The sequence below is a fragment of the Pacificispira spongiicola genome, assembly GCF_012926505.1.
Classification (GTDB): Bacteria; Pseudomonadota; Alphaproteobacteria; order UBA8366; family Aestuariispiraceae; genus Pacificispira; species Pacificispira spongiicola.
In genome coordinates, this window is sequence record NZ_JABBNT010000002.1 from 288,358 (window position 1) to 403,700 (window position 115,343).

The following is a 115,343-nucleotide window of genomic DNA, read 5'->3' on the forward strand; positions in this document are numbered from 1 at the left end:
CTTCGGCATGGTCGGGCAGGCTCGCCATTTCCCGCGCCGAAATCGGATCATTTCCGGGCTTTCGGCCGGCACCCTGGTGGTGGAAGCGACGCAGCGGTCCGGCTCTCTCATCACGGCGCGGCTGGCCGGGGAACAGGGGCGAGACGTATTTGCCCTGCCCGGCTCCCCGCTCGACCCCAGGGCGCGCGGCACCAACGATCTTATCCGCAACGGCGCCGCGCTGGTCGAGACACCGGAGGAAGTCATCTCCGCCTTGAGGCAGTCCAGCCTGTCGATGTTGAGCATGACGGACGATGCGGCCTTCTTACCGCCGCCGGACACGGACCACGCCGCGGATGTGGATGACATCCGCCGGAGGCTCCTTGGCGTGTTGGGGCCCGTCCCCGTCAATGTGGACGATCTGGTCGCGGATTTGCACCTGCCCCCCGGGCCGATCGCCACGGCTCTGTTGGAATTGGAACTGGCGGGGCGTGTCGAACGCCTTGCCGGTGGTCGGGTGTCGCTTCTGGCCGACATCGACGCGCCTGCGCCGAACGCCGCCTTTTCCAGCGAAAAGCAGACCACCCTGTTCTAAGGTCCCCTCAGGGCGGGACGAATATCTCAAATTCTAGGTAATTTGAGATCAAATAATCGGCGAGAGTTATTCCTATTTTTATTGAATTCCCGCGCGATAGTTCTTTGCGCTGCGGTGATTTTGCCCATAATTCCCTCATCCGCGATAGAGCCGCAGAAAGTGGCTCTCAGGAGATCGTGCCCCAGCAGGAACGCTATTCATTAGCTTGGGAGGGGCAGGAAGAAGACCGAACGATGACCGACCGCGCTACATCATTTGAACATCTTCTACGTCTCGCGCATCAGCGCGCCCTCGACGGCAAGGGAGGCCTCGCAGCGTCCGTCGCGAAACTCTGCCTCGACTCCCGCGCGGATTTGAGCGCCCGCGAACTCGCGCTGACCTATGAAATCCTGCGCATGCTGATCGACAAGGTCGAAATGGAAGTGCGCCGGAACATCTCCGACTATTTGTGCACCCGAACGGACGTGCCGCGCGACCTCATCGCCTTCCTCGCCAATGACAAGGTTCATGTCGCCTATCCGATCCTGCGTCATTCGTCGCTGCTGAATGACGAGGACCTGATCAAACTGGTACGCGATCACGGTCACGGTCACGCCATGGCCGTCGCGACGCGCCCGGAACTCTCTGAAAAGGTCAGCCACTTCCTCGTGTCGCTTAAGGACGACACTGTCGACACCTCGTTGGCGAAAAATTTCGCGGCGCGCATCGCGCAGCCCGACATGGCCATCCTGGTCGACCGGTCCATTGATCAGCCCGCGTTGCACGCGCCGCTGTCGCAACGGTCGGATCTGGGCGCGGAACTGGCGCGCAAGCTGTTCACCATCGTCGGGGACACCCTGCGCCGCCATATTGTTGAAAACTACGATATCGACAACCTGGCCGTCGCCGATGCGGTGGACGCCGCCATCCTAAACGCGCTGGACGATCCCGATCCCCTGGGCAAGGTGCTGGACGGTAGCCGCAGCAAGCCCACGCCGTCCGGCGGCTGGGCGGAACAGGCCAAGCGCGGCGCGGACAAGCCCCCGGTCGTCGTCATGGCCCGATTGGTGTCCAGCGGTCGCGAAAGCGCCGCCGTCGCCTATGCGGAGGCGACCCACCTGCCGCTGCCGACCGCGCGTTGGATCTTCACCCGCGCCGACACCCAGACATTGGCGATCGCGCTGAAGGCGATCGGCACCGATTCTTCCAGCTATATTACCGCCGCCATGAAGCTGGGCCTGTTCAAGGACGAGGCCGAAGTCGATCGCGCCACGTCCTATTTCGACCGGATCGACGCGAAGACGGCGGCCATGGTGGTCAACCATTGGAAGACCCGTCCGCCGATCGACGAGCAGGCGTAAGCACTTAAACGGCCCAGATTCCTCCTTTATCGTCAGAGGCTTGGAAACGAGCGGTTGACGCCTGCCCATCCCGGTGCCAATTGTGTCCGGGTATGAAAAACGCGATTCTTAGAGGCCTTCTCCACCTATGACCGGCCAAAATGTCGTCGTCGTCGAAAGCCCGGCGAAGGCCAAAACGATCAATAAATATCTCGGCTCGGACTATACGGTCCTGGCGTCTTACGGGCATGTCCGCGACCTGCCGCCCAAGGACGGGTCGGTCGACCCCGACCGCGATTTCGCAATGGAGTGGGAAGTCGACGGTCGCGCCAAGAAGCGGATCGACGATATCGCCAAAGCCTGCAAGGGCGCGTCCACACTGATCCTGGCGACTGACCCCGACCGCGAGGGAGAGGCGATTTCCTGGCATATCCAGGAGGAACTGACCCGCCGCAAGGCGATCGGCGCGATGCCGGTCCAGCGCGTCGTCTTCAACGAAATCACCAAGAACGCCGTGACCACGGCGATGGCCCATCCGCGCGAATTGAACCAAGAGTTGATCGAGGCCTATCTGGCCCGCCGCGCGCTGGACTATCTGGTCGGCTTCACCCTGTCGCCGGTTTTGTGGCGCAAACTGCCGGGCGCGAAATCCGCGGGTCGCGTGCAGTCCGTCGCCCTGCGCCTGATCTGCGAACGGGAAGCGGAGATCGAGGCCTTCAAGGCCCGCGAATATTGGAGCATCGAGGCACAGATGGCGGCGCCGGACGGGACGCCCTTTAAGGCGCGACTGACCCATCTGAACGGCAAGAAGCTGGACAAATTCGATCTGGGCAACGACGCCGCCGCGCAGGCTGCGCTCGCCGCCGTTAAGACCGGGGACCATGCCGTCGCCGCCGTCGAGCGAAAGCAGGTCAAACGCCATCCCTCCCCCCCCTTCACGACCTCCACGCTGCAGCAGGAAGCCAGCCGGAAGCTCTATTTCGGGGCGACCAAGACGATGACGCTGGCCCAGAAGCTGTACGAAGGCATCACCCTGGGCGGCGAGACGGTCGGTCTGATCACCTATATGCGGACGGACAGCACGGTCATGTCGGGGGAGGCCATCGGCGCCGCTCGCGACATGATCCACGACGTCTATGGCAAGGACTACGTGCCGTCGGGCCCGCGTCAGTACCGCACCAAGGCGAAGAACGCCCAGGAAGCCCACGAATGTATCCGGCCGACGGATATGCGCCGCCGACCGGAACAGGTCGCGCGCTATCTGGAACCGGATCAGTTGAGACTCTATGACCTGATCTGGAAACGCGCCGTCGCTTGTCAGATGGAAAGCGCCCTGCTGGATCAGGTCGCGGTAGACATCGCCTGCCCGAAGGCGGTGCTGCGCGCCAATGGTTCCGTCGTTCGCTTCGACGGCTTCCTGACACTCTACAGCGAAAGCGTGGACGATAAGGAAGACGACGGCGAAGAAGGCGGTCGTCTGCCGAATATGAACGAAGGCGACGCGACCAAGCTTCTGAATGCGGAGGCCAGTCAGCATTTCACCCAGCCGCCGCCCCGCTTCACCGAGGCCAGCCTCGTCAAGCGGATGGAGGAATTGGGGATCGGGCGTCCGTCCACCTATGCTTCCATCCTGAAGGTGCTTCAGGACCGCGAATATGTCCGCCTGGACAAACGCCGATTCATACCGGAGGACCGGGGGCGCTTGGTCACCGTGTTCCTGTCGTCCTTCTATGACCAGTATTTCGATTACGGTTACACCGCCGATCTGGAAGAAAAGCTGGACGATGTTTCCGGCGGGCGGATCGACTGGAAAACCGTGCTGCGGGATTTCTGGAAGGCGTTCAGCGGCATCACCGAAAAGGCGCTGGAACTGACCGGCCAGGAAGTGCGCGACAAGATCGACGAAGTCCTGGGCCCGCACTTCTTCGCCGCCGACGAAAACGGCAGCACGGAAGCGGCGCGCAAATGCCCGTCCTGCGGCAACGGCCGACTGGCCCTGAACTTTGGGCGGTATGGTGCGTTCATCACGTGCTCCAACTACCCGGACTGCCGCTTCACCCGCAATTTGGACGAAGCCGGATCCCTGAACGGTGCGGAACTGGACGCGACGGAATATCCAAAGCTTCTGGGAACCGATCCGGAAACCGGACAGGACGTGTCCGTGCGTCAGGGACCCTATGGCTATTATGTCCAGTTGGGCGAGGCGGAAAAGGATGCGAAGGGCAAGGCGAAGTCCAAGCCCAAGCGCGCGTCGCTGCTGAAAAGCATGGAACCGGCCAGCATAGACCTGGAGACCGCGCTGCGGCTGTTGAGCCTGCCGCGTCTGCTGGGAGACCACCCGGAAAGCAAACTGCCCGTCGCTGCCGGGATCGGCCGGTATGGCCCCTATCTGAAGCATGGCGAGACTTTCCTGTCCCTGCCCGCCGACGATGATGTGCTGACCATCGGCCTGAACCGCGCCATTGTGGTCCTGGCCGAAGCCGGACCTAAGGGCAAGGGCCGCGCCTCCGTCGCCAAGGAACTGGGCAACCATCCGTCGGATGGAAAGCCGATCACCATCGGGACCGGACGTTTCGGCCCCTATGTGAAGCACGGCAAGATTTATGCCTCCATCCCCCGCGCGCAGGACCCGAACGACGTGACCCTGGAACAGGCCGTCGAACTGATCGCCGCCAAGGCCGCGAAGAAGGCGGCAGCCAAATCCGGCGAGGCGAAGGCCCCTGTCGCGAAAAAGGCAAAGTCGAAGAAGGCCGTGTCCAAAAAGGCAAAGTCCAAAAAAGCGGCTTCCAAAAAAGCGGCTTCCAAAAAAGCGGCTTCCAAAAAGGCGGCTTCCAAAAAGGCTGGCGCCAAGAAAAGCGCGGCGAAAAAACCCGCCGCAGCCGATTAGAGCGGGATCGGACGACTTGGACGAGCCCGACGACATCGCCGAAAGCATTAAGGGCAGCCTGCCCGACAAAGCGCAAATCCGGGAGATGATCGAGAAGAGCGAACGCCCTCTCGACAAACGCGATATTGCCCGCGCTTTCGGCCTGAAAGGCGCACAACGCGCTGCCCTGCGCGACCTTTTGAAAGAAATGGCCAATGAGGGCCTGATCGATACCGGCCCGAAGAAAACCATTGCCGCCCGCGGTGCCCTGCCGGAGGTCATGGTCCTGACCATCGATCGCCTGGACGCCGATGGAGAGCCCTGGGCCCGCCCCGCCGCCTGGAACGACGAAGAGGACGGCCCCGCCCCCGATATCCTGGTGCTGGGGGCCACGCGCGGCCCCGATCCGAAGCTGAACGACCGAATCCTGGCGCGCCTGCGCCGACGGGGCGACAAGCATTACGAAGCCTCCGTCATCCGTGTCCTTCAACCCGGCCCGAACAAACTGCTGGGCTTGCTGGAACAGGCGAAGGGCGGCGCGATCCTGATCCCGACGGACAAGAAGCTGGACAAAACCTGGTTCATCGAGCGCCATTCGCTGAACGGCGCACAGCCGGGCGATCTGGTTTTGGCGGAACCGATGCGCGGCGGCCATCGCGGCCAACACCACGAAGCCCGCGTCAGCGAGGTGATCGGCCGCATCGACGAACCGAAGGCGTTCAGCCTGATCGCCATCCATGCCCAGGGTATCCCGGTCGACTTCCCAGAGGCCGCGCTGGAAGAAGCCGAAGCCGCGCAACCGGTCGAACTGGGCCGCCGGACGGATCTGCGCAATATTCCGCTCGTCACCATCGATGGAGAGGATGCGCGCGATTTCGACGACGCGGTCTGGGCCGAGCCGGATACGGACCCGGCCAATCCCGGCGGCCATGTCCTGCTGGTCGCAATTGCCGATGTCGCGCATTACGTGAAGGCGGAAGGCGCCCTGGATCGCTGCGCCCGGGAACGCGGGAATAGCGTCTATTTCCCGGACCGTGTCGTCCCGATGCTGCCGGAGCGTCTGTCGAACGACCTGTGTTCCCTGCGTCCCGACGGCGACCGTGCCTGCATGGCGATCCGCATGCATATCACCGCCGACGGTAAGCTGATCAAGCGCAGCGTCATGCGCGGATTGATGCGGTCGGCGGCGCGCCTGACCTATACCCGCGTTCAGGATGCGTTCGAAGGGCGGCCGGACGACGAAATCGGCCCATTGATGGACCCGGTCATCCGCCCGCTTTACGCCGCCTATGACTGCCTTCTGAAGGGGCGAGCGGCACGCGGTACCCTGGAGTTGGACTTGCCGGAACTGCAAGTCGTCCTCGCGGAAGACGGCACGGTGTCCCATATCGCGCCACGCCGCCGGTTCGACAGTCACAAGCTGATCGAAGAATTCATGATCTGCGCCAACGTCGCGGCGGCGGAACTGCTGGAGGCGAAAAACGCCCGCGCGATCATGTATCGCGTGCACGAACCGCCCTCTCTGGACAAACTGGAAGCGTTGAAAGAATCCCTTCAGGCGCTGGATATCAAGCTATCGGCGGACGGCGTCCTGCGCCCGCATCACTTCACCCGTATCCTGTCGCGGGCGGCAGGCACGGACCGGGCGCAACTGATTTCCGACATGGTCCTGCGCACGCAAAGTCAGGCCGTCTATGCCCCGGACAATCTGGGGCATTTCGGATTGGCGCTTCAGCGTTATTGCCATTTTACATCGCCGATCCGCCGCTATGCGGACCTTCTGGTTCACCGCGCCCTGATTTCCGCCTATTCGCTAGGCGACGGCGGGTTGCCGGACGAACAGGCGCACAATTTCGAAAAATACGGGGAACTGATCTCCAATACCGAACGCCGCGCCATTCAGGCCGAACGCGATGCGACCAACCGCTATCTGACGGCCTTCATGTCCGACCGGATCGGCGCGCAATTCGCGGGGCGTGTCACGGGGGTGAAGCGTTTCGGTCTGTTTATCCGCCTGGACGAAACGGGCGCGGATGGGCTCGTCCCGGTCTCCTCCCTGCCCTGGGATCGCTACTGGCACGACGAAGTCCACCAGCGTCTGATCGGGGAGCAATCGGGCCTCGCCTTCCAACTGGCGGAGACCGTGACGGCGCGTCTGGTGGAGGCGAACACTGTCACCGGCGGTCTGATCTTCGAAATCGCCGAAGGCGGCCATGTGATCAAGGATCGAAAAGCCCGTCGTCCGACTGGCGTCCACAAGAAGGGGCATCGCGGCGGCCCACCCAAGGGCGCGCGCCGAAAAGGCCCGCCTCGGAAGCGGCGTTAGGTAACGCCGGTCTCCATACCGCCCGGCCCGGCCTTGCCCAGCTCGGCCCAGTCCCGCCGTGTCATCTGGAACCCCGGGCAATCCTCCCCATAGGCACGCCGCATCCCGGTCTCGACCATGCCGCATTTGCGCAGGACGTGTTGCGACGCCGTATTCGCCGGGGCGGTGATCGCGACAATCTCCTCCAGCGGCGTTTCATCGAAGGCGAAACGCAACACCCGACGGCAGGCTTCCGTCGCGTATCCCCGGCCCCAGGCAGACCGCTTCAGCAAGTAACCGACCTCGACATCATCATCGGGATATCGGTCAGCCACGACCTGATACCAAGGAGTGTCCGGTTCTTCGACCGGCAGCGGCAACAAAAAGACGGTCCCCAGCTTTTCCTCGGTAGCCTTGTCAATAATCGTCCAGACGCCGATCCGCCCACCGGCCCCGCGCCGTTCCGCTAGAACCGCTTCCTTCCGCGCGTCGGCATCGGACATGACCGGCCCGAAATGCCGCATCACCTCGGCATCCGTGAAAATATCCACGGCCAAATCAGCGTCTTCCGCCCCTGTCGGACGAAGGTTTAAGCGTTCCGTCGTCAGGAACAGGTCTTTTGGAGTCAGTGTCTTCACAAGGGCCCTCCCCTGCCCGTTCAAACGTCACGCAGGGTATCGACCTGTCCGATGAAAGCCAACTGCAACAAATCAGCGATAGCATCCCCGGAGACTCCCCGTTATCCTTCGGAAACCATGCTGTTTCCGGCTATCGCTCCACACCCGTTCCGATCCGTGACCGCTATCTTCTGCGGCACCGTTTTGCTGTCCGCCTGCGCCAGCGGCCCCGACAGCGATCCGATTCTGAACGCCCGCATGAAAACCATGTTTGAGGCGATATATACCGAAACAGCCAACGTCCATATCGACCCCGTGGACTTGCCGCGCTTCACGCGGACGGGGCTATCCGCCTTCAAGGCCATAGACACGGCACTGGAACCGGAAATCGACGAACGGGCGTTCGTCTTCAAATACGACGACGAACCGATCTTCACCCAATATCTGACCGTGGCAGCCAACGAACCGACCTATTGGGCGGATATGGTGACGCAGGCAGTACGGCAATCCCGGATCGCCAGCGAGTCTTTCGCCGACCTGCCGGAAGAAGACTATTACGAAACCTTTGCCGATGCGGCCTTGGCGGGTCTGGACCGGTTTTCACGCTATGCCAATCCCCGGGATGCGGCGGCGTTGAAGGCGGAACGGGTCGGTTTCGGGGGAATCGGCATCGAAATCGAAAGCCATCCGGACGGCGCACGGATCGAGCAAGTCGAACCCGGGAAACCGGCAGCGGCGGCGGGATTGGTGGTCGGCGACAGGATTGCCGCCATCGACGGCAGCAGCATCCGCAACCTGCCCCTGCGCACGATCACGGAAAAACTGCGCGGCCCGGTCGATACCGCCGTGTCCCTGACCATCCGCCGTGACGGTCTGCCGAACCCGTTATCCGTAGAGGTCGGACGCACACAGATCGTTCCGAATACCGTGTTTCTGAGCCGTATCAACGATCATGCGGTAATCCGGATTTCCAGTTTCAACGAACGTACCTCCAAACGCCTTGCGGAGGCCGTCAGTCAGGCCCGCAGTGAAACGGGCACGGCACTGACCGGCCTGATCCTGGACCTGCGCGGCAATTTGGGCGGGTTGTTGGACCAAGCGGTCGATTCCGCGGACCTGTTTCTCGATGCCGGACTGATATCCCGCGCCGATGGGCGTCACCCGCGCAGCCACCAGCGGTTTGAAGCCGAACCCGGTGACGTTGCGGAAGGCTTGCCGGTCGTCGTGCTGATCAACGGCGCATCGGCCAGCGCCGCCGAAATCCTGGCGGCCGCGCTGCAGGATCACGGTCGCGCGGTGCTGGTTGGTATGAACAGTTTCGGAAAAGGATCGATCCAGACCGTCATCGACATGCCGAACGGTGGGGAACTGTATATCACCTGGGCGCGGTTCATGGCGCCCAGCGGCTATGCCCTGGATCGTCTGGGCATCATGCCCACAGTGTGCACCAGCGGGGCCACGGACGCCGTCACGACGCTGAATACAGCCTTGTCCGGCGGACCGGACGGGGCACGGACGATGCTCGACCGCCGCCGCCGGGCGAATGCGGCTGACGAGAAAACCGCGAAGGCGATCCTGTCGCTGTGTCCCTGGCGGCCACATGCATCGGGTGATATCGACATCGGCATCGCCGAACTTCTGTTGGATTCCCCGGCCCTGATGCGCCGCGCCCTTGATATAGGACGTTTCGCCGATGCCAGTTGACGCCACCCCCGACAAAATGACGGTGATCCCGCGCGATTCGGCCAGTTTGGTTATCCTGAGAGGGACCGTGGATACGCCGCAGGTGCTTTTGGGCAAACGGCGCGACGATGCGCGTTTCATGCCGGGCAGTTACGTCTTTCCCGGCGGCGCGGTCGACCCCGGCGACCTGATCCTCGGTGACGACCCGACATGGCCCGGTACGCGGTTCCACGCCGCCGCCTTGCGCGAATCCTGGGAGGAAATCGGCGCGACTATCGCAAAGTCGGGGTCCCGCGCAGCCCCGTCCGACGCCGAAGACCCGTTTCTGCGCGCCTTGACCGATGCGGGCATGATTCCCGCGCCGGAAGACCTGCATTATATCGCACGCGCGATTACGCCACCGCCGTCCCGCATACGATTCGACACACGGTTCTTCATGGCCTTCGACGACAGTCTGTTCGGCACGCCGCGCGCCATGGGCGAATTACCGGATGTCCTATGGGTCGACGCCGTCGACGCCTTGACCAGCGAAAAGGTCCGATCGGTCACGAAATTCGTGCTGGAAGAGGCCTTGGGCCTGTGGCGGCACGGCGAGAGTTTGACGGATGGCGACCGCCCGATCCGGATATTCAGCGCCCGCATCATGGGACAGGAGCCGCAATCGGCAGGGCTGATGTAATGCGTCCGTGTTCTCCCCTTGACAGAACCGCGGATACCGCTATTTTCCGCCCCGGTTTTCAACGCGGCGCCCCCCGGAAAGCCTTACCCAGGAACGGGCGGCGACGCGCTAGATAAAGAAGGATCAAGGCGATGGCGAAGCCCGCGACCGTACAAATCAAGCTGGTGAGCTCCGCCGGCACCGGCCACTTCTATGTGACCAAAAAGAACCCGCGCACCCAGACCGAAAAGCTGGAATTCCAGAAATACGATCCGGTCGTGCGCAAGCACGTCGCCTACAAGGAAGCCAAGATCAAGTAATCCGGCTGCCTGAAGGCACATGCGATAGGCCGCCCTTGGGCGGCCTTTTTGCATTTCGATAGACCTTGTAGGATTAGAGTGTTTCGACCTTGCAGTAGAGGCCGCGTGCCTTAAGCGTCCGGCACATTGCATCCGCCTGTGCCTTGCTGGCAATCGGGCCCGCGTGCAGGCGGTAGAATATCCCCTTCCCCGGAATATCCACTTTTCGAACGATCGGCCGCAGCCCGTCCAATTGATCGCGATTTCCGGCCAGCAACTGCTTCCAGCCGACCTCCGCATTGTTCGGGTCCTTGTAGGACGCCAGATGCATGGCGACGCTGCCCGACGTTGCGTCGGGCACGGCAGCAGACGCCGTTGCGGACATGTCCCTTGCCGGTTCTGTCTGCGGCGTGGTCACGGCAGACGTGCCAGGGGCTCCAGTTGATGTCGGGGACGTTGCCGCAGCCGCCCCCTCCGGCGCGAGCGGATCTTCCCCCATCGGTAGATTGTCCACGGGCGGCTCGGCCAACATCCCCAGCGCCGTCGGACCGGATTTCGTTTCCGACGGCATGGCTGCATTACCGTTAATCGGCATCGTGGGCTGACTATCGCCGCCGGTTGCCATGGGCGTTTCCGCCATGGTCGCCAGCCCCGATTGCGGCGCTTCCGACACCTGTTGCAGATTGTCCATCCCTGCCCCCTTATGCAGGGCCGTCAGCCGCCGTTCGATCGTCTTTCCCGCAGGATCCGTCACGGTAAGTCGGACGTAGTTCCCAACCTGCGGCGCGTATTGAAAGACCATCTCTTCCGGGTCCTGACGCCCGCAAGCGACGCGATAGGCCGGAAAGCTGCCAGCCGGAACGGTCTGAAGGGACAATGCGCCAATACTGCATTGCCAATCAAATTCCCAGGCATAGGGCGGCTGATCGGTATCGACGGTCGATCGGAATTGGATTTCCTTTCCCGGTTTCATCGGGAACATGGATGCGCTCATACCACTGATCAGTCTTGTACCGTTCCCCCGCGTCGGACTGTGCCATTCCAGGGCGGGCAGCAGCGGGTTTGCATCGGTGATCTGCGTTTCCCCGGTATCGGAACGCCATGCGATACGACCGTCCGTGTCGACCGAAACGACCTCCCAGACAACATCCGGATTATCAAAGGCGAAGCGATCGCCCGGCCCCAGTGCGGGTGGGTTTGCCGCCGCTATTTGGACGGCATCGGCGGTCTTGCCGGATATCCCTGCGGCCTGATCCGACCCCATGCCGCCGAATCCGCCGCAGCCGGACAATAGTAAGGAACCCGACACAATAACGGCGCCGACTTGTGGGGGGCGGAAATGCGCGCGATGCGGTCTATTTTTCGCCATTTGCATTCGTCCCGAAAACTGGCGGCATTCACGACCGCAGAAACAGGCTCGCCGGGGACTCGTATGGGGATTTGCCCTTACTGAGACCCGGCCCCGAAAAGCATCGAGCCCGGCACCGTAAAGCCATCATCCGTCTCCCCGCCTGGGGCAGAGACGACCAACGCACCAGGCGATTCAGCAGGAGGAGCATCCAAGACCTCGGTGGAAGAAAGAACTTCCGCTTCCTGCACGGCGACCGACGTCATTTCCGCCGGTTGCGGGAGCACGGCCAGTTCTTCGATCTGGCGCAATGCGGGCAGCGCCGCGGAATCCTGCGTCACGGGTGAGGCATCGTCCTTCGGCGCCTCACTGGAGGACGGCGGCGGTTCGATCACGCCCGGCGCGGTTTCAACCGGCGTGTTTTCCTGTGGGATGGGTGTCGGGGCCGGCCCTTGATCTTCATACGGCCCGATGCCCGCGGCCTTGCGGATCGCGTCAATCTGGTCGCGCCGGTCTTCTACCGTCGGGTCCGGCGCCAATTCGTCGACATCGCCGCCGCCGGTTTTGTAATCGCCGAAATTTTCGATGACTTGAACGTCGACGCCCAGAACCGCCGGGGACATGATCCCCATTGCCGTCGCCAACTCATACACGGCGGCCCGCGCGTCGTAGTCGGCGCGGATCAGATTCTGCTCCGCCTGAAAAACCTCGTTTTCGGAGTCCAGCACATTGATCGCCGTATCCTTGCCGGCATCGCGCAGCTTTTGGCGCGCGGTAAACACTTCCTGGGCGATGGAAACGGCGTTCAGCAGCAATTCCTTACGGATGCGTGTGTTTTCCAGCTTCGTCCAGGATTGGCGTACCTGCCGCTCCGTCTCCCGCAACGTCCGATCGGCGATCGACAGGTTTTCCAGCAAGCTTTGCTGCGCGGATGCAACCGCCGCATCCGTCGCGAAGCCGGAGAAGATATCCCAGGACATTTCGATCAGAACGGCCGCCGTCTTCACATAACCGCGCGTGTGCGAAACGTCCTTTTCATGGTCCCAACGCCCCACGAAATCCACGGTCGGAAAATAACCGGATTTCTGGACATCGATGGAAAACCTGGCGCTGCGCGCCAAAAAGGCCCGCGCGGCCACCAACGGATTTTCTTGCCGGGCGATAAACAATGCCTCGTCCAGACTGGCGGGCAGAAGCTGCGGCGGCAAGGGTTCGACCCGCATCCGGGTGATATCCGGGTCGCGCTGGAAGGACTGGATATAGGCAGCAATCGCCTGACGCAGTTGGCCTTCCAAATCGACACGCTGTTCGATGGCAAGCTGCAACCGCGATTTTGCCTGCAAGACGTCGACCGCGATACCGGCTCCGCGGTCCACACGCTCCGTTTCCAGGTTCAATTGTTCACGGATGGTACGTTCGCGCGCCTTGGATACCCGAATCAGCTCGTTCAGCTTCAGCACGTTCAGATAGGCGGTGATCCCCTGCAGCATCACCTGTTGAACCGTGCCTTCCAAGGCGAAGGCGACGCTGTCCCGGGCCATCAATGCGGCACCGACGGCACTGTTTGTCGCATCCGCGTCGAACAGGTTCTGACGAACCTCGATCCCCAAGGCGTTGAAGCGCAGTCGATCGTCGTTATCCCCAGCCGTCCGGGTTGTCGAATCCGATTTTCGCTCAATACCGGCGCTGCCGGTCGACGACACGCTGGGCAAGTAGCCGGACCGCGAACTACGCACCGATTCCTGCGCCCGGCGCAGGATTGCGCGTTGTTCTTCGATACGCGGATGGGTTTGGATCAGAAGCTCGAGTTCAGTATTCAGCGATTGCGCGCCTGCCGATGTCGAGCCGACAGCAAATCCCGCCGCGCACGCCATTACCGCCACAACGACGACACGTTTCGCTGCTGCAAAGATCGGCACGGACCTCGAACGATAGTTCACCGGCGCTCCTCGACTTCCCCCGACAATCACCGCCCGGCTGTCTCCCCCGGCATGTGACTATCCATATCACAACAAAAACTAGCTAACACAACCGACCGGGGACTGCCAGCGCCAGACAAAACAGCCCCTGCGGTTTACCGCTCCCGAAACGCCTCATGTTGCAATTTCAACACGGGCTTCACGAGGTATTCGAGAACCGTGCGCGACCCGGTATGAATATCCACCGTTGTCTGCATTCCAGGCGTAATCGGAAAATCCCCTACTCGTTCGCCAAGATAAGTTTTGTCCGTACGAACGACAACTTCATAATAAGTCTCGCCACGCGATCCGACGCTGGTCGAGGCTCCGACGCGCTCTACGACGCCTTCAAGGCCACCATAACGCGCATAATCGTAAGTCGTTACCTTCACCAGCGCCTTCTGGCCCTTTTCAACAAAACCGCGATCCTTCGGGTCGAGTTTTGCCAAAATCTCCAGCTCGTCCGAAATCGGAACGATTTCGGCAATGCCTTCCCCCGGTCGGATAACGCCGCCGACCGTATTGGTAATAAGGTTTTTAACGATTCCGTCGATAGGGCTACGAATTTCTGTTCTCAAGGCCTGATCCGTCGCCGTTTCCAGAGTTCCGCTCAATTCCGCGATTCGCGTTTCGACCGGAACCAGTTCCTCCAGGGCACGCCGACTGAACGCATCCAACTCGCGAACCCGCTCGGCCTCCGTTTCCTGCAAGGCCGCTTTCGCGCGGGGCACGGATTGCTCCAGTACGGAAACCTCCCCTTGAAGCTTTTCAACCTCCGATTCGACCTCGACATGCTCCATGCGCGGCGTCAGACCTTCCTTGAGGAGGTCGGCGGACATGGCGAGACGCTGCCGAGCCAGCGCCAAGTCCCGCCGCACGGCGGTCAGGTGCGCGTCCAATTCCGCGACTTCCAAGTTTCGCTGCCGTTTGCGTTCGTCCAGGATCGACAGGGTCGATTCCAAATCTCGACGACGACCGAGGTAGTTTCGCCGCTCCGCCGCGGCCAGTTCCGGGCGCTCCTGTTCCAGTTCCTCGGGAAAATTCAAAGGCGCATCAATGCCCTCGGCCTCCGCTTCCAGGCGCGCCTTGGTCAGTTTCAAGCCATCCAAGCGCACCGACAATTCGTCCCGATTGAGACTCGCCCCGCCGAGGTTCAATTGCATCAGCACTTGACCGCGGGCGACAATATCGCCTTCCGCGATCTGGATCGATTCAATGACCCCGCCTTCCAGGTGCTGGACGATCTGAACTTGTTGTTGCGGGATGACTTCGCCCATCGCCACCGCGACCTCGTCCAACTCCGCCCAGGCGCTCCAGATCAGGAACAGCAACACCAACACGCCCGGGCCCCAGACACACATTCGAGTGGCCGTATTCCCGATGCGACCGCGCAGTTCTTCCAGAGGAGACGGGTTGTTTTCAATCGTCGTCATGCCCGTCACTCCGCCGCTTTGGGCGTTGGGCGCGGTGCCGTCGGGCCGGAATCGCCCTGCCCCAAGCGACCAAGAACCTCGCGCGCGCCGCCCGCCATGGCGACCCTGCCGCGGTCGAGAACAAGGATCGTATCCGCGACCGACAACAAGGCCGGCGAATGTGTCGTCACCAGGATCGTGTGATCCTTGGCAAGGCTGCGCAACGCCTGCGCCAGGACCTTTTCCGCTTCGCCGTCAAGATCGCCCGACGGCTCGTCCAGCAACAGGACAGGCGGGTCGCCGATCAATGCCCGCGCCGCCGCCAGGCGCCGCCGCTGACCGCCGGACAGGCGGTGACCGGCTTCCCCCACATCGGTTTCATATCCCATCGGCATCTGCGCGATCAATTCATGCACACCGGCCAGCTTTGCGGCGCCGATCAGGTCCTCATCCGTCGCCGTATCCGATCCCATCAGGATGTTTTCGCGGATCGTGCCGGAAAACAGAACGACTTCTTGCGGCATATAGCCGATCCATCGGGTCAACTGCCGCCGGGGGAATTGTGAAATATCGGCACCGTCCAACAGCACCCGCCCGGCATCCGGGCGGTACAGCCCCGCCAGCAATTTGAAAAACGTCGACTTCCCGCTGCCGTTGCGGCCGATGATGCAGTGAAGTCCATTGGGACCGATCACGCCGTCCAGTTTATCGACGGCCGGGTCCAGGTCCTTCCCATATCGGAAGGTTATTTCTTCCAGTTGCAATTTCCCGAGCGGTCGATCGAAGGGCAGTTCTACGGCGTCGCGCTCCCCCTCCATCTCAAGCACCGCATTCAGGCGCTGCGCGGCCTCGCGGGCTGCCTGAAAGCTCTTCCACTGCCCGACAAGGCTCGCAATCGGGGCGACCAACCGAGACGCCAGCATATTCGACGCAATCAACGCACCGATGGTTAGGGACTGCTCCAGAATCAATAGCGCGCCGACACAGGTAATCGCCACGGTCGTGCCGATGCTCAACATTTGGCCGACAGTGACATGGGAATCGGACGACCGGCCGCGGTCCATCGACGTCAGGATCGTGTTCCGGTGCCGCATTTCCCATTCGGGGCGCAGTTTCTCCCCCAGCCCCAATGCCTTTACGGTCGCCCGTCCGGCGATGATTTCGCCGATCAACGCCTCGCGCTTGGCGTTCTCGGCGCGCTCCGCCTCCGACAGGGTCGACACACTCGCGCCCGATCGCCACGCCAGCAACACGAAGACCGGCAGAACAACCGCGATCACACCGGCCAAAGGCGGGGCCAACCACAGAATCGCCAGGAAGAACAGGATGGCAAAAGGCAGGTCCAGAACCAGCGCCGTCGTCGGCCCGGCCAGGGCACCCCGAACCGCGTCGACGTCCCGGAACAGGATTTGCCAGGACGAGGCCGGCTTCCCCTCCAGGACCCGCAAGGGGAGCTTCATGATCTTGTCGTAGAGAGCCCGGCCGACATCGATATCGATATTCAGACCGATCTTTTGAAACAGGCGCGCCCGCCCCAGACGCAGCACGCCGTCGAACACGATCACGCATACCATGCCGACGACAAGCCCTTGCAGCGTCGTCAATCCATGATGAAAGACAACCCGATCGTAAATCTGGAGCATGAAAACGGGAACAGCCAGCGCCAGAAAATTAATGAACAGGGATGCGAACAATGCCTCGAAATAACGCGCCTTGTTGTGGCGGATCGCGTTCCCGATCAGTTGCCCGACCAACCCCCTGTTCATAAAACCATCCCCGACGGTATTCGTTCGCTACACCCGCCACGCGGGACCGCGATACTATCCGCTCTACGCGAACAGGTCACGCGGCAAGCATATCCCGGCAGGAGCCTCGCCGGAACACCCCATTCAACCGCGAAAAGATTTTTCAAATGCCCTGCCGAAAACTGCGACGGACATCTTTCCTAAAAGTTAATAAAATGCTAATTAACACGTGAGGGGCGCTTAAGAGTGGGATTTCCGTTTTACGCGAGTAGTCGAAACGTTTGCTGCGTTTTGAACCGGCGGAAAAAGCGCGGGTCTCCGGGGAACATTTATGGCCAGGTTGGATCAGCCGCACGGATCGGGCGGCACCGGCGAAACGACTGCACAAAACTCGCTCCTCTCTCCTGAGTCTGGAAATTCTAGCGATTCCAACGGGTTTTCTCCCGAAACCGCCGCTTCTTCCAACCTGGATACAGCGCTGACCGGCAACAACAGCCCGTCCGACGGGGCAATCCCCGAATTCGACCTCATCGGCGGCGATGCCGGTGCCAACCGTCCCGCCGTCATCGACAACCCGCTGGATTCCGGCGAACCGCTGGACGTCGTCATTGCCCTCGATGCCCGGAGCGGCGATTCGCTGCCGCTCTCCGATGCCTCCTTCATCTATGATGCGGATTACGTTCGCCAGGGGCCGGACCTGTTGCTGATCAAACCGGACGGTACGGCGGTTCTGGTCGAAAACTATTTCGCCGTTCCCTCCCCGCCCGACCTGACGGCGGAAGGCGGGCGCGTCCTGTCGCCGCAGCTTGTTCAATCCTTTCTGCATCCCATTGCGCCGGGGCAGACGGCCGCCTTGGGCGATGCGCAGGTTGCGCAGGTTCTGGGCGAATCGATCGGCACCGTCGACAACCTGACGGGCAATGTCTATGCGGTGCGCCCGGATGGAACCCGCGTCCTGCTGCAGGCGGGCGACCCGGTCTATCAGGGCGACCAGATCGAAACCAGCGACGGCGCTTCCATCAAGATGACCTTCGTCGACGGGACGCTGTTCACGCTGGGCGCCAGCGCGCGTCTGGCGCTGGACGAGATGGTTTTCGACCCGACGACTCAGACCGGCCAATCCGCCTTTTCTATCTTGGAAGGCGGCTTCCTGTTCGTGTCGGGCCAGATCGCCGCGACCAATCCGAACGATATGACGGTAACGACGCCGGTCGCGACGATCGGTATTCGCGGCACCGTCGTGACCGGCACTGTGTCCGGGCTGCGCAGTGCGAATGGAGAGGCGTTTACCTTCACCGTCGTCGATGGCGAAATCGCCGTCACCGCAGGCAATCAGACGATCGTTCTGTCCGAAAACTTCGCCTCCGCGACCGGGCAATCCGACAATGCCGGTCAGATTCGCGTGTTCGAATTCACGGATACGGCACAAAACGTCATTGCCCGGAACGCCGCGCAGTTCAAGGCGCTCAGCACCGCCGACCTGCAAAGCATTGAACGCGCCATCGTCAACACGATCCAGCAGAAAACCGGCGAAACCGTGGATATCGACCTGCGCGGCCTTGTCGATTCCGTCGATGACGGACCGCAACAGAATCAGGACGGCGAGGAAGACGGCGGCGAGGACGGCGGGCAGACCGAAGAATCCGGCGACGGCGGCGGCGATGGTGCCGGAGACGCGACCGAAGAAGGCGACCAGGAAGCCGATGCCGGGTCCGAGGAACAACTGACCGAGGATGACATTCCCGTCGAGGGAGAAGGCGACGGCGAAGAGGAGCTTGCCGACGAGTCAACCGAGGAAGAGCAACTTGCCGAGGGTGAAGGCGATGGTACCGGCGACGGTGACAACACCGTCGAAAACGATACCGACGACACCGCGGGAGACGAGGGCGACAAGACGGAGGATGTCATCAAAGTCGTCGGGGATGTCGGAAACGGCAACGATTCCGGATCGGGTAACGGGGACGATTCCGGTAGCGGTACGATCGTTATCGGCGATGCGACAGCCGGCACCAATCAGAACACCAATGAAACCAATCAAGAAACCGTAACTGTTGTTCAACCGACGGAAACGGTTACGACGGTGGAACCGACAGAAATCACCATTACGTCGAGTAACCTTCCAGGGGCATCGCCAGCCGCGGCGTCGGAGGGATACACTTACGAAGTCAATCAAAGCACCTCTACGAAAACGGTTAACGTTTCTGCGGAAACCGCGACCGCGCCGATCAAGGTAACGACCGGGACCGGATCCGATACCGTTAAAACCGGAAGCGGCGCCGACAATGTCAGCACCGGTGCGGGGAACGACGCGATTACCACCGGTGCCGGGAATGACACGGTCAATGCCGGATCCGGCAACGACGCAATTACCGCCGGGTCCGGCGAAGGCGACGATTATTATGACGGCGGCGATGACTACGACACGGTGAAATATCCGTCCGTATCCGGGAACAACATCGCCAACCTGACAATGTCCCTGAACGACAGTTCGAAGCTAAGTTATGTCAATGACGGCTCTGTCGGTGTTATTGACAACGACACGCTGACCAATGTCGAAAAGATCGAATCCGGTGAAGGCGACGACCTCGTCTATTATTACAGCACCGACATGTCGATCGATGTCGACGGCAAAGGCGGCAGCGACAGTTTCACACTGTCCACCAGTCAGGATGCCCGCTACGACTTCAGCTCGGGCCTGCTGACGACCAGCGGCGGCACGGCGACAATCACCAATTTCGAATACGTCAGCACCGGCAGCGGCAACGACACGGTGGTCCTGACCGATCACACGACACAATACTCCGATGGCGGTTACGGCACCGACACGCTGGACTATTCGAAGGCAAGCCAAGCACTTTATATTGCCACGTCGAGCGGCCAGCTTGGCGATTCCCTGTCGGTCGGGTTCGATACCCAGACACGGCAGTCACGCGACTTCTCGAATTTCGAGTCCGTGGTCGGGTCCAATTTCGGCGATACGTTCAGCATCGCCACCGATGGTATCACGATAGACGGCGGCGCGGGCAACGACACCGCGCGCATTCAGGACGGTGCAGGCACCCTCACCGTGGGCAGTTCCGGCAACCTGAAAAACGTCGAAACCATCGACCTTAGCAACGTGTCGAGCACGCAATCGCCGGTTAATCTGTCTTTCACCGCGAGCGACGTTCTGTCCAGTACGACTGGTGGAACGCTAACGATCCTGGGCGCGGCCGGCGGCGCGGTCCTTTACAATACGGATTTCGCGGACTGGACCGAAACCACATCGGGCAGCGGCACCTTTACACATTCTAACGGCGCAACCCTGATTCTGGACGCGAATGCGGTCAGTGGGCTGTCCGTCCTGTCCGTCGGCCTGGACGATTTTGACGTAGCAGGCGGCCAACAAGCCTACGATCTGTCCTATACGAATACCATTTCAACGCAGGACATCGTCGTAAATGCGGGCGACACCACGCTCGACCTGCATGTTCAGACGTGGTCTGGAAACGACACCGTTACGACTGGCGACGGCAACGACATTATCGCCACCGCCGAAGGCGATGACGTGATCTATGCCGGGGCTGGGAACGACTATGTCACCGCCAGTTTTGGGAACGATACGATCGTCGCGACGGCCGGCGGCGACGGGAATGACGATTACAACGGCGGCATCGGCACCGATACGGTCACCTATGCGTCCGTTACCGGGAATGATATTGCCGACCTGACACTATCGATCAACGACGTTTCGGCCGATAGTTTCGTTAACGACGGAACCGCCAACGTCACGGGCTTCGATACTCTGACGAATGTCGAAAAGATCATTTCCGGCGACGGCGACGATGTCGTTTCCTATTTCGGGACGAGCCTGTCCATCGATGTCGACGCGGCAGGCGGTAGCGACACCTTGTCGGTGAATGCCGGGACCAGTTCGGTAACCTACAGTTTCGCAACCGGTGCGCTGTCCGCCGACGGCAACACCGCCTCCGCGACGAATTTCGAAACGATCTCCTTAAGCGGCAGCGGCAACGACACGGTCGTGATTTCCGATCACACGACCCAAACCGCCCATGGCGGCGACGGCACGGATACGCTGAATTACGCGGCGGCCTCCCAGGCGATCTCCGTTTCCGTCGGCAGCTACATCAACATCGCCTATGCCTCGGACAGCCAGCAATCCACGACCTATCAGAGCTTCGAAAACCTCGTGGGTTCGGATTTCGACGATACGTTCCGGCTGAGTTCCGGCACGGTCACGGTAGACGGCGGCGGCGGAACGGACACGCTCGTCCTGGAGGACGGCGCCGGGACGCTGACCTTCGGCGCATCCGGCGACATCAAGAATATCGAAGTCCTGGACCTCGCCTATGTCGAGGACGAACAAAGCCCGGTTCACTTCAATTTCGACGCCGACGACATTCTTGCCGCCACGGAGTCCGGTACGCTGACGATCCTGGGCGCGGAAATCCCGGATGCCATCGTCATGCGGACGCGTTCCCGGTGGATCGAGATCGGCGAAACCGGCACCTATACCAATACGAACGGTGCGGTGCTGGTCCTCGACGGTGCGGAAAGCAGCATGAAGGGCGTGAATATCTTCACCGGGGCCGTGAACTCTAGTTGGAACAACAGTGCCAACTGGGTCACCGATTTTACCAGTAGCGGAACCCCGCCGGCCAATGGCGACGATGTTGAGCTGGCACTCAATTCCACCGATACAGCCATGGTTTCCGAAATCGGCAGTCTGTCGCTGAACAGCCTTACCGGCAGCGGTAACCTTAGCATGTACGGTCAGGCGACCCTATCCGTATCGACACTGGCGCTGACCGACACCGTGATGTTCGGTGGCGGAACCTTGATCGCGGAAACCGGCGGCAGCGTTGGAGGGCTGGATATAAGTTCCGGCAATCTTGTCGTTTCCGCTGGAACATTAAGTTTCGACGACCTCTACGTTGCCGGCGCCTTTGCTACGATTTCAGGTTCCGGGACGGTCGAATTCACCGGCGCCGGTGAGGCGAGTATCGGCGCGTTGGCCCTGAACACGACATTTCGCGTCGCGGAAGATGCCGATCTTGATCTGAATTACGGGGCCCGCATCACCGGCGACGGCAAAATCGACAATTTCGGGAATATCTTCTTTGAAGGCGGCAAGACGACGCTGTCCGTCGATATCGACAATCACGGCGACATTGACTTGAACGGTCTGAACGGGACGACCTTGAGCCTGATCGACACGCTGACCAACCGCGGGACGATCGATTTCGGTACCGACAGCTCAGATTCCGTGAAGATCAACGGTGGCGGCGACTTTATCGACAATGGCGGCACATTCGGGGATGCCAACGGCGCGACGATCGTCTTCGTAGACAGCACCGACTTCGTCCTTGGTTCCGCGAACGGGTTCACCCTGTCCCAGACCGGCCCTACCCTGGCGTTCAACGCCAACACGGGCATTCATACCGGCCTAGCAACCGCCGAATTCCTGAACGAAGGGGTTCTGGATTTCGATTCCGGCACCATCGGTACCGGGGTCGTCCTCGACAATAACGGTCGGGTCATTGTCGACGGTCTGCAAGTCGAAGGAACGCTGGACACCCGGGACGGTACCATCGCCGCCGCCCATGGGGAGGCCGGTTTCGCGATCAATGACGGCGGTCGGCTTATCGTCGGGGAAGATAGTCGGTTTGAAAATTCAAGTGGGACGATCGGTCAGGGCGTTCCATTTATTAGCGCCCAGGATGGCGCGATCGTGGAAATCGCCGAATCCGAAACCGTCGATCTGGACGCATTGGGCAGTTTCGACTTCAGTGACGGCGGTACGCTCGATGTCGGCGGCGTCTGGCAGGTCAACGGCACCAGTACAATTTCTGACAACGCTAGCCTGACCTTCACCGGCGACGGATCGATCGTAAATGCCGGATATCTATTCCTGAACAACGACACGGTCGACGTTGATATCGTCAACTATGACGACAGCCAGGAGGCCATCGGCACTGTCGATTTCGATGCTTCCACAGTGTTGAATTCGGAAATAGACGGGGGAACCGTTATCGTTTCCGGCGGCACCTTAAGTGGCATGGGCACACTTACGAACCAGGATGCACTCGAACTCAGTGCCTCCGCCGTGTTGGCAGTCAACGCCGATCTCGGCGCCGGCACGCTTTTCTATGGCGACGGCGCGACGATTACCTCCGCATTGGATTTGACGAGCGGCACGTTAAGAGGTGCCTTCGTGATCGAAGCGGCGGCCGAATTAGAGGTTTCCGGCACCAATGCCATAATGTCGATATCCGACGACACTCTTTTGGAGTCCGGTTACGTATCCCTATTAGCAGGCGCCACGCTTAAGGTAGCGGCCGGATCCGATCTGGACCTCGCATCCGACGGATATCAGGATTTCTACTTCCAGGACGGCGGCACGATGTCGACCTTGTCCCTGGAGGGTGACGTACGGTTTACGGATACTAGTTACCTCCTCGATAATTCGGGTTCGGTTGAGGTTTCCGGCCCGGGAACGCTGACCGTTACACAAGACGGCGACCTTAATATTTCGAACGATACCCTGGCAGTGGCGGTTCAGAACGCGGGAACGATTTCCTTCCAATCCACCGCGAACGAAATTGAAGGAACGGTAACCAATACCGGAACGATCGCGTTCCAATCGAATGCTGAAACGGACCTGGTCGGCCGGATCGACAATACCGGCACCATCGTCATGGGCGACAGCGCCATCCTGCGCGGCGACGGCACGGGCGTCATCGATCAAGACGGACATCTGACCATTACCAACGGCGCGACGGCCCAAATCCGGGACATCGACCTGGATATGTCGCACGGTACCCTTACGGCGACGGACGGCGCGCTGTTGCGGATCGACGACGGGGCGATCACCGTCGGCACCAATATGGTGTTCAATCATCACGGGACCGGGTCCGACGGGACCTTGCTGATCGGCAGCGGCGGGACCCTGAACATCCTGGCCGGTGAAACAATCACGACGACCGACGAGGAACTGAACGTCAAAAGCGGCACGATCGCCGGAACCGGTCTGTTACGGAACCATGGGACGCTGGACCTGACAGACGCCGTTATCGCGGAGGGTGCGCAAGTATCGAGCACCGGGTCGATCGATATCTCGACGGAATGGAACGGCGGGACCGGCCTGATCCTGCACGGAACATTGACGAACCAGAACACGTTGGATGTCGGCGCCGCCAATCTTTCCATCGGCACGACGGGTACCTTGATCAATAACTACGCCATGGATTTCAGCGGTTCCGCGCTGACCGTCGATGGGGTGCTGAACAACCAGGACGAAGACGGCCCCGGCGGAGAAATACCCGCGCCGACCTTTACCCTGGCGAACAATTCGACCCTGACCGGCAGCGGTACTCTGGCGAACGACGGTCATATGGTTTTTGGCGGTTCGTCGAAACTGTTCGTCGATCATTTCGAAAACGCCGGGACGGCCGTCTTCGGCTACGGGGCCACGATCAACGTCGGGGATTTCGATCTATCCGGCGGCACGCTCGATTATTCTTCCGGCAGTGTCGTCGTTACGGGCGGCACCATCGATGCTACGAATGGCGCCCTCGTCGCCGACAGCATCCAGGACAACCTTATTTTCAGTGGCGGAAAACTGATCGTCGGCAGCGGCACGACGCTCAGCCAATACGGCGACCCCTTGATTACCGCCTATGCGACGCTCTCCATCGCTGACGGCAGCAGCTTCAACGTTCATGACTTCTCACTGGTCGGCGGCACCGTTGACGGCTCGGGAACCCTGACAAATGCGAGCAGTTGGACCCTCAGTAATATAGCCCTTGGTGACGACCTTCATTTCGTCAACAACGGCACGATTTCCGAGATGAACGGAACGCTGCATTTCGGACGCGACATCGACAATACGAATGGTGAATTGCGGCTTACTAACAGCAGCAACGGATCCACGATCACATTGGACAGCGGCGGCACCTTCACCCTGGAAGGCCTGACCCGGATGCAGGGCGGCGGCGTGATCCAGGGTGGTTCCGCATCGGAAAGCCTGATGCTGACCGGGACGTTGATGTCGAATAACGCAGCCAAAGCCGACACAATCAGCGTCGACATGACCGTCGATGAAACCGGCAGCCTGATCGTCGGCGGCGATATCGCGGCCGGGACTGACGGCACGTTGGCGATCACCGGCGCCTTCCGGAACGACGGTTTTGTTCAGGTTGATCCCGCCCTGGCCGCCCATGGCGTCTTGAAAATCACTGAAGATTTTACGAATACCGGCACCCTTCAGGTCGACAATGGGGCCAGCCTGTCCGTCGGCGCCGGGTCGGGAACGATCCTCAATACCGGATTGATGCGCGGCTACACCGCATCCGAATCCGATTCCGAAACGGGGACGCTGACGCTCGGCAAAATCGACAATACCGGCACGATCGCCCTGGCGGAAACCGGCCAAATCGCCATGAAATGGACCATCGACGGCGGCTGGGTCGATACGACGAACGGCACATTGCATATCGCGGACGGCAACGTTCTGACCTTCGACGCCGGGACCCTGTCCGTCGGCACGAACAGCGTTCTTTTGGGAACCGGCGGCACGATAGAGTTCCAATCGGCGAGCATGTTGGACATCGGCGCGGGCGCGACGATATCGACAGAAAATTACGGTTTCGATTTTGACGATTCCACGATTTCCGGCATGGGTACGCTGGAAATCGCCGATGACGGCGGAAGCGCCGCTTTCGGCAACACGACGATTTCCGCGACGGTCGTCAACGAAGGGACTCTCGCTTCCGTTGCCTACGGCAAAACGGCGTTTATCGACGGAACGTTCGCCAACAAATCCACCGCAAACCTGATTGCCTCTGGGAATATCTCCATCACCGCCAACGGCGACCTTCAAAATGCCGGCACGATCACGACCTTCAGCGGTTGGGTGGATGTGGCGGAAGGCGGGAGTTTCACAAATAGCGGTACCCTTAATTTCGCGGGTTTGGCGAGCGGCGGGTCGTTGTCCCTGGACGGCACGATGGCGAATTCCGGCGTTCTCGAATTCTCTGGAAACGGACAATCGGATTTCCAGATCGTTTCCGGCACGATCGGTCTGTTGGACAATAGCGGCACGTTGTTGCTGACCGATTCAGGAGAGCAGTCCTCCACCACGTTGATGGTGGAATCCGACATCACCAATACCGGCACGATCGAGCTGGACGCCTTTCTTCGCTATGGATACGGGGAAGGTGCGGCGGGCTACAATCTCGATACCCGCGACGGCGCGATCATCGTCAATTCGGACGGTGAGCTGAATATCCGCGAAACGATCACCGTCGGCGCCGACACCGACCTTTCCGGCGGTGGCGAATTGAACGTCACCCACGGCGGCACCATGGTGGTCGCGACGGGCGAGACATTCACCTATAGCGACGACGAAGAACTGGTCGGCCTTTTGGACGGCACGATCACCGGTTCAGGCGAATATATCAACGAAAGCGGAACCTTGTACGTCGCGGGTGGGAAGATTTCCGTCGTCAGTTTCACCAACGCGGACCTGTTGCTTCTCGATTCCGGAACGCTGACGATCGATACCGCCAACTTCACGAACCGAGCGGCAAACGGCACGATTTCGGCCGGCACTATCGAGCTTACGGCCAGCACAGCCCAGGCGGCCGTTCTAAAGCTCGCCAACGACCTGACCAACGACGGCGTGATTCGCATGACCGGTTCTTTGGCCGCGGATAATGCCATTCTGACACATACCGCCAGCGAAACCCTCACCAACAGCTTGAACGGTACGATCGAGGTCACAACCGGCTCTGAACCCGGCGACCGCATTCTGGACCTGAACATCGTAAACCAAGGCTTGCTGAAACTGAACAATGCGGACGGCACGCTGACGGCCGGTCATCTGTTGGACACAACCGCGGGCCAGATCGATATCGGTACTTCCGACACACTCGTCGTCAAAGGGGAGTTACAGCTAGGCTCCGTCACCAACCTGACCGGTGCAGGTCCGGTCGACGTGCAGGGCCTGCTTTCGGTTGCTGCAGGTCAGAACTACACGCATTTCGACAGTGCATCGCGGTTTGACTTCTCGACGCAAGGTAAGCTCGGCGGTGACGGGACCTTCACCAATCTCAGCGCGCTCGACATCACCAATGCGACCCTGTCCATTGCCGGTTTCCAAAACTCCGGCACCGTCAGTGTGGCAACGGGCGATGCGACCATAACCACGGCGGGTTTCAACAATACCGGCGGCCACCTTAACGTCACCGGTCTCGGCGTCGACTCGATGCTGTATTTCGACGCCAGCATGACCAGCGCTGGCAGCATCACCGTGAACGCGTCCGACGCGGCGGCGGGGTTGGTTTCGACGAGCCAACACGCATTCACGCTGACCAACGCCGGATATATGGAGTTCACCGGCGGCGGCGCCGGGAACGCTGCCTATAACATCCTGGCCGTCGATGTCGTGAATACCGGCACGATCTCTGTGGACGGTTATGCGGAAATCCGGAATCTCGCGTCGCTGGATACGTCCAACGGCAAGCTGGAAATTGCCCCCAGCGGGGCCCAGGGCTTGTTGGAACGCCTGGACCTGGATACCGGCGCGACGCTGGTGGTCGGCACCGACACGCAATTGGCCGGAAACGGGACGATCCTTTTCGGGGATAACAGCACTCTGTCTATCGGCGCGAACGAGAATTTCACTTATAGCGGCACCGGCGCGGTGCTGGACCTGAATCAGTGGGATTCCATTGCCGTCACCGGCGCGGGCACGTTCACCAACACGACCGATCTTTCCCTGGGCGGAGCCACCTTGTCCGTTGGGACGTTGGTAAACCAGGGCAGCATCACCAGCACGACCGGGACCTTGCATTTTGACGGGTCGACGCTGACCAACAGCAACAATAACGGGTTGTCATCCTTGACGCTGACCGGTTCCGGAAAGCTGATCAACACGTTCGGCACGACGCTGAGCATGGACGACATGGAATTCGCCAATGGCATGACGGCGATCAACAACGGTGTCATGACACTCGACACCGACGAAACGATGTCCGTCCTCGGCACGACATCCGGTATGACGATTTCTTCGACCGGCGTGTTTCAGCATATCGGCGATACGTACAGTTATATTCGGTTGAACGACGGCGGCCGGATGGTCAATCAGGGCATGATCGGCATCGGTGGCACGGAAGGCGTTGTATCGTTGTTCAACAACAGCGGCGCCGATGGGACGTTCTCAAATGTCGGCACGATCAGTTTCTCCAACACGTCCAATAGGTTGAGTGTCGGATCGAATACAACACTGACTTTTCAATCCGGCACTGCCTTTGCCGGAGCCGCGGGTATCATCTCGGTTTCCAACGGGGCGGCACTTGCCTTCGACACCAATTTCGATATGGACGGTTCGGTTGAGTTCACAGCCCTTGTCGAAGGTCCCCCTGTCACCATGTCGGGCACAGGAACGGTCACCAACAGCGGCGGGTTGGACAACCTTTATGGCTTCGATCTGGCGATGGCGAAGTTCATCAACGCGTCGAATCTAAACCTCAGCGGCGGTGCCATCAGCACGGATTTCCTGAACAGCGCGGCAACCGGTCAGATGACCCTGACGAATGGGGGGACGCTGACCCTGGACAGCACCCTAACCAATGCGGGTCAACTGGACCTCGGCAATGCGGAAATCGCAGGAACCGGTACGTTGATCAATACCGGCACCATCGGAATGACGGCGACGTCGCAATCCCTGACCGCGGATGTCAGCGACATCGACTTCCATAACCAAGGAACGATCACCTTGGTCGGGGAACAATTCGGTCAAACAACCGCCTCCCCCACTTTGTCGGTCGCGCACCTCACCGTGAACGACGGCGTCATTGAGTTCGAACCGGGCAGGATATCCGAACCGGTCCTGCGGGTCGGTGACGCGGCGGGAACGCTTATCAACAACGGCGAATTGAATTTCAACACCGGCAGCGGGACCATAAGCGGGAAGTCCAGGATCGACGGAAGCGTCGAATTCGGCGCCGATGACGGCACCATGTTCGTTAACAGTTTCCAGGCTCAGGCGCACAGCACCGCGAACAAGGTGCAAATCACGGGCGATCTGACCATGAACGAAAACTCGAAACTGGTCATGGATTTGGGATCCGGTACGAACGCGGCGGACCACACCGCCTATTTGGATGTCGGCGGCACAACGACTTGGGGCGGCACATTCGAAGTTCGGGTCAACTCTGACTATTCCAATACATCGACCGACGCGATTACCAGCATGTATGAGGCCGGTAACTTCATGCGCGTGCGGATCGTCGATGCGGATACCGGCGCGAGCATCGGTAAGAACGACTCCGGTGATATCCTGTTGCCGTCCTTTGTCGGTACCGGTTTCAAACTGTCGACGGGCGGCTTGACCGGCGATTTGGAAACGATCGAGGATCAGGACGCCATCCAAGGCAGTGTGGGCGACAGCGGCGACAACAGCTTCACCCTGAACACGGTCGGCGACCGGGAAGTCTGGTACGGGCTGGACGGCAACGACAGTTTCACGCTGTCGAACGGCGGTACCCTGGCTTTCCTGGATGGCGGGATCGGCGATGTCGATATTCTGCATGTCCAATCCGACTTCTATGGTTTGGCGAACAATTCGACGAACGAATGGCGCCTGAACAACCTGGAAGCCCTGGACTATACGGGCGGAGCGGATGGAACGATTTCGATGACCCAGGATTTTGCCTTCGCCTTGTCGGAGGACGTGAACTCTCTCGTCAACGGATTGTCCATCGACGCCTCGCTGAAGGACGACGCCCTGATCATCGCGGGCGGTACCGGCCAGACGCTGTCCTTCACCGACGCCATCAATTGGACGGCGACGGGAACGACCGTTTCGCTGGACCACGACAATCAAAACGGCAGCGACAGTTACGCGATCTATACGGCCAGCAATGGCGCGCATGTCTATGTCGATACCGATATGTCGGTTAACATGCAGTCGACGCCGGTATAAGGGCGCGCCAAACAGGCACAGTAGCGGGGGTTTGATGTCCGATACGGGGGATGCCGGCAAGCAAGGCCGGATTACAGGTTTTCTTAAGTCCATGTTCGGCGGAAAGAAGAAGCGCCGCGGCCCCTGGTGGAAACCCGGTCTGCCGACGATTATCGCCTTTGCGGTGCTGGTCAGCGGCATCGCCGTTCGCATCGTGGACCCGGCCCCGGTCGAAATGCTGCGCCTGCGCACCTTCGATTATTACAACGTTCTCGCCCCCCGCGTCCCGCCGCCCCAATCGCAAGTCGTCATTGTCGACATCGATGAAAAAACCCTCGCGGAACTCGGCCAATGGCCGTGGCCGCGCACCATTGTCGCCGAGTTGCTGGACGCCCTGCGCGACTATGGTGTTGCCGTGGTCGGATTCGACGTTGTCTTCGCCGAACCGGACAAGACCTCCCCGGGCCGTATGGCGATGACGCGAAAGGACCTCCCGCCGGAACTCCGCTCCGCTCTGGAAGGCATTTCCAGCAACGAGGAAATCATGGCCGCGTCGATGCGGACCGTCCGGACGGTGTTGGGGCAGGCCGGAACGAAGACTCAATCGGTTCTCGCCGACAGCGAAATTGCGAAGTTTACCGCCTTTAAAGGCGCTTTGGGCCTGTTGGGAGTCCAGGACCCCAATAAGGCGGTCGACGAACGCATCTATAAAATGCCGTCGCTTATTTACAACTTACCGGAAATCGAATCCTCCGCCTCCGGCCTCGCCTCCATTTCCGTTGAAGAAGAAGTCGATGGCGTTGTGCGGCGCGTTCCCATGATCATGGAAATCGGCGGCGTCATCAAACCGACTCTGTCGATCGAAATGCTGCGGGTCGGACTGCAGGGAAACAGTATCTTCGCAGCCGTCGATCCGGGGGGAATCCACGAAATCCGCTTGCAGACACCCCGCGGCAATTTTCCGATCCCCACCGATGCGAACGGCCGTATCTGGGTCTATTACGCGAAACCCGACATATTCAACAGCCCGACGAACGAAGGGCGCATGTATATTTCGGCGTCGGACATCATTGCCAAACGTGTCCCGCCGGAACGCCTAAAAGGGCGATTGGCCGTTGTCGGTACCTCCTCCGTCGGCCTGGTCGATATTCGAGCGACGCCGATCGAACCCCGCCTGCCGGGGGTCGAAGTGCACGCGAATGTCATCGAAAACATTCTCAGTCAGCAATTCATCCGCTATCCGGACACGATGCGGTTGACGGAATTGATCGCCATGGCCGTGGTCGGTCTGTTGCTGATCTTCTTCATTCCGCGCGTCGGGCCGGTCGTCACCCTGGTCGGGTTGGTCGTCGGCGGCGGCGGTTTCGCGGCGGCAAGCTGGTATCTGTTCTCAACAGAACGCATCCTGTTGGATACGACCTATCCCGGCGGATTGCTATTCTCGCTTTATGCCGTTTTGGCGTTTGCCAACTACGCCCGCGACGCGGCGGAAAAACGGCAGGTGCGCGGGGCGTTCAGCCAATATCTGTCCCCCGATCTGGTCGAACAATTAGCGGAAGACCCGGACAAGCTACAGCTCGGCGGCGAAACGAAGAAGATGACGCTGTTGTTCTGCGACGTGCGCGGCTTCACGACAATTTCGGAAAGCTTCAAATCCGACCCGCAGGGCCTGACCGTCCTTATCAACCGCCTGCTGACCCCGCTGACCGGAGAAATCCTGAAACGGCGCGGCACGATCGACAAATATATGGGCGATTGCATCATGGCCTTCTGGAACGCGCCCCTGGACGTGCCGGAACAGGAAGCCAAGGCCTGCGAATCCGCCCTGGCCATGTTCGAATCCCTGGAAGCCCTGAACGAAGACCGCAAGCGGGAAGCGCTGGAAGAAGGCAAGCCGTTCCTGCCACTCAACATCGGGATCGGTCTGAATACCGGCGATTGCGTCGTCGGCAACATGGGGTCGGAGCAGCGTTTCGACTATTCGGTGCTGGGCGATGCGGTGAACCTCGCGTCCCGTCTGGAAGGGCAGTCCAAAAGCTATGGCGTCGGCATCGTCATCGGTGAGGAAACCGCACGGGCCGTCACCGGGCGGTTCCCGCTGGCGGAATTGGACCTGATCGCGGTGAAGGGCAAAAGCGAGGCCGTGCGCATCTTCACCATCATGGGCAAGCCGGACATGCTGCAGGATCCGGATTATGACAATTTCGAACGGCAGCATGCCTCCATGTTGGAGGCCTATCGGGCGCAGAATTGGGAAGAAGCGGAACGCCTGATGGCGACGCTGAAGGGCCGCCTGAACGGTGTCCTGGATGGGTTCTACGACATCTACGGCGCACGCGTTGCCGAATATCGCGAGAACCCGCCCCCGGCGGAATGGGACGGCGTCTACGTCGCCACGTCCAAATAAATCGCGCCGGACAGTCCGGCGGTCAGGATTTCTTTTTGGATTTGGCTTTTTTCGCCGGGGCGGGCGGCGGTTCCACGAGGTCGGAAGCGGTCGCGCGGCGTTGGTCAACGACTCCCGCCAGCCCTTCCCGCACCCGGTCCAGAACCATGCCCCAATCGCCCAGCACGCGCTGGCGCACCAGTTTCATGGTCGGATACCAAGGCGTGTCTTCGCGTCCACGCAGCCAACGCCATTCCCCGCCATATGGAATAAGCGTCCAGACGTTCTTGCCCATCGCCCCCGCCAAGTGGCACACGGCCGTATCCACCGTCACGACAAGGTCCAGTTCAGCAATGATCGCGGCGGTGTCGGAGAAGTCTTTTAAATCCTGCGCATAAGAAAACACGTTCGGGCGTGCCGTCGCGGCCTGGATCTCATCGGCGCCGGCGCCGACTTGCAGGGAATGGAAATCGACGCCGTCGACGTCAAACAGCGTCGCCAGTTCCTTGAACGGAATGGATCGGTACAAGTTGTCCGCATGGGTCGGCCGTCCCGTCCAGACGATCCCAACCTTCAAAACGCTACCGTCGGACGACGGCAGCGGTTTTTTACGCTGCGCATCCTTGGGCACGGAAAGATAGGGAATGTCGGCGGGAATGGTCTGAACGCTGGTTCCGAAGCGATGGGGCAGCGACAACAGGGGAATTTGAACGTCGTATACGATCTTCAGGTCCGTTTCCCGGACGTGATGCAACTCATCCACCCCGTCCAGCGTCGTCATTACACGATACAGTTCCTGTTCGCATAGAAACTGGATCGTCCCCCCCGTCCCCAGCTTTTCGCGAAGCTTTGGCACATATCGGCAGAATTGCAGCGTATCGCCGAAGCCCTGTTCGACATGGACAAGAAGACGGCGGCCGTCCAACGGCGACCCGTCCCACAGCCGTTCGCGAATATTCGGCACATTCGGCTTGAATGCAGACATCGCATACCGGGACTCATAGGCCGCGAAACCTTTTTCATACTGCCCATCCATCAATAGCACCGCCGCCGGGGCGAAGGTCCCGCGCGCCTGATTGGGCTGCAATTCCCGAACCCTCAAATACAGGTCCATTGCGGGCTGAAGCTGTTCCATACGCAAAAGGCAATTGGCGTAGGAATACAGCGTGTCCGGGTCGGCGGGCGCCAGCGCGCGGGCCCGTTCCAGCACGTGTTTCGCCTCTACCGCGTTACCCAGCTTCAGCGTGACATGCCCCAGGCCCTTCAACGCGGCCAAATCGTCCGGCGCGACGGCGACCGCCTGTCGCATATGGGACGCCGCGGCAGATAATTTGCCCAACCGTTCCAGAACGCCGGCAATCGCGGTAAGACACCGCAGGTGATTGGGGTCTATCCGAAGCGCCTTCCGGAAGGCGGCTTCCGCCTCGACCAATTTGTTTTCCGTCTGTCGGCAGTTACCAAGTTTGACCCAAAGTTCGACGAAGCCCGGTGCGTATTCCAGCGCCTTTTCATAGCTTTCCGCCGCATCGGCAAAATGGTCCTTGCCCTTGGAGAACAAGGCATCGCCCCGGTTAGACCAGGCCTCCGCATAATTCGGCCGGGTCGCAATCGCCGCATCATATTGCGCAACCGCCATATCGAAATTGCGCATGCGGGCATAAGCGTTGCCCAGATTGTTCAGAATTTCCGGGATCGGTTCCCGGTCTTTCAACGCCTGCTCATAGGCACTCCGCGCCTCATCCAGCCGCCCCAGATCGGCATAGGCGATGCCTAGATTGTTGTAGGCTTCCGAATAGGTCGGATCGACGTCGATCGCCTTCTTCAATTCCTCTATCGCCGCATCCGGCTGTTTCGCGACCCGCAACAGAAATCCCAAAGTGTTGCGGAAAGATGCCGTTTCAGGCTGCAAGGCAATCGCCTTCCGAACCAGGTCGATCCCGATATCCGTCCGCTTCGCCTGATGTGCAATCACCCCCAGCAGATGGATGGACAGGGCGTCTTCCGGAGTATCGGCCAGGATTGCCCGGACCTTCGTTTCCGCATCCTGCAACTTCCCGGCCTTCAACGCCTCGACGGCTTCGCGGAACCGCGTATCAGCATGTACCGACTGTGTCGCATCGCCGATCGCGTGCTGCGCCGACTCGTCTGCCATTTCCGGCGTGTCGTTTACCGTGTCGTTCATGCATTCCCCCTGGATACCGCAGGAACTTACCACTTCCCTGTACCGGCAGGAAAGCACCGGACTGTTTTCTATACGGGTCGTGCCCTATATTCTGCGCCGACCCGTGGTCGGCGGTGTCAAAAATGCCGTAATCCCTCCCCCGCGCCGCCCCTGTTTGGACATGCCGCCGGGGCAGATTTTCCGGCGATGGTATTTGACGACGAAAAGGTTACGCCCATGCGGATTGGCGCCGCCCCGATAGCCCTGATCCTGTTCACCGCCGCATTGGGTGCTTTATCGCCGCGCGGCCCGATCGCGACTGTGTTCGTGTCGAGCGCTTGGGCACAAGCGGCACAGGAAGCCCCATTCCTGGTCTTGCGCATCCAATCCGAAATGGGATTCCGCCTACAGGACCGGAAGGCGGGCTTGGGAGGAGCAGTCTATGTCCTGAACCGCGCTCAACCGCGCGCCGATACCCGCACGCAATCCGTCCAGGTCGCCTATGACGCCCGAAACCGACCGACGCTGTTGCGCCTGACGCAGCGTATCGACAGCAATACCGCCGGTCAGGCCTTTATCGATGCCGCCCGTCAATCCATTGCCCGGGTCCAGCCGAAAGGGATCGACGCGCCGGTCGATCTGATCAAGCAAGCCCTGGCCGAAAAGCCGTCGCAACCGATCGCCCTGCCCTTGTCCGGCGGTCGGTCGGGATCGGTTTCCTATCTCGCTGACAGAAATATCGCCGTGCTCGATATCCCAATCGCTGTTGCGGATGCCCGGGCACTGGATGAACAAGACCTGCGCGACCGCCTTTCCGACGCGACCCTCACATTTGAAGAAACGGAAGCCGGCGATGGCGCAACCGTCGGCGAGCACCGCCGGTATCACGGGCCCGACGGTCGGTTCGGCGGCGGCGCGGTAAAGGGGGTTACGATTGAATCGGGCAGTTGGTCCCTCGATCCCAACGGCCTTTACTGCATCGACTCGGCGCCGACCGGGGACACCTCTTGCGGGGCACTCTACGAAATCGACGGGGACGGATTGTATCTCGCGATTCGGGACGGCGAGACGACGACGGTCAACCGCGTGTCGGTTCAGCACGGCAATCCGGGCGATTTCGCGACACCGCGTCGGGCGGATGCCGTGCCCCAGGCTGTCGCGGAAATGATCGTCCGCGGACAGACGGAAGATCGTCGCTACCCCAATGGAGGTCGCGCCAGCCTGTATATGATGCGGGACGGAACCTTCCGGGGCATCCGCGACGGAGAACCCTCCGACGGCACCTGGACGATCCTGAAAGACGGTCGACGATGCCTGACGGAAACGGAAACCGGTGAATCGGAATGCCTCTTCCTCAGCGAAACCGACGGCGGGACCTTCCGCTTGTTTGATCTGGACCGCAGTTTGCGGGGGGAAGCCGTCTATCGCGACGGCAATCCCGAAGGGTATTAAACCGAAACGACGAAGTGATTCTGGGCGCCCAAACCGTCGACGCCGCTTTCCAGGCGATTTCCGGCGCGCAAATATTCCGACGGTTCCATCCCGTGCCCAACGCCGGGCGGCGTGCCGGTCGCGATCACGTCGCCGGGGGCCAGCGTCATGAACTGGCTTAGATAGCTGACGATCTGGGCCACGCCGAAAATCATCAATTCCGTATTGCCGAACTGCTTGCGGCGACCGTCAACTTCCAGCCATAGGCTCAACCGTTGGGGGTCCAGGATTTCGTCCCGCGTCACCAACCAGGGTCCCAAGGGACCGAACGTGTCGCAGCTTTTCCCCTTGGTCCATTGACCGCCGCGTTTGTTCTGATACTCGCGTTCCGAGAGGTCGATAAACCCGGCATAGCCCGCGACATGATCCATGGCGTCGTCTTCCGACACATATTGCGCGGTCTTGCCGATCACGACGGCAAGTTCGACTTCCCAATCCGTATGTTTCGATCCGCGCGGCAGCTTGATGTCGTCGAACGGCCCCGTCAGCGCGGTCGTCGCCTTCATGAAGATGATCGGTTCGGACGGGATTTCCGCGCCGACTTCCTTCGCATGATCGCGGTAGTTCAAACCGATGCAGACAATCTTGCCGATGCCGTCCAGCGGCACGCCCAGACGCGGCTTGCCCGTCACTTCCGGAAGTTCGGTCTTATCCAGGGCCTGCAGCGCGGCCAGACGGTCGCTGCCCAGGCAGTCCGGCGTGATATCGTTCAGTTCATGCGACAGATCCCGGAGCACGCCATCCGCGTCAATAACTCCCGGTTTTTCGGCGCCTTTTTGTCCGTATCGAACCAGTTTCATCGTCTGCCCCGCTGTCTTTTATCGTTTCATGAAATGGTGCACAGCACCGCCCTGAAAAGCAACGAAACTTGTGAAGTATTTTATCGATCACGACACAACTGTTTGGCCACGCCGGAGAAATGGCGTTTGACTCCTTTTGAAACGCATGATGTTCTGGGCGTTCAGCACGCGCGGAATACGGGGTCCTTCCGCGACCCGGGACGCCACATGGTCCCAGCGGTTCCGCGTAGCCATTCTATAGATGAAAGCGTGGTGGAACTGTGGGGCCCCCGCTTTTCAGGGAGACTTCAAAAGTGAAAAAAGCACTTCTGGCGGCCGTCACCGGCCTTACCTTGGCTATGGGGGCACAGGCTGCTCAGGCCAAGACCCTGGTTTTTTGCTCGGAAGGCAGTCCCGAAGGATTCAACCCGGCGTTTTACACCGCCGGTACGACCTTCGACGCGACCTCTCGTCAAATCTTCAACAAGCTCGTCGAATTCGAACGCGGCTCCACGAAGATCGTCCCGGGTCTCGCCGAAAGCTGGGAAGTCAGCAACGACGGGTTGGAATACACCTTCAACCTGCGTAAGGGCGTCAAGTTCCACACGACGGACGGCTTCACGCCGACGCGTAACTTCAACGCTGCGGACGTGGTCTTCTCGTTCAAGCGTCAGTGGGATCCGAACCACCCGTATCATGCTGTTTCCGGCGGCTCCTACGAATACTTCAACGGCATGTCCATGCCGGACCTGATCAAGGACATCGTCGCGGTCGACGACTACACGGTGAAGTTCGTTCTGAACCGTCCGGAAGCCCCGATGATCGCGAACCTGGCGATGGATTTCGCCTCCGTCACCTCTGCAGAATACGCGGATAAGATGATGGAAGCCGGCACGCCGGAGAAAGTCGACCTTGAGCCGGTCGGCACGGGTCCGTTCCAACTGGTCGATTACCAGAAAGACGCCGTCATCCGTTACAAGGCCAACCCGGACTATTGGGCCGGTGCGGCGCCGATCGACAACCTGATCTTCGCCATCACGCCGGACGCGTCCGTGCGCTATGAGAAGCTGAAGGCCGGTGAATGCCATGTCATGCCGTATCCGAATCCGGCCGACCTGGAAGACATGAAGGCCAATGGCGACATCAACCTGATGGAACAGGAAGGCCTGAACGTCGGCTATCTGGCCTATAACACGCAGGTGGCGCCGTTCGACAATCCGAAGGTCCGCAAGGCCCTGAACATGGCGATCAACAAGGAAGCCATCATCGAGGGCGTGTTCCAGGGGGCCGGTAAGGTCGCCAAGAACCCGATCCCGCCGACGATCTGGTCCTACAACGAAGCGACCGTCGACGATCCGTACGATCCGGATGCGGCGAAAGCCATGCTGGAAGCCGAAGGTGTCAAGGACCTGTCGATGAAGATCTGGGCCATGCCGGTCCAGCGTCCGTACAACCCCAACGCCTCGCGTATGGCCGAACTGATTCAGGCGGACTTCGCGAAAGTCGGCGTGACGGCGGAAATCGTCTCCTACGAATGGGGCGAATACCTGAAGCGTTCCAAGGAACTGGACCGCGACGGCGCGGTTCTGCTGGGTTGGACCGGTGACAACGGCGACCCCGACAACTTCCTGGCCGTTCTGCTCGGCTGCGACGCTGTCGGCGGCTCAAACCGTGCCCAGTGGTGCTATCAGCCGTTCGAAGACCTGATCCAGAAGGCGAAAGTCGTTTCCGACAACGCCGAACGTACCAAGCTGTATGAAGAAGCGCAGGTCGTCTTCAAGGAACAGGCCCCGTGGGCGACGATCGCACACTCCGTCGTCTTCAAGCCGGTTCGCAAGGAAGTCAAAGACTTCCGCATCGATCCGTTCGGCGGCCACGTCTTCTACGGCGTCGATATCGAAGAGTAAGGCTCTTCATCGGGATAGGGTGGGACCGGCGTGAGTTTGTTCGCGCCGGTCCTTTCCGTTTTAACATCCCGTTGACGGCCGTAAGGGACCGGCATTCATGTTCAGATACACACTTAACAAAGTCGCATTGACGATCCCGACACTGATCGGCGTCACGATCGTCGCATTCGCCTTTATTCGCCTTTTGCCCGGCGATCCGATTCTTCTCTTGGCGGGCGAACGCGGCGTTACCGAGGAACGCTATACCCAATTGGCTGCGCAATTCGGGTTCGACCAGCCTCTTTGGCAGCAATACCTGATATTCATGGGGAACTTGCTCCAGGGCGATCTCGGCAATTCCTTCGTCACGAAGCAACCGGTGTTGACGGAGTTTCTGGCACGGTTCCCCGCGACCCTGGAACTGTCGATCTTCGCCATGCTCCTGGCACTGATCGTCGGCCTGCCCGCGGGCGTCATCGCCGCCGTTCGGCGTGGCACCTTCTTCGACCACACGCTCATGACGGTGTCTCTGACCGGCTATTCCATGCCGATCTTCTGGTGGGGCCTTCTGCTTATCATCCTATTTTCCAGCATCCTGGGTTGGACTCCCGTGTCGGGCCGCATTTCGGTCATGTATTTTTTCGACATGCCGACCGGCTTGATGACCATCGACGCCCTTTTTTCCGGGGATAAAGGCGCCTTCCGCTCCGCGCTCAGCCATCTGATTCTACCGTCGATCGCGCTCGGTACGATTCCCATGGCCGTGATCGCGCGGCAGACCCGATCGGCGATCCTGGAGGTTCTGGGCGAAGACTATATCCGTACCGCCCGGGCAAAAGGGATTTCGGCCTGGCGCATCGTCGGTCTGCATGCGCTGCGCAACGCCTTGATCACGGTCGTCACCGTCATTGGGCTTCAGGTCGGCGTGCTGTTCGCGGGCGCCATTCTGACGGAAACGATTTTCGCCTGGCCCGGTATCGGTAAGTGGATGATCGATTCCATCTACCGTCGCGACTATCAGGTGGTCCAGGGCGGCCTGATCCTAATCGCCGGTATCGTGATGATCGTGAACCTGATCGTCGACTTCTTGTACGGATTGATCAATCCGCGCATCCGCCATACGAGGGGCTGACAATGAGCACCGCTACCACTACGTCCGACATCGGCGGTTCGCCGCGCACTCGCGCAATCGCCGAATTCTGGCACTATTTCAGCGAAAACAAGGGTGCCGTCGTCGGCCTCTGTTTCGTCGGCATTGTTATCTGTTGCGCGATTTTCGCACCGCTGATCGCCCCTTATTCGCCGGAAGAGCAATTCCGCGACTACTTCCTGGTTCCGCCGGTTTGGGAAGACGGCGGCAGCTCAATGTTCCTGCTTGGTACCGATGCGGTCGGGCGGGATATCCTGTCACGGCTCATCTATGGCGCGCGTTATTCCTTGGCGGCGGGTTGCGTTATTATCGCCCTCACGCTGACATCGGGAATCGGACTCGGCCTCACCGCCGGTTATGTCCGCGGCTGGTTCGAAGTCCTGGTGATGCGATTAATGGATATCATCCTATCCGTCCCGTCCCTGCTTCTGGCCTTGGTATTGGTAACCGTGCTGGGTCCCGGACTGTTCAGCGCGATTGTCGCGATTGCCGTGACCTATGTCCCTCACTTCGTCCGACTGACCAGGGCGCAGGTGATCTCCGAGGCCCAGCGTGACTATGTGACCGCCAGCCGTGTCGCCGGTGCGGGCACCCTGCGCCTGATGGTTATCGCAATCCTGCCGAACTGCATGGCCCCCCTGATCGTCCAGGCCACCATGTCCTTTTCCACGTCGATCCTGGATGTGGCGGCGCTCGGCTTCTTGGGGGTCGGGGCGCAGCCGCCGACACCGGAATGGGGCCGCATGCTGGCCGAAGCACGGGAATTCATCACCCGCGCCTGGTGGGTCGTGACCTTCCCCGGTCTGGCGATCCTTTTGACCGTATTGGCGATCAACCTGATGGGCGATGGATTGCGCGACGCGCTCGACCCGAAAATGAAGAGGTCCTGATCGATGCCGCTTCTAGAGATACAGAACCTATCCGTCGATTTCGCCACGGCGCATGGCAAATTCCGGGCGGTCGACGGCGTCAACCTGACCGTCGATCCGGGCGAAACCGTCGCCATCGTCGGTGAATCCGGTTCCGGGAAATCCGTGTCCATGTTGGCCCTGATGGGCTTGCTGCCCTGGACCGCGACAATCACCGCGGACCGCATGGCGCTGGACGGGCGCGATCTTCTGACCATGAGCAAGCGGCAGCGCCGTAGCCTTGCGGGCAAGGATATCGCGATGATCTTCCAGGAGCCGATGACGAGCCTGAATCCGTGTTTCACGGTCGGGTTCCAAATCGACGAGATCCTGAAGACCCATATGTCGCTGACCCGTAAGGAACGCGACCGTCGCGCGATCGAACTTATGTCCCTGGTCGGCATCCCGTCGCCGGAATCCCGATTATCGGCCTTCCCGCACCAGCTTTCGGGCGGGATGAGCCAGCGCGTGATGATCGCCATGATGATCGCCTGCAATCCGCGTCTGTTGATCGCGGACGAACCGACCACGGCCCTGGATGTGACCATTCAGGCACAGATCCTGGAACTGTTGCTGACCCTGCAACAGGAAACGGGCATGGCCCTGGTGCTGATCACGCACGATATGGGCGTGGTGGCGGAAACCGCGCAGCGCGTCGTCGTGCAGTATGCGGGGCAGCAGGTGGAAGCACGGCCCGTGCTGGACCTGTTCGACATGCCGCGTCATCCCTATACCCAGGCGCTTCTGGCGGCCCTGCCGGAACGCGCGACCAGTCAGCACCTGCCGTCCATTCCAGGTGTCGTGCCGGGTCAATTCGACCGGCCCGCAGGGTGTTTGTTCAATCCGCGCTGCGAATACGCGACCGACCTGTGCCGGTCCACCCCGCCGGTGGTCCGCGACGGCGCGCTGTGCCACATGCCGCTGGACGATGCCGGTAACCCGACCCAACCCAAAATTCTTGCGGAGGCCGCGTCGTGAGCAATCAAGCAGTTCTATCCGCGCGGGACCTGAAGCGCGATTATGAGGTCGGCGGCAGCGCCTTTTCCAAACCGAAACTGCTGCGCGCTTTGGCCGGGGCCAGTTTCGACCTGTTCCCCGGCAAAACCCTGGCCGTTGTGGGGGAATCCGGTTGCGGCAAGTCCACTCTCGGCCGTCTGGTCACGATGATTGAAAAACCGACCAGCGGCACCCTGACCCTGGACGGAAAGGATGTCGTCGCCGGGCTGTCCAACAAGGCGGAAGCCAAGCAATTGCGCCAGGACGTCCAGATCGTCTTCCAGGATCCCTACGGCTCGCTCAACCCCCGGCATAAGATCGGGTCGATGCTGGAAGAGCCGCTGAAGATCAACCGGCCCGACCTGTCCGCGAAGGATCGGGAGGAACTGGGCCGTCAGATGATGGCGAAGGTCGGTCTGCGGCCTGAACATTACTCCCGCTATCCGCATATGTTTTCCGGCGGCCAGCGTCAGCGCATCGCCATTGCCCGCGCCCTGATGTTGCAGCCGAAGGTGATCGTGCTGGACGAACCGGTGTCCGCCCTGGACGTCTCCATTCAGGCACAGGTTCTGAACCTGCTGAACGACGTGCAGGAGGAATTCAAACTCGCCTATCTCTTCATCTCGCACGATCTGTCTGTGGTGAAGCATGTCGCGGACGAGGTCATGGTGATGTATCTGGGCCGTCCGGTGGAAAAGGGGTCCTGCGAGGAAATTTTCGCCAATCCGCAGCATCCGTATACCCGCGCTCTGCTGTCCGCCACGCCGGTGGCCGATCCGCGCCACAAGCGCGACCGTATCCGGCTGACGGGCGAAATCCCCTCCCCCATCGCGCCGCCGCCGGGCTGCACCTTCCATCCGCGTTGTCCGCTCGCCAATGAGCGCTGCCGCGCGGAAATCCCGGAACTCCTGGACCGAGGGGGCACCCTGATCGCCTGTCACGCCGTGGAAGAAGGCCGCAACCAGGAAGCCGCACCCGCCGCGTAAGACCTACCTTTTCGGCCGGTCCGTCAATGCCTGGCGGATCAGGCCGAAAAAGGCACTGTCCGCATTGGTGTAAACCCAGCCGATATGTTCCGCGCAGCCGCGGCACAGCGCGTATTGCCACGCGAAACCGGGAAACCATGAGAATTCCGTCGTCGCGTCGCCCCAGGCCGCAGCCCCCGTCGCCCGCGAAAAGCAGCGGATGACGAACAGCCGACCCATCGGATTGAACACGGTGTGCTCGTGCGTACCGCGCCTTGCGACCGCATGGGCCGACCGCGTGATCGGATGGCCGCAGGCAGCACAGAAAAGCCGGTCGTCGTCGGATAAAGACTCATTCACGTCGGAAGACGGCTTGCCTTGAATATCGGACTCCAGCACCGTCGTTTCTCCTTTGGGTCCCATGGCATTGGCGGAGATTAGCGATGCACGACTTTACCGGCAAACGGGCAATCGTAACGGCGGGCGGTTCAGGCATCGCCCGGCGCATCGCGGAACGGCTTCACGAAGCCGGGGCCAGTGTGTTCGCGGGCGATGTCGATCAGGCGGCGCTGGGCACCCTGCCCGACGGTATCGGTTACGCCTTCTGCAATGTTGCGGATCAAGCCTCCACCGACGCCTTCTTCGATCAAGCCCTGACCGCGCTAAACGGTGTCGATATCCTGATCAACGCGGCGGGTATCAAAGGGCCGACAGGCGCGATCGAGGATGTGGACCCCGCCGAATGGCGCGCCTGTGTGGATGTGAACCTGACCGGGGCTTTCCACTGCATGCGCCGTGTTCTGGGTCCGATGAAGGAACAGGGGTCGGGCAGCGTGATCAATTTCTCCTCCACCGCCGGACTGTTCGGCTATCCCAACCGATCGCCCTATTGCGCGGCGAAATGGGCGATTATCGGCATGACCAAGGGCGCGGCGGCCGAGGCCGGGCCCTTCAACGTTCGGGTCAACGCGCTGTGTCCCGGCGCCGTCGAGGGGGAGCGCATGGACCGGGTCATCCGGGACGAGGCCGCCACGACCGGCAAGACCGAGGAACAGGTCCGCGCGGACTATGTGAAGGATACCAGCATGCGCTGCTTCGTGACGGCGGACGACATGGCGGAAACCGTCATGTTCCTGTGTTCCGACGCGGGCGCGCGGATATCCGGACAGGCCATTCCCGTCGACGGCCACACATCGATGCTGTAACCCTTACTCAAAATCTCTTATACTGCCTATTTTGTATCTCACGTACTGATTGCGCCGATCAGCATTTCGACTTTGCCCTAAAGCATCTTCGACATACTTCTTACCACCATCAGAAACAGAATTATTATACTTTATCTTCAAATAATCCCTCTCTCTTTCCAAAGAAACAATTTTATCTTTCAATTTAATTATATATTCTTTTTTATTATTTTCAGTATCTAGCATCTTTTTCTTTATTGTGTCTATATCCACAATATTACGACTAATTTCTTTATTTTTTTCGTTTATTTCATAATTTAATTTCTTTGTAAATTCCGACATTTCTACATATTTTTTTTGTATTTCTTCGTAATTTCCAATCACCTTATTTAGCTCTATGTTTTTATTATACAAATCATTATTTTTTTGCCCTATTTCTTTATCTTTTTCAGAAATGATAATTTTATAAGATTTTTCAATTTGCTCGACATGCAATTTAGAGTTCAATAATTGGGTTTGTTTTTCTTTTTCCAACCTAGAAATATATGTCTCTGTATTTGCCAACTGAACCTCAATATCCTTAACCTTCTTCAAAGCCTCCTCTTCGCGTCGGCGAATTTCAAGAGCCTCCTCTCTAGACATAAAAATATCTTTATCGATGCTCCTAATATACTCCTCTTGTTTTTTTAACTGCCAGTGCCAGTACCCAGCAACTATTCGAGAAGGGAAAGGGTAAATCAAAAGAAACGCCGCTGTTGTTAACACAGGTAAAATTAGGAAAAATATTAGCAAATCTAGCCATCCACCATACAATACACTTTCTATTATTTCTATCTTAACAACAACGTCTTTAGATGAAAATACAACCAAGAACAATTTATAGTTCCAGGTCAAAAAGGAAATAAATAGAGAGCCTCCTAATGGGCCAACAAATCTCGCTCTTACCCCGGACATTACCGTCTCTTTTAGATTATTAATCAAAGCATACCTCCGGGAAATCTACGACATCAACAGCACCAGCACGTGCTACACTCACGCATAGCAACAAAGTTTAAAGATATTAAACTTTAAGGTGTTCAGATGTCTCGTCATTTCAATACACAGACACTTACAAAACCACCTCGAAGCCAATTGTCGTCTATAGGAACGGCGCTTTCGTTACCGGCTGACGGGCGACGGCGATCGCGTCTTCCAGGCTGATCCGGTTGTTGAATAGCGCTCGACCAACAATGGCCCCGGCGATCCCCGGCAGCTGTTTCAGTACGGCGATATCATCCAACCCCCGCACCGTGCCTGAGGACAGGATGTCGATATCCAATTCCTTTGCCAGCTGGATCGTCGCGGCAAATCCGGCTTCCGGCTGTTCGGTATCCATGTCGATATCGGTGTAGATCAGGGCCGCGGCGCCCATTTCCTGGAACGCCTTGCCCAGTTCCAGCGGGCTGTACATCGTCTTTTCCCGCCAGCCTTCGATCACGACCTTGCCGTCGCGGGCGTCCAGGCTGATCGCGACCTTGCCCGGCCACCGGGCGCAGGCTTCATGCACGAAGGTTCTGTCCTTCACCGCCGCCGTGCCCAGAACGATGCGGCTGGCCCCCGCCGCGAACCACCATTCGGCGGCGCTCATCGTCCGAATACCGCCGCCTACCTGACACGGTATGCCGGACGACTGCATGATATGCTTCAGAACATCGCCGTTATGCTGGCCACCCTGCAGAATCCCGTCGATATCGACGAGGTGCAGCCATTCCGCCCCCTTCGCGACAAGGCCGGAGGCGGCCTCGGACGGCGATACCGAATAGGTTTCGACATCGTCGATATCACCGCGTCTCAGATTGACGCATTGACCGGCTTTTACCTGGATCGTCGGATAGATGATCATAGCGCTTCCCCTTTCTTCCGGCCTCGTGTCCGGCCGGTTCGTTCGGGAAGCGTATCACGAAATGCGGATCGGCCCTACTTGCCCTTCCAGACCGGTTTCCGCTTTTCGGCGAAGGCACGCGCGCCTTCCTTCTGATCCTCGGAATTGTACAGCGTTTTGACGGTCTGAAGTTCCTGACGGTTCATCATATTCAGAACGTCCTGGAACTTCTTGTCTTCGGCCTCCCGCAGGACTTCCTTGATCGACGCGAAGACCAGCGGCGGCCCGTCGGCCAACAAGGCCGCCTTTTCCCGCGCGCGGTCCATCAGCTTGTCCGCCGGAACGACCTCGTTCACGAAGCCCCAGCGCGCGGCTTCTTCCGCGTCCAGGACCCGGCCCGTAAACAGCATGTCCATCGCGATGTGATACGGAATACGCTTCGGCAATTTGATCGTCGCCGCGTCGGCGATGACGCCGGAATTGATTTCCGGCAGGGCGAAGGTCGCATGTTCCGCCGCGATGATGATGTCGCAGGACATCATGATTTCGAACCCACCGCCGAAAGCGATGCCGTTCACCGCCGCGATGACCGGCTTGTTCATATTCGGCAGTTCCTGCAACCCGCCGAAGCCGCCGACGCCATAGTCGGATACCGGCCCCTCGCCGTCCGCCGCCGCCTTCAAGTCCCAGCCGGGGCAGAAGAACTTCTCGCCCGCGCCGGTCAGGATGGCGCAGCGCAATTCCGGGTCGTCGCGATAGGCGGCGAAGATATCGCCCATGATCCGGCTGGTCGGCGCGTCGATGGCATTCGCCTTCGGCCGGTCCATGGTGACTTCCAATACGCGGCCGTCCCGCCGTGTCTTGATCGGTTCCGACATATCTTTCTCTCCCTATTCCCAATTCCCGGTCCAACGGACCCTATTACTCGGTCCAACGCACCAGGGCATCCGCTGCAACCGCACCGTCTCCAGTCACGATCAGCGGGTTGACGTCCAGTTCTTCCAAACGGTCAATATGCGCTTCCGTAAAGGCGGCGACGGCCATGACGGCGTCAATCACCGCCTCGCGATCCGCCTTCTTCCCCCGGAACCCGCGCAGCAGCTTTCCGACGGCCAGACAATCCAGCGCCCGATCCACGTCCGCGCGGGACGCGGGCAGCAACAGAACCGCGGAATCCTTCATCAGTTCCGCAAGAATACCGCCCGCCCCGACCATCAACAACGGGCCGACCTGCGGATCGCGAGTGACACCGACGATCAGTTCACAGACGGCACCGCCCGCCATTTTCTCGACGATGAAGCGGTCCGACAGGCCGGACATACGGTCCACAGACGATGCGACCTGATCCGCGTCGACAAGGTTCAGGGCGACGCCACCGGCCTCCGTCTTGTGAGACAGGGTATCCGAGCAGGCTTTCACGACCACGGGGAAACCCAGAGCTTCCGCCGCCGCGACGGCTTCCGTGCCGGAGGACACCAGCGACCCGTCCGGCACGCCCAGACCGAATGTCGCCAGAAGCTTTTTCGACCGCCATTCGTCCAAAACGCGGCTATCGCCCACCGGCAGCGATCCTGCGCCCAGCGGCACCGGATTTTCCGGCACCGTCTTGCGAGCCTTCGCATACCATGCCGCCGCCTTGATCGCCTTCAACGCATCGTCGAAACCCTGCATCGGCGCGATACCGGCCTCCAGGCACTTTGCCTGAACCTTCGCGGGCATGGTTTCCTGCATACTCGACGCGATTATCGTCGTCCGACCCGTCGCCTTCACCGCGTTGACGATGCCTTGCGCGGCTTCCGGCCAACCGAACAGCGTCATCCCCTCCCGATCCGGCGTATCGAGCACCAGCACGGCGACGTCGATATCGTGCCGCAATACCTCCGAGAAGCAGGCGGTCAACGCATCGACATTGCCCCAGATATACGTGTGATAATCCAGCGGATTATCGATCGCGACCTTATCGCCCAACACGTCGAACAAGGCCTTTTCCCGTTCGGCGCTGAAGGGCGGCATGGGGATGCCGAGATCGTGAGCCATATCGGCGATCAGCCCGGCCTCGCCGCCCGAACAGCTCATAGAGGCGATGCGGTCGCCCGGCAGGCCCGGATTGACGTGCAGGAATTTCAGGAATTCCAGGAACTGCGGCAGGGTTTCCGCCTGAATCACCGCCAGCTTCCGGCACAAGGCGTCAAACGCCGCCGACGACCCCGTCATGGAGCTGGTATGCGACAGGGCGACGCGCGCCGCCGCTTCCGACCGTCCGTTTTTCAGGACGACGACGGGCACGCCTTTTTTCGCCGCCGCCGCCGCCGCCTCGCAGAAACCCGGAATGTCGCCGACCGTTTCGATGAACAGGCCGATGGCCGTGATACGGTCGTCGCGCAGCAGCGAATGCATGACTTCCGGCACGCCGTCTTTCGCCTGATTGCCCAGCGCCGCTAATTGCGCCAGCGGCAGGCCGCGTGTCTGCATGGAAAGATTGAAGGCGACATTGCCGCTTTGGCTGACGATGGCGACGCCGCGATCCACGCGATGGCCGCCATGGTCGTCCGGCCACAGCGCCACCCCGTCCAGATAATTGACAATGCCGTAGCAGTTGGGTCCCAGCACCCCCATATCGCCCGCCGCCTTCAGCAGGCGTTCCTGTCGTTCCGCGCCGTCCGGTCCGGTTTCCGCGAAGCCGCTGGCATAGATGACCGCGCCGCCCGCGCCCATGTCGGACAGACGTTGCACGGCATCGATCGCCGCCTCGTTCGGGATGGCAATGAAGACCGCGTCCGGTGCTTCCGGCAGGTCCGCAACATCTTTCAGGCAGGGAACCCCGGCCATTTGATCGCGCGATTTGCTGATCGGATAGATATTACCGGCGAAGCCGACCTGTTTGCATTCGACGACGCATTTTTCCGCCTCGCGCCCGCCGATGACGGCGATGCTGCGCGGCCGGAGAAGACGATCCAAGCCTTCCCCGGCAATGTTCCCACCCGCCATGATCCGTTACGCCCCCAGCGGACGCAGCAGCGCACGGGAAATGATGTGACGCTGAATTTCGCTGGTCCCTTCCCAGATCCGTTCGATCCGGGCATCGCGCCAGATGCGTTCCAGCGGCAGTTCGGACATCACACCCATGCCACCGTGAATCTGGATCGCCTCATCCGCGATGAAGGCCAGCGCTTCCGTGGCATTCAGTTTCGCGATCGCCGCGTCCATATCTTCCATGCAGTTATTGTCGTATTTCCACGCGGCCTCATAGGTCAGAAGCTCCGCTGCCTTCAGGCGCATTTTCATATCGGCAAGCTTGAAGGATACGCCTTGGAATTTCGCGATTTTCTGGCCGAACTGTTCGCGGTTCGCGGCCCAATCCAGCGAATGTTCCAGCGCCCTGTCGCAGCGGCCCAGGCACAGCGACGCGACTTGAAGACGCGTTGCCCCCAGCCAGTCGTTGGCGACGTCGAATCCCTTATCGACCTCTCCCAGGACCTGGCTTTCCGGGATTCGGCAATCCTCGAAATCCAGGATGAAGTTGTGATAGCCGCGATGGGAAACGTTCTTGTAACCCGGACGCAGGGTGAAGCCCGGCGTGCCCTTGTCGACCAGGAAAGTCGTGATCTTCTTCCGCTTGCCGCGGGCGGAATCTTCCTCCCCCGTCGCCGCCATCAGGATAACGAAATCCGCCCAATCGGCGTGGCTGATGAAGTGCTTCGTACCGTTGATGATGAAGTCGGACCCGTCGCGCTTCGCGAAGGTTTTCATACCGCGCACATCCGATCCGGCGCCCGGTTCGGTCATGGCGAAACAGTCGACTTTTTCCCCCCGGCAAGCGGGCAGCAGATATTTTTCACGCTGTTCGCCGACACAGGCCTGCAAGACGTTCGACGGACGATAGACGGTGTAGTTCAGCGCCATATTCGCGCGGCCCAACGCACGGTCCAACATGCACATGGTCAGCGTATCCAAACCGCCGCCGCCGCAGTCTTCCGGCATGCCCGCCGCGTAGAGCCCCAGTTCGATGGACTTCTGCTTGATCTGTTCGACCAATTCGGGCGTGATCGCGTCGGTACGCTCAACTTCTTCCTCATAGGGGTAAAGTTCTTCCTCGACGAAGCGAAGCGCGGTTTCGATGATGAGTTTCTGTTCTTCGGTGACGCTGAAATCCATGGTGACTTTCCTGCAAAACTGGCCCTGTAATCGGGGTGCTTTCGTGTATGCGAGAGCGTAAGAAAATAAACTTCCCACGCTTTGCAAATTCCGACTTGAGGATGACCAAAACCGTCTTTATTTCTACCCCCCATGTTCGATAAATCACCCAGTGAAGAGACTCAGCGGATCGGATTTCTGCTGTTGCCGAATTTCTCGATGCTCGCCTTTTCGGCGCTGCTCGACCCCTTGCGCATGGCCAATTGGCTGAGCGGCAAACCACTGTATGAATGGGTTCTGCTATCGCGGGACGGAAATCCGGTGACCGCCGCCAACGGTGTGACGGTTTCCGTCGATCATTCGTTGGGGTCCGCGCAACGCCTGCCGACCTTGATCGTCGCCGCCAGCTACAATCACGAAAAGCTGGCGACGCCGGACATCATGGCGGTGCTGCGCCGGTGGTCCAGTTTCGGCACATCCTTGGGCGCGCTGGACAACGGAACCTTCGTCCTCGCCTCCGCCGGGCTTCTCGACGGCTATCGTGCAACCGCCCATTGGGAAGTCCTGGACAGCTATATCGAAGCTTTCCCGCGCGTCACCTTCACCCAGGACTTGTTCGTCGTGGACCGGGACCGCTTCACCGCGGCGGGCGGCACATCCGCGCTGGATATGATGTTGAGCCTACTTCGGCTGCGGCACGGCAACGAATTGGCGGCAAAGGCGGCGGATGAGTTCATCTATACCCGCATCCGCGAACCGAACGATTCGCAGCGCGCGGTCCTGAAGGATCGATTGAGCGGCGTTCATCCGCGCTTGATCCGCGCGGTCGAATTGATGGAACAATCGCTGGAAGATACACAGCCGATGGCAGCCTTCGCCGACGCGGCGGGCGTTTCGCCCAGGGAATTGGAGCGGCAGTTCCGAAAATGGCTTAAATCGACGCCGGGGGCGTATTATCGTGGGCTGCGGCTGGACCGTGCCCGGCATTTACTGCGCAATACGGACCTGCCGGTGATTGAGGTCGCATTCCGGTCCGGCTTCGGATCGCCCGCGCATTTCACCCGAAGCTATTCCAAACGCTTCGGCCATCCGCCCAGCGCGGAACGCCGCCCGGCACCGTAACAGCGGAAAAGAGAGCAGGAAACGCCCGTGACCGACACGACCTTCATTCCCGTCATCCTTTCCGGTGGGTCCGGCACGCGATTGTGGCCGCTGTCGCGAAAGGCCTATCCGAAGCAGCTTTTGCCGCTGATCGGGCCGGAATCGCTGTTACAGGCAACGGCAAGGCGTCTGGCGGGATTCGGCGGCGCGGCGGCCCCGATTGTCATCGCCAACGACGATCACCGGTTCCTCGTGCGCGAACAATTCGAACAGATCGGTATGGATGCTGCCCAGATCGTTCTGGAGCCAATGGGGCGAAACACGGCCCCGGCGGTCGCCGTCGCCTGCCTGATCGCCCTATCGCGCACACCCGATCCGGTTCTGGGAATTTTCGCATCCGACCATAAGATCGATGATCAGGCGGGTTTCCTGACCTGTCTGGCGAAGGCTGTGGACGGCGCGAAAGCCGGTCATATCGTGACATTCTCCATTCGACCCACCCGCCCGGATACGGGGTACGGCTATATCCGCCATGGCGATCCGATTCCCGGCACTGGTGGATTGGACAAGGTCGATGCCTTTGTCGAAAAGCCGGACGCTGCAACGGCCAGCAATTACATCCTGTCCGGCGATTATGGCTGGAACAGCGGCATGTTCGTATTCCGCGCATCGGTCATGCTGGGCGAACTGGAGAGATTCTGCCCTGAGGCCGTCACCACCGCCCGTGCCGCGCTGGACAAGGCGGAGGAAGACCTGGGCTTCACAAGGCTTGCCGCCGATGCCTTCGGGACCGCCCCCAATATCGCTATCGATGTCGCCGTCATGGAACGTACCGACAAGGCGGCGACCTTACTGACCGATTTCGGGTGGAGCGATCTGGGCGCCTGGGGTGCGATCCACGAAGCGACCGAAACGAACGGCGACGGCAACGGCATGGTCGGTCCCGTGGTTCAACGCGGCACGACGAACAGCTACCTGCATGCGGAAGACGGGCGTCTGCTCGCCGTGATCGGGCTAGACAACATGGTCGTGGTTTCCACGGCCGACGCCGTCCTCGTCGCCCCTATGGATCGGGCTGGCGATGTGAAGGACCTTGTCGCTGACCTGTCGAAAAGTGGCCGGTCGGAGGCCGACACCCATCGTCGTGTTGCCCGTCCCTGGGGAACCTATGAAGATATCGACCGGGAAGACGGCTTTCGGGTGAAACGCATCGTCGTCAAACCGGGCGGGCGACTGTCGATGCAGCGTCACCGGCAGCGGTCGGAACATTGGGTCGTCGTGCGGGGCGAGGCACATATCACCATCGACGACTCGCTGCAGGTCCTGACCCGTAACCAGAGCACCTATGTCCCGATCGGGTCGACGCACCGGCTGGAAAACCGGGGCGACGAGCCGCTGCACCTGATTGAGGTACAGGTCGGCGACTATGTCGAAGAGGACGATATCGAACGGCTGGACGACGTCTACGGGCGGAACTGATCAGCCCCAATGGGTCGTGCCGTTGCAGACGCTGACGCTCTGCGCGGTGATATGCCGCCCCCGGTCGGATGACAGGAACACCACCATATCCGCCACAGCTTCCGGCGGCAGGATTTCGCCCAGCATCGACCCCGCCCGCATCTGATCGGTCGCGATATCCGCATCGACCTGCGTTTCCGCCGCATATTGCGTCCGCCAGCGATCCGCCATCGGGGTATCGACCCATCCCGGCGCGACACAGTTCACGCGGATGCCCAGCGGCGCCAATTCGACGGCAAGACAGCGCGCCAATCCTCTCACGGCATGTTTCGAGGCATTATAGGCGGTGTGATCGGCGGCGGCGTCCTTATCGCTGGTGGAACTGATAAACAGGACGGATCGCTCGCGGCTTCCCTCCCCCTCCATCATGGGCAGGCAGGCTTGCGTCAGCAGGAAGGGGGCTTTCGTATTCACCGCGAAGGTGCGGTCCCAATCCGCCTCCGTAACCTTACCGATGGGCGCGGTTTCATAGATACCGGCATTGTTGATCAGAATATCGAGACCGCCCAGCCGCGCCTTCGTCATTTCCGCGATCCGTGTCGCCGATTCCGCCTGCCCCAGATCTCCGAAGACCGGAACGCAGCCGGCGCCCATCGCTTCCGCGACGGCAACGGACTTTTCTTCCGTTCGGGCGTGGACCGCGACACTCGCCCCTTCGGCCAGGAATGCCGCCGTTATCGCCCTGCCGATTCCACCCGACGCACCGGTCACCAGCACGCGCCGTCCATTCAAACCCGTATCCATAGAATTCGTTACCTTCCCACTCGCAGGACCTGAAAATGCACGCATTTCGCGTTACTTACCGCGATTATCCTAGTCAGTCCTCACGCCGTGACATTATCGTTTTCGGACAAAATGATTAAGGATGGGGACAACGTGACTGACAATGGCTTGCGGCCGTCCCGTCGCGGCGCTCTCGGCATTTGGGTTGCCGCCATGGCATTGCCGCTAACCGGAGCCTACGCCGCCGACACCAAACCACGATCCGGCGGCCATTTCACGGTCGCAACCGGCCACGGCAGCACAGCGGACAGCCTGGATCCTGCCCATTGGGACAATCAATTCACCAATCTTTTGGGGCACGCCTTGCATGGCCGCCTGACCGAGATTCTGCCAGACGGCGGCGTGCGCGGCGAAATCGCCGAAGAATGGGACGCTTCCGCCGACGGCAAGACATGGCGATTCAAACTGCGCCCCGGTATTCGTTTCCATGACGGGCGTCCTGTGACCGGCGACGACCTCTACGCCTCCATCGCCTATCATGGTCTGCAGGAAACATCGTCCGCCGTGCAGCCGATCGCCGACCAAATCGCGTCCATGACGGCCCATGCGGATGGATTGACCCTTGTCCTGAAACAGGCGAACCGCGACCTGCCGTATCTTCTGGCCGACGGTCATTTCGTCATCCTGCCGTCGACGGACGGAAAGCCTGAAACGCTATCGGGGATCGGTTGCGGTCCCTATCGGCTGTCCGGGTTCGAGCCGGGTGTCCGGGCGGACCTGACCCGTCATGATGATTTCTGGGCGACGGACCGCGCTTTTTTCGACGGCGCGACCATTCTGGCCGTTCACGACGTTACCGCAAGGCAGGCTTCGTTGTTGAGCGGCGAAGTGGACGCCATCGACCGGGTCGGCCTGGATACCGTCCATTTGCTGAACCAACGCGACGACATCGCGGTGATGGAGGTCACGGGGACACAGCACTACACCTTCCCCATGCGTTGCGACGCGCCGCCTTTCGACAATAACGACGTGCGCCTGGCCCTGAAGCTGTCTCTCGACCGCGCCGCGTTGCTGGACGTCGTATTGAACGGATGCGGCGGCATAGCGAACGACAGCCCGATCACACCTGCGAACCGGTATTTCAATTCGACCATGCCGCGGAATTCCTACGACCCGGACAAGGCGCGTTTTCATTTGAAGAAGGCCGGTCTGTCTGACCTTAAAGTATCGCTACATGCCGCCGACGCGGCCTTTCCCGGTGCGATCGGCGCGGCGCAATTGTATCGCGAACATGCGAAAGCGTCCGGCATCGACATCACGGTCGTGCGCGAACCCGATGACGGATACTGGACATCCGTCTGGACGAAGAAACCCTGGACCGCCTGTTATTGGAGCGGCAGGCCGACCGAAGACGCGATGCTGTCCGCCGTCTATGCCGGTGACGCGCCCTGGAACGATACGGCTTGGACGAACCCGGAATTCGACCGGATACTGATGGCCGCGCGTGCCGAAGCGGATGAAGGCACGCGGGCGGATATGTACGGCACGCTGCAGGACATGCTCCGGCGGGAGGGCGGTACGGTCATCCCGCTCTACGCCAATTATGTAGATGCGCGGCGCGGCACGATCGGCGTTCCCGAGAAACTCGCCGCCAACTGGTCGCTGGACGGCAGCCGCTGCATCGAACGTTGGTGGCGTGTCTGATCAGTCCGGTAGGGCGACCGGCCCCCATTCCGGATAAGCGTCGCCCGGTCCGGGGTTGTCGGCATGACTGCGCCCACCCAGATGGGTCATGACGCCCCAGACGGCGTTCAATGCCGTCTGCACCGCGCCTTCGGCCCAGGCCGGGGTCCAACTGATATCGTCACCCGCCAGGAAGATGCCCCGTTCGGACGGCGGCAGATTTTCCTGCATGAAATGGCCGTACATTCGGTGGTTATAGCGATAGTGGCCGGGCAAGGCGCCCTTGAACGCACCCAGGAAATTTGGGTCGTCCTCCCAACTGACGGTAATCGGATCGCCCAATACATGCCCCGCAATATCCAGGCCCGGATAAATCTTTTCCAAGGCCGACAGCGCCAGTTCCACGCGCCGTTCGACCGGCAGAGGCAGCATCTTCAACGCATCCGACATCCAGGAATAGGTCAGGCAGATCACGCCGGGCCTGTCCGGTCCGTTGTCGAACAGATAGGTCCCGCGCGTCAGCCGGTCCGTCAGCGTCATCGACATGGCATCGCGGCCCGTTCGAGGGTCCACATCCTTCCAGAACGGCCGGTCGACCATGACGAAGGTTTTCGAGGACTGCATGTAGCGGGTGCGGTCCAGCGCCATCCAGAGCTTCTGACTGAACAGACTTTCCTCGGTATCGATCGCGGTGGTCAGAAGCCAGCTTTGGCAGGTGGCGATAACCGCGTCGAAAACATCCTCCCGCCCCCATCGGTCGCGGACGGCAACCTTTCCGTCAGGCAGTCGCCGGATGGCCGATGCCCCGGGGCGTAGCGCACCGCCGTTCAGGCTTTGCAGGCTGGTCCCTTTCGGCCAATGCACCATCCGATCCGGCGCGCGTCGCCACAGCCCTTGCGGCAGCCGTTCCACGCCGCCGACGAAAAAACGCTGACGGTCGTCGCATTCGGTGACGTTGACGCGCAAGATTTCCAACATGGAATTCGGGAAATCGGAATCCCATCCGCCGGTACCGAATCCGACCTGCCCAAAGACTTCCCGGTGTCGGAAGCTCAAGCGTTGAAACGCGGGGGACGAGGTGACGAAATCGTAGAATGTCCGTTCATCCCAGGCCTGCACGATGGGGTTCCAGATTTCCTTGATCCGCGCCTTGTCGCGGGTGCGGATCGCCTGCTTCAAGGCGGAATAGTTCGCCCCGCTTTCCAAGGCCTCGTCATAGGCTTTGGCAACTTCCTGAAACACGGATGGCAGGTCGCCCAACGACTTGGCGTAAAAGGTCTCGCCTTCCAGGTCGATCACGGTGGATCCCGCAGCTTCCGTCAGCGGATTCGGGAAAGGCTTCGTTTCCAGCCCCAGCAAATCCGCATAATGATAGAAGCCGGTCCCGGAGACCGGAAAGCGCATACCACCCAATTCCGCGACGACATCGTCCGCGCCTTCGAAAGGTTGAGACCGCAACCGTCCGCCCAATTGGCCGCTTTCGAACAGGATCGGACGCAGGCCCAGCTTCATCAGCTCGTAAGCGGCAACGAGACCCGAGAGCCCCGCCCCGATCACCGCGACGGACGCGCCGTGGCTGTCCGTCGGGATCGCGCCCAATCCGGACGGATGGCGTATCCAATCGTCATGCGCGAAGGGGAAATCCGGCCCGAATTGGGTAACGGGACGTTCGGTCATGTCTGGAACCCGATCAGTAAAGGTCTGTCCGTCGATCGGGGAGATGGGTCAGTACCCGCCGCGTCTCGACGATCGCATCGTGCGAAATCTCGCCGATCAGCAGACATTCTTCAAGCGCCGCCCGCGCGACATCTTCGCCGTTCGGTCCGGACAGGCAGGACAGGCCGCAATAGACGAATTGCGCCTCCGGCCCGATATAATTGGCATAGGCGACATAGACCGCGTTCTCCTCCGCCCGTGCCGGGACGAGGCGCATCGGGACGGATCGAAAGGGTTCCATATTCGCAGTCGGCACCAGGATCGCCTCCGCCCCCTTCTCCGCCGCATCGCGGGCGAATTCCGGAAATTCGATGTCATAGCAGATGCCCAGCGACAGCAGGAACCCACCAAGTTCAACCACGTCGGAGAGGGCCGGCCCGGCACTGAACTGCGACCGGTCGACATCGCCGAACAGATGCGTTTTGCGATAGCGCAACCTGATTTCACCTTCCGCGTCGATCAGCCAGGCGGCGTTGTAGATATGCTCGCCATCGCGTTCCGGCAGACCGACGACCAGCGCGAGACCATGCTTCCGGGCTATTTCCGTCAGGGCCGTCGGGTGGATCGCCGCCGCCGCCTCGCGCACGGCCGCCGCCCCGATCGCATATCCGGACATGAACATTTCCGGCGTGATCAGGATATCCGCATCCTGTGCCTTGGCCTCTGCCGCCCAATGGTCCAAGGCCGCAAACCCCTGATCCACGCCCGTCACCGGATATGTTTGAAGAAGCGCCAGTCGCATTGCCTATCTACTCCACCGTCAATTTGTACCGCGCCATATGATCGTAGGCCGGACGGCACGCCGCCGCCACCGCCGCCAGATCGGGCGCCAGATCGATTTCCTTGGGGGTATAGGGTTGGAATCCCGTCGATGCCTCCACGGCGTGATACCAGACCGCCGCCCAGATGCCGTCACTGTCGCGCCGCCCCGTCGGCCAGGACAGCATCGCCGTATCGAACGAAATGCCAATCGCCGCGCAGAGGGCTGACAACACGCCGCGCGGATCGCGCAGCACATCCGCCGCGTCGATCACCGGCGGTACACGGCCCGTCCGGTCGCGAATGCGTTCGAACAGTTCAACCTGACGGTCGAAGCCGAAATCCGACGCGACGGGCCGGGCGCGCTTCTTCGCGTAGGACGCGACCATTTCTTCCGGCTTTCGGATCAGGAAACAATTCACCATTCCGTCCGTCCAATCCAACAGATCGTCGGGCAACATATGGTGGCTCATGTGCTTTTGATACCAGACCGGCGCGCCACCCGGCACGGGACCGTTCAGCGCCTGCGCGACGGAGGCAAAATCGCTGTCCATATCGGCAATGATTTCCGCCGCCATCGGATGATCGATGCCGGTCCGCTTCAAATAACAGCCGTAGAACGGTTCGTCGCTGACGGTACAGTCCGGACGGTTTTCGAAACTGCGCATCATGGCGGTCGAGATATTGCGCGGTCCCGACCACATTGCGATCCGGGTTGCCCGTGTCATACGGCGATTTCCGACGGCGGACATTCCCGCGCGATCAGGTCATAGTATCCTTGGCGCAATTTCTTGGTGATCGGCCCCAGACCGCCAATGCCGATGGTCCTGCCGTCCACGTCCCGGACCGGGATCAGACCGGCGAATGTACCGGTTACGAAGGCTTCGTCCGCCGAATAGACCTTGGTCAGCGGAAATGTCGTTTCCCGCGCCGGGATGCCCATTTCGGCGGCGACCCGCAAGACATTGCCGCGCGTAATGCCCGCCAGACAATAGAGACCGGAGGATGTCAGCACCTCGCCCTTCCTGACGATAAAGAAATGCGTGGAGTTGCAGGTTGCGACAAAGCCCTGCGGGTCCAGCATCAAGGCCTCGTCCGCCCCCGCCTTTTCCGCCTGGATACAGGCCGAAATGCAGTTCAGCTTGCTAAGAGAGTTCCACCCCGGATCCTGCACATCCGGCGCGCCGCGATGCACATGCACCGTATGCAGCCGCAACCCGGTGTCCAGCACCGCCGTATTCGGTTGCTTCCATTCCGGGATGATGACGACCGTCGCCTTGCCGATATTGGCGCGCGGGCTCTGATACGGGGTCGTCTTCAGGCCGCGCGTAACCACCAGCCGGATATGCACGCCGCTGTCCATATCGTTGGCACGGCAGGTCTGCAGGATCGTTTCGTGCAATTCGTCCGGCGTCATGCCCACGTCCAGGTCGATCGCCTTCGCGCCTTCATACAGGCGTTCCAGATGCCGGTCGATGAAGGCCAGCTTGCCGTTGTGAAGGCGTATCCCTTCCCAGACGCCGTCACCCAGCAGAAAGCCGGAATCGAACACGGAAACGACCGCTTCGGGCCGCGGCAGGATGCGTCCGTTCACATAAATTTTGACCGTCGCATTCTTCGGATTCTCACCGTGTGCGTGACTGCCTGTGTCCATTACTTCCACCTTGTGCCGCGGACTTTCTCTGCTACCGTCCCGACCTTACACGAGCGAACCCGGACGGCAATATGACTGAAGGACGTGATCTCCAAACCTCTCGGCATGTGCTTGTCCTGGGCGCAGGCGTTGTCGGCTGTGCAACCGCCCTAACGCTGGCGCGACGCGGCTATCGCGTCACCCTGTTGGATCGGGACGGCCCCGGATCGGGGGCAAGCCACGGCAATGCCGGGGCAATCGCGCCCCTCGCAGGACCGCAGGCCACGCCGGGATTGCCATTGAAGGTTCCGGGCATGCTGTTGAACCCGACGGGGCCGCTGACCATCCGCCCGACGCAATTCGTGAAGGCCCTGCCCTGGTTCCTGCGCTTCATCCTGGAGAGCATGCCCAGCCGCGCGGAGGCGAACTCCATCGCGCTCTATGCCCTGACCGGACGCGCGGCCCCGGCCTGGAAGGAATTGGCGCGCGGGACGCCGGGCGAATCGCTGCTGCGCGATGTCGGCTGGTTGAAGGTCTTCAGCAGCGATGCCGGATTCCAAGGGTTTGCGAAGGAAATCGCCTTCATGGCACGGCGCGGGGCTCCGCACGACATTCTGACGGAAGACGATATCCGGCAGATGGAGCCCAACCTGGCCCCCATCTTCAAACACGGTGTGTTCCAGCCGGACGGGTTATGCGTGCGTAATCCCAGACGCCTTGTCGAGGGGTTGGCTGAGGCCGCCCGAGATCTGGGTGCCGAATTCCTCCGGGAAGACGCCAAGACCCTGACCCTCGATCCGGACGGCATGCCGGTCCTGACGACCGACAAGGGCGAACACCGACCGGACCAAATCGTGTTGAGTGCCGGTGCTTTCTCCAAAAAATTTGCAAGGACACTGGGCGCCAATCCTCTGCTAGAGGCGGAACGCGGCTACCACGCCATGTTCGAAACGCCGGAAAAGTCGTTGAACCGGTCGGTCTATTGGGTCGAAAACAGCCTTGTCGTTTCCCCCATGGAAACCGGTATTCGCATGACGACCCAGGCGGAGTTCGGTGGATTGGACGGGCCGCCGTCCTTCGCGCGGCTGGAACGGATGATCCCGAATGCGAAAGTACTTCTGCCCAGCCTGGACATCACGGTGCGGGAAACCTGGATGGGACGACGCCCCTCGACGCCGGATTCCGTGCCGTATCTGTGCCGGTCTCCCGATTCCGACCGGGTGTTCTTCAATTTCGGCCATCAGCATCTGGGCCTGACCATGGCGGCCATTTCCGCGCGGGTTCTCGCAGACATGATGGACGGTCGCCCGACGGAGGTCGACGAGACGCTACAGGCCTACCGCGCCCTGAGATAATCCCTGCCCGTCATAGATTTTAAACGAAACCTCGCTATCGTCGGCGCACTTCAGCGACAATTTGCGATCGGGTTTCTGAATGCTTTTGGGGTTATCCGCCGTCTCCGGGTCCGTGCTAACGGACGCCGAACAACATCTGTTAGACGCCATAACGGCATCCGCCAGCTATGCTTTTCAGCCGGTGGTCAACATCCATACGGGCCGCGCCGTCGGGTTCGAAGCCTTCCTGACGAATGTGGAAGCGATCGGTTTCGACAGTGTCGACGCCTTGTGCGACCATGCCTGGAATGCGGGTTTCCTGCACCGCCTGGACTTGAGCTTGCGCGATCGAGCGATCGCCCAATTCGTGAACGCGCCAGCCTGCGCCAATACGAAGATCTTCTTCAACATCGATCGCCGCCTGTTGGACAGCAGCGACCATGACGCGGAACAAGCGATACGTGTTCTGGACCGGCACGGCCTGGGCGCGGAACGCGTCGTCTTTGAATTTTCACAAAAGCGCGAGGGCACGTCGTCGCGCCATCTGGTCGCCGCGCTGGATGCCTGTCGCGACAACAACCATTGCCTTGCAATCGACAGTTTCGGTCGTGGCGATTCCGAATTGCGCACGCTGTACGATCATGCGCCGGACTTCATCAAGATCGACCCGTTCTTCGTGTCCGGCCTGGCCGACGATTCGAAGAAACGGCAGTTCATGTCCGCCATCGTCGATCTGGCCCATGTCCTGGGCACGGTCGTCGTCGCGAAGGGGGTTGAGCGCGAACGCGACTTCCTGGCCTGCCGCGATATCGGTTGCGACCTGCTGCAAGGCTATTTCGTCGCCCATCCGACCGCAGACCCGGGGGAACTACGCGAGGTCTATGACGCCATTCCCAATGCGCTGGCGCGAGAACGCCGCAAGAATGAAACCGACGAACCGCTGATCAGCGAGCATATCGAAGCACTGCGCACCATGCCGATCGGGGCCGACCTGACCACGGTGTTCGAAACGTTCCGCGCAAACAAATCCCAACATCTATTCCCCATCCTGCATGAAGACGGGTCGCCGGCGGGGCTGCTGCGCGAATTGGACATGAAGGAATTCATCTATCTGCAATACGGCCGCGACCTGTTGCAGAACAAGGCTTATGGCCGATCCCTGAAGGACTTCGTCATCCGCTGCCCCATCGCCGACATCAATACGGAAATCGAACGGGTGTTGGAGATGTATTCCGTATCCGAACGCGGCGACGGCATCCTGATCACCAAGGATTCCCGCTATGTCGGTTTCCTGACGGCCGAAGCCCTGCTGCGTATCATCAACGACAAGAATCTGCGTGTCGCCAAGGATCAGAACCCGTTGAGCAATTTGCCGGGCAACAATTCCATTTCGGACTATGTCGCGCACAGTCTGGCGGATATCGCCAACGGCTACGACTTCGTCTATTTCGATTTCAACGATTTCAAACCGTTCAACGACGTCTACGGGTTTCGTCAGGGGGACCGGGCGATCACCCTGTTTGCCGATGTCATGAAACGTCGTAGCTTCGGCCTGCCCGCCTTTCTGGGCCATGTCGGCGGTGACGACTTCTTCGTCGGCTTCCGCGGCATCCCGCGCGATCTAGTCGAAGAGACCGTCCGCAGCATGTTGGACGAGTTCGAACGCGACGCCAGCCTACTTTATTCCCCGGAAGACCGCGCGGCAGGCGGCATCGAAACCCGCGACCGCCACGGTCAGGTACGGAAATTCCCGCTGCTGTCCTGCTGCGCCGGACAAATCGCCATTTCGCCCGGCGAAAACCGGCCGGATGCGGATACATTGATGGGGCTGTTCGCAAAGGCGAAATCCGCCGCGAAGAAATCCGAAACGCGGCTCTATACGCTGAACGCCGCCGGAAAGCCTGTCTAACCCCAAATTCAGACGTCGGATGTCGGTGGAAGCGGGGGTTTGGGCGCCGCGCGCTGGCTGACCAAAATCAGGGCGATCAAAACGCAAACACCGCCCGCATACTGGCCCATGGTCAGGATTTCCCCCAACAAAGCCGCCGACACGACCAAGACCGACAAGGGTTCGAAATTGAACAGCATGGCGGATGTCTCGGAACCGCATTTCGCGATACCGTAAAAGGCGCAGGTCATGCCGACCGCATAAAATGTGCCCGCCGTGATGAAGAAGGCCATCCCCTCCCCGGTTTGCGGCAAGTTGAACCCGTTGGCGGGCAGCGCGGGAATGAATAACAGCGCCACCCCGACATTCGTCCAGGCCATGAGCGTCAATCCGGGCATGTAGCGGCTGGCCGCCGGGACACACAGGAAATAGACGGTCGCACAGACCGCCGCGAATATGCACAGGCCGACGCCCAGCGGATCGATCCCACCGAAATTCGGGCCGAACACCGCCGCCAGCCCGACAAAAGCCAGAATAAACGCCACGATCCGTTTCGGCCCCGGGATGGCGCGCGCCTGCACAGCCCCGACGATGAGCACCAACAGCGGATACGTGTAGAAGATCAGGGCGGCGAGACTTGCCGGAATGCGTTCGACGCCCCCCAGATACCCGAAGCCCAACCCGGCCGTGCCCAACGCGATGCCGAGCAGCCCCCAGCGCGCCGGTTTGGCGATCCCCAGGGGATAGCGCTGCATCGCCGCCAGTCCGAAGCAGACCGGAACCGCCATGACGGACCGGAACAAGGAAAAGGAGATTGTATCGGAACCGGCCTCGAAGGCCAGTTTGGCCAGCGGCATTTGAATGCCCAGCAGCGCGGCGGCCACCAGGCACAACACTATCCCCCCCATCGCCGTCTTCCTCTTGTTGCGGCTTTATTTACCCCTCGCGGCGCAGGATCGCTGCTTTCCGACGATCCCAATCACGCTGCTTGATATCCTGGCGTTTGTCGAAGGTCTTTTTCCCGCGACCCAGACCGATGATCAGTTTCGCGATTCCCCGGTCGTTAAAGAACAGACGCATCGGCACCAGCGTCAACCCGTCCTTCTGCACTGCGCCGAGAAGCCGGTCGACCTCCCGCTTATGCAGGAGCAGGGTCCTGATCCGTTTCGGTTCGTGCTGGAACTTGCCCGGCGCGTTCGGATATTCGCCGATATACAGATTGTGCAGGAAGACGGAATTGCCCTTCGGCGCGGCATAGGCGTCGGACAGGTTGACCGTTCCCAGGCGCAGCGACTTGACTTCCGTCCCGGTCAGGACGATCCCGGCTTCGAACTCTTCCTCGATAGCATAGTCATGGCGCGCGCGGCGGTTCACGGCGACGGTGCCCGTGCTCAGCAGCGGCTTCTTTTTCTTATCCTTTGCCATGACCTTTTCACCGTTCGCGCCTTATCGTCGGATCAGACGAGACCGGCGCTTTCCATTGCCGCGCGGACCTGAGCCTTGGTTTCAGCCGTAGCAGAGACCAGGGGCAGGCGCACGGTTTCCGACGACAGGCCCAGCAGACTCGCGCCGTATTTCGCGGGCGCCGGGCTGGACTGGCAGAACATCGCGTCATGGACCGGCATCAGACGGTCGCGGACTTCCTCGAACGTCGCCCAATCCTTCTGCTGCCAGCTATCGTGCAACCGTGCACACAGGCCCGGCGCGACGTTCGACGACACGGAAATGCAGCCATGGCCGCCCTGGGCCAGGAAGGCCGCCACAGTGGCGTCCTCACCGGACAGCTGGCTGAAATCCTCACCGATCGCAACACGGGTCTTCAACGGACGGCTGAGGTCCGCCGTCGCATCCTTCACGCCGACGATATTGTCGAAATCCTTCGCCAAGCGCGCCATGGTCGCGACCGACATGTCGATGATGCTGCGCCCCGGAATGTTGTAAATCACAATCGGGATATCAACCGCCTTCGCGATAGCCGCGAAATGCGCGTAAAGACCGTCCTGAGTCGGCTTGTTGTAATAGGGCGTCACGACCAACGCGGCATCCGCGCCCGCATCCTTCGCATGACGGGTCAGGCTGATCGCCTCCGCCGTGTTGTTCGAACCGGTCCCCGCGATCACCGGCACCTTGCCCTTGGCGACCTCGATGCACAGGTCCACGACGCGCTCATGCTCCGCATGGGACACGGTCGGGGACTCGCCCGTCGTGCCCATCGGGATGACCCCGTCGGTCCCCTCGTCGATCTGCCACTGCACGAATTTCTGGAAACCGGCTTCGTCCACAGAACCGTCTTCGTGCATCGGCGTGATCAGCGCCGTCATCGATCCGCGAAACATCGCTGGCATTTCCAGATACTCCACATCCGTCTTCGGTTTTCTGCTGCGCGGGCGAACCCCTGTCCGACCGCTTTCGGCAAGGGGGCGGTGTTAGCATAAGCGCGCCCCTTGCAACAAGACTGTCGCGACGTCAGAGAGACAGAGTGTCTCGCCCCTGTTGCGCGAATGCGCGAAGCGGACGATACTCTGGTCCGAAAGGGAATAATGCCGTCGGTTGGAACGGCATTTGCGGACTGGCCCGCACCCTGTTTAGAACTGATATGCGTGGACGGAGCTTTAGCTGCCATGCCGTGGCTGCGCAAATGTGGATTCGTTCCCCCAATGCCGACAGCGGCCTCTCTTCTGGCCGTCGGCTTCCTGGTAACCGTGGCCCCGGTTTTGCCGTCATCGCTCTCGCCGATCCCGTCAGCTTGGGCGGAAACGCAGGTGGCAAGCACCCGCGCGTCCAGCACGCTTTCCGCCAATGACCTGAAGACCTATCAGACTGCTTTCAGATCCCTGGACGCGGGCCGTTGGCAGCAGGCCTTGAGCCGCGCCGCGACCGCCACGGAAAAGCTGCCCGCTAAGGCGATTCAGTGGCTCCATCTCCAGTCCAGCGATTCAAACGCCGGGTTTGAGGAAATCGTCCGCTTCATCCGGGACAATCCGTCCTGGCCGCGGCTCGACCGTTTGAAGCTGCGCGCCGAACAGCAGATGAGCGACGCCCTGCCGGATGAAACGATCCTGATCTGGTTCCGAAGCAACCCGCCGCAGACGGGCGCCGGTTTCCTGCTCTATGCCCGGGCCTTGGAACGCGCAGGCATGTCGGACGCGCTGCAACGTCAGGCCGTTCACGCCTGGCGAGAAACCGACATGACCAGTGGGGAAGAATACGAATTCCGCCGTAAATACCGGACGCTCGTCCCGATGTCCGATGAGGTCTACCGACTGGATCGGCTGATCTGGGAAGGAAAATATACCGCCGCCGACCGTCAGGCCCGGCGCGTGCCCGACGCATATCGCCGTCTGGGGGAGGCCCGCATCCGGTTGGCGCGTCAATCCGGCGGCGTGGATGCGGCCATCGCCGCCGTCCCGCCCGATCTGGAAAACGACCCCGGCCTCGTCTTCGAACGCATGCGCTGGCGACGCCGTAAAGGCTTTGACGACGGCGCGATCGAACTTCTCGCCTGGCCGGAGATGCAGATTTCCCACCCCGACAAATGGTGGGACGAACGGTCCATCCTTGCTCGCAACCTTCTGCAATCCGGGGATGCGAAGCGCGCCTATGCCATCGCCGCCGACCACCGCGTCCCGGATGGCGCTGGCTTCGCGGAGGCCGAATGGTTCGCCGGTTGGGTCGCCCTGCGCTTCCTGAAGGACCCGGAAAAGGCCTTCCCGCATTTCCGCGATATGTATAACGGCGTCGGTTATCCGGTCAGCCGGTCTCGCGCCGCGTATTGGGCGGGCCGCGCGGCGGAAGCCGCCGGACAGCAGCAGATCGCGCTGCAATGGTATACGGTCGCCGCGCGCCATAACACGAGCTTCTATGGCCAGGTTGCCGCGATGAAGCTGCCGAATGCGTCGCTGCTGCCGCCGATTCAAGACCCACAGATCACGCTTGCCGAACGGCAGGCCTTCGACCGGTCCGAAATGACGATGCTGATCCGAATGCTGGCCGAAATCGGTGCGGAAGATACGGTCCGAACCTTCGTCCGGCATCTTGCGGATACCTATACCTCTCCGGCGCATCTGGCACTGACGGCGGAACTGGCGTCGGCGATCGGACGGCTGGACCTCGCGGTTCATACGTCGCGTCAGGCGATCAAGACCGACGTCGTAACACTGGCCGGATACCCGGTCCTGCCTTTCCGGGACAGCAAGTTGGGCGATTTGAGCATCGTTCATGGCCTGATCCGCCAGGAAAGCGGCTTCGATATCGGCGCGGTCAGCCATGCCGGAGCGCGTGGCCTGATGCAATTGATGCCGGCCACGGCCCGCACCGTTTCGGGCTGGGAGAAGATCCACTACCGCAAGAACGATCTGACGGCGAATATGGATTACAATGTCCGTCTCGGCTCCGCCTATTTGAAAGACCTGCTTGTGAAGTTCGACGGCATGCTGCCGATGGCCTTTGCCGGATACAATGCGGGACCGAACCGCGTCACCCAATGGGTGCAGCGTTTCGGCGATCCCCGGAAAATGGACTTCGAGGGCGTGATCGACTGGATGGAACAGATCCCGTTCAGCGAAACCCGCAACTATGTGCAGCGTGTTCTCGAAAACGTGACCGTCTATCGCCAGCGCGAATTGCAGAAACCGGTGCCGGTGACCTTGACCGCGGAAGCGGGTTGACGTCGAATACCACTTCCAAAATGCAAGTGAAGTGAGGAAACGACATGACCGGATTGACCGGCGTCCGTGCCTGCGTCTTTGACGCGTATGGGACCCTGTTCGACGTCCATTCCGCCGCCAACGCACTGAAAGCCGATATCGGACCGGAGGCCGACCGCCTATCCATGCTGTGGCGGGACAAGCAGGTGGGCTATTCCTGGCTGCTGAGCCTTATGGGCGATGCCTATAAGCCGTTCTGGGAGGTAACCCAGGACGCGCTGGATTATGCGATGGAAGCGACCGGATTGGCGGATCGCAAGGACCTACGCCAGCGCCTTCTGGACCTGTATTTCACCCTCGCCGCCTATCCGGAGGTCCCTGGCATGCTGGCCGGTTTGAAGGCAAAGGGATTGTCGACCGCGATCCTGTCCAACGGATCGCCGGATATGCTGAACGGTGCGGTCTCCTCCGCCAATGTCGGCGGGGTATTGGACGCCGTCCTTTCCGTAGAAGATGTCGGCATTTTCAAACCCGCCCCATCCGTCTACCAATTGGTGATGGATCGGTTCGGCCTGACGAAGCGCGACGAGGTGCTGTTCATGTCCTCCAACGGCTGGGACGCCGCCGCCGCGTCGCATTTCGGTTTCCGTGTCGTCTGGATCAACCGGTCCGGCCTGCCGCTGGAACGCCTGCCCGGCACGCCGGTTGCGATCAAAAACGATCTCACGGGCCTTGCGGATATGATCGACGTATGACGATTACGGAAAAACGGGTCACGGCGCGCGACGGGATCAGTCTGTTCCTGCGCGATTACGCCCCGACGGCTAACGGAGCGATGCTGCCGGTCCTGTGTCTGTCCGGCGTAACCCGAACGTCGCGGGATTTCGATCGGCTGGCCCGGCATCTGACCGCGAATGGCCGTCGGGTGCTGGCCCTGGACTATCGGGGGCGTGGCGGGTCGGACCGGGCCAAAGACCCGATGACCTATACGCCGCAAACCTATCTTGACGATATACGAGCCTGCCTGACGGCCCTCAACCTGCACCGGGTACATCTCATCGGCACGTCGCTGGGCGGGTTCCTGGCGATGGCCGTCGCGATCGCCATGCCGACCGCCGTGGCCGGCGCGATCCTGAACGACAGCGGCCCCGACCTGCCGGCGCACGGGCTGGGCCGGATCGTCGATCATATCGCCGACCGCACCGTCCATGCGGATTGGGACAGCGCTATCGCCGCGACGAAAGCCGCCCTGCCCGACTTGAACTTGACGGAAGACGACTGGCGGCGGGCGGCGGAAGGCAATTATCGCGCAGCGCCGGACGGCCGGATTCATCCCGATTGGGACCCCGCCATCGCAATCCCGTTGCGGAAAGCCGGGGGACTCGACCTCTGGGGGCTGTTCGGCGCCTTGCGGGATCGTCCCGTGCTTGCCTTACGCGGCGAATTGTCGAAGCTTCTATCCGACGCCTGTTTTGCAAGGATGGCGGAACGTCATCCCGGCCTTCGGCGTGCCACCATCCCGAACCGGGGTCATGCCCCGACGCTCGACGAACCAGAAAGCCGGACAGCCATCGATGCCTTTCTCGCCGCTCTCCCCTGACGACGCCCCTGTCTTCGACGATATCCTTGCCGCGCAACAGCGCCTGCACGGCATCACGATCCGCACGCCGCTGCTGGAATCGCCCCTGCTGAACGACCGGATCGGACGGCGCATCCTGATCAAACCGGAATGCCTGCAAACCACCGGGTCCTTCAAGTTCCGGGGGGCGAGCAACCGGATCCGCGCCCTGAAAGACGATGAACTGGCGGGCGGTGTCGTCGCCTTTTCCAGCGGCAATCACGCGCAGGGCGTGGCGGCGGCGGCGCGTCAGCGCGGGATCGACGCGACGATCATCATGCCGTCCGACGCGCCCGCGATCAAAAAGGCGAATACGGAAGCCTGGGGGGCGACGGTCGTCACCTATGACCGCTTCACCGAAAACCGAGAAGAAATTGGCACCCGCATCGCCGAAGACCGGGGTGCGACGCTGATCCGTCCCTATGACGATCCCTTCGTCATTGCCGGTCAAGGCACTATCGGTTTGGAAATCGCCGCGCAGTTGGACGAAATCGGTGCGGCGGCGGATATCGTCATCACGCCCTGCGGCGGCGGCGGCCTGATTTCCGGGACGGCGCTTGCCCTGTCCGGTACCAAGCCGGAAATCGCGGTCTTCGGCGCGGAACCCGAGGATTTCGACGACACCCGCCGGTCCCTGGAGTCCGGCAACCGTGAAACCGTCAATCCATCGGCGCGGTCGATCTGCGATTCCATCCTGACACCGCAGCCGGGCGTCCTGACCTGGGCGATCAACAGCAGGCTTCTGAAAGGCATCGTGCCGGTCAGCGACGAACAGGCACTTGCCGCCATGAAGACGGCCTTCCTGGATTTGAAGCTGGTGGCCGAACCCGGTGGGGCGACGTCCCTGGCGGCGGCCCTGTCAGGGGACTTGCCGCCCGGCGACGGCGCCATCGTCGCGGTGATTTCCGGCGGCAATGTCGACCCCGAAACCTTCAGGCGGGCGTTGGCCTGAGACGCCGCGCATCCATTGCGCCTTGCAGGATGAAGGCGGCGGCCATCTTGTCCACGACATCGCCGCGCCGCGCCCGCGTCATATCCGCCTGATCGATCAACACCCGTTCCACCGCCGTGGTCGACAGGCGTTCGTCCCAAAAGGCGATAGGAAGCGTCCAGTTCCGCAGGGAAATCAGATTGCGCGCAAATTGGCGCGTCGATTGACAACGCGGTCCCTCGCTACCGTCCATATTGACCGGCAAGCCCAGAACGATGCCGCCGATCCGGCGTTCCGCGATCAAGGCTTCCAGCCGTTCCGCGTCCTTGGTAAATTTGGCGCGCTTCACGGTTTCCAGGGGCGACGCGATCTGCCCGCCGGGATCGCCGACGGCGACACCGATTGTCTTTTCGCCAAGATCGAGCCCCAACAGGGCCACGCCGGTCGGCAGGTCGAACACGCTTTCCAAGATCATGCTCCCTGAATAGGCATGAAACCGGCGTCCCGCAAGCATGGTTGCCGTAAAGCCTGCCCTTGAAGCCCCGCCTGCCGGGTGGTAGCTTCCGCGCCGATTTCCAAGAAATCCGTCACCGCATTCGCCAGGGGAGCCGCCCGCGCATGACCATCGACCGCCAGACCGTCGCAAAGGTCGCCCATCTCGCCCGTATCAAGGTCGCCGAGGATCGTCTCGACAGCCTTGCCATGGAATTGGACGAAATCGTCGCTTGGGTCGAACAACTGGGCGAAGTCGACACGGACGGGGTGCGTCCCATGGCGTCGGCCACCGACATGGTCGCCGCATGGCGCGACGATGTCATTACCGACGGCGGCTATGCCGACCGCGTGGTCGCGAATGCGCCGGACCCGCAGGGCGATTTCTACACCGTTCCCAAAGTCGTCGAATAATCGGCGCCGCTGATTTCCAATGTTGCTGATCTCTAATACAGGCTTCATCCGATGACCGATCTGATCGACCTTTCCCTGAGCGAGGCCCGTGACGGGCTACGTTCCAAGGATTTCACCGCCGTCGAACTGACCCGCGCCTATCTGGGCGCGATGGAGCGCAGCCGGGAACTCAACGCCTATATCACCGAAACGCCGGACAAGGCGCTGACCATGGCGGAAGCCAGCGACAAACGCCTCGCCGCCGGTGATGCCGGGACTCTGGAAGGCCTGCCCATTGCGGTGAAGGATCTGTATTGCACGGAAGGCGTCCTGACGACCGCCGCCTCGCATATTCTGGACGGATTCAAGCCGCCCTACGAATCCACCGTCACGTCCAATCTGTGGCGGGAAGGCGCGGTTCTGCTGGGCAAGACCAACCTGGACGAATTCGCCATGGGATCGTCCAACACGACCAGCTATTACGGTCCGGTCCGCAACCCGTGGCAGGACAAGACAGCCCCGTCGCGTCATCTGGTGCCCGGCGGATCGTCCGGCGGGTCGGCGGCGGCGGTGGCCGCGCGGTCCGCATTGGCCGCGCTGGGCACCGATACCGGCGGATCGATCCGTCAGCCTGCCGCCCTGACCGCCACGGTCGGATTCAAGCCGACCTATGGCCGGTGCAGCCGATGGGGCATCGTCGCCTTCGCCAGTTCCCTGGATCAGGCCGGGCCCTTCACCCGCACCGTGCGCGATGCGGCAATCATGCTGCGGGCCATGGCCGGGCATGACCCGAAGGATTCGACCAGCGCCAAGATCGAGGTCCCGAATTTCGAGGCGTCCCTGACCGGCGACATCAAGGGCCTGCGCATCGGCATTCCGAAGGAATATCGTCTGGAAGGTCTGTCGCCGGAAATCGACGCCCTGTGGCAACAGGGGATCACCTGGCTGAAGGATGCCGGGGCGGAAATCGTCGATGTCAGCTTACCGCATGCGAAATACGCCCTGCCCGCCTATTACATCGTCGCCCCGGCGGAAGCCTCGTCGAACCTCGCGCGGTATGACGGCGTACGTTATGGCCTGCGCGTGCCGGGCAAGACCCTGGACGAGATGTATGCGAACACCCGTGGCGAAGGCTTCGGGGACGAGGTACAGCGCCGCGTCCTGATCGGCACCTATGTCCTGTCCGCCGGATATTACGATGCCTATTACCTGAAGGCGCAGAAGGTTCGCGCACGGATTGCCGAGGACTTCCGATCCGCCTGGAACAGCTGCGACCTGCTGCTGACCCCCGCGACGCCGACGGCGGCGTTCGGCGTTGACGAGAAGCAGGACGATCCGCTCCAGATGTATCTGAACGACGTCTTCACGGTCACGGCCAACCTTGCCGGACTGCCGGGGATCAGCGTCCCCGCCGGTCTGGATTCCAAGGGCCTGCCGCTGGGGCTGCAGCTTCTGGGCCGTCCGTTCGACGAAGGCACCCTGTTCCGTGCCGGGGGCGTGCTGGAAGAAGCCGCCGCCTTCACCGCGCAGCCGGGATTGCGCGCCTAATCGTATTGCCGACTCACCAGATCAAAATTCCTTTTGATCGACGTCGTCCGCCGACGCCGGAACCAGCAGTTCCGGCGAATAGGCCGCCTGTCCGGCCAACGGTTCGTAAGCTTCCTGGTCGTCCTGCACCACGGCCTCCCGCCGCGTCATGCGATACAGCACGAACAGGCCGTAGATCACCGCGATGACCAGCGCCACATACATATAGGCCGTCACGCCGATGACCTGTGTCAGGGCCGATGCGATCCCCGGCATGACCACGGCGGAAACGGACCAGGCGAACAGCATCGTCATCGACAGGGATACGTAATATTGCGGATCCGCCCGGTCGTTCGCGTGGGCATTCGACACGGCATAAACCGTTTCCCCCGCCCCGGCCCACAGACCGAACAAGACAATGAGCGGCCACAAGCCGATGCCGCTGCTCTGCGTCGCGATCGCAGCAAAAATGGCGACCAGCGCGCTGGTCAATACAAGGACAATACGGCGGTCGATTCGGTCCGACAGGGCGCCGAGCGGCATTTGTACGAAAATCATGCCGAACTGCATCAGGAACAGCAGCAAGCCGATCTCACTTTGCGTATAGCCTTCCGATTTGGCGTATAGCGGGGCGAAGCCTTGTACCATCATGGTCAGGCCACCGGCGGCCAGCAGCCCCGTCAGGCCGACGGGCGAAATCTTCCAGACGGCGCGAAACGCGACCGACACGGATTCCGGCGGCAGCGGCGCACGCAAATTCGTCATGCCGATTGGCAGGATCGCGAGGGTCGCAAAGGCAATCGCCACGATCGGCGCTTCCGAACCGGTCAGGTCGATCTGACCGACCAGGAAACCGCCGACCCCGATACACAGGATATAGGACATGTAGAAGGCGGCCATGACCCGGCCGCGCCAATTGTTCGGACAGGCGTCGTTCAGCCAGCTCTGCGCGATGATGAAGACACCCGCAATCGACAACCCGTATCCCATGCGGGCAACCAGCCATACCCACACGGCCTCCGTCGCCGCGATGGCCAAGTGGGACAGAACCATTAACGCCACAAGGGACATAAACGCCCGCGCATGACCGACACGTCGGACAATATGGCCCGTCCCAATACAGGCGAAAAAGCCGCCGACGGATGTCGCGGTCAAAATCCAGCCGGGCACCGACGGGTCGAAGCCGCGGTCCACGAGCCTGATCGGGATATAGGCCACCATCAACCCCGCGCCGACCGCGATCAAGGACATGGATAGAATAATGCTGGCAACCGCCAATGGCGGCTTTGTCAGCGGTATATCGCTGCTATAGGTCGGTACACTATCCTGCGACATGAGGCCCCCAAGGAATGATGATCCTCGTTAGGCCCTCGACGCAGGGTTCGTCAATGCCGGTCTAGGGCGTTCCTATCCGCGCGGTAGCGGCGGCATACCCGGAGGGGGTGGCATTCCGGGGCGCCCGCCGCCCATAGGACCATTTGGCGGACCGTTTGGCGGGCCGCCCGGCATTCCTCCTGGCATACCGCCGCCCATTCCTCCGCCGGGCGGGCCATGTCGGAAGGTATCGTCCGGCCGTCCCGCGAAATATCGGGGAATGAAGGGATAGCTGTCCGTCAGGAAATAGGCATAGATGCCGTTCGGAAATTCGGGCGTTTGCGTTTCCCGACCATTCGCGGCGTCCAGATCGCCCGCGCCGTCGACGAATTCGAAATCTTCGACAAAGGTTCCGTCATAAGATCCGCCCGGCCCGCCGGATGGACGGCTGCCCTGCTTCAGTCGCCAGCCGCTGCGCATCGGACGTATTTCGTCTCCAACGCGCCCGCCCGAAAATCCATACAGCGCATAGATCGGAAATCCGTCTGCGGCATAACCGATCAACCCAGAATGATGATCCGTCGACCAACGCTTCACAAGATCCACGGGCAGACCGTGATAGTGATAGGCGCCATTCGGCTGTACATGCGCGTTGTTACTGTCGAGCCCCAGATCGACCTTCCCTGTCATGGCCTCGTACCGCCAGCCGGACTGCCGGTTGCGTCGCCAAAACTCCGCCGTGAAGGGATCGAACGGGATACCGTTCATCGCAACGCCGAAATTGCCGTGTTCCAGCGGCGTGAAGCGTCCCGTCTTTCGGGGATGTGCATCAATGCGGAAAGTATAGTTCTGTGCCGCTATCCGGTTCGGATTGTGCCGGTTCGGGAACTGACCGGTCGCATGATCCGGAATGCCGTTGGACCGGATCACGCGCATACCGCCTTCTTCGGAAATCGTCACCGCGTTTTCGACCGCCCAAGCGCTGCCGGCGGCGAAGGCGGCAGGTACCAGTCCCAACGTCGCCAGAACGGTCCGACGCGACGGATGATAGTGATGGCTGGGTTCGTGGTTCTCGCTCATTGCCTTATCCCCCGGACACCAGTTCCAGCGAACCGGCTTCTTGATCGCGGCGGTGAAGCCGCATAGCTTCCTTGCAGGGTACCTTAAACTTCGATCGGGACACAATTATGCGCTTTACCGGAACCTCCAGCTATGTCGCTTCCGACGACCTTGCGGTCGCCGTCAACGCCGCCGTCGCGCTGGAGCGCCCGTTGCTGGTGAAGGGGGAACCGGGCACCGGTAAGACCCAACTGGCCCGCGAAGTCGCGGAAGCCCTGGGCCGTCCTTTCATCGAATGGCACATCAAATCCACGACAAAGGCGCAGCAGGGCCTGTACGAATACGATGCGGTCAGCCGCCTGCGGGACAGTCAGCTGGGCGACGAGCGTGTCCACGACATCAAGAACTACATCGTCAAAGGCAAACTGTGGGAGGCCTTCACGACCGATCCCGCACCGGTGCTGCTGATCGACGAGATCGACAAGGCCGATATCGAATTTCCGAACGACCTGCTGCTTGAACTCGACCGGATGGAATTCCACGTTTACGAGACGAAGGAAGTCATCAAGGCGGCACAGCGCCCGATCGTCATCATCACGTCGAATAATGAAAAGGAATTGCCGGACGCCTTTCTGCGCCGTTGCTTCTTCCACTTCATCCGCTTCCCCGATCCGGACACGATGGAGAAAATCGTTCAGGTCCACTTCCCGGACATCAAGAAGCGTCTGTTGAGCGAGGCGCTGACGCTGTTCTTCCAATTGCGCGAGGTTCAGGGCCTGAAAAAGCGGCCGTCGACATCCGAACTGCTGGATTGGATCAAGTTGTTGATGGTCGAGGATATCGCCGCCGAGACCCTACGCGAAACCGACCCGAAAAAGGCGATCCCACCCCTGCACGGCGCCTTGCTGAAAAACGAACAGGACGTCCACCTGTTCGAACGCCTCGCCTTCCTGGCACGGCGCGAAGCGGCCGGACGCTGACTCTTTCTTAAAATTCGGCCCAAACGACGAAGGGGAGCAGACCCGCTGCTCCCCTTTTTAATTCCGTTGCAATGATCCGGGTTAGCGGACCGGGCCGTAGCCGTAGCTGTGCAGCAGGAAGCGTTCGATCCGGTTCAGAACCGTCGCGGTAAATTGCAACTGTTCTGCATTGATCCCGGATTCGCCCAGCTTCGCCTGTTGTTCGTCGATAACGTCGCCGACCTTGTTCCGCACATCCATGCCCTTTTCGGACAGACGCACACGGATGGACCGACGGTCATGGGTCGACCGCTCCTGGATAAGGTAGCCGTTCTCCACCATTTTCCGAACGTTATACGAGACGTTGGAGCCGAGATAATAGCCGCGGTGAGTTAACTCCCCGACCGTCAACTCATCCTCTCCGATATTGTAAAGAATCAGAGCCTGGATGTTGTTGATGTCTCTAATGCCAAGCCGATCGATCTCCCCTTTGACAACTTCAAGGAATTGTCGATGAAGTCGCTCGATCAATCGGATGACGCTGAGATATTCCTCCTTCACCGGCACATCTCTCTCTGTTCGACCTGACGCATACAGCGAATAAGCGGTAAAAACCGCCCTCTTTTTATTGGTGTTACACCGATTTGCACGGAACGACTAGACCGAAACTGTCGTTTCTCGATAAACCGCCGCAGCTACAGGATTATTTCGCCCCACCCCCTCGGATGTAACGAATAATTCCGGAAAAATCCACCCCGGCGTTACCCGAATCGGTAAATCGGCGGTAGATATCCAGGGCAAGGGCCCCGATTTCGGTCTGGGCCTCCGCGGATTTCGCCGCGTCCTGGCTCAATCCCAGGTCCTTCGTCATCATCGCGGCAGCAAATCCTGGCAGATAATCCCGGTTCGCGGGCGATGTCGGGACCGGTCCCGGCACCGGGCAATAAGTCGTCAGCGACCAGCACTGACCGGAGGATTTGGAGGACACGTCATAGAGTTTCTGATGATCGAGCCCCAGTTTTTCCGCCAGGACGAAGGCTTCGGCGACGGAAATCATCTGAATGCCCAGCATCATGTTATTGCAGATTTTCGCCGCCTGACCGTTCCCCGGCCCGCCGCAATGCACGATGGTCTTGCCCATCTTGTCCAGCAACGGCTTAGCCCGGTCGAAAGCGGCCTGGGGACCGCCGACCATGAAGGTCAGAGTCCCGGCTTCCGCCCCGCCGACACCGCCCGACACCGGCGCATCGATCATATCGAACCCCTTATCCGCCGCCTGCCCGGCCACATCGCGCGCCGTATCGACGTCGATCGTCGAACAATCGATAAACAGCGTACCGGGCTTCGCCGTCGGCAGGATCGCTTCCTCATAGACCTTCCGCACATGCGCGCCCGCGGGCAGCATGGTCACGACGGCTTCCGCGCCCGACACCGCCCCTGCGGCGGAAGCGGCTGCCGTCGCCCCTGCCTTTTCCAGGGCCTTCACCGATTCTTCGGCCAAATCGAACACCGTCAGATCGTGACCCGCGGCAATCAGGTTACGGGCCATCGGCCCGCCCATGTTACCGACACCGATGAAACCGATTTTCATGACGCTTCCCCTCTATGAGCCCGGTACGGGCTGTCTTGGTTTTGTTTTTTGAATTTTAACGGAAGGATCGCCGGTTCGAAAACGTTAAAGAACGAGATCGCCGCCATCCTGCGGCGCGAAATATTCCGCCACCAAGGATTCGGAGACATCGCTTACGGTTGCCGGGGACCATTTCGGTGACTTGTCCTTGTCGATCAGCAGCGCGCGGACCCCTTCATGGAAATCCGCGCCGGGCTTCAAGGCGCGACGTGCCATCCGGTATTCCATGACCATATTCGCATCGAACTCCTGCGCGCCGCCTCGACGCAGTTGTTCCAGCGTCACCTTCAACAGGGTCGGCGATTTGCCGGTCAGGAATTTCAGGGACTCGGCGGCGAAAGCCCCGTCGTCCGCCTTCAGGCTATCCAGGATCGCTTCCACGCTGTCTTTGGCGAAATGGCGCTCAATATCGGCGCGGATCGCATCCAGGGGCGCGGGTCCGGCATCCCCGGCGAATTTCGCACAGACATCGGCAACGACGGCATGGGCATCGCCGCCCCAATTCGCCGCTTCCAGGGCCGTCATGAAATGGTCCCGGCTGGCCGCCGGAATGAAGACATCCGCCAATCCGATGGATAGAAGGTCCGCTGCCTTCAACCGCGATCCGGTCAGGCCCAGATAGAGACCGACCGCGCCCGGACAACGGGGCAGAAAGTGACTGCCGCCGACATCGGGGAACATGCCGATGCCCGTTTCCGGCATGGCGAACAGCGTGTTTTCGGTAACGATGCGGTGGTTGCCGTGCACCGACAAGCCGACCCCGCCGCCCATGGTGATCCCGTCCAGGAATGCGATATAGGGCTTTTCGAAAAGATGGATCGCCCGGTTCAGCCTGTATTCCGCCTGAAAGAATTCGTGCGACAGCGGTTCCTGCTTCTGGCCGGCCAAACTGACGGCGACAACATCACCCCCGGCGCAGAAGGCGCGGTCCCCCGCCCCTTCAATCACCACGGCGCGGATTTCCGAATCGAAGGCCCAATCCGCCAGCGCGGCGGCCACGGTCGACACCATCCCCATATTGATTGCGTTCAGAACCTTCGGCCGGTTCAACAGGATATGTCCGATGCCTCCCCGCCGGGAGAGCACGACTTCTTCGGCGGTTTCCATGTGTCGTTTCCTCTATTTTCGGATGCCGGGACAATCGTGGAAGACAGCCATATTTGTCAACGTCGTGACGGAAACTCAATCAGCAACACAAACTCTCGGTCGCCTTTTCCGGCGCGCTCCGCTAAACCCGAAAGACAAAATAAATACGGGGCGGGATATGAAGCTTACCCTTTTCTACGGTACCGATCTGGCGTCCTTCGCGCCGCATATCTGCCTGCGCAAGGCTGAGGCGGTCTTCGACGCGGTTAAACTGGACAAGCATAGCGGCGTTCTGTCCGAAAGCTGGTATCTGAAGCTGAATCCGAATGCCCGCATTCCGACTTTGGTGGTCGGCGACCCGGAAGACGGCAACTCAGGCGGTGGCAACTCAGGAGACGGCGGTTTCATCGTGCGCGAGTCGGCGGCGATCTGCCTGTTCGTTGCGGAACATTTCCCCGATGCAGGCCTGCTTCCCGCTGCCGGAACGGCGGACCGTGCCCGTGCGATGGACAGCCTGATCTATCTGACCAACACGGTGCAGGCGGATTTGATGGTCTGGTTCTATGGCCACCGTTATTGTGACGACGACGCGCAACTGGACGTCATCAAGGGCCACGCCGCGCGCCGTCTCGGCGGCATGTTCGCCACATTGGACGAACAACTGGCGGCGCAGGGCCCATGGCTGGGTGGCGCGGCGCCCGGATGCGCGGATTACTTCCTCTACATGGTCGCAGGATGGGCGATGCAGGCGGGAATCCCGGAACCGCCGTCCAGCCGCAAGCACGTGCTGGATCACGCGCGGCGTTGCGAGGCCCTGCCGGAAGTCCGCGACACCATGGCGGCCGAAGGCTTCACCTCGCATTTCGGATAGGGTTATGAAACCGCAGACCAGCGCCAGTTCCGGCACGGTGGGCATCATGTGCGTCACCGCCGCCGCAGCGACCTTCACCACCGCCGATATGGTGATGAAGTCGTTGAGCGGCCAGTACGCGCTGCATGAGGTCGTTCTGTTCCGGTCCCTTATCGCGATCACCATTGTTCTGGCGGTATTCGTGCCGCTGGGCGGCGGTTACCGTGCCCTGAACAGCAAGCGGATGCCGCTGCATTTTCTGCGCGGCTTCTGCGTCGTTTTCGCCAATATGTCCTATTTTTTCGGTCTCGCGTCCCTGGCCTTGGCGGACGCGACGGCGATCTTCTTCGTCGCGCCGCTGTTCATCACCGCCTTGTCCGTGCCGATCCTGGGGGAAAAAGTCGGGGCCCGCCGTTGGGTCGCGGTATCGGTGGGCCTGATCGGCGTCGTGATCATGGTGCGACCGGGGTCTGACTCGATCAAGCTTGCAGCCTTTGCGCCGATTCTGGCGGCTTTCGCCTATGCGTCCATGCAGATTCTGTCGCGCAAATTGGGGGTGACGGAAAGCGCCTCCACCCTCGCCTTCTATATCCAGCTGACTTTCATCATCGTCAGCGGCGCCGTCGGTCTCGTCGCCGGACACGGGCGGTTTGCCGAAGGCATAGACGACCCCAGCATGCAGTTCCTGCTGCGTGCCTGGATCTGGCCCGCCCCGTCGGATTTCATCATCATTCTGACCGCCGGGTTCCTGAGCGCCGTCGGTGGATTCCTGATGTCGCAAGGATATCGGCTGGCGGAAGCGGCGACTGCCGCCCCGTTCGAATATGTCGCGATGCCGATCGCGGTGCTACTGGGCTATTTCGTCTGGGGTGAATTGCCGGACCTGACCGCCTGGATCGGGATCCTGCTGATCGTCGGCAGCGGCCTTTACGCTTTCTGGCGTGAAAATGTGCGCGGCCAGCCCGTCGTGTCGAAGCAGCCGATCCAGAAAGGCCGTTAGAGCCGTTTACGCATACCGAAATGCGTATGCGCGAAGCCGTGGCTTTCATAGAAGCGCTTGGCGCGTCCATCCCGGATTCTGTCGGAGGTCAGGACGATCAACCGGCATTCGTTCGTCGCTGCCCAATCTTCCGTCCAGCGCAGAATTTCCGCGCCGATACCCGCACCGCGAAAGTCCTTATGGACAAATACGGCCTCCAACAGCAGACGTTTGGCCGCCTTGGGGCCGAAGCTGGGAATGATTGTCGGGTGAAAGGTCGCGACGATCGCGCCGTCCCGCTCCACCACGATCAACCGATCGGACGGCGAGGCGTCGATTTCCTCAAGCGCCGCGCGATGGCACGGGTCGTTCGCATCGAATGGAACAGGTTCCGGCGACTTGCCGTCGTCGGCCATTATATCGAGAAGCGCGGCCAGATCTTCTGGCCGCGCATCCCGAAAAATCAGACTATCCGGTGTCGCCACCGTCGGCCTCTCACCACTTGTCCATGGCGTTTTTCAGGTTCTCGTCGATCTTGTCGAGGAACTGGGTCGTGGTCAGCCATTTCTGGCTTTCCCCGATCAGCAGCGCCAGATCCTTGGTCATGAAGCCGCTTTCGACGGTTTCCACGCAGACCTTTTCAAGCGTATCGGCAAATTTCACCACATCCGGCGTCTCGTCGAACTCACCGCGGTATTTCAGGCCACGGGTCCAGGCGAAGATCGACGCGATCGGGTTCGTGGAGGTTTCCTTGCCCTGCTGGTGCTGACGGAAGTGACGGGTCACCGTGCCGTGCGCGGCTTCGGCTTCCACCGTCTGCCCGTCCGGCGTCATCAGGACGGAGGTCATCAGACCCAGCGACCCGAAGCCCTGGGCGACGGAGTCGGACTGAACGTCGCCGTCGTAGTTCTTGGCGGCCCAGACGAATTCGCCGGCGGCCTTCATCGCGAAGGCGACCATGTCGTCGATCAGGCGGTGTTCGTACCAGATGCCGGCTTCTTCGAAGGTCGCCTTGAACTCTTCCTCATAGACTTCCTGGAAGAGATCCTTGAAACGGCCGTCATAGGCTTTCAGGATCGTATTCTTGGTCGACAGGTAGACCGGCTGTTTGCGCATCAGGCCATAGTTCATGCAGGCCCGGGCGAAGCCGCGGATCGATTCGTCCAGGTTATACATGGCCATCGCGACGCCGGAGCCGTCGAACTTGAACACCTGGTGGCGGATCGTTTCGCCATCCGGATCTTCCGGCGTGAAGGTGATGGACAACAGACCCGGCCCCGGGACCAGGAAATCGGTGGCGCGGTATTGGTCGCCGAAGGCATGACGGGCGACGACGATCGGCTTGGACCAGCTGGTGACCAGACGCGGCACGTTCTGGCAGACGATCGGCTCACGGAAAACCGTACCGTCCAGAATGTTGCGGATCGTACCGTTCGGGGAGCGCCACATGCTCTTCAGGCCGAATTCCTCGACCCGCGCTTCGTCCGGAGTGATGGTCGCGCATTTCACGCCGACACGGTATTTCTTGATGGCGTTGGCGGCGTCGACGGTGATCTGGTCGTCGGTCTCGTCGCGCTTTTCGATGCCGAGATCATAGTATTTCAGGTCGATATCGAGATAGGGCAGGATCAATTTGGTCTTAATGAAGTCCCAGATGATCCGGGTCATTTCGTCGCCGTCGAGTTCGACGACAGGGTTGGCGACCTTAATCTTCGACATGGGTGTGAGGCTCCCGTGACTAGAGGGTGCGGGCGTTGGACACGCGAAACGGCGACGCGTCCCATCGGCCCGTCGGCTGAACTGGCGCGGACCATACAGTAGGCGTCGCAAAGCCGCAATCGCTTGGACACGGCGGATGCCCTAGGATTAATCGGACAAAGTGCGGGTTAATCGAACAAACTGTCGATTTCCGATTGGTCCATAACGGTCGTACCGTGTTCGGCAGGCGCGGCAGCGTCCAGGCTGGCCTTATACTGTTCCTCATTCATGGCGCCGTTGATCAGGGCGCTCATCATATCGATACGCCCGCGCAGCGACATGGAGAGATTCCGCGCTTCAACCGACAGCACGTGAGTGTCGCCCGCATCGGCCAGCGCCCTCAGGCGCGGCAGGCCTTCGGCGATTTCGGCGTCCATGCGGTCCACGCAGTCGTCGAGCGGCACGCGGTATTCATCCGGCGCGCTTTCATAGGCGAAACAGGCCAGATCCTTGTGTTGGAACGAACTGTTCTGGAAATGCTCGTGATAGGTTAGCGGCGTCCAGGCCTCCGCTTCCTCCAGCATATCCGGCATATCGGCGACCATTTCGAGCATCATGACAAGCTCGTTGAAGTGGTTCAGATAGTCGGTGGAAAGCAGAGTGATATTGTTGATCGTCGTATCTTTGACGAGCTTCCGATATGTCTCCGTTAACTTCACGCGACCGAACCTTCTAGCAATACGCCCCCCTCCGAGCGGACCATAACACGATTTGCCGGAAGCGAACCTGTTTGTCGCAGGATAATGGAAAAGGCAGCCGTTAGACGCCGATCATGTCCGGTCCAGGCGGTGCCGGTCGATGTCAGACTTAGCGGCACCCTCCAAAAGGGTAGGAATGACCTCTTCCACATTATCCACGACGCGGAAGAATTTCAGGTACCGTTCCTGCACGAACCCCTCGCGCACCTGATGTTCGACAAGGTGAACGAAATGATCCCAATATCCTTCGATATTGAGGAGCACGATCGGCTTGTCGTGAAGCTGCAACTGCTTCCAGGTCAGGATTTCGAATGTTTCGTCCAGCGTCCCCAACCCGCCCGGCAGAACGACGAATCCATCGGACAGTTCCGCCATTCGGGCCTTTCGATCGTGCATGTTGTCGGTGCGGATCAGCTCCGTCAGGTTCGCTTTCCCGACTTCGGCCTGATCCAGGAAATGCGGGATGATGCCGGTGACCCGGCCGCCCTTGTCCAGGACCGCCTGAGCGACCTCTCCCATCAGGCCGACCGCACCGCCACCGTACACCAGTCTGATCTCCGCTTCCGCCAGCATATTGCCCAATCGCCGGGCGGCTGTTGTAAAGGCGGGCCGTGCACCATGCCGCGAGCCGCAATAAACACATACTGAACCGACACGCGCGTGCACTTCTGGTACCTCCTGTAACGACAAACACTGTTCCAACAGTATCGTCCTGAAGAACCGGATTAAAAGCCGAAAGTCGACCGTCGCGACGTTACCGTTATCCACCCTTCTCTCTTCGCCTATTGAGTGAGGTCGCCGTGACAAGTAAAGTCGCTGGAAATACGAATGGATCGTATGGTTCGTCCGACCTATTTGGGAACTGGGTCGATTGAGGCGGCGGAACGGGGGACAGGTTGAATCGAACGGTTTTGATCGGCGTTATCGGCGGCATTCTGCTGCTCCTGGCGCTGCTGCTGAATTGGTGGAGCATGCCGTCCACCGATCCGGTGAGCGACGGCGCGCCCGCAACTGCGGAAACGACCGATTCCGGCAATGCCGACACCGCCGGGACGTCCACGACGCCGGCGCCGGAAATCGTCACGACCGATCCCAGTGTCGGACAAACCGAGGACCAGGATCCGCTTGCCGACCCCATCAAACCGACCTTCGACGTGGTTCGCGTCGATCCGAACGGCGATACGGTCATCGCCGGGCGCGCCCACCCGCTGGCTACGGTCACCGTTCGAGACAATGATACCGATCTGGGCCAGTCCACCGCCGACGACCGTGGGGAATGGGTCTATCTGCCCACCAGTCCGCTGGAACCCGGGCCCCATGAATTGAAGCTGTCTTCCGTTCTGCCGGACGACCGCACCGTGGAAGGCGACGGTACCGTCGTTCTGGTCGTGCCGAAACCCGGCCACGACGTCAGCGGACAACCGCTCGAAGAAGGAACGCAACAGCAGCCCTTGGTCGTCCTGATCCCGGAAAAGGGCAAGCCGGGGGCGGAACTGATTCAGAAACCAGGCGGTGCGTCCGGCATGACCGGCACGGCGGAACCGGGTGGCGTCAGCACCGAAGATGGCAGCCTGACCGTTGAAACCATCGACTATGATCAGGACGGCAATATCTCCATTTCCGGTCGCGGCCCCGAGGGCAGCACCATCATCGCCTATCTGAACAACGCCCCTATCGGGGACGGTTCCGTTGGCGAGGACGGTTATTGGCGCGTCGATCCGGAGCAGGAAGTTTCACCGGGCGTCTATCGCCTGCGGTTCGACGCCGTGCGGGACGCGTCGGTCATTGCGCGCCTGGAAATACCGTTCAGCCGCGCCGCGCCCCTTGCGGATCTGGACCCGGATTCCTTTATTGTCGTGCAGCCCGGCAACAGCCTGTGGCGTATTGCCCGGCGGACATTGGGTACCGGCTTCAGCTATACTGAGATTTACGAGGCGAATAGCGACCAAATCCGCGATCCGGATCTGATTTATCCCGGTCAGGTCTTCGAGATACCGAAATAGGCCGCAATGAACCGCCGCAGCGCCGAAGACCGGCGTCCCGGACCAAGCGCATGACTTGCGCCACCGGGAACGGGATCGTTAAACCGAGAGGAATTTACGGATGAAAAGCGCCCTGGATACGGTCATCGTTCCGATACACCGGGAAGGCTATCCCTTTATCGTTTTGTTTGCCGTTTGCGGATTCGGCATCGGCTTCCTGTGGGAGCCGCTGTGGGTGCTGGGTCTGATCCTGACCGCGTGGTGCGTCTATTTCTTCCGCGATCCGGATCGCGTCACCCCGACCCGACAGGGGTTGGTCATCAGTCCTGCCGACGGCGTCGTGCAAAGCGTCGGCAAGGCGGAACCGCCGCCAGAACTGGAAATGCCGGCGAAGCCCGTTTGGCGCATCTGCGTCTTCATGAACGTCTTCAACGTCCATGTGAACCGCGCACCGGTCGACGGCACGATCACAAAAATGGAATACCGCCCGGGCAAATTCCTCAACGCCTCCCTGGACAAGGCCAGCACGGATAACGAGCGCCAGTGCTTCCGCATCGAAACACCGACGGGCAAGGAATTCGCGGTGGTGCAGATTGCAGGACTGGTTGCCCGACGCATCCTGGCTGATGTAGAACCCGGCGACGAGGTCCAGGCTGGACAGCGGATCGGCATGATCCGGTTCGGCAGCCGCGTCGATGTATATCTGCCACCGAATGTCGTTCCCATGGTCTGCGAAGGGCAATTGGCGATTGCCGGTGAAACCGTCCTCGCCGATATGGGCGGGGTTAAGGGTAAGGAAGGCGTCCGCGAAGGCGCAACACGCTGAAAGCAGGCGAAATTACATGCTGAAACCGACTGCCAGAAAACGGCGCGCGCCGCGACTGAAAGGGATGACCGTCGCCCGGTTGATCCCGAACATGATCACCGTGGCGGCGACTTGCGCGGGATTGAGTGGTATTCGCTTCGCTCTCGATGGCCGTTGGGAAGTCGCGCTGGGCGCCATTCTGGTCGCCGCCGTTTTGGACGCCTTGGACGGCCGCATGGCGCGCCTGCTGCACGCGACCAGCGACTTCGGTGCGCAATTGGATTCGCTCAGCGATTTCGTCGCCTTCGGTGTTTCCCCCGCCCTGATCATGTGGCTTTGGGGGTTGGGCGACCTTGGCGGTCCGGGCTGGGGCATCGCCCTGTTCTTCGCTATGTGCTGCGGTTTGCGGCTGGCGCGGTTCAACAGCCGCCTGGATAAGCTGCCGCCCTATGCCTACAACTATTTTCAGGGCATTCCCGCCCCGGCGGGGGCCGCCGTGGCCATGATGCCCATGGCGCTCGGCTTCGTTCTGGGCGACACGGTCAGCATTCCGCCGCTCGCCTCCGGGATTTGGGTGGTGGCGATCGCGCTTCTGATGGTCAGCGAATTGCCGACCTATTCATTCAAGAAGTTCAAGCTGGCGCCGCGATGGGTCCTTCCCTTCATGGTGACGGTCGGATTGGCCTTGGCCGGTTTGTTCAGCGCACCCTGGGAAACGCTCAGTCTCGTCGGCGTCGTCTACCTGACCACACTGCCGATGTCGGTGCGTTCATTTTCGCGGTTGAAAGCGGAAGCAGAACGGCTGCAAACGGACGAACCGTCTGTTGATGAGATGTCCGCGGATGAGGCGAAATCAGATGGCGGCACCGGCAAGGATGGCGATGCGGATAATACGTCCGCGTCGATCCATCCGCTCCGCAATTCCTGACATCGGAACTCGCGCGATTAACCCGGATTCGCGGTTTACCGTGGCAAACACTGGTAAGTGACACGGTTCTTTTTGCTAATCGGGCAATTGTTGAACAGTGTGTCGTCATCCAAAACGGACACCCGCCGCGTTTCTTCCGGACACGCTTCCATCGCCATGGATGCCAGTTCTTCGCGGGTTGTCGTTTTCGACGAATAGCAGAAGGCAACAACCTCATAATCCGACGTTGCGGGCATGTCGCTGTCGGTTAGCGACGGCTTTTCCGCACAGGCCGCGAGTAGGCCAGCAACGGCGAGCGCCAAAATAGAGCGTGTCTTCATCATGCGGCGTTTATTACATGCTTCATGAGTACTGACCAGCGGCCAAATATCCTGATTTCCATCACGCCAAGGCCCGCATTGCATCATCCAACCCCTGCACCGTCATCGGGAACATGCGGTCTTCCAACTGATCCCGGACGAGCTTGATCGACTGATAATAGCCCCAGCGTTCTTGCGGTTGCGGATTCAGCCAGATGACATTGTCGAAATGGTCCAGAATCCGCTGCATCCAGACCTGCCCGGATTCGTCGTTCCAGTGTTCCACACTGCCGCCGGGATAGACGATTTCATAGGGCGACATGGTCGCGTCGCCAACGAAAACGACCTTGTAGTCTTTCGAATAGGTACGCAGAAAATCCCAAGTCGAAACCCGGCTTTGGTACCGGTTGCGCATATCCGAAAACAGGTTTTCGTAAAGGTAGTTGTGGAAGTAGAGCGAGACGAGATGCTTGAATTCCGTCTCCATCGCGTCGAACAGTTTCTTACTGTCCAGGATGTGATCGTCCATGCTGCCGCCGACATCGTATAGCGCGATGATCTTAACCGCGTTATGCTTTTCCCGCTGCCATTGAATATCGACATAGCCGCCGTTATCCGCCGTCTTGCGGATCGTATTGCCGAGGTCGAGTTCAAAACGGGACCCGGTTCGCGCAAAGCGCCGCAACCGTCGCAGGGCGACCTTCATATTCCGGTTCGATAGCGGTTCGTCGGTATCGAGATTCTTGAATTCGCGTTTGTCCCAAACCTTCACGGCCCGGCGGTGGCGGCTTTCTTCCTGACCAATCCGCACCCCTTCCGGGTTATAGCCGTAAGCGCCGAACGGACTGGTACCCGCCGTCCCGATCCATTTGCTGCCGCCTTGATGTCGCTTTTCCTGTTCGGCAAGCCGTTGCTTCAAGGTTTCCATCAACTTCTCGAAGCCGCCCAAGGCCTCGACCATTGCCTTTTCTTCGTCCGACAGATGCTTTTCCGCCAATTTCATCAGCCATTCTGTCGGAAGATCGACGGCGGCGACGCCCGCTTCCCCCAATACACCTTTAAATACTTCGGAAAAGACGCGGTCGAACCGGTCCAGGTACCGTTCATCCTTCACGAGAGCCGTCCGAGCGAAGTAATAAAACTGTTCCGTATCCCGGCCGCAAACGTCCTTCGAAAGGCCTTCAACGACGCTTAGATATTCGCGAAGGGATACCGGAACACCCGCCGCCTTCAATTTGAAGAATAAGGTCGGAAACATGCTGCACTCCATCTACCGAGGTCATTTTATCTCCACGGGACCGGAATACTCAAAAATATTCGTGGGTTATTCCGAAATATTCCGCATTTGGCATTCTTGTTAGGGGAATCGCAGTATCGTATATTGTTTGGGAATGCTTGTTCCCGGCAGGGTGGAAGAAATCCGAATGCCGGGTGAAGCGGGAGGGGCTGACGCAGCGGAACCGGGCCGAGCGCACGGGCCGTCGCCCATATATAGGAATGCGGGATGCGTAACATTCCGATGGATCAACTGGTCGACGTCGCGCGCAGTACGCGGCGTGAGGATCGTTCCGCCCTGGCGGAGGCGATTGGCGATCTGTGCCTCAAAATGGGGCGAACCCTCTCCAAGTCCGAAAAATCGCTGGCTTATGACATCATCACCGCACTGATCCGCGATGTCGAAGCGCAGGTTCGCGCGGCCCTGTCCGAACAATTGGCGGAACAGAGCGACGCGCCGAAGGATTTGATCCTGAAAATGGCGAATGACGTGATCGAGGTCGCCCGCCCCGTCCTTGTCCGCAGCGTCGTCTTGCAGGACAGCGATCTGGTGAACCTGATCCTGTCGAAAGCGGAATCACATCAGATGGCGATCGCGCAGCGCGAGGAACTGTCGGCGCAGGTTACGGACAAGCTTGTCGCGACGGAAAACTCCTCCGTCATTCAGGCGGCCCTGCTGAACGACGGCGCCAAATTTTCCGAACGGACGATGGAGCATTTGGTGAATCTGTCCCGCGAGGACCAGACGATCCAGGAACCGCTGGTTAAACGCGACGAACTGACGGTCGATCAGGCGCGGCGCATGTACGAATTCGTCGGCTTTTCCATGCGCAAGGCACTGTCCGAACGTGTGGAAAAAAATGGCGAGTCGATCAAAATCGACATGGACAAGGTCGTCGACCAAGCCGTCGCGGACGCACTGGGTCAGAACGACTTCCTGTCGCCGCTCGATCAACCGGACGCCTATTCCGGGTTGGGCGGGTTCGGTTTCAAGCCCCATCCGCGCCTTTTGGTCGGCGCCTTGGAACAGAACGATCTGTTCAAATTCGAGGAACTGTTCCAGGAACTGACGGACCTGACCGAACAGGGCGCCACCCGCGTCCTTTACGATTCCGGACCGGAAGCCATCGCCATCGCCTGTAAGGCAACCGGGTTCGACCGCAAGAATTTCGCGGACCTTCTGGCCTATCTACAGGGTGGTGGTGAGCCGGAGAAGTACCGCCAAACCTCCGCCTATCTGAAGATCGTGGATTATTTCGAACGGATCGACCGGGCCGGGGCGGAACGTGTTCTGGCGGCGTGGCGCCGGGCGCCGGACGATAGCTGGAACCGCTGATCCGGGGGGAACCGGCCGGACTTACATCCGCCTATTCCGAATCGCCGCTGCGCTTACACAGTCCCTGAAGGAATGCCCCGGCGTCGATAGACAGCGACTTGTGATAGATATCGCCCATCACCCGCGCGCTGGCCGCCAGGTAAACCGACTCACCATGAATTTCGCCGTTCACGGTTCCGGCGACACGGATAATGTCTCCTGAAATCGTACCGTTAACCGTGGCGGACGGCCCGATCGTCACGCTGCGGGTGCGCAGATCGCCGTCGACGACGCCATCCACTTGCGCGTCCCCCTGGGTTTCCAGATCACCCTGAATATGCATATCGGCGGCAATGATCGACGGTGGCGTGGGTTTCTGTGCCGCCGTCGCGCGCGCCGTCGGCGCCTTAGATTTTGTGAACATGGCGTCCCGCTTCGATAAAGGCTTCAGGATCCTTGTGGGCTCCGCCGATCTTGATTTCGTAATGGACATGCGGACCGGTACTGCGGCCCGTGCTGCCGAGGGTACCCACCACCGCGCGATGCTCAACCGTATCACCGACCTTCACCTTGATGCGCTTCAGATGCGCATAGACTGTACGGATGCCGCAGCCGTGATCGATTTCCACCATGAACCCATATCCCGCATTGCGTCCGGCAAAAGTCACCTTGCCGGGCGCTGTTGCGTGCACACGGATACCGGCCCAACCGCCGATATCGATCCCGCTATGCATCGCCAGCTGTCCGGTGATCGGGTCCTTGCGCTGCCCGAAGGGCGAGGTCAGTTGGTAATTATCCACCGGGGAAATCAGCGGTACGCAGCGCATAACCTCATTCAGCGCCGACATGCGCATCAGACGGCTTTGCAGGATCGCGATACTGTCCGCCAATTCGCTGGCGTCCTGAGACACAGACAACCCGCCGACATCCGTATCCAGCGACGCGACCTCTATGCCTTTAGGAGATCCGGCGGCCGGCGCGATATCGCCCAAAGACGCCTCGTCGACGACTTCCAGCGGGCCGCCCATGCCGACCTCGAAGCCGGATTCGCTCAATAGCTGATCCACATCGACGCCCGCCATCCGCAGCAACGCTTCGTTCCGCGAAATACCCAGATCCGCCTGTTCGGTCAGGCGTTCGATCAAAACATGCTGGTCTTCCTGAATCCCCGCCACCGTTTCCAGCAACTCGCGGGTCAGGTTTACCTTTTCTTCCGGGTCCGCAACCTTGTCCAGGCGCGTCGGGGAATCGCCCGCGACCTGCGCCAGACCGACGACGACCTCGCCAATCGCGGTTTCCATATCGGCGGCGTTGTTGCGGGCGGACCGCAGTTCCCCAGCCAGTTCGCCGATCTGCGTTTCCAGCGCCTGCAGGGCCCCGGCATCGTCGTCGGTACCGATATTGGCGTCGTCCGTCAGTTCCGCCAACTGCGATACGACACCGGCCAACCGTTCGCGGGTCTTATCCGTCGCCGCCTGATGCAGGGACAGTTCCGCCTCCACCGTTTGCAGGTCGGAGGTCAGGGCCTCGCGCTCCCCCGCCATGGCGACACGTTCGGATTCCAGCGATTGCAGGCTTTCCGTCAACTGCGCGACGTTTTCCGCCAAACGCTCGCTGCGCGTTTCCGCTTGGTTGAGGCCGAATTCCAACGTTGCGACCTGATGCGACAGGCGATCGCGCGTATCGTCCAAATCGGAGACCCGAGAGCGTTCCTCGGAAAGAGCGGCGACCGTGAATTCCAATTCCGATTCCAGGGAATCGATTTTCTGGGTCGCGCTGGACAATTCATCTTCGAAAGTGTTCGCCTTGCCGCTCCAGTGGTCGCGCTCCGCGGTCAGGGAGGAAACAAGCCGCTCCTGACGGTCCAGCAGGGCATCGCGCTTGCCGACATCGGCGCTCAACGACGCGACCTGGGCATAGGCCGCTTTCAGATCGGTTTCCAGGGCGGCGATTTTTTCGTGCAGGGCATCGCGGCTTTGAATGATGCGGCGGCGGTCGGCTTCGGTGACATCCAGGTCGCGGCTGATCCGGTCGAACGCGCCCTCGATCCCCTTGGTGATGCTTTCAAGCTCGGCGGCTTCCAGACCGGGCGCGATTGCCGGATTGCCCTCGCCAGAAGCGACGAGTTGACGCGCCAGATCGCCCAATTTCTGTTGATAGCCGGAAAACTCGGTACGCAACCGCTCATAGGCGATGCGGGCTTCCACGATTTCGGCTTGCTTACCTTCCAGGCGGGTTTCCTGCCAATAGGCGAATCCGTTCGCCCCGGCCAGCCACAGCGTAACGGCGGCAATGGCACCGGCCATAACCATTTGCGGCATCGGGCGAAGCTTCAGATAGCGTATCGCACCTTCGGACCGCAGGATGATTTCCCGCTCCCGGAAGGCGTGTTTGAATTTCGCTTTAAACCCGCTGCGCGCCCGCGACTCAGTGCCGAACCCCGTCATCCCTACCTTGTGCTTCCCTGCCCGAAACCTCTCTTTAAGTCGGCAGCCGTTCTTGGCCAGCCAACTCGCCCCCGTTCAGATTTTTAGATCGAACTCTCTCCGGCCCCTTCTGGGTCCATCCTTAATACCGGATCGGCACGCGTCATGCGAGTCTGGAATCGCAATGGTCGCGGCATGGCAGGAGGACACGCGACGATTCAACCCTCAGTCGAAATTTTTGCCCGGCGGCATATCCTTCAACGTGTCCAGAAGCCAGGTGCGGAATTTCACGATTCTCGGCTCGTTCCGCCGCTCGCGCGGACAGACGAAATACCATGGCGCCCGGTTCGGCACCTTCACGTCGAAGGGCGCGATCAGTCGTCCCTTTTCCATATCATCCGCCACCAGCACCTGGGTGGCCAGGGAAACACCGCCGCCGGACGCCGCCTCCTCCAAAGCCAGAAGATAACTGTCGAACCGCGCACCGCTGGACGAATCGGGCGACAGGTCGGTGACCCCCGCCGCCGCCAGCCAATCCGGCCAATCATGCTTCGCCGGATAAACATGCAATAGACGATGATGGTGCAGGTCTTCCGGCTTTTTCAACGCGGGGCCGGATTCCAACAATTTCGGTGCGCAGACAGGGAACAGATGAGCCTTACCCAGCGGCGTATAGTCCAGATCGGTGGTTTTGTGTTCGACCAACAAGATCGCCGCGTCTACCTCCCCCCGTACGAAATCCCAATCGGTGTAGGAGGTCGCCAGCGCGATCTGAACTTCCGGATAGGCGGCGGAAAATTCGTGCAGGCGCGGCAACAGCCATTTCACGGCGAGCGTCACATAAATCTGGATCGTCAAAGGCCCGGCATTCTGGCGGCGGCGCAGCATATCCGTTCCGGCGACGATGCCGTCGAAGGCCTCCCGCAGGATCGGGAACAGGATACGGCCTTCCTCCGTCAGACGCACGGCGCGGCTACCGCGCGAAAAAAGCGGCACGCCCAGATGCTCTTCCAGCGCTTTTACCTGATGGCTGATGGCGGAATGGGTTACATTCAATTCGTCCGCCGCCGCGCGAAAGCTGCCATAGCGAGCCGCCGCCTCGAAGGCACGCAGCGCGCTCAATGACGGCAGGCGCCTGCGCCGTGCGATGCTTTCATTAGTTTCACTCACCATTGCCCTAATATTCCCTATATTTTTCGCGGTGCAGCATTATTTAACATGAATTAATCTGACCGTTATTTGAAATAATCGCGTTTGTCGAGACAGCCGTTTACGCGCAAGACTTCCCAAAACTATTCGACCGCACCGGACCGGTAGTGGCCATGGGAGAAGGAATGCCGCATGACGCTGATTACCCCGGATGAAATTCAAGGCGCCGCGCCCTCTTCCGCATCGCCTACACCGGCCTTGGCCGATACCGGCGGTAGTCGTCGTCGCGGCGGTCGTCTCGCCCGCCAGGCCTTGCGCGCGGCACCGTTGACAGACGACATCCGCCCGGTACGGCCCGGCATGGAAGGCGGGCACTATCAGGTTCTCAACGAGACCGACATTCTGCGCATTCACACTGCCGCCCTGGAAATCCTGGAAACCGTCGGTCTGGCGGATGCGATCCCGACCTGTATCGAGGCCGTGACGGCCCGCGGCGGGTTCCTGAACGAATATGGGCGTCTGTGCATCCCGCGCGCGCTGGTCGAGGACACCCTGGCCATCGCGGCGCGGAAATTCGTGCTGCATGGGCAGGACCCGCGCCACGACATGGAACCCTGGGGCAAGAAGGTTTATTTCGGCACCGCGGGCGCGGCCGTTCATATTGTCGATCCCGTCACCAGGAAATACCGCGAATCCACGACGCGCGACCTCTACGACATCGCACGATTGGTCGACGCGATGGATCATATCCATTTTTTCCAGCGGTCCGTCGTGTGCCGGGATCTGCCGGACCCGTTCGAAATGGATTTCAACACATGCTACGCCTCCGTCCGGGGCACATCGAAACATGTCGGCAGCAGTTGGGTCCATCCGGACCATTTCGACGCGTCGCTGGAAATGCTGCACATGATTGCGGGCGGCGAGGATAAATGGCGCGCGCGTCCCTTCGTCAGCATGTCCAACTGCTTCGTCGTCCCGCCGATGAAATTCGCGGAAGATGCCTGCCGCTGCCTGGAATCGGCGGTCAAGGGCGGCATGCCGATCCTGTTGCTGGCCGCCGGACAGGCCGGGGCGACCAGTCCCGCCTCCTTGGCCGGCGCCGTTGTCCAGGAAGTGGCGGAAGTTCTCGCCGGTCTGGTTTATGTCAATGCGTTGAAACCGGGCCATCCCTGCATCTTCGGGACATGGCCTTTCGTATCGGACCTGCGAACGGGGGCGATGTCGGGCGGCAGCGGCGAACAGGCCTTGCTGATGGCGGCCTGCGCGCAAATGGCCAATTTCTACGACCTGACGGGCGGTGTCTGCGCGGGAATGGCGGATTCGAAAATCCCAGACGCCCAGGCCGGATACGAAAAGGGCTACAACTATGCGCTCGTCGGCAATTCGGGGGCCAATCTGGTGTACGAATCCGCCGGTATGCATGCCAGCCTGCTGGGATTCTGCCTGGAAAGCGTCCTGATGGACAATGACGCGATCGGGGCCAGTCTGCGCACAGTACGCGGGATCGAAACCGACGACGATTCCCTGTCCGTCGAAACCATCCGGCAGGTCTGCATCGAGGGGCCGGGGCATTATCTTGGGCACAGCCAGACCATTGGGCGGATGCAGAAGGATTACGTCTATCCGCTGGTCGGTGACCGGACGAGCCCCAAGGAATGGGTGGAAGGCGGATCGACGACCATCATCGACCGCGCCGTCAAGAAAACCGCGGAACTGCTGCGCACTCACCATCCGTCCCACATTTCCGACGCCGTCGATGCGGAAATCCGGGCGAAATTCCCGGTTGGCCTGAATTTGCAGTGAAATGTTGCGCCGACACCGGCGAGACGATATGACCACCCCCGTCACTTGGGGAGTAGCCGACCGTTCCCATCCCAGTGCGGATCATGGAACGGGCCTTCGCGTCAACATACTCGGTCCTCAGACCGTGGTGCGAAGGGAGCGATCGGACAGATCGTTCGGGCGAGACCGATGACATCGGCTTTCCGCACCGGCTGGGCGGGGGAGACGATGTCGTTGGATCGTTCGAAACACGATCGTTCAACGCCCGGCCCTGGAGTTTCGGTCTCATGGAAGCGTTTCTGACCTCAACCGCCGCCGTCGCCCTGGCGGAAATCGGCGATAAGACCCAATTGCTCGCCATCGTCCTTGCCGCGCGGTTCTGTAGGCCCTGGCCTATCGTCGCGGGCATTCTGGCCGCCACCCTCGCCAACCATTTCCTTGCCGCCCTGCTCGGCAGCCAAGTCGCCGATTTCCTGGATGGTTACTGGTTCCGGTTGGCGGTCGCCGCCTCCTTCCTGGCCATGGCCGCCTGGACCCTGATCCCGGACAAGGACGACGGCCTGAACGAAAACTACAGCCGGTTCGGCGCCTTCATGACGACGCTGGTCGCCTTCTTCCTGGTGGAGATGGGGGACAAGACCCAAATCGCCACCATCGCCCTGGGCGCTCGGTTCCAGGACACGATCTTCGTCACCCTGGGCACGACCCTGGGCATGATGATCGCAAATGTCCCGGCGGTCTTCCTGGGTAAGGAACTTGTCCGCCGTATCCCAATGACGGCCATGCGCCTGATAGCGGCCTGTGTCTTCGCCGCGCTCGGTATCTGGCTTCTGTTGGAGACGCTGTAGTCCGACGCCTTAACGGCACACCTGAAAATCGACCAGTCCGTCGCCGGCCCCGAAACGCTGCATCGTGTATTTCTCGATGTCGATCAGGTAGCCGTCGCCGCCGAGATTGGCCGTACAACAGCCGTCGCAATCGGCGTCCGAACACGCATCAAGGACACGGACATCAATCGTCCGTGCTCCTTGGCGCAGGCGCAGAACTTTCATGCCAAGCAACGGCCAGTCCTTCATGTGAACCGCAACGATATTGTGCCAGGCGACCCAGCTTTCGGATCGTTTTCCTTCCAGACCATAAAACTGACCTGCCCAAGCGCAGCCGTTATAATCGACGCATTCCGCGCTGCCGGGCACCGGATAGGATTCGTAATGGGTCAGCCGCGCGGTATGCCATTGCGGGTCGCACTGTCGTTCTCCGGCCTGCGCCGTCCCGGAAACCGTCCAGCAGAAGACCATCACGATCACCGGAAGCAGGCAGCGAAACGTCCAGAAACTTCCCCCTGCGTTCAACGGCACATCCCCCTGGATCGAGATCAAGCAAGCGTTATCCACTGCGGTAGGGAAGAGCGTACAATTAATTGAATTATTTAAAAAACATGAAATTTTCCGAGTTTACCCACGGCGCAATTGACAGACCTGTCCTGACCGTGCCGTGCTAATCGCAAACACGCCATCGGGGATGTCATCGGGGGACGCCATGACAATGCATCGCTATGCGATTTACTTCGGTCCACGACAGGGGGAACCGCTGCACGATTTCGGGAAGTCCTGGTTGGGGATCGACCCGGAAAGCGGCGCGGCGCATGCCGCGGATCCCCTGCCCGGTTACGACGCGGAGGCTCATGCCGCGATGGTCGCCGATCCGCGCCGCTATGCCCTGCACGGGACGTTGAAACCGCCCTTCGTTCTGGCGGAAGGCACGGATGCCGATAGCCTGCGCGCCGCACTGTCCGGCCTTGCCCGACGTCTGTCGCCGGTCACCCTGTCGCCAATGCGGTTGAAGCGGTTGAGCGGTTTTCTGGCGCTCTGCCCCGAAACGCCGCCGGACGCGTTGGGCGACCTCGCCGCGACCTGTGTGCGGGTGTTGGACAGTTTTCGCGCCCCCGCCAGCGATGCGGAATTGGCCCGCCGTCGCAAGGCCGGTCTGACCGCTCGTCAGGAAGCCTATCTACAGGATTGGGGATACCCCTATGTGATGGAGGAATTCCGGTTCCACGTCACCCTGACGAGCCGCCTGGACGAAGACCTCGGCAATCGTGTGATAAACGGGCTGGCCCCGCGCCTGGAACCGGTTATCGGACCGAACGCGCGGCCCATCGTGTTGCGCGACCTATGCCTTTACGCCGAAGCGGGCGACGGAACGCCCTTCCGGGTGGTGGAGCGGTTTCCGCTGGACACCTAACCGTCACCCTGGCGCAGGCCAGGGTCCAGAGCGACAGGTTGCGACGGCGCAATCCGCCCTGGATCCTGGCCTGCGCGAGGATGACTTTTTTGGTTATCCGTGAAGGGCGGCGATAAACGCTCGCTCGGCCTCCGCCAGAGGGCCTTCGTTCCTGACGGTCACGACATCAGGCCCTTCCGGAAATTCCGTTGGGGCACGGGACAGCCGCGCCTCGATTTCCGCCGCGCTTTCCCGACCTCGCGCGGCCAGACGTCCTGCCAGAACGGCGGGCGATGCCGTCACGACCAGAATCCGGCGCTCCGGAAATTCCTGCCGCATTTGCGAAATGGCGGCTCTGGACAGGTTTGCCAAAACGCTGCGCCCCACCGCAAGACTGTCGCGGATATCCGCCGGAATGCCATAGGACAGGCCATGCGCTTCCCAATGCAGGGCGAAACCGCCGGACGCGGCACGAGCGGCGAATTCTTCCGCTGTCAGGGCCTCATGCGCCTCCCCCCCTGCATCGGCGGGCCGCGTGATCGCGCGTTGAACGAAACGGATCGGCCCGTCTTCCCCGAAATGACGGCGCGCCGCGTCGATCAGGCTGTCCTTGCCCGCACCGCTGGGGCCGACAACGGCGATGAAGCGCGCGGTCATCCGATCAGGATACCCGATGTCCGTCGCGCCAGACGCCGCGCAGCAACGGATGGTGGCGGGCGTCGTGGACGCGCAGCAGGTCGCCCTTCATCCCGACCGCGATTTCGCCCCGGTCGGTCAAGCCCACGGCCTTCGCCGGGTTGCGGGTCACCGTGGCGACGGCGGCGGGTAGGTCCATAGACTCCGCCTGTTCCGCCAGCAGGAAGGCGGAATGGATCATGGCCGCCGGGAAATAGTCGCTGGACACGATATCCAGAAGCCCCAACCGCGCCAGTTCAATCGCTGCGACATTGCCGGAATGGGATCCACCGCGCACGAGGTTCGGCGCCCCCATCAGAACCGCCAAACCTTTTTCATGCGAGGCGCGGGCCGCGTCCACGGTGGTCGGGAACTCCGCAATGGTCATGCGGTCCCGCACGGCCTCGTCCACATGGGCCTCCGTCGCGTCGTCATGGCTGGCCAGCGCGTGGCCGTATTGATGTGCCAGATCGACGACGAAGGCCCGGTTCCGCGCGCTGTTGCGGATCTGATCCTTCTTGCGTTCGACGATATAGGCCTCCATTTCCGCATCGGTGAAGCCGTGCTTGCCTTGGTAGTAGAGGCGGTATTTGCTTTCGTCGACAAATTGGCGCTGACCGGGCGTATGATCCATGACGGACAACAGCCCGACCAGATCGCCCGCCACCAGCGGCGGCAGCAGGTTCTCAATCCCGGCGAAGGCGATTTCGCAGCGCAGGTGGATTTTATGATCCGCCTTGAACAGATTGTTCTGCGCGCCCTCCACGACTGCATCGCAGATCGCCTGCAGCGTTTTCAACCGCATGTCGCCTTCATCGAAGGCACCGACGGCGACGCTGTCATAGACCGTGGTGATTCCGGCGGCGATGATCTGCATATCATGCGCGATGGCGGCGGCCAGCGGCGGCCAGGCCGTGCCGGGACGCGGCATCAGGTGCTTTTCGGCGTTGTCGGTATGCAGTTCGATCATGCCCGGCATCAGATAGTCGCCGGCGCAGTCGATCACCGTCGCGCCCGGCGCGGTCGGCACGGCATCGCCTTCCGCGATTTCCGTAATCAGGCCACGCTCAACGGTCACCCGCCCGCGTTCGACCCGGTTGGGCAGGATCAGATAGGCATTGGCGAAAATTACCGTATCCGATTCGTCATCGCCTTCGAACGGCATCGTGTTCAGTTGCGAAATCTCGTTCATTTTCCCATCCATTCAGATTCTTACGCCGCCTTCTTGAAGTCCGACATCAGGAATTCGCGGGTACAAACCGCTTCCCGCGTTTCCGCGTCATGGAAGATACCGACCACGGCCACCCCGTCGGACTTCGCTTCTTCGATCAGGGTCAAAACCGCCTCGCGGTTCGCCTTGTCCAACGACGCCGTCGGTTCGTCCAACAGCATGACGGGGTAGCGCGCCACGAAGCCGCGCGCAATATTCACGCGCTGCTGTTCGCCGCCGGAAAACGTCGCCGGGGCCAGATGCCAAAGCGATTCCGGCAGGTTCAGTCGGCCCAGCATGACTGCCGCATGCTCCCGCGCCTCATCCGGCTTCATCCCCCGTCCGACCAGCGGTTCCGCGACGACGTCCAGCGCGGAGACGCGCGGCACGACGCGCAGGAACTGGCTGATATAGCCCAGGGTCCAGCGACGGATATCCAACACGACGCGCGGATCGGCGCTGGCGATATCGACCCAGGTATCGCGATGGCGGATGTCGATCGCCCCCGCCGGGCATAGATAGTTGCCGTAGATCATGCGCATCAGGGTCGATTTCCCCATGCCGGACGGCCCGGCCAGGGCGACACACTCGCCTTTCTCCACCGACAGGGAAAGCCCTTCAAAAACAGGAATTTGAATCCCGCTTTGATTATACAGCGTGAAGCTTTTGGCGACGTTGTTCAGTTTCAACATGTCTTGCATCGCGCGCATTCCTTACGGCTGAAGGACGGAGGAGACGAGAAGCTGCGTATAGTCGTGTTGCGGGTCGTCCAGAACCTGATCGGTCAGACCGCGCTCCACGACCTTGCCCCGCCGCATGACCATCAGCCGGTGCGACAGCAGGCGCGCCACGGCCAAATCGTGGGTGACGATGATGGCGCTCAACCCCATTTCCGCGACAAGCCCACGCAGCAGGTCGAGCAGACGCGCCTGAACCGACACGTCCAGGCCGCCAGTCGGTTCGTCCATGAAGACCAGACGCGGGCCGGTAACGAGGTTCCGGGCGATTTGCAGGCGCTGCTGCATGCCGCCGGAGAAGGTGCTCGGCCGGTCGTCGATACGGGTCAGGTCGATTTCCGTCTTTTCCATCCAGTCCAGCGCGGCGGATCGGATTTTACCGTAATGACGCGCCCCCGCGGCCATCAGGCGTTCGCCGACATTCCCCCCGGCGCTGACGCCCATGCGCAGCCCGTCACGCGGGTTCTGGTGCACAAAGGCCCAATCGGTGCGCATCAGCATGCGGCGGCGCGGTTCGGACACGGCATGAACGTCCACCTCCTCGCCCGTGCGGTCGGTATAGACGACGCTGCCTTCTTCCGGCGACAGACGACCGGCGAGGCAGTTCAGCAGGGTCGTCTTGCCGGACCCGCTTTCGCCGACGATTCCCATCACCTCCCCCGGATAGAGGTCGAAACTGACATCGGCGCAGCCAAGCTGATTGCCGTATAGCTTCGTCAGGCGATCCACGGTCAGGAGCGGCGTATCAGTCGATACATCGTTCCGGGCAGGTTGTTGCATCGTTTGGGCGCTCATTCCGCAGCCTCCCCGACAGCCTGCGCATCCGGGCCGACATGCCCTGCCTCTCGCCGCGTCGTGCAATAGTCGGTGTCGGAGCATACGAACATCCGCGTGCCCTTATCGTCCATAATGACCTCGTCCAGGTAGCTGTCCGTCGCACCGCACAGGGCGCAAGGCTCGTCCCAGGTCTGGGTTTCGAAGGGATGATCCTCGAAATCCAGGCTCTTCACCGGGGTATAGGGCGGCAGCGCGTAAATCCGCTTTTCGCGACCCGCGCCGAACAATTGCAACGCCGGGGAGTTGTCGAGCTTCGGATTGTCGAATTTCGGGATCGGCGACGGGTCCATGATGTACCGGTCCGCGACCTTCACCGGATAGGCATAGGTCGTCGCGATATGGCCGTGGCGCGCGATATCCTCATACAGCTTCACATGCATCAGCCCATATTCCTCCAGGGCGTGCATCTTGCGCGTTTCCGTTTCGCGCGGCTCCAGGAAGCGCAGCGGTTCCGGGATCGGCACCTGATAGACCATGATCTGGCCTTCCTCCAGATCGCGTTCCGGGATGCGGTGACGCGTCTGGATGATGGAGGCCTCTTCCGTCTTTTCCGTCGTTTCCACGCCCGCGACTTTTTGGAAGAACTTACGGATGGACACCGCGTTGGTCGTGTCGTCCGCGCCTTGGTCGATGACCTTCAGCGTGTCTTCCGGTTCCAAAATCGCCGCCGTCACCTGAATGCCGCCGGTGCCCCAGCCATAGGGCATGGGCATTTCCCGGCCCGCGAAAGGCACCTGATAACCGGGCACCGCAAGCGCCTTCAGCAGCGCCCGCCGGATCATGCGTTTCGTCTGTTCGTCCAGATAGGCGAAATTGTAGTTCTGCTCTTCCTGCATCGTCCCTACTCCGCCGCTTCCGCGAGATTGCTTTCCACTTCCTGACGCATGCGCCGGACAAGGCCCAATTCGGATTGGAAATCGACATAATGCGGCAATTTCAAATGTTCGACGAAGCCCGTCGCCTGCACGTTGTCGCAGTGTTCCAGAACGAATTCCTGATCCTGAGCCGGGGCTTTCACCTCCTCGCCCAGTTCCACGGCGCGCAAGGACCGGTCGACCAGCGACATGGCCATCGCCTTGCGTTCGCCATGTCCCATCGCAACGCCGTAGCCGCGCGTGAATTGCGGCGCGACTTTCTTGGAGCCCGCGAACTGGTTGATCATGTTGCATTCGGTCAGTTCGATTTCGCCGATTTCGACCGGGAAGCCCAGTTCCTCCGGCACGTATTCCACCGACACGCGTCCCAACCGGATTTCGCCCGCGAAAGGGTGCGATTTCGCATAGCCGCGCTGCGTCGAGTATCCCAGCGCCAGAAGGTAGCTTTCGTCGCCGCGTGCAAGGCTTTGCAGCCGGGTCGCCCGATCCATCGGAAATTCCGACGGATGGCGTGTGATGTCGCCCGGCACCGCCTCATCATCGCGTTCCGGCCGCTCGACCAAGCCTTCCTCGGCCAGCAGGTCCAAAACATGCGGCGCGGCCAGCGTCTCCTCGCTGAAATCCTCGCGGGCTTCCGCCCGCGGCGGTTCCCCTTCGGCGGCCAACGCAAAATCGATCAACCGATGGGTATAGTCGAAGGTCGGGCCCAGAACCTGACCGCCCGGCACATCCTTGAAGGTCGCGGAAATCCGACGTTCCAACCGCATTTTGCCGGTTTCGACGGGTTTGCTGGTACCGAAGCGCGGCAAGGTCGTGCGATAGGCACGGACCAGGAAGATCGCCTCGATCAGGTCACCGCGCGCCTGCTTGATCGCCAGCGCCGCCAGTTCGGGGTCATAGACCGATCCTTCGGTCATCACGCGGTCCACCGCCAGCTTCAACTGTTCGCGGATCTGATCCACCGAAAGCTCCGCCACGCCGGTATCGCCGCGCCGGGTTTCGGCCAACAGACGATGCGCATTGTCGATCGCCTTTTCGCCGCCTTTTACTGCCACATACATGGGTCTGTCTCCTTCACGCGGCGTTGGGGGAAATGCGCGTGCTGCGCGGCAACGCGGCGACGGAGGACGGCCCGGCGAAGAACGTATCGACGCCCAGTGGGAACAGTCCCGCATTCATCGCCAAAACGTCCCAGCCCGCCGCATTCAGTCCGATCGGCGCCATTTCCGTATTTCCGTCGATCCCGGGACCGGACAGCCGCCGCTCCTCCGCGCCGCCGAAACCGTCGACAAGGGCGATCAACGTCGCGGCCCGGTCCGGATATTCCGGCGTCCCGATGGATAGCTGCGGCAGCAACTCCGGCAATTCCGCGATCGGCGCGAAAACGAAAGCGGCGTCCCCCACCGTCGCCACCGGCTTCGCCCCGGTATGGAAGGCGATGTGGGCCGTCACCACCGGACTGGCCAACGAATCCGCTACCCAAACCGTCGTATCCGCATCGAGCAGGCTGAGTGCGATCACGGTCGCCCCGGCATTGAAGGGCGCCGGGCAGTCCGGCTGCACCGGCAAGGCGCGGACCAGCCCCGGCCGGGACATGGCATTCAGCAAGCATCGGAAGCTAACCGCCGCATCGCGGACGGGGTCGCTGAAACCGGGCGTGAGTTCCTGTACGGTCATGATCTCGATCCCCTTTAGTCTTCGCCGCGAACCATGGTGAAGAAATCGACCTTGGTCGCCGCCGCCTTGGCGGCGCGGGCGGCATCCTTTCGGGCGCGCTCGGCGCGCAGCGGCTGAAAGACGGTGCGATCCAGGTCCACACGACGCGCCGGGTCCTGCATCATCGCATCCAGTGTCGCGGAGATTTCCGCCTTCGCCTTGTCGCGCCCGGCCTGATAGGCGTGTCCGACGGTCCCGTTATCGAGAATCACGCTGCACCGCGTCACCGTGATTTCACCCAGATTGAACGGGCTGCCGGTGCCGCCGATGCGGCCTTGCGTCATCACCAGACCGCATTCGGGCGCCCGCAGGAACCGGGCACCCGGCTTATCCGGCACCCCATCCCAAAGCGTGGAGAGCCGCGCCGTCGTGGCCCAGCTCAACAACGCCATCCATTCCTGACGGGCCGCCGTTTCTTCGGGTGCTTGCGCGTCGCGCAGCGCCGTCGCCGCCCCTGTGTCGCCGTTCATTGCATACCTGCCTTGCCATACTTGACGTGATCGACAATTCGCAAATTGGTCTAGACACCCCGCGTTAATTCGTATAGACGTCTAGATGAATTTAGAATGAAGTATCCAGGGCGGATATGCAATAGGCAGTCTGCCCCGGTCCCGTGAAATTCTTATGACGCGGCAACAGACCTGTAAGATAATTTGCGGAGAGTTCGAGCATGTACCAAACCGAAGGCGAACCGATTTGGCGTCAGATTGCCGGGTCCTTGGAAGTGGAAATCGACCAGGGCACCTATCAGCCCGGCGACCGCCTGCCGACGGAAGGCGACCTGTCCCGTCGTTTCGCCGTAAACCGGCACACGGTCCGGCGCGCCATGTCTTTCCTTCAGGAAATGGGCAAGGTCCGGATCGAACAAGGCCGGGGCACGTTCGTGCAGAACGACCTTGTCGAATATCCGATTGGGGAGCGCACGCGTTTCACGCAGAACCTGCACAGCGCCAACCGCCTGCCCAGCAAGGTCCTGCTGCGGGCCGAACAGGTTCGTGCCGACGCATCGGTCGCGCGGAACCTTGGCGTGCGGAAGGGCGCGCCCGTCTATCTGCTAGAAACGATCAGCGAGGCCGACGGGCGGCCGATCAGTGTCGCCACCCATTATTTCCCGGCCAAACGCTTCGGCGGCATTATCGAGGCCTTCCGCACCTCGCAGTCGATTACGGAATCCCTGCGCGCCTGCGGCGTGTCGGACTACAAGCGGTTTTCCACGCGGATCACCGCCACGATGCCGACACGCCAATTGGCGACCCATCTACAACAGCCTCAGACGCGCCCCGTCCTGCAGACGGAAAGCATCAATGTCGATATGGACGGGCGGACGATCGAATATGGCCTCTCCTACTTCGCCAGCGACCGCACCCAATTCATCGTGGAAAGCGAACCGCTGGACCGGCATGCCGTCCTGAAGCGGCCGAAGGATGAAGACGACTAAGCCGCCTTCTTTTCCTTTCGCATCCCCGCGACCGCCAGCCCATAGATACACAGAACGACGATCACGAAGGCTCCGATCTGATAGGCGGCAACCGCCTCTCCCAAGAACAGGGCGGCCAGCACCATCGTCACGGCCGGCCACGGCGTCGTAATGGAACTGGCCAACGAAACATCGATGAAGCGGACCGCGTGGAACCAGACGAACAGTTCCAGGTAATAGACCAGCCCCATCACCAGCGCGACCCTCTGAAAATCCAGGCGCAGGATGTTGTCCACGAACCCTTCCGGCGCGACGACGGCGACGACACCCGCCAAGAAGACGGTCGATATCGATACCCGGAAGAAGGTCACCTGCGACGGCGTGATCGGCGTGCGGCCCAGTTCCTCCTTGATGATGACATGGGCGATGCTCCACAGGAACGGCACGCCCAGAACCACCAGGATCCAGGGCGAGAAACCGTCGATCCGCCCCGTCCCGCCGGTCCCCAGATAATACAGCGCCCCCACCAGCAATCCGGTCAGCGCCAGTTCCAAGGCAGTCTTGCGGCGTTTGAGGAGGATCGCCTCCCACAGAATGGCAAAGAGCGGATAGGCCTGAATCGCGATCGCGGCGCTTACCGCCCCCGCCTTTTCGACGCCGTAGACGTATAGATAGGTCGACAGCCCGAACAGCGCGCCGGTGAACAAAGTCGCGCGGATCACGCGCCGCCTTTCCGACGGTGAGAAGCCCGCCGCGAAAACCCCCTTATTCGGTCCCCGAAGTTCTCGGACAAAGAGCGGCGTCGCGAACACGACCTGCCATACGGACAGGAAGAAAGCGAACTCCAACGCGCCGAAACCTGCCGGGCGGCTGTTCGAGATAACGGGCATGACCCCAAGGATGCACAGGCAGACGAGCGCGAGGCCCGTTCCGGTGAGCGTGCGGCTGGCTTTCATGACATTGACCTTTCGCTGGATGAATGATCTTATTGCTATCGAAATTGCATCCTTTATTTCCAGAAACAACGGATACATTGCACCAATGGCAATTTGGCTTCCCGACCTGTCCAATCGGCGTGGACCGAAGTACCGGCAAATTGTGGAGGCGCTGTCGGACGCCATCGCCGATGGGCGCCTGGAACCGGGAACACAACTGCCGCCGCATCGGGAAATGGCCTATCAACTGGGCCTGTCCCCCAACACGACCAGCCGCGCCTATGCGGAGGGGGTGAACCGCGCCCTTCTGCGTGGAGAGGTCGGACGCGGCACTTTCGTTCGGGAGCCGGGAAGCGATCTCACTGGCGGATCGGTCGGGGACCTGCGGCGCGCGGACACCGGCCCCATAGACCTGTCCAAAAACCTACCGGCCCCAGGGTTGGCGGCGGCGCCCGTGGCGCGCGTCCTGCACGACTTGGGATTGTCCGATATGATCCAGGCGTCGCTGGACTATCAAACCGATGCCGATCCGGCGCTCGCCCTAAAAGCCGCGCAAACATGGCTTTCGCCATCCGGCCTGACCGCCGACGAAGACACACTGGTCATCACCAACGGTGCGCAGCATGGCATCTTTTGCTGCCTGATGGCGCTGCTGCGCCCCGGCGACCTGCTATTGACCGAAACTCTGACCTACACGCCCGTGCGCGCCATGGCGGACCGGCTGGGCCTGAAACTGGGAGGCGTCGCGATGGACGCCGTCGGCATCCGTCCCGACGCGTTCGAAGCCGCCTGCAAATCCGGTGCGCCGCGAGCCCTCTATCTCACGCCGACCCTGCAGTCGCCGACGACCCTGACCCTGCCGGAAGACAGACGGCGGGCCATCGCGGCCATTGCCGTGAAATATGACGTTAAGCTGATCGAAGACGATGTCTTTGGGCGATTGAAGGCCGATGCGCCGCCGCCCCTCGCCCTGCATGCCCCGAAAAACACGGTGTTTCTAAGCAGCCTTTCGAAATGCGTCGCGCCTGGATTGCGCGTCGGGTTCGTCCGCGCGCCCGACCGTTTCGTCCCGGCCTTGCGGCAGGCAGTCCATTTGAGCTGCTGGATGACGCCGCCCCTGATGGCGGACATCGGGGCGCGCTTGATCCTGGACGGGGCCGCCGACAGGTTGACGAAGCGGCAACGCCGCATTGCCCGCCATCGTCAGGAATTGGCGCAAACCGCCCTTCCCGACCTCGCCATTCAGGCCGACCCGGATGGTTTGCACCTTTGGCTGCCCCTGCCCGATGGCTGGCGAGCCGACGCTTTTCGGGCGGAAGCCGCCCGGCAAGGCGTGCTTGTCACGGAAGCCGCCGCCTTCGCGGAACGTCCGTCCGACGCCCCGAATGCCATCCGCCTGTGCCTGAGCCACGAAGCATCCGAAAGCCGCCTGAAACAGGGGCTTTCGGTGATCGGCACTCTGCTGAACAGCCCTCCGGTCCGGGGGGGCATGTTCCTTTAAACCCCTACCGATATTTTATTTAAGCAATCACTTAAAAAAATTCAGTTGCGGAGTCCCCTCAGTCTCGGTCAGAGTTTCCCGGAAACATCCATTTGGGGAACGGATATGAGCGCGGTACGGCCTGGAACGGGTAAAGCGTCGGGCAAGACGCTGACCGGCGATGAAGATTTTGACGGGCTGGACCGTGTCGAACCCACCCTGCCCGGCAGTACCTATTACGATCCCGCCTGGTATGAGCATGAGTTGGACCGCATCTTCTATCGGGAATGGCTCTACCTCTGTCACGGCAGCACGATGGCGAAACCGCGGTCCTTTCGCACCTTCAAGATCGGCAGTCAGCGCATCCTACTGGTACGCGGCGAAGACGGCCAATTGCGCGGCTTTCACAATACCTGCCGCCATCGCGGGTCCATCCTGTGCAAGGAAGCGCAAGGCCGCCTGACCGGGAAGGCGATCCGCTGTCCCTATCACCAATGGGCCTATTCGATGGAGGGCGACTTGCTCGCCACCTCCTCCCTGGCCGAAGCGGCGGATTTCGACAAGGCCGATTTCCCGCTCTATCCCGTACATGTTCAGGAATGGCGCGGCCTCGTCTTCGTCTGTCTGGGCGACGACGCCCCGGATCTGCGCGACAGTTTCGAACGCGGCAGCGACCGCATCGAACATTGGCCGGTCGAGGACCTTGTCGTCGGGTACACCTGGCGCAAGGTGATGAAATGCAACTGGAAGACATTCTGGGACAATTTCAACGAATGCCTTCATTGCCCGAATATCCATCCGGAACTTTGCGATCTGGTGCCGATCTACGGCCGCCGCATTTCCGGCCAGCGCGACGACCCGCATTGGCAAGACACGGCGGAAAGCGGCGACCCGCGTTTCGTCGGTGGCTTGAAGGAAGGCGCGCAAAGCTGGACCAGCGACGGCGTGGCCCTACGGGAACCTTTCCCCAATCTGACGCCGGAAGAAATCGCGCGCGGCCAGTCCTATTTCATCAGCGCCCCGTCGGTCTTCATCGCCTGCCATGTCGACTACATGCGGTCGGTCCGTCTGCTGCCCCTGGGGCCGGAGGAAACGGAGATCGAGGTCGAATGGCTATTCCTGCCGGAGACCATGGAACGCCCCGATTTCGACCTGAGCAAGGTGACGGATTTCGCCATCCTGGTGATGCAGCAGGATGCGGAAGCCTCCGAATTGAATCAGGAAGGCATGCGATCCCGCCGCTTCACGGAGGGCGTCCTGATGCCGGAAGAACACTGGCTGAAGCGCTTTCAGGATTGGGTGCGCGAACGGACGGACCAATAGCCCGTCCGTTCGGCTTTAACTGCTATTGCCGGGTTGCGAGCAGTGCAACCTGAGACTCAAGCGCTGTTTTTGTCCGCTCCCAAAGACCGCCTTGGCTCAAGCAATCGGAGTTCGAAGGCAAACGGGCCTTCAAGACGTCCAATTGCTTCTTCTCGATCTTCACGATCCGGAATTCCGCGACCTTAGGCAGCCTACCGTCACCGGTGTGAGAACCATATTTCAGGAAAACAGCACTAATGCGGTTATTGTCCGGGATATCGTCGCCGAAATATTCAAGCAACCCCATCAAGTCGTATCCGGGTAAGTCGAATTGTGAAAACGCGATCGGTATCCGATCTTCCTCGCTCTCATTGTTGGCGATGTTCAGGTAGCAGCCAAATTGCGCCCAGACCGTCTTGGTCAATGCGATGAAATCGGTTCGACTGATGTTCACCCCCTGCCCTAAACTGCTCTCATCGTATTCGTCATTGGCGATAATTTTGGCCAGTGGGGATCGGACTCTCAAAAATACACCGTCTTCCATCCATGCGCTGAAATCCGCATCGACTCGGTTCCGGCCCTCAACACGGTAAAATGCATTGTGGACTCGGTTTCGTATCGTTTCCGAGACGCGTTCGGGCGGCAGAATATTGAAGGCGGCATTCTCAAAGCCCTCAATTCTCTTGCGAACTGTCTCCAGTCGCATGGTCGCCTGCTCGTTAAGGCGTCCGACCCTGGATCCGATCTTCGCCATGAGAGCGGTCCGCCCCTGCAGGCAACTGTTTTGGAAGGCGGCGAGATACTGCTCCAACGACTGTTCCACGGCACGCAGTTTTACCAAACCCGCATCGCGTTCACGCAATTGTTCGCTTTCCGATTCATCGTAGGTGAAGATCGGGATGGGCGGCAGACCGACGATGCTCGGTACCTTAGTCGAGCTTGAAAAGACATTCGGCATCGCCCTTTCGGCAAACAGGGAAAGCACCGCCGCCCGATCAATCTCGGCCAGTTTGAAATATGTCTTGAGCTGACCGTCGAGCGTTTGGCATCGAAAATTGAAGTCCCCCGAACTTATCGGCATTTCGCTGGCAGATGGGAGGCTTTGGTTCAGCAAGGCGTTCAGATTGATTTGCGTGCCTAGCATGTCGACGGACGACGCTGGCAAATTGGCGACCGTGTAGCCCGCGAAATCAGGGTACCCTTCCTTCAATTCCCCGGTTATCAAGACCGACGGTCTCGCTTCAAAGAGAACCTCCACAAAACCGATCGTTCGTTTTGGTATCGTCGGCGTTTCTGACGAGGTGTCCTTGACGAAATAGCTGACCTCAACATACCGGCGGGTCTTTTGGTCCCAGGCGCTTTGCCCGATCAAAAAGGTTTGGGGTTTAATCAAAACCGATTTCTCGCTCAACCCCGCGTTCAGCAGATCGCCGATGCGTGTCCCCGCGGATTCCGCCTCCGTCAACTCGCTCAGCTTAAAGACAACCCCCGTCGGATCGGCGAATTTGAACACGCCGGTAAGCGTATCCACCACGTCCTCAACCTTCGTGTCGATCTTCAATGAATTGATCATCACAAAATTCACTTTGACGGGGTCATACGTATTCCACCGCCGGGTCGACAGAACCGTATATTCCTGTTCGTCGATATGGCACTTGATCTCATCTTTGCCGTGGATCGGATCCAACATAACGAAATAATGCCCGGGATTGATCTGATCTCGGACATTGCCCAGGTCCTCAAATTTAATCGGATCGCCGGTATAGATTCCCATCAGCCCGGTAATTTTATCCTGTTTGAGGTCCTCCACCTGGGACGCACATACATCCCGTATCGAAATCGGATGACGCGCCTTTTGTTTCACGAAACCCGGAAGCTCCGAGTGCTCTACATCAAGAAAACGTGCACTAATGCGATAGTATCCTTCATTGGACTTCGCATTCTTCATAAATTCCGAATAATGCACTGCTTCCTGACGCGCACCATACTTAATATTATCTTGTATTACTGTGTCATCGTACTCAACGACGACAGTCTTACACGCAGCGACAGATACAAAAACAGACGATAGCGCTAATAATTTCCAACCCATGTTCCTGCCCCCTTAAGCTGGCCCCCTGAACGTGGATGTCGCAAATTACCATAACACCGCGCTAAATATATCTTACGATGGTTTTTATTTCTATTTTTAAATCCCAACGATTGTTTTACGATGCATTTCCTATAGAAAATCAACAGTTTTCACGTATTCCGGGATACGTGACTATCGGCAATATCGTTCAAATTTCGAAGGGATACCTATCGGTGTGGAGGGCGTCGCGCTTGATACACTCTACCCCGCCCGAAGACCTTTCACGAATTCGCCCAGACCGACCTGACGTTTGCGTTTCAGGCGTTCGGAACGCAGAATGGCGCGAACATCGCTGATGCTTTGATCCAGGTCCGTGTTCACGATGACCCAATCGTATTCGGGATAGTGGCTCATCTCATCCGCGGCCTTCGCCATGCGGCCCGCGATGACGTCCTGGCTGTCCTGGGCGCGCGTGTTCAGGCGTCGCTCCAATTCGTGGGAGGACGGCGGCAGGATGAAGACGCGGACCAGATCGTCCAACGCGCTTTCCGCCAATTGCTGCGTGCCCTGCCAGTCGATATCGAAGAGAACGTCCTTACCCTGGACCAGCGCGTCCATCACGGCGGCACGCGGCGTGCCGTAATAATTGTCGAACACTTTCGCATGTTCCAAAAGCTGCCCGCGATTCACCATCAGATCGAATTCGGTCTTGTCGATGAAATGATAATGAACGCCGTCGACCTCCCCCGGCCGTTTGGGGCGGGTCGTGACCGATACGGACATGGAGATATTGTCGTCGTCTTCCAGGATCGCGCGGGAAATGGTCGACTTCCCCGCCCCGGACGGGGAGGACAGGACCAACATCAGGCCGCGTCGGCGGATGGGGTTGAGATCATAGTCGCTCGCGGGCATGTACCGGTTCCTGGCTGAGAACTATTCGAGGTTCTGCACCTGCTCGCGCAGGCGGTCGATGACGGCTTTGAGGTCTAGGCCGATTCGCGTCAGTTCGATGGCGGAGGATTTGGAGGCCAGGGTATTGGCCTCCCGATTGAATTCCTGACACAGGAAATCGAAACGGCGGCCGACGCCCGCCCCTTCCGCCAACAGATCCCGTGCGGCGGCGATATGGGCCCGCAGACGGTCCAATTCCTCGCGGACATCGGCCTTCACCGCCAGAACGGCGGCTTCCTGTGCCAACCGCTCGGACGGCAAGGCCCCATCCTTCGGCAACAGGTCTTCCAACTGTGCCGCCAGCCGGGCGCGGATCGCATCCGGCGCCGCATCGGCGGAGGTGGAAGCCGCCGTGACCAGCCCTTCGATTTCGGTCAGGTGATCGATCAGAACCGCGCCGATCCGGGCCCCTTCTTCCTTTCGGGCGGCGACCAGGGCGTCCAGCGTTTCCCCCAGCGTCGCCTCCACGGCGAACAGGCGCGACTCGTCGTTGAGTGGGTTTTCGTCGCTATCGGCGGTATCCACAACCCCGCGCACGGTGAGCAACTGGTCCAAGCGGGGCGTTTCGCCGAAGGCACGGCACCGGTCGATCAGCGCTTCCAGCAGTTCTTCGTTGATGCGGACGGCACTGCGGCCCGCGACGGGGCGGACATCCAGATTGACCGACAAGTTCCCGCGCTTGAAGCGCGCCTGGACGGCCTTGCGGACGATCGGGTCGAACCGTTCCCAACCCGACGGCAGGCGCAGGCGCATGTCCAACGCCTTGCCGTTGACGCTGCGCGCCTCCCAAGACCACAGCAATGCCGCGTCCCCGCCTTCGGAACGCGCAAAGCCCGTCATGCTGGCGACCGTCATGTTCAAATCCCCCTGCTTCGGTTCGGCGCTTTCTTTCGCATGTGCGGCCCGGAAAGGGAAGACTTGCCGCCTTTCGGGGAAATCCCCATTCTGCGGCCATGACAACGATCCTGATCACCGGCGCCTCCAGCGGCATTGGGGAGGCCCTGGCGAAAGCCTATGCCGAGCCGGGAAACCGCCTGTGTCTATCGGGCCGGGATGAAACCCGCTTAAACGCCGTCGCGACGCAATGCCGGGATGCCGGAGCTTCGGTCGACACCGCCCAATTGGACGTTACGGACCGGGACAGCATGCGGACCTGGATCGAAGCCTGCGACGATGCCGCACCGTTGGATATTGTTGTCGCCAATGCCGGTATCGCGGGGGAAGCCGATGAAGACGCCGTGCGCCGTATCTTCGACGTCAACCTGACGGGCGTCTTGAACACCGTTCATCCGGCGCTGGATAGAATGCTGGCGCGGAAATCCGGAACCATAGCCCTGGTCAGTTCCATTGCCGGAAACCGGGGCTTTCCCAGCGCCCCCGCCTATTCCGCCGCAAAAGCCGCCGTCCTGGCCTATGCCGAAGGGTTGCGCGGCAAGCATGGGCGCGACGGGGTTACCGTCTGCGCCGTCTGTCCCGGTTTCGTGCGCAGCCGGATCACCGATGCGAACGACTTTCCCATGCCCTTCTTTATGGAGGCGGACCGCGCTGCCGCCACCGTTCGCAAGGGATTGGCACGCGGAACGGCGAAGATATCCTTCCCCTGGCAAATGCGCCTGTCCGGCTGGCTGATGCGGGCGCTGCCCAGTGGCCTGGGAACGACACTGACAGCGCGCCTGCCGGAAAAAGGCAGCTAAAGCGTCGTCATCGCGATGCCGGTGACGCTGCCCAGGATGACCAGCCCCAATACGACCCGGCGAAAAGCCCGTTCGGAAATCACGCCGAACAGCCGCCGCCCGATCACCACCCCACCCAGATAGATCGGCAGCAGGGAAAGGCCGAAGATCAACGTATCCCAGGTGAAGACGCCGGAGATCGTCAGCATGACCACGGCGATGGCATCGATCAGCGCGAAATAGGCGATGATATTGGCGCGTAGCGTCGGCCCCGGCACCTGCGCCGCCACCCATCCCAGAATGACCGCCGGTCCCGGTAGCGCCGCCGCGCCCTGCATCAGGCCGGACAAGGCACCGGTCACGATGGTGCGCAAACGCGATGCCTCGCCGCTGATTTTCAACCCCGCCAGCAATGCCAAGGCGGTGGCCAAAACCATGACGTTGACCGCGACGGCCAATGTTTCGGCCTCCACGAGTTTCAACAGCGCGATCCCGACGGGCATGGCGATAAGGGCCGCGCCTGCCAGCCAGGCAAGCGCGCGTCTATCGACCTGTTTCCATGCCTCCCGCACCAGCACCAGGGAGGCCGGGCAATCCAGCACCGACAGGACCGGCACCATGAAGGCAGGCGTCAGCAGCGATGCGCCGATCGGCATCATGATCAGCCCGATACCGAACCCCGAAAGCCCACGCGCAACGCCCGCCGCCGCCGCGAGTCCCGCGACGACACCCCATTCCAGGGTAAATAAATTGTCCACCCGACCTCCTAGCCGCGCTTACGCTCGGCAACCTTCTCCGCCATCAGGCACAGAATTTCCCACATGATCGTCACCCCGGCCAAGGCCGTCGCACCGCTGGCATCGAACGGCGGCGATACTTCCACGACATCGGCACCGACCAGATCGAGACCGCGCAGACCACGGATCATCCTCTGCGCCTCATGGGTCGAATAGCCGCCGATTTCCGGCGTCCCCGTCCCCGGCGCATAAACCGGATCCATGCCGTCCACATCGAAGGAGATATAAGTCGGACCGCCGCCGACAACCTCTCGCGCCAAGGCCGCCACCTTATCGGGTCCTAGGTCGAAATATTCCTCGATCTCAACCACGCGGATTCCCTGGGCCAGCCCCCATTCCTTGTCGTCGGCCGTATACAGACCGCCACGAATGCCGATCTGGATCACGCGCTTCGGATCCAGGATGCCCTCCTCGATCGCGCGGCGGAACGGGGTGCCGTGGGTATATTTGGATTCCCCGAAATACCGGTCCCAGGTATCGGTATGGGCGTCGAAATGCACCATCCCGAGGGGCCGCGCCTTGTCCGCGATGGCCCGCATGATCGGCAGTGTGATCAGATGATCCCCGCCCGCCGTCAGCGGCAGAATGCCCTTTTCGTGGATCGTCCGGAAATGGGTTTCGACGCGGTCCAGCGTGTCTTCGATCTGGATCGGGTTGACCGGACTGTCGCCCAGATCCGCACAGTTCGCCAGTTCATAGGGCGAAATGCCGGAAACATGGTGATAATTCCGCGTCAGGGTCGACATGTCGCGCATCTGGCGCGGGCCATGCCGGGCGCCGGCCCGGTTCGTCGTGCCGCCGTCCCACGGAACGCCGGTGATCCCGATATCGACCCCATCGGCGTCGTCGGGCGCCAGATGGGGCAGCCGCATGAAGGTCGCGATCCCCGCATAGCGCGGCAGAACCGCGCCGGAGACGGGTTTGAAGTTAGTTTTCTTGTCGGACATGCGGAACTCCCCCTTTTCCAATGCGGCACGCCGTCAGGACGGTACGGCCATCCCCTTCTTCACCGCCTCGCGCTCGCCCAGTTCCGTGAACCAACGCCAGACATTGGGAAGCCTCTTCAGGTCGATCTGATGCCATTCCCAGCGCGCGACCCAGGGATAGGTGGCGATATCCGCGACGGTGTAATCCCTACCGGCCAGATACGGCGCGTCCCCCAAACGCTTATCCATCACGCCGTAAAGGCGGTGCGCTTCCGTGCGATAGCGTTCTTCGGCATATTCCGATTTGCCCGGATTGAAATGCAGGAAATGGTTTGCCTGCCCGAACATCGGTCCGACGCCGCCCATCTGGAACATCAGCCATTGATGGGTGATGGCCCGCGCGCGCGGATCGGACGGCCACAGCGGACTGCCGCATTTTTCCGCCAGATAGACCAGGATCGCACCGGTTTCGAACAGCGCCAGCGGTTCCCCGCCCGGCCCGTCCGGGTCGACAATGGCGGGAATCTTGTTGTTCGGGCTGATCTTCAGGAAATCCGGCGCGAATTGCTCGTCCTTGCCGATATTCACCGGGATCACCCGATAGGACAGCCCCATTTCCTCCAGCCCGATGGATACTTTCCGGCCGTTCGGCGTCCCCCAAGTGTATAGGTCGATGGTCATTTTAGTGATCCGATTCTTCCATGAAGTTCTTGCCCAGGCCGGTATCGTATTCCAGCCCCGCCTTGGTCAGCGTCACCGCGCCTGTTTCCGGCCCATGCGCCAGGCCCTTTCGGGCCAGGGCAACCCAGACCGCCGGATTCGAAAAGCCGCTGGCATCGCGGGCATGCACGACATAGGGACCGACATGGACGTGATCGCCATGGGCATGCGGTACCTGGATCAGGGTCGCGTCGCCGGATTCCGGGTTGACCACGGCCCCGCCGGGGTGCCGGGCGACGACCTGGGCCAGGACCAGGGTCCGGGCCTGTAGCTTGTTCAGTTTCAACGGGTTCGGGCGCTGCGCCATTCTGGTCCCTTTCGATGGTCTGGCCGGGGATGCGACCGTGGGATGCCCCACGTTGTGTCCGCGCTTTGTCGTCAGGACAACCCTCCCGCCGACCTTTGGTCAACCCTTTCATCATTCTGACACATAACCTGCACGCGGTTGAAACGCTACGCGCGTAGATCAAGACTCGAAAACCGGGGGAAACGTCCCGGAAGCGAACGGTGCCGCCGATAAGAGGGCGGATGCCGATTCGTGATGTGTCGTTAGTCGATTAGGGACTGTCATCGGGCGCCCCCTCCTGCCGAGGGATCCTCCGCCCAAGGGGATCGAATGCTAGAAATCCGCACGCTGACCAAAAAGTTCGCCGATATGACGGCGGTCGATTCCGTCAGCCTAACCATTCCCGAAGGAAGCATGGTCGGAATCATCGGCCGGTCCGGTGCGGGAAAGTCGACCCTGCTGCGCATGGTCAACCGACTCGCCGAACCGACCAAGGGGACGATCCGGTTCCACGGGCAGGAGGTTTCCAGCCTGAAAGGCGCGGGCCTACGCCAATGGCAGGCCAGTTGCGCCATGATCTTTCAACAATTCAACCTGGTCCCCC

At 60.7% G+C, this 115,343-nt stretch carries 95 protein-coding genes and 1 riboswitch (2 of these 96 only partly in view); of the genes, 42 read left to right on the forward strand and 53 right to left on the reverse strand.

The genetic code is table 11. From position 1 onward, the window contains the following. From dprA to rnr, 4 genes are all read left to right on the forward strand, one after another. On the forward strand, positions 1–574 hold the final stretch of the coding sequence (gene dprA, locus HH303_RS06645) for a DNA-processing protein DprA (protein WP_169624451.1). Its footprint begins 608 nt before the window's first position; only the last 574 of its 1,182 coding nucleotides appear in the window; its start codon lies off the left edge, out of view; it ends in the stop codon at positions 572–574. Positions 575–807: 233 nt separating this feature from the next. After that, positions 808–1,914 (forward strand): DUF2336 domain-containing protein, encoded by a 1,107-nt coding sequence (locus HH303_RS06650; protein ID WP_169624452.1) that lies wholly within the window; start codon positions 808–810, stop codon positions 1,912–1,914. Positions 1,915–2,041: 127 nt separating this feature from the next. Next, positions 2,042–4,780: a type I DNA topoisomerase gene (topA, locus tag HH303_RS06655; RefSeq protein ID WP_169624453.1), complete on the forward strand. Its 2,739-nt coding sequence runs from the start codon at positions 2,042–2,044 to the stop codon at positions 4,778–4,780. A 16-nt stretch (positions 4,781–4,796) separates the two neighbouring features. Next, complete coding sequence (rnr, locus tag HH303_RS06660) at positions 4,797–7,085, forward strand: ribonuclease R (protein WP_169624454.1); 2,289 nt, start codon at positions 4,797–4,799, stop codon at positions 7,083–7,085. Here rnr and HH303_RS06665 read toward each other — a convergent pair. Beyond that, positions 7,082–7,702, reverse strand: a complete 621-nt coding sequence (locus HH303_RS06665) for a GNAT family N-acetyltransferase (RefSeq protein ID WP_169624455.1) — start codon at positions 7,700–7,702, stop codon at positions 7,082–7,084. The two genes, rnr and HH303_RS06665, sit on opposite strands and share 4 nt — an antisense overlap. Before the next feature lie 117 nt (positions 7,703–7,819). Between HH303_RS06665 and HH303_RS06670 the strand changes: the two genes are divergently transcribed. The 3 genes from HH303_RS06670 to rpmG all read left to right on the forward strand — a co-directional run bounded on the left by HH303_RS06670 (position 7,820) and on the right by rpmG (position 10,342). Continuing rightward, positions 7,820–9,385 (forward strand): S41 family peptidase, encoded by a 1,566-nt coding sequence (locus HH303_RS06670; RefSeq protein WP_169624456.1) that lies wholly within the window; start codon positions 7,820–7,822, stop codon positions 9,383–9,385. Further along, the gene (locus HH303_RS06675) at positions 9,375–10,043 is read left to right on the forward strand and encodes an NUDIX domain-containing protein (protein ID WP_169624457.1); all 669 of its coding nucleotides are present in this window, start codon (positions 9,375–9,377) and stop codon (positions 10,041–10,043) included. The genes HH303_RS06670 and HH303_RS06675 overlap by 11 nt, the downstream gene beginning before the upstream one ends. Positions 10,044–10,174: 131 nt before the next feature. Further along, positions 10,175–10,342, forward strand: coding sequence for a 50S ribosomal protein L33 (rpmG, locus tag HH303_RS06680; protein WP_169624458.1), 168 nt, complete (start codon positions 10,175–10,177; stop codon positions 10,340–10,342). A gap of 73 nt (positions 10,343–10,415) precedes the next feature. On the opposite strand, the gene HH303_RS06685 is transcribed toward rpmG, so the two are convergent. The 4 genes from HH303_RS06685 to HH303_RS06700 all read right to left on the reverse strand — a co-directional run bounded on the left by HH303_RS06685 (position 10,416) and on the right by HH303_RS06700 (position 16,805). Then, the gene (locus tag HH303_RS06685; protein ID WP_169624459.1) at positions 10,416–11,690 is read right to left on the reverse strand and encodes an SPOR domain-containing protein; all 1,275 of its coding nucleotides are present in this window, start codon (positions 11,688–11,690) and stop codon (positions 10,416–10,418) included. Positions 11,691–11,767: 77 nt separating this feature from the next. Next, on the reverse strand, positions 11,768–13,609 hold the full coding sequence (locus HH303_RS06690; protein ID WP_169624460.1) for a TolC family outer membrane protein: 1,842 nt from the start codon (positions 13,607–13,609) through the stop codon (positions 11,768–11,770). A 134-nt stretch (positions 13,610–13,743) separates the two neighbouring features. Then, positions 13,744–15,060, reverse strand: coding sequence for an HlyD family type I secretion periplasmic adaptor subunit (locus HH303_RS06695; RefSeq protein ID WP_169624461.1), 1,317 nt, complete (start codon positions 15,058–15,060; stop codon positions 13,744–13,746). Between the two features lie 5 nt (positions 15,061–15,065). Further along, positions 15,066–16,805, reverse strand: coding sequence for a peptidase domain-containing ABC transporter (locus HH303_RS06700; RefSeq protein ID WP_169624462.1), 1,740 nt, complete (start codon positions 16,803–16,805; stop codon positions 15,066–15,068). A gap of 310 nt (positions 16,806–17,115) precedes the next feature. On the opposite strand from HH303_RS06700, the gene HH303_RS06705 reads away from it, so the two are divergent. Together HH303_RS06705 and HH303_RS06710 are read left to right on the forward strand one after the other, a co-directional pair. Further along, positions 17,116–29,772, forward strand: coding sequence for a FecR domain-containing protein (locus HH303_RS06705; RefSeq protein ID WP_169624463.1), 12,657 nt, complete (start codon positions 17,116–17,118; stop codon positions 29,770–29,772). Positions 29,773–29,806: 34 nt separating this feature from the next. Continuing rightward, the gene (locus HH303_RS06710; RefSeq protein ID WP_169624464.1) at positions 29,807–32,158 is read left to right on the forward strand and encodes a CHASE2 domain-containing protein; all 2,352 of its coding nucleotides are present in this window, start codon (positions 29,807–29,809) and stop codon (positions 32,156–32,158) included. A 22-nt stretch (positions 32,159–32,180) separates the two neighbouring features. Here HH303_RS06710 and HH303_RS06715 read toward each other — a convergent pair whose 3' ends face one another. After that, positions 32,181–34,319, reverse strand: a complete 2,139-nt coding sequence (locus tag HH303_RS06715; RefSeq protein WP_169624465.1) for a tetratricopeptide repeat protein — start codon at positions 34,317–34,319, stop codon at positions 32,181–32,183. 216 nt (positions 34,320–34,535) lie between these two features. Here HH303_RS06715 and HH303_RS06720 point away from each other — a divergent pair, with 216 nt between their 5' ends. Next, positions 34,536–35,750, forward strand: coding sequence for a hypothetical protein (locus HH303_RS06720; protein ID WP_169624466.1), 1,215 nt, complete (start codon positions 34,536–34,538; stop codon positions 35,748–35,750). Here HH303_RS06720 and HH303_RS06725 read toward each other — a convergent pair. Then, positions 35,747–36,589: a fumarylacetoacetate hydrolase family protein gene (locus tag HH303_RS06725; protein WP_169624467.1), complete on the reverse strand. Its 843-nt coding sequence runs from the start codon at positions 36,587–36,589 to the stop codon at positions 35,747–35,749. The two genes, HH303_RS06720 and HH303_RS06725, sit on opposite strands and share 4 nt — an antisense overlap. A 338-nt stretch (positions 36,590–36,927) precedes the next feature. Between HH303_RS06725 and HH303_RS06730 the strand changes: the two genes are divergently transcribed. The 5 genes from HH303_RS06730 to HH303_RS06750 all read left to right on the forward strand — a co-directional run bounded on the left by HH303_RS06730 (position 36,928) and on the right by HH303_RS06750 (position 42,494). Further along, the gene (locus HH303_RS06730) at positions 36,928–38,475 is read left to right on the forward strand and encodes an ABC transporter substrate-binding protein (protein WP_169625069.1); all 1,548 of its coding nucleotides are present in this window, start codon (positions 36,928–36,930) and stop codon (positions 38,473–38,475) included. Positions 38,476–38,572: 97 nt separating this feature from the next. Then, entirely contained in the window at positions 38,573–39,586 is a 1,014-nt protein-coding gene (locus HH303_RS06735; protein WP_169624468.1) for an ABC transporter permease subunit, read from the forward strand. 2 nt (positions 39,587–39,588) lie between these two features. Continuing rightward, on the forward strand, positions 39,589–40,494 hold the full coding sequence (locus HH303_RS06740) for an ABC transporter permease subunit (protein ID WP_169624469.1): 906 nt from the start codon (positions 39,589–39,591) through the stop codon (positions 40,492–40,494). Positions 40,495–40,497: 3 nt separating this feature from the next. Next, positions 40,498–41,490 carry an ABC transporter ATP-binding protein gene (locus HH303_RS06745; RefSeq protein WP_169624470.1) on the forward strand — a complete coding sequence of 331 codons (993 nt, stop codon included), beginning with the start codon at positions 40,498–40,500 and terminating at the stop codon, positions 41,488–41,490. Next, positions 41,487–42,494, forward strand: a complete 1,008-nt coding sequence (locus HH303_RS06750) for a dipeptide ABC transporter ATP-binding protein (protein WP_169624471.1) — start codon at positions 41,487–41,489, stop codon at positions 42,492–42,494. The genes HH303_RS06745 and HH303_RS06750 overlap by 4 nt, the downstream gene beginning before the upstream one ends. A gap of 3 nt (positions 42,495–42,497) precedes the next feature. Here the strand turns inward: HH303_RS06750 and HH303_RS06755 are convergent, their stop codons facing one another. Beyond that, positions 42,498–42,872, reverse strand: a complete 375-nt coding sequence (locus tag HH303_RS06755) for a cereblon family protein (protein WP_169624472.1) — start codon at positions 42,870–42,872, stop codon at positions 42,498–42,500. Between the two features lie 44 nt (positions 42,873–42,916). On the opposite strand from HH303_RS06755, the gene HH303_RS06760 reads away from it, so the two are divergent. After that, on the forward strand, positions 42,917–43,678 hold the full coding sequence (locus HH303_RS06760) for an SDR family oxidoreductase (protein ID WP_169624473.1): 762 nt from the start codon (positions 42,917–42,919) through the stop codon (positions 43,676–43,678). Positions 43,679–43,681: 3 nt separating this feature from the next. Here the strand turns inward: HH303_RS06760 and HH303_RS06765 are convergent, their stop codons facing one another. The 5 genes from HH303_RS06765 to HH303_RS06785 all read right to left on the reverse strand — a co-directional run bounded on the left by HH303_RS06765 (position 43,682) and on the right by HH303_RS06785 (position 49,673). Further along, positions 43,682–44,611, reverse strand: coding sequence for a hypothetical protein (locus HH303_RS06765; protein ID WP_169624474.1), 930 nt, complete (start codon positions 44,609–44,611; stop codon positions 43,682–43,684). A gap of 184 nt (positions 44,612–44,795) precedes the next feature. Continuing rightward, complete coding sequence (locus tag HH303_RS06770) at positions 44,796–45,539, reverse strand: 1-(5-phosphoribosyl)-5-[(5-phosphoribosylamino)methylideneamino]imidazole-4-carboxamide isomerase (RefSeq protein ID WP_169624475.1); 744 nt, start codon at positions 45,537–45,539, stop codon at positions 44,796–44,798. A 74-nt stretch (positions 45,540–45,613) separates the two neighbouring features. Continuing rightward, positions 45,614–46,396 (reverse strand): carnitinyl-CoA dehydratase, encoded by a 783-nt coding sequence (locus HH303_RS06775; RefSeq protein WP_169624476.1) that lies wholly within the window; start codon positions 46,394–46,396, stop codon positions 45,614–45,616. A gap of 43 nt (positions 46,397–46,439) precedes the next feature. Next, positions 46,440–48,506: an acetate--CoA ligase family protein gene (locus tag HH303_RS06780; RefSeq protein ID WP_227421608.1), complete on the reverse strand. Its 2,067-nt coding sequence runs from the start codon at positions 48,504–48,506 to the stop codon at positions 46,440–46,442. Between the two features lie 6 nt (positions 48,507–48,512). Further along, positions 48,513–49,673, reverse strand: a complete 1,161-nt coding sequence (locus HH303_RS06785) for an acyl-CoA dehydrogenase family protein (protein ID WP_169624477.1) — start codon at positions 49,671–49,673, stop codon at positions 48,513–48,515. A gap of 183 nt (positions 49,674–49,856) precedes the next feature. Between HH303_RS06785 and HH303_RS06790 the strand changes: the two genes are divergently transcribed. Then, the gene (locus tag HH303_RS06790; protein WP_169624478.1) at positions 49,857–50,774 is read left to right on the forward strand and encodes a GlxA family transcriptional regulator; all 918 of its coding nucleotides are present in this window, start codon (positions 49,857–49,859) and stop codon (positions 50,772–50,774) included. 27 nt (positions 50,775–50,801) lie between these two features. Beyond that, positions 50,802–52,232, forward strand: a complete 1,431-nt coding sequence (locus HH303_RS06795; RefSeq protein ID WP_319637332.1) for a mannose-1-phosphate guanylyltransferase/mannose-6-phosphate isomerase — start codon at positions 50,802–50,804, stop codon at positions 52,230–52,232. Here the strand turns inward: HH303_RS06795 and HH303_RS06800 are convergent, their stop codons facing one another. Further along, positions 52,233–53,015 carry an SDR family NAD(P)-dependent oxidoreductase gene (locus HH303_RS06800; RefSeq protein ID WP_169624479.1) on the reverse strand — a complete coding sequence of 261 codons (783 nt, stop codon included), beginning with the start codon at positions 53,013–53,015 and terminating at the stop codon, positions 52,233–52,235. Between the two features lie 132 nt (positions 53,016–53,147). Between HH303_RS06800 and HH303_RS06805 the strand changes: the two genes are divergently transcribed. Next, positions 53,148–54,698: an ABC transporter substrate-binding protein gene (locus HH303_RS06805; protein ID WP_169624480.1), complete on the forward strand. Its 1,551-nt coding sequence runs from the start codon at positions 53,148–53,150 to the stop codon at positions 54,696–54,698. Here HH303_RS06805 and HH303_RS06810 read toward each other — a convergent pair whose 3' ends face one another. The 4 genes from HH303_RS06810 to HH303_RS06825 are packed head-to-tail and all read right to left on the reverse strand — an operon-like array spanning position 54,699 to position 58,806. After that, complete coding sequence (locus HH303_RS06810; protein WP_169624481.1) at positions 54,699–56,354, reverse strand: flavin monoamine oxidase family protein; 1,656 nt, start codon at positions 56,352–56,354, stop codon at positions 54,699–54,701. Between the two features lie 13 nt (positions 56,355–56,367). Next, positions 56,368–57,135, reverse strand: coding sequence for a carbon-nitrogen hydrolase family protein (locus tag HH303_RS06815; protein WP_169624482.1), 768 nt, complete (start codon positions 57,133–57,135; stop codon positions 56,368–56,370). Positions 57,136–57,142: 7 nt separating this feature from the next. Further along, positions 57,143–57,880: a sulfotransferase-like domain-containing protein gene (locus HH303_RS06820; RefSeq protein WP_169624483.1), complete on the reverse strand. Its 738-nt coding sequence runs from the start codon at positions 57,878–57,880 to the stop codon at positions 57,143–57,145. Beyond that, positions 57,877–58,806: an aminotransferase class IV gene (locus HH303_RS06825; RefSeq protein WP_169624484.1), complete on the reverse strand. Its 930-nt coding sequence runs from the start codon at positions 58,804–58,806 to the stop codon at positions 57,877–57,879. The genes HH303_RS06820 and HH303_RS06825 overlap by 4 nt, the downstream gene beginning before the upstream one ends. Before the next feature lie 71 nt (positions 58,807–58,877). On the opposite strand from HH303_RS06825, the gene HH303_RS06830 reads away from it, so the two are divergent. Next, entirely contained in the window at positions 58,878–60,140 is a 1,263-nt protein-coding gene (locus tag HH303_RS06830; protein WP_169624485.1) for an NAD(P)/FAD-dependent oxidoreductase, read from the forward strand. Between the two features lie 79 nt (positions 60,141–60,219). After that, positions 60,220–62,028: a GGDEF domain-containing protein gene (locus tag HH303_RS06835; protein WP_169624486.1), complete on the forward strand. Its 1,809-nt coding sequence runs from the start codon at positions 60,220–60,222 to the stop codon at positions 62,026–62,028. Positions 62,029–62,036: 8 nt separating this feature from the next. Here the strand turns inward: HH303_RS06835 and HH303_RS06840 are convergent, their stop codons facing one another. Genes HH303_RS06840 through dapA form a run of 3 tightly spaced genes read right to left on the reverse strand, consistent with a single transcriptional unit; the run spans position 62,037 to position 64,343 of the window. Further along, the gene (locus HH303_RS06840) at positions 62,037–62,915 is read right to left on the reverse strand and encodes a DMT family transporter (RefSeq protein WP_169624487.1); all 879 of its coding nucleotides are present in this window, start codon (positions 62,913–62,915) and stop codon (positions 62,037–62,039) included. A 28-nt stretch (positions 62,916–62,943) separates the two neighbouring features. Next, on the reverse strand, positions 62,944–63,432 hold the full coding sequence (smpB, locus tag HH303_RS06845; protein ID WP_169624488.1) for an SsrA-binding protein SmpB: 489 nt from the start codon (positions 63,430–63,432) through the stop codon (positions 62,944–62,946). 32 nt (positions 63,433–63,464) lie between these two features. Further along, positions 63,465–64,343: a 4-hydroxy-tetrahydrodipicolinate synthase gene (gene dapA / locus HH303_RS06850; protein ID WP_169625072.1), complete on the reverse strand. Its 879-nt coding sequence runs from the start codon at positions 64,341–64,343 to the stop codon at positions 63,465–63,467. A gap of 321 nt (positions 64,344–64,664) precedes the next feature. On the opposite strand from dapA, the gene HH303_RS06855 reads away from it, so the two are divergent. From HH303_RS06855 to HH303_RS06870, 4 genes are read left to right on the forward strand one after another with little or no spacing between them, the layout of a single operon-like run. Further along, entirely contained in the window at positions 64,665–66,674 is a 2,010-nt protein-coding gene (locus HH303_RS06855; protein ID WP_169624489.1) for a lytic transglycosylase domain-containing protein, read from the forward strand. Between the two features lie 44 nt (positions 66,675–66,718). Beyond that, positions 66,719–67,408, forward strand: coding sequence for a haloacid dehalogenase type II (locus HH303_RS06860; protein WP_169624490.1), 690 nt, complete (start codon positions 66,719–66,721; stop codon positions 67,406–67,408). Next, positions 67,405–68,253: an alpha/beta fold hydrolase gene (locus HH303_RS06865; RefSeq protein ID WP_169624491.1), complete on the forward strand. Its 849-nt coding sequence runs from the start codon at positions 67,405–67,407 to the stop codon at positions 68,251–68,253. The genes HH303_RS06860 and HH303_RS06865 overlap by 4 nt, the downstream gene beginning before the upstream one ends. Continuing rightward, complete coding sequence (locus HH303_RS06870; protein WP_169624492.1) at positions 68,228–69,223, forward strand: threonine ammonia-lyase; 996 nt, start codon at positions 68,228–68,230, stop codon at positions 69,221–69,223. The genes HH303_RS06865 and HH303_RS06870 overlap by 26 nt, the downstream gene beginning before the upstream one ends. On the opposite strand, the gene ruvX is transcribed toward HH303_RS06870, so the two are convergent. Then, a complete protein-coding gene (gene ruvX / locus HH303_RS06875; protein WP_169624493.1) occupies positions 69,204–69,677 on the reverse strand; it encodes a Holliday junction resolvase RuvX in 474 nt (157 codons plus the stop codon). The two genes, HH303_RS06870 and ruvX, sit on opposite strands and share 20 nt — an antisense overlap. Positions 69,678–69,820: 143 nt before the next feature. Between ruvX and gatC the strand changes: the two genes are divergently transcribed. Together gatC and gatA are read left to right on the forward strand one after the other, a co-directional pair. Further along, a complete protein-coding gene (gene gatC, locus HH303_RS06880) occupies positions 69,821–70,108 on the forward strand; it encodes an Asp-tRNA(Asn)/Glu-tRNA(Gln) amidotransferase subunit GatC (RefSeq protein WP_169624494.1) in 288 nt (95 codons plus the stop codon). Positions 70,109–70,159: 51 nt separating this feature from the next. Further along, entirely contained in the window at positions 70,160–71,635 is a 1,476-nt protein-coding gene (gene gatA, locus HH303_RS06885) for an Asp-tRNA(Asn)/Glu-tRNA(Gln) amidotransferase subunit GatA (protein WP_169624495.1), read from the forward strand. Between the two features lie 21 nt (positions 71,636–71,656). On the opposite strand, the gene HH303_RS06890 is transcribed toward gatA, so the two are convergent. Both HH303_RS06890 and HH303_RS06895 read right to left on the reverse strand, forming a co-directional pair. Further along, positions 71,657–72,949 carry an MFS transporter gene (locus tag HH303_RS06890; protein WP_169624496.1) on the reverse strand — a complete coding sequence of 431 codons (1,293 nt, stop codon included), beginning with the start codon at positions 72,947–72,949 and terminating at the stop codon, positions 71,657–71,659. Positions 72,950–73,021: 72 nt separating this feature from the next. Next, positions 73,022–74,008, reverse strand: a complete 987-nt coding sequence (locus tag HH303_RS06895; RefSeq protein WP_169624497.1) for a YHYH protein — start codon at positions 74,006–74,008, stop codon at positions 73,022–73,024. A 107-nt stretch (positions 74,009–74,115) separates the two neighbouring features. Between HH303_RS06895 and HH303_RS06900 the strand changes: the two genes are divergently transcribed. Then, positions 74,116–74,967 carry an AAA family ATPase gene (locus HH303_RS06900; RefSeq protein WP_169624498.1) on the forward strand — a complete coding sequence of 284 codons (852 nt, stop codon included), beginning with the start codon at positions 74,116–74,118 and terminating at the stop codon, positions 74,965–74,967. Positions 74,968–75,048: 81 nt separating this feature from the next. On the opposite strand, the gene HH303_RS06905 is transcribed toward HH303_RS06900, so the two are convergent. From HH303_RS06905 to HH303_RS06915, 3 genes are all read right to left on the reverse strand, one after another. Further along, positions 75,049–75,507, reverse strand: a complete 459-nt coding sequence (locus tag HH303_RS06905; RefSeq protein WP_169625073.1) for a MarR family winged helix-turn-helix transcriptional regulator — start codon at positions 75,505–75,507, stop codon at positions 75,049–75,051. A 142-nt stretch (positions 75,508–75,649) separates the two neighbouring features. Then, positions 75,650–76,537, reverse strand: a complete 888-nt coding sequence (gene mmsB, locus HH303_RS06910) for a 3-hydroxyisobutyrate dehydrogenase (protein ID WP_169624499.1) — start codon at positions 76,535–76,537, stop codon at positions 75,650–75,652. A gap of 84 nt (positions 76,538–76,621) precedes the next feature. Further along, the gene (locus HH303_RS06915) at positions 76,622–77,683 is read right to left on the reverse strand and encodes an enoyl-CoA hydratase/isomerase family protein (RefSeq protein ID WP_169624500.1); all 1,062 of its coding nucleotides are present in this window, start codon (positions 77,681–77,683) and stop codon (positions 76,622–76,624) included. A 157-nt stretch (positions 77,684–77,840) separates the two neighbouring features. On the opposite strand from HH303_RS06915, the gene HH303_RS06920 reads away from it, so the two are divergent. Further along, the gene (locus HH303_RS06920; protein ID WP_169624501.1) at positions 77,841–78,533 is read left to right on the forward strand and encodes a glutathione S-transferase family protein; all 693 of its coding nucleotides are present in this window, start codon (positions 77,841–77,843) and stop codon (positions 78,531–78,533) included. Positions 78,534–78,537: 4 nt separating this feature from the next. Further along, complete coding sequence (locus HH303_RS06925; protein ID WP_169624502.1) at positions 78,538–79,512, forward strand: DMT family transporter; 975 nt, start codon at positions 78,538–78,540, stop codon at positions 79,510–79,512. Here HH303_RS06925 and HH303_RS06930 read toward each other — a convergent pair. The 4 genes from HH303_RS06930 to HH303_RS06945 form a co-directional block, all read right to left on the reverse strand. Beyond that, positions 79,509–79,976: a GNAT family N-acetyltransferase gene (locus tag HH303_RS06930; RefSeq protein WP_169624503.1), complete on the reverse strand. Its 468-nt coding sequence runs from the start codon at positions 79,974–79,976 to the stop codon at positions 79,509–79,511. The genes HH303_RS06925 and HH303_RS06930 overlap by 4 nt on opposite strands. 10 nt (positions 79,977–79,986) lie before the next feature. Next, a complete protein-coding gene (locus HH303_RS06935) occupies positions 79,987–81,210 on the reverse strand; it encodes an NADP-dependent isocitrate dehydrogenase (RefSeq protein WP_169624504.1) in 1,224 nt (407 codons plus the stop codon). Between the two features lie 167 nt (positions 81,211–81,377). Further along, complete coding sequence (locus tag HH303_RS06940; RefSeq protein WP_169624505.1) at positions 81,378–81,908, reverse strand: hypothetical protein; 531 nt, start codon at positions 81,906–81,908, stop codon at positions 81,378–81,380. Between the two features lie 111 nt (positions 81,909–82,019). Then, complete coding sequence (locus HH303_RS06945) at positions 82,020–82,613, reverse strand: LOG family protein (protein WP_169624506.1); 594 nt, start codon at positions 82,611–82,613, stop codon at positions 82,020–82,022. A gap of 230 nt (positions 82,614–82,843) precedes the next feature. On the opposite strand from HH303_RS06945, the gene HH303_RS06950 reads away from it, so the two are divergent. The 3 genes from HH303_RS06950 to HH303_RS06960 all read left to right on the forward strand — a co-directional run bounded on the left by HH303_RS06950 (position 82,844) and on the right by HH303_RS06960 (position 85,662). Next, positions 82,844–83,950: a LysM peptidoglycan-binding domain-containing protein gene (locus tag HH303_RS06950; RefSeq protein ID WP_169624507.1), complete on the forward strand. Its 1,107-nt coding sequence runs from the start codon at positions 82,844–82,846 to the stop codon at positions 83,948–83,950. A 100-nt stretch (positions 83,951–84,050) separates the two neighbouring features. Further along, a complete protein-coding gene (locus HH303_RS06955; RefSeq protein WP_169624508.1) occupies positions 84,051–84,755 on the forward strand; it encodes a phosphatidylserine decarboxylase in 705 nt (234 codons plus the stop codon). Positions 84,756–84,771: 16 nt separating this feature from the next. Continuing rightward, positions 84,772–85,662 carry a CDP-alcohol phosphatidyltransferase family protein gene (locus HH303_RS06960; RefSeq protein ID WP_169624509.1) on the forward strand — a complete coding sequence of 297 codons (891 nt, stop codon included), beginning with the start codon at positions 84,772–84,774 and terminating at the stop codon, positions 85,660–85,662. A gap of 35 nt (positions 85,663–85,697) precedes the next feature. On the opposite strand, the gene HH303_RS06965 is transcribed toward HH303_RS06960, so the two are convergent. Next, positions 85,698–85,985, reverse strand: a complete 288-nt coding sequence (locus HH303_RS06965; protein ID WP_169624510.1) for a hypothetical protein — start codon at positions 85,983–85,985, stop codon at positions 85,698–85,700. Positions 85,986–86,043: 58 nt separating this feature from the next. After that, positions 86,044–87,219 (reverse strand): vWA domain-containing protein, encoded by a 1,176-nt coding sequence (locus HH303_RS06970; RefSeq protein WP_169624511.1) that lies wholly within the window; start codon positions 87,217–87,219, stop codon positions 86,044–86,046. 246 nt (positions 87,220–87,465) lie between these two features. Here HH303_RS06970 and HH303_RS06975 point away from each other — a divergent pair, with 246 nt between their 5' ends. After that, positions 87,466–88,572, forward strand: coding sequence for a DUF2336 domain-containing protein (locus tag HH303_RS06975; RefSeq protein ID WP_169624512.1), 1,107 nt, complete (start codon positions 87,466–87,468; stop codon positions 88,570–88,572). A 31-nt stretch (positions 88,573–88,603) separates the two neighbouring features. Here HH303_RS06975 and HH303_RS06980 read toward each other — a convergent pair whose 3' ends face one another. The 3 genes from HH303_RS06980 to gcvA form a co-directional block, all read right to left on the reverse strand. Beyond that, a complete protein-coding gene (locus HH303_RS06980; RefSeq protein ID WP_169624513.1) occupies positions 88,604–88,975 on the reverse strand; it encodes a bactofilin family protein in 372 nt (123 codons plus the stop codon). Beyond that, positions 88,959–90,998, reverse strand: a complete 2,040-nt coding sequence (locus HH303_RS06985) for a M23 family metallopeptidase (protein WP_169624514.1) — start codon at positions 90,996–90,998, stop codon at positions 88,959–88,961. Before HH303_RS06985 ends, HH303_RS06980 begins: the two co-directional genes overlap by 17 nt. Before the next feature lie 204 nt (positions 90,999–91,202). Further along, positions 91,203–92,150 (reverse strand): transcriptional regulator GcvA, encoded by a 948-nt coding sequence (gene gcvA, locus HH303_RS06990; RefSeq protein WP_169624515.1) that lies wholly within the window; start codon positions 92,148–92,150, stop codon positions 91,203–91,205. A gap of 168 nt (positions 92,151–92,318) precedes the next feature. Between gcvA and HH303_RS06995 the strand changes: the two genes are divergently transcribed. Further along, entirely contained in the window at positions 92,319–93,929 is a 1,611-nt protein-coding gene (locus HH303_RS06995; protein WP_169624516.1) for a trimethylamine methyltransferase family protein, read from the forward strand. Between the two features lie 34 nt (positions 93,930–93,963). Next, a riboswitch (yybP-ykoY riboswitch) is annotated at positions 93,964–94,168 on the forward strand. A gap of 27 nt (positions 94,169–94,195) precedes the next feature. Further along, on the forward strand, positions 94,196–94,756 hold the full coding sequence (locus HH303_RS07000; protein WP_169624517.1) for a TMEM165/GDT1 family protein: 561 nt from the start codon (positions 94,196–94,198) through the stop codon (positions 94,754–94,756). Positions 94,757–94,765: 9 nt separating this feature from the next. On the opposite strand, the gene HH303_RS07005 is transcribed toward HH303_RS07000, so the two are convergent. Continuing rightward, on the reverse strand, positions 94,766–95,287 hold the full coding sequence (locus tag HH303_RS07005; protein WP_169624518.1) for a hypothetical protein: 522 nt from the start codon (positions 95,285–95,287) through the stop codon (positions 94,766–94,768). A 160-nt stretch (positions 95,288–95,447) separates the two neighbouring features. Between HH303_RS07005 and HH303_RS07010 the strand changes: the two genes are divergently transcribed. After that, on the forward strand, positions 95,448–96,152 hold the full coding sequence (locus HH303_RS07010; protein ID WP_169624519.1) for a DUF1045 domain-containing protein: 705 nt from the start codon (positions 95,448–95,450) through the stop codon (positions 96,150–96,152). Positions 96,153–96,245: 93 nt separating this feature from the next. On the opposite strand, the gene phnN is transcribed toward HH303_RS07010, so the two are convergent. From phnN to phnG, 8 genes are read right to left on the reverse strand one after another with little or no spacing between them, the layout of a single operon-like run. Then, positions 96,246–96,788, reverse strand: coding sequence for a phosphonate metabolism protein/1,5-bisphosphokinase (PRPP-forming) PhnN (gene phnN, locus HH303_RS07015; RefSeq protein WP_169624520.1), 543 nt, complete (start codon positions 96,786–96,788; stop codon positions 96,246–96,248). 4 nt (positions 96,789–96,792) lie between these two features. Next, positions 96,793–97,998 carry an alpha-D-ribose 1-methylphosphonate 5-triphosphate diphosphatase gene (locus HH303_RS07020; protein WP_227421610.1) on the reverse strand — a complete coding sequence of 402 codons (1,206 nt, stop codon included), beginning with the start codon at positions 97,996–97,998 and terminating at the stop codon, positions 96,793–96,795. Between the two features lie 20 nt (positions 97,999–98,018). Then, complete coding sequence (phnL, locus tag HH303_RS07025) at positions 98,019–98,717, reverse strand: phosphonate C-P lyase system protein PhnL (protein ID WP_169624521.1); 699 nt, start codon at positions 98,715–98,717, stop codon at positions 98,019–98,021. Between the two features lie 12 nt (positions 98,718–98,729). After that, the gene (gene phnK, locus HH303_RS07030) at positions 98,730–99,548 is read right to left on the reverse strand and encodes a phosphonate C-P lyase system protein PhnK (protein WP_227421611.1); all 819 of its coding nucleotides are present in this window, start codon (positions 99,546–99,548) and stop codon (positions 98,730–98,732) included. After that, positions 99,545–100,426: an alpha-D-ribose 1-methylphosphonate 5-phosphate C-P-lyase PhnJ gene (locus tag HH303_RS07035; protein ID WP_169624522.1), complete on the reverse strand. Its 882-nt coding sequence runs from the start codon at positions 100,424–100,426 to the stop codon at positions 99,545–99,547. Before HH303_RS07035 ends, phnK begins: the two co-directional genes overlap by 4 nt. A gap of 5 nt (positions 100,427–100,431) precedes the next feature. After that, on the reverse strand, positions 100,432–101,526 hold the full coding sequence (locus HH303_RS07040) for a carbon-phosphorus lyase complex subunit PhnI (RefSeq protein WP_169624523.1): 1,095 nt from the start codon (positions 101,524–101,526) through the stop codon (positions 100,432–100,434). A gap of 13 nt (positions 101,527–101,539) precedes the next feature. Beyond that, positions 101,540–102,142, reverse strand: coding sequence for a phosphonate C-P lyase system protein PhnH (phnH, locus tag HH303_RS07045; protein WP_169624524.1), 603 nt, complete (start codon positions 102,140–102,142; stop codon positions 101,540–101,542). Between the two features lie 14 nt (positions 102,143–102,156). Beyond that, positions 102,157–102,651: a phosphonate C-P lyase system protein PhnG gene (phnG, locus tag HH303_RS07050; protein WP_169624525.1), complete on the reverse strand. Its 495-nt coding sequence runs from the start codon at positions 102,649–102,651 to the stop codon at positions 102,157–102,159. Between the two features lie 200 nt (positions 102,652–102,851). Here phnG and phnF point away from each other — a divergent pair, with 200 nt between their 5' ends. Then, the gene (phnF, locus tag HH303_RS07055) at positions 102,852–103,619 is read left to right on the forward strand and encodes a phosphonate metabolism transcriptional regulator PhnF (RefSeq protein WP_169624526.1); all 768 of its coding nucleotides are present in this window, start codon (positions 102,852–102,854) and stop codon (positions 103,617–103,619) included. Here the strand turns inward: phnF and HH303_RS07060 are convergent. Beyond that, entirely contained in the window at positions 103,616–104,554 is a 939-nt protein-coding gene (locus HH303_RS07060; protein ID WP_227421612.1) for a DMT family transporter, read from the reverse strand. The two genes, phnF and HH303_RS07060, sit on opposite strands and share 4 nt — an antisense overlap. Before the next feature lie 85 nt (positions 104,555–104,639). On the opposite strand from HH303_RS07060, the gene HH303_RS07065 reads away from it, so the two are divergent. Together HH303_RS07065 and HH303_RS07070 are read left to right on the forward strand one after the other, a co-directional pair. Further along, positions 104,640–106,034 (forward strand): aminotransferase-like domain-containing protein, encoded by a 1,395-nt coding sequence (locus tag HH303_RS07065; protein ID WP_169624528.1) that lies wholly within the window; start codon positions 104,640–104,642, stop codon positions 106,032–106,034. 105 nt (positions 106,035–106,139) lie between these two features. Further along, complete coding sequence (locus HH303_RS07070) at positions 106,140–107,336, forward strand: aromatic ring-hydroxylating oxygenase subunit alpha (RefSeq protein WP_169624529.1); 1,197 nt, start codon at positions 106,140–106,142, stop codon at positions 107,334–107,336. Between the two features lie 22 nt (positions 107,337–107,358). Here the strand turns inward: HH303_RS07070 and HH303_RS07075 are convergent, their stop codons facing one another. From HH303_RS07075 to HH303_RS07085, 3 genes are all read right to left on the reverse strand, one after another. Continuing rightward, positions 107,359–109,407 (reverse strand): hypothetical protein, encoded by a 2,049-nt coding sequence (locus tag HH303_RS07075; protein WP_169624530.1) that lies wholly within the window; start codon positions 109,405–109,407, stop codon positions 107,359–107,361. 240 nt (positions 109,408–109,647) lie between these two features. Continuing rightward, positions 109,648–110,298 (reverse strand): guanylate kinase, encoded by a 651-nt coding sequence (gmk, locus tag HH303_RS07080; RefSeq protein ID WP_169624531.1) that lies wholly within the window; start codon positions 110,296–110,298, stop codon positions 109,648–109,650. Positions 110,299–110,319: 21 nt separating this feature from the next. Further along, complete coding sequence (locus tag HH303_RS07085) at positions 110,320–111,192, reverse strand: YicC/YloC family endoribonuclease (protein WP_169624532.1); 873 nt, start codon at positions 111,190–111,192, stop codon at positions 110,320–110,322. Between the two features lie 98 nt (positions 111,193–111,290). On the opposite strand from HH303_RS07085, the gene HH303_RS07090 reads away from it, so the two are divergent. After that, positions 111,291–112,031 (forward strand): SDR family NAD(P)-dependent oxidoreductase, encoded by a 741-nt coding sequence (locus tag HH303_RS07090; RefSeq protein ID WP_169624533.1) that lies wholly within the window; start codon positions 111,291–111,293, stop codon positions 112,029–112,031. On the opposite strand, the gene HH303_RS07095 is transcribed toward HH303_RS07090, so the two are convergent. The 4 genes from HH303_RS07095 to HH303_RS07110 are packed head-to-tail and all read right to left on the reverse strand — an operon-like array spanning position 112,028 to position 114,760. Beyond that, entirely contained in the window at positions 112,028–112,768 is a 741-nt protein-coding gene (locus HH303_RS07095) for a sulfite exporter TauE/SafE family protein (protein WP_169624534.1), read from the reverse strand. The genes HH303_RS07090 and HH303_RS07095 overlap by 4 nt on opposite strands. 8 nt (positions 112,769–112,776) lie before the next feature. Then, positions 112,777–113,754 carry an agmatinase gene (gene speB / locus HH303_RS07100; RefSeq protein WP_169624535.1) on the reverse strand — a complete coding sequence of 326 codons (978 nt, stop codon included), beginning with the start codon at positions 113,752–113,754 and terminating at the stop codon, positions 112,777–112,779. A 33-nt stretch (positions 113,755–113,787) separates the two neighbouring features. After that, a complete protein-coding gene (locus HH303_RS07105; RefSeq protein WP_169624536.1) occupies positions 113,788–114,414 on the reverse strand; it encodes a glutathione S-transferase family protein in 627 nt (208 codons plus the stop codon). A gap of 1 nt (position 114,415) precedes the next feature. Next, positions 114,416–114,760 carry a hypothetical protein gene (locus HH303_RS07110; RefSeq protein WP_169624537.1) on the reverse strand — a complete coding sequence of 115 codons (345 nt, stop codon included), beginning with the start codon at positions 114,758–114,760 and terminating at the stop codon, positions 114,416–114,418. 309 nt (positions 114,761–115,069) lie between these two features. On the opposite strand from HH303_RS07110, the gene phnC reads away from it, so the two are divergent. Further along, positions 115,070–115,343: the start of a phosphonate ABC transporter ATP-binding protein gene (gene phnC / locus HH303_RS07115; protein ID WP_169624538.1), read on the forward strand. It continues 572 nt past the right edge of the window; only the first 274 of its 846 coding nucleotides appear in the window; its start codon is at positions 115,070–115,072; its stop codon lies beyond the right edge, outside the window.

What these genes read in the sequence shown, in the direction of transcription:
- HH303_RS06650 (WP_169624452.1), top strand. Translation starts at nt 808, where the DNA reads ATGACCGACCGCGCTACATCATTTGAACATCTTCTACGTCTCGCGCAT.
- topA (WP_169624453.1), top strand. Translation starts at nt 2,042, where the DNA reads ATGACCGGCCAAAATGTCGTCGTCGTCGAAAGCCCGGCGAAGGCCAAA.
- HH303_RS06670 (WP_169624456.1), top strand. Translation starts at nt 7,820, where the DNA reads ATGCTGTTTCCGGCTATCGCTCCACACCCGTTCCGATCCGTGACCGCT.
- HH303_RS06675 (WP_169624457.1), top strand. Translation starts at nt 9,375, where the DNA reads ATGCCAGTTGACGCCACCCCCGACAAAATGACGGTGATCCCGCGCGAT.
- rpmG (WP_169624458.1), top strand. Translation starts at nt 10,175, where the DNA reads ATGGCGAAGCCCGCGACCGTACAAATCAAGCTGGTGAGCTCCGCCGGC.
- HH303_RS06685 (WP_169624459.1), bottom strand. Translation starts at nt 11,690, where the DNA reads ATGGCGAAAAATAGACCGCATCGCGCGCATTTCCGCCCCCCACAAGTC.
- HH303_RS06695 (WP_169624461.1), bottom strand. Translation starts at nt 15,060, where the DNA reads ATGACGACGATTGAAAACAACCCGTCTCCTCTGGAAGAACTGCGCGGT.
- HH303_RS06700 (WP_169624462.1), bottom strand. Translation starts at nt 16,805, where the DNA reads ATGAACAGGGGGTTGGTCGGGCAACTGATCGGGAACGCGATCCGCCAC.
- HH303_RS06705 (WP_169624463.1), top strand. Translation starts at nt 17,116, where the DNA reads ATGGCCAGGTTGGATCAGCCGCACGGATCGGGCGGCACCGGCGAAACG.
- HH303_RS06710 (WP_169624464.1), top strand. Translation starts at nt 29,807, where the DNA reads ATGTCCGATACGGGGGATGCCGGCAAGCAAGGCCGGATTACAGGTTTT.
- HH303_RS06715 (WP_169624465.1), bottom strand. Translation starts at nt 34,319, where the DNA reads ATGAACGACACGGTAAACGACACGCCGGAAATGGCAGACGAGTCGGCG.
- HH303_RS06720 (WP_169624466.1), top strand. Translation starts at nt 34,536, where the DNA reads ATGCGGATTGGCGCCGCCCCGATAGCCCTGATCCTGTTCACCGCCGCA.
- HH303_RS06725 (WP_169624467.1), bottom strand. Translation starts at nt 36,589, where the DNA reads ATGAAACTGGTTCGATACGGACAAAAAGGCGCCGAAAAACCGGGAGTT.
- HH303_RS06730 (WP_169625069.1), top strand. Translation starts at nt 36,928, where the DNA reads ATGGGGGCACAGGCTGCTCAGGCCAAGACCCTGGTTTTTTGCTCGGAA.
- HH303_RS06735 (WP_169624468.1), top strand. Translation starts at nt 38,573, where the DNA reads ATGTTCAGATACACACTTAACAAAGTCGCATTGACGATCCCGACACTG.
- HH303_RS06740 (WP_169624469.1), top strand. Translation starts at nt 39,589, where the DNA reads ATGAGCACCGCTACCACTACGTCCGACATCGGCGGTTCGCCGCGCACT.
- HH303_RS06745 (WP_169624470.1), top strand. Translation starts at nt 40,498, where the DNA reads ATGCCGCTTCTAGAGATACAGAACCTATCCGTCGATTTCGCCACGGCG.
- HH303_RS06760 (WP_169624473.1), top strand. Translation starts at nt 42,917, where the DNA reads ATGCACGACTTTACCGGCAAACGGGCAATCGTAACGGCGGGCGGTTCA.
- HH303_RS06765 (WP_169624474.1), bottom strand. Translation starts at nt 44,611, where the DNA reads ATGTCCGGGGTAAGAGCGAGATTTGTTGGCCCATTAGGAGGCTCTCTA.
- HH303_RS06770 (WP_169624475.1), bottom strand. Translation starts at nt 45,539, where the DNA reads ATGATCATCTATCCGACGATCCAGGTAAAAGCCGGTCAATGCGTCAAT.
- HH303_RS06775 (WP_169624476.1), bottom strand. Translation starts at nt 46,396, where the DNA reads ATGTCGGAACCGATCAAGACACGGCGGGACGGCCGCGTATTGGAAGTC.
- HH303_RS06780 (WP_227421608.1), bottom strand. Translation starts at nt 48,506, where the DNA reads ATGGCGGGTGGGAACATTGCCGGGGAAGGCTTGGATCGTCTTCTCCGG.
- HH303_RS06785 (WP_169624477.1), bottom strand. Translation starts at nt 49,673, where the DNA reads ATGGATTTCAGCGTCACCGAAGAACAGAAACTCATCATCGAAACCGCG.
- HH303_RS06800 (WP_169624479.1), bottom strand. Translation starts at nt 53,015, where the DNA reads ATGGATACGGGTTTGAATGGACGGCGCGTGCTGGTGACCGGTGCGTCG.
- HH303_RS06810 (WP_169624481.1), bottom strand. Translation starts at nt 56,354, where the DNA reads ATGACCGAACGTCCCGTTACCCAATTCGGGCCGGATTTCCCCTTCGCG.
- HH303_RS06815 (WP_169624482.1), bottom strand. Translation starts at nt 57,135, where the DNA reads ATGCGACTGGCGCTTCTTCAAACATATCCGGTGACGGGCGTGGATCAG.
- HH303_RS06820 (WP_169624483.1), bottom strand. Translation starts at nt 57,880, where the DNA reads ATGACACGGGCAACCCGGATCGCAATGTGGTCGGGACCGCGCAATATC.
- HH303_RS06825 (WP_169624484.1), bottom strand. Translation starts at nt 58,806, where the DNA reads ATGGACACAGGCAGTCACGCACACGGTGAGAATCCGAAGAATGCGACG.
- HH303_RS06830 (WP_169624485.1), top strand. Translation starts at nt 58,878, where the DNA reads ATGACTGAAGGACGTGATCTCCAAACCTCTCGGCATGTGCTTGTCCTG.
- HH303_RS06835 (WP_169624486.1), top strand. Translation starts at nt 60,220, where the DNA reads ATGCTTTTGGGGTTATCCGCCGTCTCCGGGTCCGTGCTAACGGACGCC.
- HH303_RS06840 (WP_169624487.1), bottom strand. Translation starts at nt 62,915, where the DNA reads ATGGGGGGGATAGTGTTGTGCCTGGTGGCCGCCGCGCTGCTGGGCATT.
- smpB (WP_169624488.1), bottom strand. Translation starts at nt 63,432, where the DNA reads ATGGCAAAGGATAAGAAAAAGAAGCCGCTGCTGAGCACGGGCACCGTC.
- dapA (WP_169625072.1), bottom strand. Translation starts at nt 64,343, where the DNA reads ATGTTTCGCGGATCGATGACGGCGCTGATCACGCCGATGCACGAAGAC.
- HH303_RS06855 (WP_169624489.1), top strand. Translation starts at nt 64,665, where the DNA reads ATGCCGACAGCGGCCTCTCTTCTGGCCGTCGGCTTCCTGGTAACCGTG.
- HH303_RS06860 (WP_169624490.1), top strand. Translation starts at nt 66,719, where the DNA reads ATGACCGGATTGACCGGCGTCCGTGCCTGCGTCTTTGACGCGTATGGG.
- HH303_RS06865 (WP_169624491.1), top strand. Translation starts at nt 67,405, where the DNA reads ATGACGATTACGGAAAAACGGGTCACGGCGCGCGACGGGATCAGTCTG.
- HH303_RS06870 (WP_169624492.1), top strand. Translation starts at nt 68,228, where the DNA reads ATGCCTTTCTCGCCGCTCTCCCCTGACGACGCCCCTGTCTTCGACGAT.
- ruvX (WP_169624493.1), bottom strand. Translation starts at nt 69,677, where the DNA reads ATGATCTTGGAAAGCGTGTTCGACCTGCCGACCGGCGTGGCCCTGTTG.
- gatC (WP_169624494.1), top strand. Translation starts at nt 69,821, where the DNA reads ATGACCATCGACCGCCAGACCGTCGCAAAGGTCGCCCATCTCGCCCGT.
- gatA (WP_169624495.1), top strand. Translation starts at nt 70,160, where the DNA reads ATGACCGATCTGATCGACCTTTCCCTGAGCGAGGCCCGTGACGGGCTA.
- HH303_RS06890 (WP_169624496.1), bottom strand. Translation starts at nt 72,949, where the DNA reads ATGTCGCAGGATAGTGTACCGACCTATAGCAGCGATATACCGCTGACA.
- HH303_RS06895 (WP_169624497.1), bottom strand. Translation starts at nt 74,008, where the DNA reads ATGAGCGAGAACCACGAACCCAGCCATCACTATCATCCGTCGCGTCGG.
- HH303_RS06900 (WP_169624498.1), top strand. Translation starts at nt 74,116, where the DNA reads ATGCGCTTTACCGGAACCTCCAGCTATGTCGCTTCCGACGACCTTGCG.
- mmsB (WP_169624499.1), bottom strand. Translation starts at nt 76,537, where the DNA reads ATGAAAATCGGTTTCATCGGTGTCGGTAACATGGGCGGGCCGATGGCC.
- HH303_RS06915 (WP_169624500.1), bottom strand. Translation starts at nt 77,683, where the DNA reads ATGGAAACCGCCGAAGAAGTCGTGCTCTCCCGGCGGGGAGGCATCGGA.
- HH303_RS06920 (WP_169624501.1), top strand. Translation starts at nt 77,841, where the DNA reads ATGAAGCTTACCCTTTTCTACGGTACCGATCTGGCGTCCTTCGCGCCG.
- HH303_RS06925 (WP_169624502.1), top strand. Translation starts at nt 78,538, where the DNA reads ATGAAACCGCAGACCAGCGCCAGTTCCGGCACGGTGGGCATCATGTGC.
- HH303_RS06935 (WP_169624504.1), bottom strand. Translation starts at nt 81,210, where the DNA reads ATGTCGAAGATTAAGGTCGCCAACCCTGTCGTCGAACTCGACGGCGAC.
- HH303_RS06955 (WP_169624508.1), top strand. Translation starts at nt 84,051, where the DNA reads ATGAAAAGCGCCCTGGATACGGTCATCGTTCCGATACACCGGGAAGGC.
- HH303_RS06960 (WP_169624509.1), top strand. Translation starts at nt 84,772, where the DNA reads ATGCTGAAACCGACTGCCAGAAAACGGCGCGCGCCGCGACTGAAAGGG.
- HH303_RS06965 (WP_169624510.1), bottom strand. Translation starts at nt 85,985, where the DNA reads ATGATGAAGACACGCTCTATTTTGGCGCTCGCCGTTGCTGGCCTACTC.
- HH303_RS06970 (WP_169624511.1), bottom strand. Translation starts at nt 87,219, where the DNA reads ATGTTTCCGACCTTATTCTTCAAATTGAAGGCGGCGGGTGTTCCGGTA.
- HH303_RS06975 (WP_169624512.1), top strand. Translation starts at nt 87,466, where the DNA reads ATGCGTAACATTCCGATGGATCAACTGGTCGACGTCGCGCGCAGTACG.
- HH303_RS06980 (WP_169624513.1), bottom strand. Translation starts at nt 88,975, where the DNA reads ATGTTCACAAAATCTAAGGCGCCGACGGCGCGCGCGACGGCGGCACAG.
- HH303_RS06985 (WP_169624514.1), bottom strand. Translation starts at nt 90,998, where the DNA reads ATGACGGGGTTCGGCACTGAGTCGCGGGCGCGCAGCGGGTTTAAAGCG.
- gcvA (WP_169624515.1), bottom strand. Translation starts at nt 92,150, where the DNA reads ATGGTGAGTGAAACTAATGAAAGCATCGCACGGCGCAGGCGCCTGCCG.
- HH303_RS06995 (WP_169624516.1), top strand. Translation starts at nt 92,319, where the DNA reads ATGACGCTGATTACCCCGGATGAAATTCAAGGCGCCGCGCCCTCTTCC.
- HH303_RS07000 (WP_169624517.1), top strand. Translation starts at nt 94,196, where the DNA reads ATGGAAGCGTTTCTGACCTCAACCGCCGCCGTCGCCCTGGCGGAAATC.
- HH303_RS07010 (WP_169624519.1), top strand. Translation starts at nt 95,448, where the DNA reads ATGACAATGCATCGCTATGCGATTTACTTCGGTCCACGACAGGGGGAA.
- phnN (WP_169624520.1), bottom strand. Translation starts at nt 96,788, where the DNA reads ATGACCGCGCGCTTCATCGCCGTTGTCGGCCCCAGCGGTGCGGGCAAG.
- HH303_RS07020 (WP_227421610.1), bottom strand. Translation starts at nt 97,998, where the DNA reads ATGAACGAGATTTCGCAACTGAACACGATGCCGTTCGAAGGCGATGAC.
- phnL (WP_169624521.1), bottom strand. Translation starts at nt 98,717, where the DNA reads ATGCAAGACATGTTGAAACTGAACAACGTCGCCAAAAGCTTCACGCTG.
- phnK (WP_227421611.1), bottom strand. Translation starts at nt 99,548, where the DNA reads ATGAGCGCCCAAACGATGCAACAACCTGCCCGGAACGATGTATCGACT.
- HH303_RS07035 (WP_169624522.1), bottom strand. Translation starts at nt 100,426, where the DNA reads ATGCAGGAAGAGCAGAACTACAATTTCGCCTATCTGGACGAACAGACG.
- HH303_RS07040 (WP_169624523.1), bottom strand. Translation starts at nt 101,526, where the DNA reads ATGTATGTGGCAGTAAAAGGCGGCGAAAAGGCGATCGACAATGCGCAT.
- phnH (WP_169624524.1), bottom strand. Translation starts at nt 102,142, where the DNA reads ATGACCGTACAGGAACTCACGCCCGGTTTCAGCGACCCCGTCCGCGAT.
- phnG (WP_169624525.1), bottom strand. Translation starts at nt 102,651, where the DNA reads ATGAACGGCGACACAGGGGCGGCGACGGCGCTGCGCGACGCGCAAGCA.
- phnF (WP_169624526.1), top strand. Translation starts at nt 102,852, where the DNA reads ATGTACCAAACCGAAGGCGAACCGATTTGGCGTCAGATTGCCGGGTCC.
- HH303_RS07060 (WP_227421612.1), bottom strand. Translation starts at nt 104,554, where the DNA reads ATGAAAGCCAGCCGCACGCTCACCGGAACGGGCCTCGCGCTCGTCTGC.
- HH303_RS07065 (WP_169624528.1), top strand. Translation starts at nt 104,640, where the DNA reads ATGGCAATTTGGCTTCCCGACCTGTCCAATCGGCGTGGACCGAAGTAC.
- HH303_RS07070 (WP_169624529.1), top strand. Translation starts at nt 106,140, where the DNA reads ATGAGCGCGGTACGGCCTGGAACGGGTAAAGCGTCGGGCAAGACGCTG.
- HH303_RS07075 (WP_169624530.1), bottom strand. Translation starts at nt 109,407, where the DNA reads ATGGGTTGGAAATTATTAGCGCTATCGTCTGTTTTTGTATCTGTCGCT.
- gmk (WP_169624531.1), bottom strand. Translation starts at nt 110,298, where the DNA reads ATGCCCGCGAGCGACTATGATCTCAACCCCATCCGCCGACGCGGCCTG.
- HH303_RS07085 (WP_169624532.1), bottom strand. Translation starts at nt 111,192, where the DNA reads ATGACGGTCGCCAGCATGACGGGCTTTGCGCGTTCCGAAGGCGGGGAC.
- HH303_RS07090 (WP_169624533.1), top strand. Translation starts at nt 111,291, where the DNA reads ATGACAACGATCCTGATCACCGGCGCCTCCAGCGGCATTGGGGAGGCC.
- speB (WP_169624535.1), bottom strand. Translation starts at nt 113,754, where the DNA reads ATGTCCGACAAGAAAACTAACTTCAAACCCGTCTCCGGCGCGGTTCTG.
- HH303_RS07105 (WP_169624536.1), bottom strand. Translation starts at nt 114,414, where the DNA reads ATGACCATCGACCTATACACTTGGGGGACGCCGAACGGCCGGAAAGTA.
- HH303_RS07110 (WP_169624537.1), bottom strand. Translation starts at nt 114,760, where the DNA reads ATGGCGCAGCGCCCGAACCCGTTGAAACTGAACAAGCTACAGGCCCGG.